Raw genomic sequence first — 110,819 nt, forward strand, 5'->3', positions numbered from 1 at the left:
CTTCTCCTTGTTTAGGCGCAACAACTCTTCGTTTGGACGCAACTTCTTCTTGTTTAGGCGCAACAACTCTTCATTTGGACGCAACTTCTCCTTGTTTAGGAAATTAATTCATCACGGATTCAGGATTCATGAACAATGTAGTAATTGGCAGTAATAAAATAAAAATCAAAAATATAATATTATGAATTAGTCTTAAAGCTTTAGACTAGGCGCTGTGACATTGTGATTGATATTATACGAGTTTTAAATCATGTGTGTTTCTAATAAAACGATCAATCGAATGATCAAATCAGCATAATCGAAAAATTCAGCTTTATTCACTGAAGTATTCATTATATGCTTACATACATAAATGAACTTCGTAACTCTGATCACAGCGGGTTCAATGCATTAGCGAATAATGCATGCAATGCCAATGAGGAGATGGTGTACAAGAGCTAATCAATGATTCAGATTGTGCATTTAATTTCAGGGGGAACAACATGAAAGCTGAACATTTATTTAGAAGTAAGTGGGGAATGATCCTCGCTGCCGGTGGGGCAACTTTTTTATGGGGAAGCTCTTTTCCGTTTATTAAGTTAAGCTATGACATGCTAGGTATTGAAGCGGATCAGATCGGCGAACAAATATTATTTGCTGGGTATCGATTTTTTCTAGCAGCACTTATGATTATTTTTATCCTATATATGAGCAAGACACGTGTTAACAGGAGTAAGGATCATATACAGCCATTAATGATGATTGGCTTTTTCCAGACGTTTTTGCAGTATATACTTTTTTACATAGGTTTGAGCTTGAGCACGGGAATACAAGGATCAATCATAGCAGGAACAACGACATTCTTTCAAATCATTTTTGCGCATTTTATGTATAAGGACGATCATTTGAGCTGGAGAAAAGTGGTAGGCTTAATCATCGGATTTATGGGTGTCATTTTCGTCAACCTGACGAATGGATCATTACACCTTAATTTTGGGTTAGGCGAGATTTTACTTATCATAGCGATGATATCTTCAGCTTTCGGTAATATTCTAGCAAGAAATGGCTCAGCAAAAATGGATGTTGCATATTTAACGACGGTTCAGATGTTCATTGGATCAATCGGACTGCTGACAATCGGAGTTTTTTCCGTAGGCTTCTTTCCTTTTGACTTTGATATATCATCATTTATGATCCTGATCTACTTATCTTTTATTTCTGCTGCAGGCTTTATCTTATGGAACAATGTTATGAAATATAATAAAGTGGGCAAAGTTTCTGTCTTTCTATTTTTGATTCCAGTCTTTGGTGTTTTCTTATCTAGTCTGATTCTCGATGAGCCTATCCATCTGTATGTGATCGTTGGTCTTATCTTTGTTACAAGTGGAATTGTGATCGTGAATAGGAACAAAGCTAAACAAGCTTGAACTGGATGATCGAATCAAGCATCAACGCTCGGATGAAACATTAAAAATGACAGAATGAAATGCTTGAATAAATGAAAATGAACAAGACTGCTCTTTCATTTCAAGATGAAAGAGCAGTCTTGTTTGTTCTACTGTATTTCTTGAAAAGTCTCACGTGTGAGTTGGATAAACGCTTGCAGTGGAAGAGTCATCCACTTATCTTTATGCCAAGCAATTTGTGTAAAGATAGGGGAAACTGAGTCGGCCCATGGTATTTCCTTTACCACTCCAGCTTTAAGCTCCTTTTCAATAGCCATGGCTGGCAATACGGCTACTCCAAGTCCAGAAAGTACACATTGCTTAATCGCTTCAATGCTTATGAACTCGAATTTTTGAATCATCTTCAAGTTTGCTTCTCGAACAGTATCTTCCAAAATACATCGGTATGAACAGCCTTCGTCCGTAAGCAAAAATGTTGCTTGTTCAAAGTCATACGGAAATCCTTTCTGTTGAGTAGGTATAGAATAATCTGGTGAAACTACGATTTTCAACTCTTCTTGTACAAGCGTATCTACGATTAATCCTTGAGTAGGCTTTGCTTTATCCATAATAAAAGCTAAGTCCAGTTTACCTTCTAACAATTGCTCTCTCGCATGTTCGTTTGAGTGTGCCTGTTTAAAGACTAACTTTACTTTAGGAAATTGTTCTTGAAAACTTTTCAGCAATAAAGGAAGCCGATACGTACATTGGCTTTCTTGCGCGCCAATGGTTAGCGTACCAGTAGGTTCATCTTCTCCGTAGATTGCTGTTTTCGCTTCTTCTGAAATCATAATCAATTGATCGGCATAGACCTTAAACTTACGACCTTCCTCTGTTAAAACCAAGCGCTTCCCAAGTCGTTCAAACAGCGGCGTACCAAGCTCACTTTCCAGTGCTTTGATTTGTGCAGTCACACTCGATTGTGCAAAGTTAAGCTGTGTGGCTGTTTGTGTAAAGTTCAAATTTTCGGCAGCTGTTTTAAACGTAAGGATCTGCTTTATATCCATGTTCCTTCTCCTTAATCATAGATTTCGATTGAATCAATCAAAATAATCTTATTTTACGATTGATAAATCTATTATATGCTGTTAGTAAGACTTCTACAAGAGGAGGACGAAGAAATGAAAGCACTATGTTTTGATACGTATGGAGCCGCGGATGTCTTAGATTATAAGGAGGTGGCTGAACCAGTCATACAGTCAAATACCGTTCTAGTTCGGACGAAAGCGATCGGCTTAAACTTTGCAGATATCTATAGACGTAGAGGTGATTACTATCTTGAGGGGCAGCCTCCGTATATATTAGGCTACGAAGGGGCGGGCATCGTTGAAGCGGTAGGAGAAGGGGTCACTCATTTAAAAGTTGGTGACAGAGTAGGTTTTGCAGACGTTCCATTTGCAAACGCCGAGTATGTTGCAGTTCCTGAGAGTAGGGCAATTCCTCTTCCAGCAGGAATTTCATTTGAGGTTGCAGCTAGCACACTCCTACAAGGATTAACGGCCGATTTCTTAATTCATGATAGTTATCAGATACAACCGAATGAGATTGCTGTCATTCATGCAATTTCAGGTGGGGTCGGTCAGCTTTTAACACAAATGATAAAAGGTAAGGGAGCTCTCGTGCTTGGAATCACTTCTACATTAAGCAAACAAGAGCTTGCATTAGCTTTAGGTGCTGATGCAGTATTCCTCAAGTCTGATCAGTGGAAGGACGGTATTTTACAGTACACGAATGGAAAAGGATCGGACGTTGTTTATGATGGCGTAGGAAGTACATTAATGGATAGCTTTGCTGTGGTAAAGACGGGTGGAGCGGTCGTGTTTTATGGTACAGCAGGTGGAGACCCTCAATATCTCGACCCTAAAATCTTAATAGATGAATCGAAGTCACTTACGGGTGGGGATTTATGGAAGTTCCTTACGAATCGGGAGGAGAGATTATCTAGAGCAAATAGACTATTTAAGATGATATTGAACGAACAGATCAACGTATCTTCACCTACCGTTTTTCCATTAGCTGAAGGTGCAGAAGGTCACAAGCTACTAGAAAGTGGACAAAGCACAGGAAAAGTCATCTTTGTTCCCTAATCCTGATAGCAGATGGTTTATTCTCACTACTTGTCGGCACTACCTATCCATGCTTGGAGAGATGAATGATGAGTAGCCTTAATTACGTTATTCCGTAAAAGCATTTGGATTTAAGAAAACGAGAAAGTCTCGTTTGAAAACTTGTTTAAATTGGACAAAAGTAGCGCTGACTATACCGTTTGAAATAAGGATAGATGGAAAAGATATTCAAGAGCTATGGAGGAAATTGAGAGATAAGAACTTTTCATCACGTAATCTTCAATTCCCATCTTTAGAGTGTGAATGACCGCATGATATTCTTGTTCATATTGATCCTCCATAGTTTTCAGCTGAGGAGATACCCGTATGAAAAACAGGCTAAAGCCAAGTCTGGTTGAGTCTGAAGCAGAAAACTTATTTTATACATACTAGTGAACGTACGCTATACGAACACGAATTGACTAAAACAGAGCGCCTGAAATTCAGACGGTCTGAATGGTTTTTTGAGAACAAAGGAGCTGCTTTGCCCACTCTGTCGTTTTTTCATCCGGTGGCTCTGTGCCTTCCAGAGTGTAGGAGAGACCAAGCTCCTGCCATTTGTATGCGCCCATCTTATGATATGGAAGAACTTCGACTTTTTCCACATTTGTAAGTTCGTTAATGAACAAACGTAAATTACGGAGATCTTTTTCATTATCGGTTATTCCCGGCACAAGTACGTGTCTGATCCATACTGGAACATCTTTTCTAGACAACGTGCGAGCAAAGTCGAGAATACGTTTGTTCGACATGCCAGTAAGGGTGCGGTGCTTCTCATCATCAATTTGTTTTAAATCCACGAGAAATAAATCCGTGTATTTAAGCAGCTCGTTAAATTTCGTCTGAAATGATCGATGTTTTGAAAAACAGCCTCCTGAACTGTCTACAGTCGTATGAATCCCTAGTTTTTTGCATCCTTTAAATAATTCCGTTAAAAAGTCGATTTGTAACAAAGGTTCTCCTCCGCTCACAGTAACGCCACCGTTCGAATGTTTCATATACGGAAGGTATTTTTTTATGTCTTTAATAAGAGATGAAACGCTTCGCAGTTCGCCGCTGTCGCGCGCCCACGAGTCGGGATTGTGACAATATTGGCATCTTAACAGGCAGCCTTGTGTGAAGATGACATAACGGATCCCCGGTCCGTCAACCATCCCTGACGTTTCAATTGAGTGGATTCTTCCTTCCATAAGATAACCTCCTGAAAGTCCGGGAGAGCAGTAGCGAAACTGCTCCCCGACGTAGTTAGTGATTACATTGATTCGTGGAATGTCCGGGTAATCACGTCGATCTGCTGTTCACGCGTTAACTTGATAAAGTTGACAGCATACCCGGATACTCGGATAGTGAGCTGCGGATATTTTTCCGGTTGATCCATAGCATCGAGCAACGTGGCGCGATCGAACACATTAATGTTCAAGTGATGACCTTTCTGCTCCGAATAGCCGTCCAAAATGGCGGTGAGGTTTGTTTTTTGTTCATGCTCTTCACGACCAAGCGCCTTCGGGACGATAGAGAATGTGTTTGAGATTCCATCAAGGGCGCAGTTATAAGGCATTTTTGCGACAGAGTTCAATGAAGCTAACGCGCCTTTTTTATCTCTTCCGTGGAGAGGGTTTGCTCCCGGAGCGAATGGCTCTCCATCTTTTCTACCATCAGGTGTGTTGCCTGTTTTTTTGCCGTATACTACGTTTGAGGTGATCGTTAAGATGGACATAGTTGTTTCCGAATTGCGATATGTGTCATGCTTCTTAAGCATATTAGAAAACTTCTTCACGAGGTCCTTAGCTATATCGTCGACTCGTTCGTCATCATTTCCGTACTGTGGATAGTCGCCTTCGATGGCATAATCGATAGCAAGACCGTCTTCATCACGGATCACTTTTACTTTTCCATATTTGATGGCGCTCAATGAATCAGCAGCAACGGAAAGACCGGCAATGCCTGTTGCCATCGTTCGATGCACATCTTTATCGTGGAGTGCCATTTCAATACGCTCGTAGCTGTATTTATCGTGCATATAATGAATGACATTCAGCGTGTTGATGTACAATTCTGCGAGCCATTCCATCACAGCATCATAGTTTTTCATAACTTTTTCGTAGTCGAGGTATTCTCCAGCGATCGGTTCAATGCCAGGTGTGACTCTTACTTTTGCCTTTTCATCGATACCGCCGTTGATGGCATACAATAAACCTTTTGCCAAGTTCGCTCTTGCTCCGAAAAATTGCATTTGCTTGCCGATCCTCATCGCGGATACGCAGCAGGCGATACCGTAATCATCGCCATATTCTGGGCTCATCAACTCATCGTTTTCGTATTGAATGGAGCTCGTCTCAATAGACATAGCAGAGCAATAATGTTTGAATGCTTCTGGTAACGATGGGGACCATAGGACTGTCAGATTCGGCTCTGGAGCAGGTCCGAGATTTTTTAATGTGTGTAAAAATCTGAACGAGCTTTTCGTTACGAGCGGTCGTTCGTCGTTTCCTATTCCACCGATGGATTCAGTCACCCACGTTGGATCACCACTGAAAAGTTCATTGTACTCAGGTGTTCGGGCGAATTTCACTAAGCGTAGCTTCATGACGAAATGGTCAACGAGCTCCTGTGCCTCTTGTTCAGTCAACTGGCCGTTTAAAATATCCCGTTCAATGTAAATATCAAGGAATGTTGAAACACGGCCTAGACTCATCGCTGCGCCGTTCTGCTCTTTGACAGCGGCCAAATAGCCAAAGTAAAGCCATTGGAATGCCTCATGAGCATTTGTAGCAGGTGTGGAAATATTAAAGCCGTAAATATCTCCGAGCTCTTTTAATTCATTTAAAGCACGTATTTGTTCGGCAATTTCTTCCCGAAGCCGAATGTTGTCCTCAGACATGCGGCCATTGAGGGATTCGTGCTCAGCTTTTTTGAATTCTATTAATCTGTCTGTACCGTACAATGCGATCCTTCGGTAATCCCCAATGATTCTTCCTCTACCGTAAGCATCCGGTAAACCTGTAATAATGCCGACTTTTCTTGCCAACTTCATTTCAGGCGTATAAACGTCAAATACACCTTGATTATGGGTTTTACGGTAATCTGTAAAAATTCTTTCTACTTCTTCGTCCAATTCATAACCGTAAGATTCTAGTGCAGCTTTTGCCATTCTAATGCCCCCGAACGGCTGCATAGAACGTTTGAATGGAACATCTGTCTGGATACCGACTATTTTTTCAGTATCCTTGTTTAAATAACCAGCACCGTGAGATGTAATAGTTGAGACGACGTTAGTATCCATGTCATAAACGCCGCCTTTTTCTCGTTCTTCTTTGCTTAAATCAAGCACCTGTTTCCACAGTTGCTCAGTCACTTCGGTCGGTCCTACAAGGAAAGACTCGTCACCTTCATATAGCGTATAATTTTGTTGGATGAAATCGCGGACATCCATGTCATAAGTCCATTTTCCATGTACAAAACCTTCCCAGGCAGGATGAAAGTCTTTGTCCTTTAAAGTTTTTTCCACCATAATAACGCCTCCGTTTAATTAAGATTGGATATTAATTAGTGAAACATAACTAAGAGTGGAAAGACCTCACTAATGTGAAATGTTTCACAATATCTTTCTACTTTTAGTATAAGTCCAATTATCAGTGCCAACAATGGATAAATGTGACACTTTGATGACAGAAAATTTGATTTTTCAAAAGGATTTGAGAACGATCATTAAATAGTCAAAATCGAAATATACTATTGTGAAACATTTCACAAATTGTCCATATGATCTGACAAAATTACTCGTTATACTGAACATGAATAAAAAGTTGATTCATTTCAGCTTTTATTTTTCACACAAACATGTGAAGTGTTTCACAAAAGACTGAGGAGGAGATCGCATATGGTTGCAGAAAAGAAGTTAAACAAAATGGAAAAAAATACGGAAACGGTAATCAATGACTTAGTGATGAAAGGCCAAAAGGCACATGAAGACTTTTTACAGTACGATCAGGAACAAATCGACCATATTGTTCAGGAGATGGCGCTTGCGGGTCTCAATGATCATATGCCCCTTGCAAAAATGGCTACTGAAGAAACGGGAAGAGGTGTTTATGAAGATAAAATCATAAAAAATATGTTCGCTACAGAATACATTTACAACACGATTAAGCACGACAAAACGGTTGGTATTATCGATGAAAATGAACACGAAGAGATCGTTGAAATCGCAGAGCCTGTTGGGGTAGTCGCAGGTGTTACCCCGGTAACAAATCCGACTTCGACAACGATGTTCAAAATTCTTATTTCGATTAAAACTCGGAATCCGATTATTTTCGCTTTTCATCCGTCGGCACAAAAATGTAGCGCGAAAGCAGCTGATATTATGTATGAAGCCGCTTTAAAAGCAGGTGCTCCAGAAGGTTGTATCCAATGGATTGAAAAACCGTCCCTAGAAGGTACGCAGTTGCTAATGAATCACCCTGGTGTAGCTGTCGTACTGGCAACTGGAGGAGCAGGCATGGTAAAAGCTGCGTATAGTACCGGAAAACCGGCATTAGGTGTAGGACCAGGTAATGTTCCGTGCTACATTCATAAAGACGCCAATGTGAAGCAGGCGGTTAATGATCTGATTTTATCGAAGACGTTCGATAATGGGATGATTTGCGCTTCGGAGCAGGCAGTCATTATCGACAAGGATATTTACAATGAGACGATAACAGAGCTTCAGAACAATCAATGCCATTTCCTCACTGATAGTGAAATAACAAAGGTTGAAAAACTGGTCATAAATGAACATACGTGCGCAGTAAATCCGAATATAGTAGGCAAACCAGCGTATGAAATTGCGAAAACAGCAGGGGTCACTGTATCCGAAGATACAAAAATTCTTATCGCTGAACTGAAAACGGTAGGTCCTGAATCTCCTTTATCACGTGAAAAACTAAGTCCGATACTTGCGTGCTACAAAGTTCAAAACCACACTGAAGGTTTTGAACGGGCGAAAGAAATGCTTGAATTTGATGGATTGGGACATTCGGCTGTCATTCATTCCGAAAATGACGACATTGTCCAACAGTTCGGCTTGCAAATGAAAGCTGGTAGAGTGATTGTTAATTCACCGTCATCTCAAGGGGCGATCGGAGATATTTATAACGGCTATATTCCATCGCTCACGTTAGGATGCGGTTCTTACGGTCGCAACTCAGTCTCGCAAAATGTATCAACAATCAACCTTGTAAATATTAAAAAAATGGGAATGAGAAAAAATAACATGCAATGGTTTAAAGTGCCTCCAAAAGTTTATTTCGAAAAGAATGCTACACAATATTTAGAGAAAATGCCTGACATTTCACGTGCTATGATTGTAACTGACGAGATAATGGTGAAAATGGGCTATGTGGATAAAGTTCTGTATTATTTAAATAAACGGAAAAACGATGTTCAGTTTGAAGTTTTCTCTAATGTCGAACCGGACCCGTCCATCGAAACGGTAATGGAAGGGGCTGCTGCCATGAAAGCATTTGAACCGGATGTGATCATAACGCTTGGCGGAGGATCTGCGATGGATGCGGCAAAAGGGATGTGGGTATTTTACGAGCACCCAGATCTGGAGTTCCATGGCTTGAAGCAAAAGTTCCTCGACATTCGCAAGCGAGTGTTCAAATATCCGAAACTTGGCAACAAAGCAAAATTCGTTGCTATTCCTACAACTTCTGGAACAGGATCGGAAGTGACTTCCTTTTCGGTTATTACGGACAAAGAAAACAACGTGAAATATCCGCTAGCAGACTATGAACTGACACCGGATGTAGCTATTATTGACCCGGTTTATGTCAAATCAGTGCCACCGTCAGTCACAGCAGACACGGGCATGGACGTACTGACTCATGCCATTGAATCATACGTGTCTGTCATGGCCAATGATTATACCGATGGGTTGGCGATGAAAGCGATCCAACTCGTATTTGAATATTTGCCGAAAGCTTACAATAACGGGAACGATGAACTAGCGAGGGAAAAGATGCACAACGCTTCGACGATTGCCGGAATGGCATTTGCCAATGCGTTTCTAGGTATTAACCATAGCTTAGCACACAAATTAGGAGCTGAATTCCATATTGCACACGGTAGAGCAAACACAATTCTAATGCCGCATGTGATTAAGTATAATGCTAAGAAACCAACGAAATTTACTTCCTTCCCTAAATATAATTATTTCCGAGCGGATGAGAGATACGCTGAAATAGCAAAAATGCTCGGATTGCCAGCAAAAACGACCGAAGAAGGAGTCGAGAGTCTTATTGAAGCTGTGATCAAACTGGCTAAACAATTAAATATTCCAATGAGCATTGAAGCTTGCGGAGTGGAGAAAGAGGATTTTGAAGCGAAAGTAGACCTTCTCGCAGACCGTGCATTTGAAGATCAATGTACAACAGCTAACCCGAAACTCCCGCTCGTTGCAGAACTTGCTGAAATTTACTATCTCGCATACAAAGGTGTGTAACTGCCCATGTACATTTAACTTCATAATCATTCGAAAAATCCAAAAGGGTTTCTAACCTTTTTGGATTTTTTGATTGAAACTTCTGGTTATACACTTCATTGATATTATTTCGAGGCTGAAGTTAAATACCGTACCTAAATTCATTTGTTATAGAAACCTTTCATATTCTTTACATTTCCCTATTTTTTGTATAGGACATTAGTAGATTTTTTTCAAAAACATAATGCTGTATTGCCAGTTTTTCATGAATTGTACTAGCTTTTTCTTCCTGGATTCATCAAATTTTCCCTAGTTGAGTTATTACATTAAAATACTTTCGAACGACTTTATATCATATCGTCTCTTCTTTACATTTTCTTCATTCCACCTTAACCAAATAGCTCATAACGATTGCTAGACTTGAGATAGAAAGCGAGCGGGAGGTGGTCCTCAGTTTTTCAGGGAAAGAAGTTTAAAGTTTATCGTTGATCAGGATACTAATGTTTAAAGGAGTGACAGAGAGTATGTTAAAAAAGGCAATTCTCGGTGTGTTAAGTACAGCATTACTTGTTGGTGGTATAGGGTTTAGTAGTGGCTGGGTTGCAGCAGGTCCTCCAGGGCACGGTGGTAAGCCGGATCAACCAGGACCTCCACCACATGCAGGGAAAAATAAAGTAGAAAACGTGATTCTTTTCATTCCGGATGGATATTCTGCTGGTTACAATGTCAATTATCGTCATTATAAAGAAGATGGTGATCCTGTTTGGGACGAATTTTTAACTGGGATGATGACTACGCATTCAACTAACGACCGTATTACAGATTCAGCAGCAGCAGGGACAGCTATGTCAACAGGTGTAAAAACGAATAACGGAGCGGTAGGAGTGGATCCGGATGGAGAAAAGCTGGAAACGATCCTTCAAGCAGCTCATGATGCTGGTAAATCAACTGGATTGGTTGCTACGTCAACCATTACCCATGCGACACCTGCTGTATTTGCCTCTCATGTTAGCTCCCGAAATGAACAAGAAGAAATTGCCCGACAATATATTGATGAAGGCAGTGTAGATGTGCTTTTAGGCGGTGGAATGGACTATTTCTTGCCAGAGAGTGAAGGTGGAAGACAACGAGAACGTGATCTTATTCAAGAAGCTATGGATAACGGCTATCAGGTTGTAGAAAATCGGGACGAGCTCCTTAGTATTGAAGGAGATAAAGTTCTCGGTCTGTTTGCGAATGATGCAATGGCACCTGAACTTCACCGAGAAGAAACAGAAGAGCCAAGCTTAGCTGAAATGACTGGGGCAGCGATTGACGTATTAAGTCAAGAAGACGAAGGGTTTTTCTTAATGGTAGAAGGCAGCCAAATTGACTGGGCGGGTCACGCCAACGACGCTGCTTGGGCAATGAGTGATACTGCAGCATTTGAAGAAGCTGTCATTGAAGCACTCGGATTCGCAGATCAAAATGATGAGACACTTATTATTGTAGCTGGAGATCACGATACTGGCGGTATGTCACTTGGCGGTTATAACAGTAAAGGGACAGATGTCGAAATTCTCCATCGAGTAACAGCAACAGGCGACTACATGGCACAACAAATAAACAGTGACCGTACGAATATTCAAGAAGTCGTAGAAGAGTATACATCGATCACGCTATCAGATGAGGAGACAGAAGTAATTAAGCAATCTACGAATCTATCACTTGCGATTAATCAAACGATTAGTGATTATGCAGGCGTTGGCTGGTCTAGTACAAACCACACAGGAGTTGGAGTCCCTGTTTATGCATATGGTCCTAGGTCAGACCTTTTCACTGGGTTAATTGATAACACAGATATCCCGCTTGCAATTGCGGAAGCTTATCGTATTTCACTAGAAAATTAAGTAGCGACGAACGCACGATCCACGTACTTTCAAACGGAATCAGATGAAGGCGCAACGAGCATGTTTTTCCTGCTCATTGTGTCTTTTTCCCATTTCAGGTATTTTTGAGCAGATTTCCATGTATTTCTACAAATATAAATAGTTCATAGTAATGTATACATTATCTACATGTTAAGTTAATATAATCTTAAAATTTGTTTGATAGGATTGATTTAGGTACGAGACTCAACTTTTTTGTACTATCAGAATTTATAGAACCTAGGATGATAGTATAACTGCAACTAAGGCTTTCGCCATTAAAACTTGCACGAAAGTATAAGAGTTTCTAGCAAGCATCATTCGCTTGCTGACAACCTCTTTAACGATAAGCCGAGTTTTGTTTTAAAAGATTAGTAAGCAAAATTGCACTAGATTGTCGCAATTTTCTTACTAAACATGTCTTTTGAAGTTGAGTCGAATAATAACAATTCGAGGAGGCTATTTATGCTACAGAGAAAGAAAGTGTTCACACAATCTCTTATTTATTTTTTAGTATTTGCTCTCGTGTTTAGCCCATTTCAGTCGCTTGCAGCATTCGCAGCAGACGATGATGTTTTATCTGTACAAGAAGCGATTGAAAACAATGAAGGAAATGCGACAGTAGAAGGGTACATTGTTGGCCACACTACAGGTACTAATAGTTTTAATTTTGAGGCACCATTTGGAAATAATCATAATTTCATTTTGGCAGATGACCCTGAGGAAAGGGACAGTGAACACTTTTTACTTGTGCAAATTACAGATGATTTTCGTGGAGAGTTTGGTTTAGAAACAAACCCCGACATTATTGGTGAAAAAGTTCAAGTAAATGGTAACTTGGACGATTATTTTACTCAGCCAGGTTTAAGAAGTCCTACTGCGATGACATTTGTGGACAGAGATCCATCTGATTCTGATGAGGATTCGACAGATCCAGACGTACCAGAAGAAGTCATTTCGATTGCTGAAGTGCGTAACATGGATCACGACGAGGAAGTGACAATTCAAGGAGTAGTTACAACAACACCTGGTGTATGGGGTGGAAATGGTTTTTACGTGCAGGACAGCACAGGTGGTACATACGTATACCAAAGTAACGAAGTAGCGCAAGGTGATGAAGTCATAATCACTGGCGTCACAGGAGAATTTAATGGAGAATTTCAAATTCAGTCACCAACTATAGATGTTTTAGGTGAAGGTGACATACCAGCGCCTGCTATCATCACACCAGGCGAAGTGAATGATGATATTCAAGGTCAACTTGTTACGTTGGAAGAAGTAACAATTAGTCATTTAGAAGAAGTAAACAGCTATGGTACATTTGAATTTGATGCAGACTTAGGGGATGAATCCGTGCTTATTCGTGTAGATAATCGGACAGGTCTAACTTATGAGGACTTTGATTATCATGACGGGGATGTCGTGGACGTGACAGGGATTGCGAGTGTTTTCAATGGTACATTTCAAGTGAAACCTCGCGCTGAAGAAGATATTATGCTTGTTTCTGAGGGGGATCCAGATGACCCAACAGATCCTGGTGAGCCTGGTGAAGATTTAATTGACTTAACGATTTTACACACGAATGACCTGCATTCACGTATTGATGACTTAGGAAAAATCGCTTCCTTTATTAATAATCAACGCGATTCTGCGGAAAACTCCCTTTATTTAGATGCGGGTGATATTTTTAGTGGTTCGCCTGTTAATGACATTAACTTAGGAGAACCGATCATTGAAATTTTAAATGCGATGAACCTTGAGGCAATGGCGATTGGAAATCATGAATTTGACTATGGGCAAGATGTATTTGCTGAGCGGGTGGAACAATCAGAATTTCCGTGGTTAAGTGCGAATATGACAGTGGACCAAGAGATTGCGATTGAGCAGCCTGAACCTTATACGATTTTTGAATTCGAAGAGTTTGACGTTGGTGTCTTTAGTTTAACGCAAAATCCTCCAGCAACAGCACCGAGTGGAGTAGAAGGTATTGAATTTCATGATTATGTAGAAACAGCTCTTGCGTATCAAGAAGAGTTAGAGGAGCAAGCAGATATTATCATCGCCTTAACTCATATCGGTTACGGAGCTGATCGCAGTTTAGCGGAAGCGGTAGACTACTTTGATGTGATCATTGGTGGACATACTCACACAGTGTTAAACACACCACAAGTTGTTAATGATACACCAATTGTACAGGCTGGTGGATACGCAAGTCATGTTGGGAAATTATCACTTGCGATTGATCCTGAAACGAAAGAAGTATCGAACGTAGACGGTCGATTACAATCTGTTAGTCAATTAGAAGAAACAGATGAAGATGTGCAAGTGATTATCGACGGTTGGAATGAACAAATGGATGAAATTTTAGGTATTGTGATCGGAGAGTCTGATACAGGACTTTCACGCGATGGACGGTATGATGGAGACGCTCCACTTGGTAACTTCTGGACAGATGCAATGGCCTTTGCTGCAGATGCTGATGTTGCCTTCACGAACAATGGCGGTATTCGCGATTCAATTGCACCAGGAGATGTAACGATTGGTGATATTTATCTTATTGAACCATTCGATAATCAAGTTATGCTATATGAAATGACGGGTGAAGCGATAAAAGATGTGATTGAGTTCTCTTACTCAAGAGATAACCGAAATCAAATCGATTTACAAACATCAGGGCTTCATTACACGATTATCACGAATGAGAGTGGTCAATATGTTGATGCCGAATTAGAACTTAATGGACAGCCTATTGATCTTGAAGGGACTTACCTTGTTGCAGTACCTGATTATATTGGTACAGGTGGATCAGGTTATGATTTCCAAGGGACAGTCGTATATGATGAAGTAACGCCAATGACGACTGCAATGATTGAATACGCAGAGTTTTTAACTGACCAAGGGGAAAAATTAAATTACAGCTCTGAAGGACGTATTTCGTTTGAAGTCGACCCGGATGCTGGTGGACCAATCGGGGAAGTCATTGGTTCAACTCAACAAGGATTATTTAGTGATAATAAAGGCGAAATGGATGTAGGCTTAGGTAATTTATATACGGATGCGGTTCGAGAAAAAGCGGATGCAGATATTGGTCTACTAAATGGTAGCTCCGTTACTGGATCGATTCCTGCAGGTGAGATTACGAGAGAACAAATCGATGCGTTAGATGTTTTCGGAAATGAAGTTGTCGTTGTAGAAACGACTGGTGCCGAATTAAAAGAAATGATGTTAAATCAATCAAATTATCATCGCCAAGTAGATTTACAAGCTTCTGGTATTCACTACACGTTAGTAAAAGGGGATGGAGACCCTTTATTTGAAGATATTGAAATAACATTAGAAGATGGTACTGAACTTTCAGATGAAACGGTATATAAGGTTGCTTACAATGACTTTATGCATAATGGCGGCCATTATACGTTAAGTGATTCGACGATTGATGAGGGCGGTTATGTATGGGAAGCTGTTGCTGACTATGTGGAAGCACAAACGGAAGCAATTGATTACGTAGAGGGAGAAAGAATTTCGATTCATGATCCAAGCGAGCCAGTAGACCCTCCGAGTGATGAGTCCGTTCAGTTATCGATTTTCCATACGAATGACCTTCATTCCCGAATTGATGATTTAGGCAAAATATCAGCTTTTATAAATAATGGTCGAAATGAAGTAGAACATTCACTTTATTTAGATGCAGGTGATATTTTTAGCGGGGCGGCTGTAAATGATATTAATCTTGGAGAACCAATCGTTGAACTCCTAAATGAAATGAACTTAGATGCGATGGCAATTGGTAATCATGAATTCGATTACGGTCAAGATGTTTTTGCAGAGCGTGTCGAACAATCATTCTTCCCATGGTTAAGTGCAAACATGACTGTTGAGCCAACGATTCCAATTGAGCAGCCTGATCCGTATACGATTATCGAGTTTGATGACTTTGACGTAGCTGTCTTTGGATTAACGCAAAACCCACCAGCTACAGCACCTAGTGGTATTGTCGGGATTGAATTTGATGATTATGTTGAAACAGCATTGGATTATCAGGAGGAACTAGAGTCAGAAGCAGATATCATTATTGGATTAACCCATATCGGATATAGCGCTGATCGAAGTCTTGCTGAGGAAGTAGACTATTTCGACCTCATTATTGGTGGGCATTCTCACACTGTGCTAGAAAACTATCAAACGGTTAATGGGACACCGATCGTTCAAGCAGGTAGTTATGCTAGTCATGTTGGTCAAGTAGATTTGTTCATCGATCCTGAGACGTTGGAAGTAGAACAAGTTTTCAATGAATTACAAGTAGTTAGTGAATTAGAAGAAACGAATGAAGATGTCCAAACCATCATTGATTACTGGAATGATCAAATGGAGGAAATTCTTGCGATCGTGATTGGTGAGACGGAAACAGGTTTATCTCGTGATGGCAGTTATGACATGGATGTTCCATTAGGAAATTTTTGGACAGATGCGATGATTCACGCTGCTGATGCAGACATCGCTTTTACGAACAATGGTGGAATTCGTGATTCGATTGATGTAGGTGATGTAACGATAGGCGATATTTATCGCATTGAACCGTTCGATAACCAAATCATGTTGATCGAAATGACCGGTGAAGCGATTAAAGATGTGATTGAATACTCTTACTCAAGAGACGATCGAAACCAAATTGATTTACAAACTGCAGGAATGTCTTACACGATTTTAACAAATGAAGATGGTGAGTTTATCGATGCTATTCTTGAGGTTGATGGCGAACCGATCGACTTAGATTCAACTTATCTCGTAACGGTGAATGATTATATCGGTACAGGTGGATCAGGCTATGACTTCCGCGGCGACGTTCTTTATGAAGAAGTTACTCCGATGACAACAGCGATGATTGACTACGCTGAATTTTTAACAAACCAAGGATTAAAGCTAAATTATGAAAGTGAAGGTAGAATTTCTGTTCGAACTGCTTCTGATGATGACCCAGTTGACCCTGAAGATCCGATCGACCCAGATGATCCAAGTGATCCAGAAGGAGATCTTGATGTTGAAGATGGAAAAATCATCGTATCTGATAAACGAGTCAATGATGTAACAGATAGCGGTACGCTTGAGTTGGATTTACGATATGAACAGTTCGAAGGTTATACTACGATTCATCTCAGCAACGAACAAATCGAACATTTACGAGAGAAAGAAGCTAAAATTATCGTAATATCTAACACACTTTTTGTAGAAATCCCTGCTGCTATTTTTGGAGAAGGTGATGTTACATTCGACATTACTGAAGTGAATGAAGATGAGTTTAGCGAGATGCCAGGATCTTTAGTTAGTGAAATATACAATTTCACAATTACACAAGGGGATGAGGTTCTCTCTGACTTTGGCGACCATTCTGTAACCCTTCATTTCCTTGTTGATGAAGAGGTAGTTTCGGATGAAGAAAACGTAAGTGTATTCTATTATAATGAGACGACCGAAGAGTGGGAGAATATCGGAGGAACGTATTCCGATGGGTACATCACAGCCTTAACTTCTCATTTCAGTACATTTGCAGCATTTGAAGAAGAAGAGGATAATGGTGACAAAGATAAAGACAAAGATAAAGACAAAGATAAAGACAAAGATAAACTAACACCACCTGGCAATGGAGGCAATGGTTCTGATAAAGGATCAGCAGGAGATAAAAGACTACCTGATACAGCAACTAACGTAGGAAACATGGCTTTAATTGGGTTCGTCATTATCTTACTCGGAAGTATCTTGTTATATAGACGTAAAAAGCTTGCCTAGGTGGAACTTTGTCACCAAAGACAAACATTATTTTGGCGGTTCTGTCGCTCCTATTATATAAAATAGGAACGATACGAACCGCCTTTTTTATATTATTCTTTTGACATCTCCTTTGATCTAGAAGTAACAAGTACCGTTACTATAAATAACGTGAAAACTAAAATAATGTATCTAAAATTTAAATAAGGTATTAAATGATCATAGTTAGACGGGATAAATAGTGGTAAATCAGTGTTATATAACCCATGGATAAAAATCGGTATCCAAAGATTTTTTGTATATAAATATAGAAATGATAAAATCATCCCAATGAACAGATAAGGTACAAAAATAGTAAATAAGAAAGCTAAGCTATAATCAAAATCAATGATAGGTATATGAAACAAGCCAAATAAAAGTTGTGTCGTGATAAGCGAGCATAGTAATCGAGTATAATTATTCTTAGTCTTAATTAGGTGAAAAAATGACCAAAAAACAATAAAGCGAAAGATAAACTCTTCTTGTAGTGCCGTACCAAATATTTGTCCAATATACAGTCCGAGCCACTCATTTAATGTTAATTGAGTAGAATTTAAAATGGATACAAGTGATTCATTGCTTGAAAAAGTGAATAGCCAAATCTGTATATGTAACAAACTAAAAATAAGAAGGAAAATAATTGCCGCTTCTATAAAATTTCTTTTATTTAGTAAGCCACTTTTCTTCAAAATGTCAAGAAGACGGAGCTTCGTTAAATATTTTAACAGCAGGCACGACATTAATAATAAAAAATGATTCACAATGAAATTTGGTTCCAGTAGATAAAAAGTCATAAGCTTTATAGAATTTAATAATATTTCTATTTCATCAAGAAAGAAAACAATCAAGTATGTCAAGGCATAGTAGATTATTATATAGGAAAAAAATGAGCCTGCATTAGTAAAGACATTAATTTTCGTTAGATTACCTTTACTTGAAAATAGTATGAGAAAAAAGAGAATGAAAACAAGCGAAATAATTATTAACAAAACAACGATTATTATATTTTGTCCTGTAATTGAAGCTAGAAAGGTCGAAAGAATATAAGCTATACAAAGGAAGGTGATGAGTAGATACGAATTTAAGTTCTTTCTGCAATGTATAAGTATAAGGTGGATAGAGAAAAAAAAGAGTACATAAAAAGTAAGGTAGTTAACATTAAACATTCCATCATAAATAATATCCTGTTGCCCTAAATAAAAGAAATTTATAACAGTCAGAAAGAGAAGTGCAAAGAAAAACTGTAATAACTGTGGGGAATATGTACATAATTTCATTTTTTATTCAGCCTTTTGTAGTTAATGATGATGTGGGGTATCGTTAGGAAACAACGTGTTCGACCATACTAATATAATACTATAAAATGTATAATTTGTGGTATATTCTGTAAAAATATGAGACTCGTTAACGAATCTCGTGCATATAGTACAATTCCAGTTGATAGAGGTTCATACGGCTGGGCTATGGGTACTAGCATGGCAGCCCCTAAAGTTGCTGCAACAGCGGGACTTGTTAAAGCAGAAAATCCTAACTTTTCAAGAGCTAGAATCATTACTCATTTACAGCAAACAGCTGATGACCTAGGGAAAAATGGTCATGATGAATATTTCGGACATGGCTTAGTTGATGCTCACAATGCGTTAAAATAAATGATGATTCAGTAACAGAGCAGGCGGTAATAAACCGTCTGTTTCTTGTTTTAGCTAGGAATATTCATGTGATAGCTGATTTTCTTGAAATATTTTGTGGATCTTTTTTCAAAATAAAAATATAGTTTGACCTAAAACATAAAAAGTCGCTCAATTTTTTGAGCGACTCGATCTGCATGATTTAGCTGTCTTCTTCAGTGTCTAGTAAAAAGGTGACGCCAAATTTGTCGGTTAAGCTACCATAACCAGAGCTAAAAGGCGTTTTTTGAAATGGCATCTTTGGTTTCCCTCCTTGTACGAGTGCATCAAAATAACGTTTTGATTTTTCAATGTCATTTGTAGAAATGTAAATCGTAACTTGATTTCCTTGTTTAATAGGCGAAGTGCTCGGGCTGTCAGAGAGCATGAACTCTGCTTCTTCCACCTTTAATCTTGCATGGGCAACTTGTTTTTTTAAATCCTCTGAAGGGGGATTAGGCATTTCTCCATATAAAATGTGTGCGGTAACTTCAGCATCTAAAGCTTGTTTATAAAACTCAATCGCTTCGTTAGCATTCCCATCCATCATTAAATAAGGTGATATATTTACCGTCATTTTTTTCCTCCTTGAATTAGTTTAAATGGTAGTAGTTTGAATGATATCAGAATCGTTGTCTGTTCACTTCTTTTCGATTGCTGTTTTTGTGCGATAAGGATATTGTGACAGCACGAAAAAATGTGTATAAATGCATATGAACGTGCACTTTTTCGTATTTAATAGGAAAATAAAATGAAAACGAACCTTGGATTGCTCAACGTTACGGTCAAGTTGTATAGTAGTACATATAATCAAATTGATGGTAGGGATGGGAGAACAATGGCACAGTTTAACAAGAAAAAGGGTAGATTTAATAAGCTTCCAGCCTATCGATTTACGCTCTTAAGTAAAATGATTGTCTTCATCTGCTCCTTGATCATATTCATGCTCGTTTTTCTAGGGTTGTATTTGAACGCTAAATATTCGGATACATTAGCTGAGCAGATAGGGATGCGTGCCCTTAATGTCGCTCAATCGGTATCACAAATACCGGAAATAAAAGATGCTTTTCATACTGAAAACCCATCAGACGTTATTCAGCCAATCGTAGAATCAATCCGTGTCGAAACAGAGGCGGAGTTTATTGTCGTCGGAAATACAGGTGGAATTCGTTATTCGCATCCGCTTGAAGAACGAATTGGTGAATCAATGGTCGGAGATGATAATGAGCGCGCTTTGTTAAACGGGGAGTCGTATATTTCAGAAGCAACAGGCTCACTAGGACCTTCCATTCGAGGAAAAACACCGATCTTCGCGAATGATGGAGAAATTATCGGACTTGTATCTGTAGGGTATTTAATCGATGATGTCGACATGACAATCGGAACGTATGTAACCGATACATGGTATTGGATTATGATCTGTGTCTGTATAGGCGTGATAGGGGCAACCTTTATTTCTCTTCACGTTAAAAAATCAATTTTCGGCCTTGAACCTGAAGAAATTGGACGCCTCTACCAAGAGCGGGAAGCGATTTTACAATCGATCCATGAAGCGATGATCGCAGTCGATCGTAAAGGGTACGTTACGATGGTTAACTATGCAGCGAGTCATGTTGTAAATGTAGATGATCGAAACGTTATCGGTAAACATATCAATGAGTTAATCGCACATACTCAACTAGTAGAAGTACTCGAAACAGGAAATAGCCAATTTAATCAAGAATTGCAAATCAATAAACAGTCCTTTATCGTAAACTACGTCCCTGTTTATGATCATGATAAATTAATAGGTGCAGTTGCGACTTTTTATAATCAAACTGAAATCGACATGCTTGCTGAAGAGTTATCTAAAGTGAAACAATACGCTGAAGCATTAAGGGCACAAACACATGAATTTTCAAATAAATTGAATACTGTCTCAGGTTTCTTACAACTAGATCAAACAGAAGAAGCGATAGAATTTATAAATAAAGAAAGTAAAAAGCAGCAAAAGTGGATACACTTTTTCATTCATAGTGTGAAAGATACATATGTGAGTGCCGTTTTATTAGGTAAGTTAAACCGTGCTCACGAACTTGGGATTAAAATGACGATTTTTTCGAACAGTGAACTTAAAACGACACTTACCGAAATGCAACGAGAAGGGATCGTTACGATCCTTGGGAATTTGTTAGAAAATGCCTATGATGCCGTTAAAAAATCAAACAATGACGAGCAAATTTCAATCTTTTTTACAGATATAGGGCATGAAATCGTTTTTGAAATTGAAGATAGCGGACCAGGGATTCCTGAAGAAAACGTCGTAAACATTTTTACGAATGGGTTTACGACAAAAGAAGGGGCACATAGAGGAATCGGTTTAAGCCTCGTACAGCAAATTTTAGATCAATTAGGAGGAGAAATTACCCTCGAAGCGAGTGATTTAGGTGGTGCTTGTTTTATTATAGCAATCCCAAAAGCAAAACGAATAGAAGGTGATCACGATGACGAAAATGCTATATAATGTGTTAATTGTTGAGGATGATTTTCGCATAGCAAATATTAATAAACAGTTTGTTGAGAACGTCGACGGCTTTCAAGTTGCGGGGATTACGAATACCGGTAAAGATACCCTTACCTTTCTAGAAGAAGCAAGCCCTTTACCGAACCTTATTTTACTGGACGTTTATATTCCTGATGTAGAAGGATTGGAATTAATGTGGGATATTCGTAAAAAATACTTCAATATTGATATTATCATGGTAACGGCTGCACAAGAAGTAGAAACAATTGAACAAACATTTCGCGGTGGAATTTTTGATTATTTAATAAAACCAGTAGATTTCAACCGGCTTAAACAAGCATTTGAACGCTATGTGGAAAAACAGGAGCGATTTCGTAATAAACAGGAGATGACACAAGAAGAGCTTGATAGAGTAAGAGGAATACCTGCTTCAGAAGTTGATGATGATGGAAACCTCCCTAAAGGGATTGAGCCATTAACACTTGAACGAGTCGTATCTGTCGTACAACAAAGTGAAAAAGATGGTTTTACAGCTGTCGAAGTAGGAAGACAAATAGGGGCAAGCCGATCGACAGCGAGACGCTATCTAGAATATTTAGTTTCAACGAAACAAATAAAAGTAGAATTAACTTATGGCGATGTCGGAAGACCCGAGCGTAGATACGTGATTACGTAAGCAAAGATAATGCTCCCTTGCACTAAGTTGTTGCGTCAAAGTAAAGTTAGTCTAAAAAGTGGACACGGAAAAATGGGCATACTGTTAAAACAATCCATTTAAAAGGACGTGTCCACATGTCAAAACAATACTCACTAGAATATAAAGAGTACGTGGCGAAGATGGTGGTTGATGAAGGACGTAAAATGAGTGAGGTATCATACGAGCTAGAGATCCCTTCATCAACGATGTCTCGTTGGATATCCAATTATAGAGAAAAGAAGTATGGTCCCAAGCAAGAAAAAGAATATATTACTCCTTCTGAATTTAAGAAGTTGAAACGTGACTATGAAAAAAAGTTGCGTGATATGGAAGAGGAAAATGAAATATTAAAAAAGGCAATGCACATCTTCACCAAAGGCCAGGAGTAAAGTTTTCTTTTATTCATACACACCGAAAAGAATTCTCTATTGTGAAGATGTGCAAGGTCCTTGGTGTTTCAAAAAGCGGTTACTATAAGTGGCGTCAATTACAAGAACAGCTCGAGTCTGAGAAGGAAAAATTAAAAAGAGAAATTAAACAAAAAATCTGTAAGTCATTTCATGAAAGTGAAGGAACTTACGGTAGCCCCAGAGTACACAAAGACTTAGTCGAATGGGGGTATACTATTTCTAAAAAAACTGTTGGACGATACATGAAAAAGCTCGGGTTAAAAGCGTCTCCAGAAGGAAAGTATATTGTGACAACAACAGATTCAAATCATGATTTGAAAGTGTACCCGGATTTATTACAGCGTGATTTCAAAGTAGAAGAACCAGATCGAGTTTGGGTTTCTGATATCACTTACGTTCGTACACTTGAAGGTTGGGTCTATCTGGCAAGTATTATGGATCTTTTCTCTCGAAAAATAGTTGGTTGGAGTATGGACAAACATATGAAAAAGGATCTAACTATTAAAGCTTTAAATATGGCCTTTATAAATAGAAATCCATCTGAAAATCTCATACATCACTCAGATAGAGGTTCTCAATACTGTTCAAAAGACTATGTAGATTTATTACAATCGAAAGATTGTAAGCTAAGCATGAGCCGCAAAGGGGACCCTTATGACAATGCGTGTATAGAATCATTTCACGCAACTATTAAAAAAGAACATATTTATAGACGGCGCTTTAAAACCAGAGAAGAAGCAATAAAATCAATTAATTATTATATTAGTAGTCGTTACAACACAAATAGAAAGCACTCTACATTAGGTTATTTTTCGCCTAGTCAATTTGAGAGCAATTACTATTTATTTGGATCTCAAAATGTTTCATAAATATCTCGCAGGCTTTCTAAAGGATCAGGTAGGAAATTTACCTGATTCCTTTAGAAAGTCTAACCAAACGCAGTGCGGTAGGATTTAGAAGATTTAAATCCCGTTTATCAGGTGTCCACTTTCTTGACAGAAGTCCAAAAGCGAAGAAAAGTTGCGTCAAAACGGAGAGAAGTTGCGTCAAAACGGAGAGAAGTTGCGTCAAAACGGAGAGAAGTTGCGTCAAAACGGAGAGAAGTTGCGCCAAAGCAAAGAGAAGTTGCGTCAAAGCATAGAGAAGTTGCGCCAAAACGGAGAGAAGTTCCAACGAAATAAGGAGCTACTAAGAAGAAAATTTCAAAAGCCTGCTCTTGAGCTAAAAACACTCATGAGCAGGCTTTTATTTTTTATATTTGAATAATGCCGATGAGGACTGCAACTAGCATTAATACTAAACTGAATCCCCATACCCAAAATAACGAATAGCGAATATGCTTACCCATCTCACATCCAGCTAATCCGAGAGCAAGCCAAAGTGCTGGAGCAAATGGACTAACAAACGTCCCGATTATATTTCCTATGATCATTGCATAAGCAGCAGAGGATGTATCAACACCGAAATTGGTGACGATTTGTTCAGCGACAGGCAGTAATGCAAAGTAATAGGCGTCTGTATTTAAAATCAATTCTAAAGGTACTCCGAATGCACCGATAATCAAGTGTAAATACGGAACAATAAAAGCTGGTAATATCGTAATCATATCAACTGCAATCGAATCTAGCATTTCAGTTCCGCTTAATATTCCTAAGAACGACCCTGCAGCAAGAATAATACTAGCCATTAAAAGGGCGTTAGGTGCGTGCGCTTTGATCCGGTCCATTTGATCATTAACGTTAGGATAATTAATGATTAACGCAATACTTAACGCAATCATAAAGACGAAACCTGCAGGAATCACCCCCCATACTAACATCCCGATCATTCCTAATGTTAGCAGTAAGTTTACCCACAGCAGTTTCGGACGTGCCAATGAAAGATCTTTGCTCTGCTGCAGCGAATCATCTGTTTCAGTCTGAGTGACAGCAACTTCTATATCCGCTTTTTCGGCTTCACTTCGATTTAATATACGTCGTTTTTCACGGAGCCCTAAAATGACTGCCATTCCAATCAATAAGATGAGTGCGATGACTTGTAATGGAATTAATGGCCTCCAAAGCTCAGTTGGATCCATTCCAAGTACAGCAGCAGTTCGTCCGAGTGGACCAGCCCATGGAAGCATATTTAAAATACTTGCACTCGTCCCTACTAATAAAAGGAGCAAGTAAGGACTCATGTTTAACCTTTTATACAATGGTAATAGTGCCGGAATCGTAATGAGAAACGTAGACGCTCCAGAGCCGTCTAAGTGAGCGATAGCAGCAATAATAACGGTTCCAACTGCGACCGCAACAACGTTTCCTTTAGAAATCGCAATCATTTTGTTAATAAGCGGATCAAAAAGTCCGGAATCTTGCATCACACCAAAAAAGAGAATGGCAAAAATAAACATAATCACGACATTGATAACGCTATCAATTCCTTCATTAAAAAAGCTGCCAATCTCTGTAATGCTAAAGCCAGCAATCAGTGCACCAACAATTGGCACGAGAACAAGACCAATAATTGGCGATACTTTTCCTTTTAAGAGCAAGATGACAATCGTTAAAATTGTCGCAAGTCCGATAATACTGAGCATAAAACATATCTCCTTTTCTTTAATAAAAACGATTATTAAAACGCTTTCATTTTAACTTTAGTAGTATTTGAATTTTCAGAAAAAAATAGTCTGACAAAAATGTAACATGAGAGAAAAGTGGGGACTAGATTGTGGAAATAAATGAAATATTGTTTAATAAAATCATTTTGTTCATATTGTTTACGAATGATCCTACGATGATAGTGATTGCGAATTCAATCAAATAAATATTAAAGAAATAGAGAGGATGTCATCAGACACCCTCTCTTAAAATGAACTCTGTATGAAATGATAATTTTTGACATTAAGAAAACAAATTCATTAAGCGTTCCCAAAAACTTGGATCTTCATCTTCCTCTTCAAGTGCTGAATCTTCTTCATCCATTTCAATCGCTTCTGTTTTTAGAACAAATTGAACAGAATCAATATTTCTGTTTTCAGATGACACGAAGGATACAGGTTCAAAATCAGATTTGTCGTATTCGTCTATCATCGTATTGACCTCATCTTGCATTTGATTAGGCAAATCACTTGTTTCATCAGCTAGTTCGTCAGTTCCATCAGATAGCTCATTTACACCGCTTTCCAGTTCAGATGTACCTTGGGTAATTTCATTGATGCCTGAATCGATCTCCTCGTAGGAGTCAGCAAGCTGAGAAACTCCGTCTGTATAAGACACTAGTCCTGAATGAAACTCGCCATAATTGTCCGAAAGCATAGCGATACCTTCTCCTAATTCGCTCAATGCGTCTAATCCTTCCATGTTTTCAAACGAGGTGGAGAGATCATTCGCAATATTCGTTAATTCATCACTCATGTCTTTTACAGCATCACTAGACTCTTTCAGTGCGGTTTCTACAGCATCAAACGCTTCTTTTATATTGTCGTAGGTTCCTTTTGCCGTTTGCGCTGCTACATAGACTTCAATTAAGTGATCGATCACTTCATCGTCTACCTCAGCTGAATATAATTGCTGCATATCTTCTTCAGTGATAGACGAGGCTGGAATACCATTCATGGCATCGTCTAGAGCGGAATAGGCTGCAGAAAAGTTTTCATTTAAAACGGTCAATCCGTCTGCGACTTCTCCAAGGCCATCTGCTAATAATATCAATCCTTCTGGTAATTGATCCAAATCGCTAAGGTCCATCTCATCTGACGAACCGCTAATCTCCTCATTTAACACGGCTAGCGAATCATCAATCGCTTCTGAAGCGTGAATGATTTCTGAGGAAGAATCTTTGATTTCGATCATCCCAGAATGATATTCATTCGAGCCATCGTTTAAGCTTTGAACACCATCATTCAATTCGGTAACGCCTGTATTTAGATCAGACACACCAACATTGATTTCTTCAATTGCATCACTCAAAGTCTGCATTTCCTTCGTCATTTCGTCTAACTCAGGATCTTCAAGTGCCATCGACAATGGGATAGCAGAAATATCAATCCCTTCCATTTCGAAATCCACGACATCTGCTAAAAAGCTAATATCACCGTCGCGGTCAGGCATAACGGTAAAAGATAATTGTCTCTTTTTCCCGACATTTGCAATCGTTGCATCTGGTGCTTGGATGTTTCGAATGATCTCTGTATCGAGCGTCAGTGAAATTTGCAACGTATAGTTTTCATAGAATTCACGGTTAGCTGATTCATTTTCTGATGTTTGTAATGTAACATGTAATCGCCCTTCACTTCCTGGCAAGTCATCCGGGGATATTTCTTCCCCATCGAGCATGTAGGAAATGTCAACATCCCATGGTAGTTCAGCCCCCTCTATATTCCCTTGGTAGTAGAACCACCCTCGTGAAGCTTGGAGCTGGACCGAATCGTTCACTGCCTCGATTTCAGATAGATCCGTTAAATTTTTTATTGACGTGTATTCACCATGATCAATAATCAAGCCTGGTTTCGTTACATCTAACATGTTCACGACATAGATGCTGTTCAGGTCTCCAGTTGCACTTAAATTACCGTAAACGACTTCAGCTTTTGAATCAATTTCACCAGCTTCATTTGTCCCTGTTTCACTTTCTTCTGCTTTACGATCACTTTCATCTTCAGAATCAGCGATTCCTTTATGATAGGGAAAGACGAGCAGCATAGTGATAAATGCAATGGTTATTTTCTTTTTCATGATGACTTTCCCCCTTTGAAGAAATGAGATTTTAACGTAGTTTTTCCAATCACTTTGTCGCATAGTAACAACATAGCGGGTAGGAAGAAGAGAACCATAATAAAAGCGAGTAAGGCACCTCTTCCAATCAGCAAGCCAATCGATGAGACGATCGGATTCGTAGAAGTCATCCATAAAATAAAGCCGACACTTGATAAGATTGCAGCGGAAATGGAGATCGAAAATGTCTTTTCGTTTAATGTCTTCACAATGGCTTGACGAGCAGACATCTTTTTCCGTTTCCCTAGATAATCTTCTGTAAAGAGAATCGCATAATCGACGGTTGCTGCAAGCTGAACCGTACTAACGACTAAATACCCAACAAAAACGAGAGGGGTTTCTGTAAAATATGGAACAGCAAGGTTTATCCACACAGCTGATTGTATCGTCAACAATAGAATGACTGGGATCGAAATCGATTTAAATGTAAAGAGTAATACGGTCGCAATTGCAATAACAGTTAGAATGTTCACAACGCTATTATCTTTTGCGACGATCGATTTCATATCGTACAAGGACACGCTCTCCCCTAAAGCGAGAACTTCATCACCATAATACGATTCAGCGATATCTTGGACGGTTTCAACGACATTGAAGGCAAGATCACCTTCAGAATCAGTATCTGTATTTAAAATGATTTGACTATAGTTTTCTGAATGGAATTGCTCGGTATCCGATTCATCCAAATACTCCGGCGGAATAGCAGGACTGACAGATTGGTTATAGGAAATGACACTCGTTACGTGATCTAACCTCTCTAAATCTTGCTCAAGCTCTACTTCTCTCGCGACATCGCCTTTTGGAACTAACAGAACAATCGGAGTTGAGCTTCCAAATACTTCATCAATCGCTGTTTCATCAATTCCGATCCGAGATGTCTCTGGCTGTTCACCGATTCCGTATATGAATGTTGTTTCTTGTTGGGCTAAGTAACTTGGAACGATAAACAGAAATACGATGAGTAAGCTAAGCGCTCTTACTTTCATCACACTTTTTCCAATCGTCTTGAATCGTGGAAATAACGGTTTATGCTGTGTTTTATCGATCCATTTGTAAAACCATACTGTTAATGCTGGTAAAAATACCATCACGCTAATAAAACTTAATAAAATACCTTTGACAAGGTTGATTCCTAAATCGGCTCCAATTTCAAACTGCATAAATGTCAGTGCCATAAAGCCGAAGAAAGTCGTCGCAGCACTGGCTGCTATAGCAGGGAAAGAATTTCGAATCGCTAGCTTCATCGCCTCTTCTGGGTTTTCCGTCTGTTTACGGTAATCTGAAAAACTATGCAATAAAAAAATAGCGTAATCGAGTGAAACAGCTAGTTGTAAAATCGGACTCACTGATTGTGTGACGAAGGAGATTTCTCCAATAAAGATATTCGTCCCTAAATTGATCATGACAGATACGCCAATTGCTGTAAGGAAAAATAAAGGTTCGATCCATGAAGTTGTCGATAGAATGAGAATGATAATAATGATAGGAACTAATAATAGAGCTGCGTATAACGTTTCGGTGAACGCCATATTTTGAGAAACGGCTGTATCGACAGCTTCTCCAGCCAGGGCATTTTCATCACCAATCAGTTCATAAATCGCATCCGTAACCATAACTTCATCTCCTTCTCTAACCGTCAAAGAGAACAAAGCATGGTTATCTTTATAGTAAGTTTCGACTAAATCCTTTTCTGCCATTTCTAAAGGAATCTTTAAATCTATAACCTCGTCGAGCCAGACCACGTCCGAAACTCCGTCAATCTCTTCAAGCATCTCTTTATATACAAGTGCTTCCTGTACGGACACATCTTCAATCATCACTTGTGCGTTTGAAAGAGTGCGATCGAATTCTTCTTCCATAATGTCAATGGCAACTGTGGATGGGGCATCTTCAGGTATATAGTCATTCATATTGTAATTCACTGAAACAAAAATCATTGCAACTGCACTGAGCAGCGTTAACAACGTAAAAACAATTACAATTGATTTTTTATACTTAATAATTTTGCCTGCAATGTCTGACATCACCTATACACCTCTTGAATATCAACTAATGACTAATTATAATGACACTGTGTTTTATAATCAACGAACAGTTTATTAAAATAAGTTGTATAATCAACATATTAGAAACATTTGTTGGGTGAGTAACACTGGGAGGAATATTGATGAGTGAAAAATTAGACAGACGAAAAAAATATACACGTAAAGTTTTGAAAGAAAGCTTTATCCAGCGTATGCAAGAAAAGCCTCTCTCAAGTATTACAATTAAAGAAGTATGTGAATTAGCAGATATTAATCGTTCGACCTTTTATTCGCATTATAAAGATTTATATGACCTTCTTTACCAAATTGAAGATGACATTATCGAAGACCTGAATCAAACATTGTCTGCTTATAACTACACGAAAAATGAAGAAGCCATTCAAATGACAGAGAAGCTGTTAGAGTACCTTTTGAAAAACCAAGAAAGCTCCCAAACCTTATTCAGTGAACATGGGAACCCAACCTTTCAAAAGAAAGTTATGATGTTAGTCCATACTCATATTATTAAATCTTTAGAGATTGATCCGAAAAATACCCCATATAACTCAGAGTATTTAAGCCTATATGTAGCTAATGGAAGTATACTTGTCGTCCAGCATTGGTTGAAAAATGGATTAAAAGAATCACCAAAGGAGATGGCTGAGTTGATTACGAACCTTGCCTCAAAAGGTGTGTCTGCGTTTCAATAGAAAAGCTATTCGTAATACCCCTTTAAATGAACCGCTTTCAATATAGTATAATAAGTAACATATCAGCTATACCCGGATGGAGGTGGAAAGATGCTAAAATTAAAGGAATACAAAAATGAAATTTTTGAAACTGTGATGGAGCATACATATTATTGTTTTGTTGTAGTGGATGCTGGTGGATATATAACGTTTCTGAACAAAAACTACTGCAATTTCCTAGATATTGAGCAGGAAGATGCTATAGGTAAGCATGTGACTGAAGTGATAGAAAATACGAGAATGCACATTGTAGCAGAAACAGGTAAAGAAGAAATAGCCGACCTGCAGTATATCCGGGGCAACTATATGGTTGCAAACAGAATACCTGTTTTTTCAGAAGACAGAATTGTCAGTGCCGTTGGTATGGTTATCTTTCGGGATACGAAGGAATGGCAAAAGATGAACAGCCACATAAAAAGCCTGCTGAGTGAGCTAGAATACTACCGGAAACAGGCTGATAAGCAGCATGGTGCAAAATATTCCCTTAATGATATTGTAGGAAGCTCTTATAAAATAACAGACTTAAAAAAGAACATAAAGAAAATTGCATCAAGTGATGTATCCGTCCTCATCAGGGGAGATAGCGGAACAGGCAAAGAACTGGCTGCACATAGTATTCATCAGTTAAGCGAGAGAAGCAGTAAACCGTTTGTGAGGGTAAACTGTGCTGCAATTCCTGAACACTTGATTGAATCGGAACTCTTCGGATACGAGGAAGGAGCATTTACTGGAGCCAGAAAAGGGGGCAAAAAAGGAAAGTTCCAGCTTGCTGAAGGAGGAACCATTTTTCTTGATGAGATCGGAGATATGCCTTTAGGTGCCCAGGTAAAGATATTAAGAGCTATTCAGGAAAGGGAAATAGAGGCTGTAGGGGCTGTCAAGCCAGAGGAAGTTGATGTGAGAATAATTGCAGCAACAAACCAACCTTTAGAAAAACTTATTGAAGACCAAAAATTCCGTGAAGATTTATTTTACCGGATAAATGTTATTCAGCTCTATCTTCCTTCCTTGAAAGAAAGAAAGGAAGATATTAGGCTGCTGGCAAAATATATATTGCATAAAGTTACGGTCAGGACCGGTAAAAGAGTAATAGATTTTGACAAGGTAGTTATGGACAGTTTTATGCAGTATTCATGGCCGGGAAATATAAGGGAACTTGAAAATGTGATTGAATCGTCGGTTCATTTAACCAACTCTGAAATAATCAGAATGGAAGATCTGCCAATGCAGTTAAGAAATGATAAAGATCTTCATGGCGACACATGCAGTTTAAAAGTAATACTTGAAAGAACAGAACAGCAGGCAATTGAATCTGCACTTATAAAAGCAGCCGGCAATAAGTTGGAAGCAGCAAAATTGCTTGGACTTGGCAAAACAAGTTTTTATGATAAATTAAAAAAATACGGCCTGTAAGAATTCCGCATTTCCGGATATTATTCCGGAAATGCGGAATTTTTCTTTGGTTTTATGTAAGGGTTTTCATTAGTGTACTCGGTTAATGCGGTTGTAATTTTCCGAATATACGGAAAAAAATAAAGGTCTTAGTTATCTAAACCATATTAAAATCAGGTAATAAAAGAGATTTTCACGATTGGCATAGTACTTGCATTAATAACAGACAGAGGAGGGACAAATATGAAACCAATTTATTCATCGTCTCAGGAAGCAGTAAAAGAAATCCACGACGGGGCAACGATTATGGTAGGCGGCTTTGGATTGGTCGGAATTCCAGAAAATCTAATAAAAGCTCTCGTAGAATCCGGAGTAAAGGATTTAACAGTTATTTCAAATAACTGCGGTGTTGATGACTGGGGGCTCGGATTATTGCTGAAAGATAAGCAGATTAAGAAAATGGTAGGCTCGTATGTAGGAGAGAACAAGGAGTTTGAACGGCAGGTATTATCTGGTGAACTGGAAGTAGAGCTTATTCCCCAGGGGACACTTGCTGAAAGGATTCGTGCAGGGGGAGCTGGTATTCCGGCATTCTATACTCCGGCAGGGACTGGTACACCTCTAGCGGAAGGGGAGGAAGTAAGAAATTTTGACAGAAAAGAGTATTTGCTGCAGACAGCTTTAAAAGCAGACTTCAGTTTTGTAAGGGCAGCCAAGGCTGATAAATACGGTAATCTTATTTACAGAAAAACAGCACAGAACTTTAATCCAATGATTGCGGCCGCAGGAAAAGTGACAATAGCAGAAGTTGAAAATATTGAAAAGGAAGCACTTCATCCGGAACAAATACATACACCTGGGATTTATGTTACAGGTCTGATCGAAGGGGAGCAGGAAAAAAGAATTGAGAGAAAGACTACGAGAAATTAAACAGACAGGAGGAATAGTAAAATGGCAGAAAAGGTGGACAAAGCGGCAGTCAGAGAGCGGATTGCCAAAAGAGCTGAACAGGAAATTGAAAGCGGTTTCTATGTGAATTTAGGAATAGGAATGCCAACAATGGTAGCAAATTTTATCCAGGATCATAAACAAGTTGTACTTCAGTCAGAAAATGGCCTTCTTGGTATTGGAAAGTATCCAGCTGAAGAAGAAGTAGACCCTGATTTAATTAATGCTGGAAAAGAAACAGTAACCGCGGCTGTTGGCGCCTCTTATTTCAGCAGTGCTGAATCGTTCGCTATGATCAGAGGAGGCCATATTAATCTGGCGATTCTCGGAGGTATGGAAGTATCGGAGGAAGGAAATCTGTCTAACTGGATGATCCCTGGAAAAATGATTAAAGGTATGGGAGGAGCCATGGACCTTGTGCATGGTGCCCAGAAAATAGTAGTCATTATGGATCATGTGAACAAGCATGGAGAACCGAAAATAGTAAAGGTGTGCAGCCTGCCGCTGACAGGGAAAGGGGTGGTAAACAGGGTTATAACAGATCGCGCAGTAATTGATGTAACAGAGAACGGCCTTGTCCTTAAAGAAACAGCTAAAGGTTTTACTAAGGAAGATGTCATTGAGTCTACAGAAGCTGAGTTAATAGTCAGCTCTGAGTTAAGAACTGAGGCATTTTAATTAAATGTATTTGGTAAATTACATGCAACTAAGGGGAGAATGCCATCTCATCAAACTTAATAAAAAAAAGAAATTCATAAAGTAAATGGAGGGAGCAGCATGGTAAAGGATAAAGTTGTTTTTATTACTGGTGCAGCCAGCGGTATCGGCTACGAAATAGGTTCTGAGTTTGCTAGGAACGGAGCTAAGGTAGTTTTTACAGATATTAATGAAGCTAAAGTCAAAGAGACAGCTGCAGCAATGACTGAAGAAGGATTTACATGTTTCGGAGTAAAATGTGATGTAACGAAGGAAGTAGAAATTGAACAAGCAGTCAACATGACAGTAGGCCGCTTCGGGCGTCTTGATGTTCTTATAAATAATGCTGGCCTTCAGCATGTTGCTAGTATTGAAGATTTTCCTACAGAAAGGTTTGAATTCTTAGTAAAAGTTATGCTCGTTGCACCGTTTGTTGCAACAAAGTATGTTTTTCCTATCATGAAAAAACAGGGGGACGGCCGCATTCTGAATATGGCCTCTATCAACGGATTGATTGGTTTTGCCGGAAAGGCTGCATATAACAGTTCAAAGCATGGAGTAATAGGTTTGACGAAGGTAGCGGCATTGGAAGGTGCGGAGCATGGTATTACAGTGAACGCCATTTGTCCAGGTTATGTGGACACCCCCCTTGTACGCAATCAACTAAAAGATTTAGCAGCTACAAGAAATGTTTCTCTGGATAAAGTGATTGAAGATGTGATATATCCTTTAGTCCCGCAGAAACGCCTTTTGGAAGTTCAGGAAATTGCTGATTATGCAATGTTTCTTGCCAGCGATAAAGCAAATGGAGTTACAGGACAGGCTGCAGTTCTGGATGGAGGGTATACAGCACAGTGATTCAGAACTGGCTAAATAAACGATTAAAAAGGAGGCCCTAAATGTTTGGTATATTACTTGGACTAGTTGTGTTAATTGCACTGGCTTATTTAGGCTGGTCGATTATATGGGTGGCTCCAATAGCAGCAGGGGTAGTAGCGCTTACTGGAGGTCTGGATCTGCTGGATGCTTATACAGATACATATATGAGCGGTTTTGTAGATTTTGCGAGAAACTGGTTTCCAGTATTTATGCTCGGTGCCATCTTCGGTAAGCTAATGGAAGATACAGGAATGGCAAAATCTGTTGCTGTTGCTCTCACAAAATTAATAGGTACAAAGAGGGCAATTCTCGGGGTTATAGTTTCGTGTGCAGTATTAACTTATGGGGGAGTAAGTTTATTTGTAGTCGTTTTTGCTGTTTATCCTCTTGCTCTTTCATTGTTCAGAGAAGCGAATATTTCAAGAAGACTGATGCCGGCTTCTGTTGCTCTTGGGGCGTTTACTTTTACAATGACAGCGATTCCAGGAACACCGCAAATTCAGAACCTCATCCCTATACCATATTTTGAAACTTCTGCTACAGCTGCACCAGTATTGGGTATTTCTGCAGCACTTATTATGGGTGGTGGTGGTTATTTATATCTTCGCTGGCGTGAAAATAAGCTAAGTGAAAAAGGAGAGGTATTCACAGAGCCAAAAGACACAAAGATTGCTGCTTTTGAGGGAGAACCGCCATCATTTATTCTTTCTTTACTCCCTTTAATTACAGTGCTTGTGACATTGAACATTCTTAACTGGGATATTGTTGTAGCTCTTATTTCCGGTATTATTTTAATTCTGTTCCTTAATATTACGAAATTTAAAGGATTCGTTAAGGCAATTAATGCTGGTGCAATTGGATCAGTCACTGCAATTATTAATACAAGCGCTGCAGTTGGTTTTGGAACAGTTGTGAGAGAAGTGCCAGGTTTTGAGAGGCTTACAGAATTGCTGCTCGGTATCCGGGGGAATCCGCTTATTTCCGAAGCAATAGCAGTGAATATCCTTGCTGGTGCCACAGGTTCAGCATCCGGCGGGATGGGAATAGCCCTTGAGGCTCTCGGCTCACGGTATTACCAGCTTGCACTCGATACAGGGATCAATCCGGAGGCATTTCACAGGATAGCATCACTTTCTTCTGGCGGGCTGGATGCATTGCCTCATAACGGGGCAGTGCTGACGCTGCTTACGATCACTGGTCTATCCCATAAAGAGAGCTATAAAGATATTTTTGTAGTGGCAGTGGCTATTCCAATCGTTGCTACAGCTGCGGCGATTCTGCTCGCCTCTATAGGACTTGTATAAAAAAAGCAAGATAATAGAAATTAGATTTTTCCCCTTGCCAGTGTGAAAGCTATCCTGGAGGGGGATTGTTGTCTAGATAGATTATTTCACGTACCGTATGTTATTTATATAAGATATTACATTAAATCACCTAAAAAAATTTTAAGCGGGCGCAAAGAATATTGCAACAGGGATATCATAAGATAATATATGCAGCGGAAGTGTTGGGCTTTTATGGGTGATTATCACTCTATACGTCACATTTACATATATATATAAGATGGGTTACAGAGTAAAAAAAATTGGAGTAATGGGGTTATACGATGAAAAACATCTTTTTTAGGGCAATGCCAGGGTTGTTCAAAAGAAAGGACATTGAAAGCAGCAATCAGCAGTATTTTTACAGTAATAAAGTCATAAAATCTATTTCCAGGCTGGAAAGTGCAAACAGTAAGCTGTTAGAGAATTTAGAGGGTCTGAAAAACTCTACAGTACAAATTGGGGAGAAAACAGAAGATTTATTTAAATTTACAGCGAGCATCAAGGAAACGCAAGCAGAGGACATAGAGAGAATCAGCGAACAGGTAAACGTACTGAATAAAAATCAAATTAAGGAAATAAAACAGGTGAACGGCCAATTACATGATATACAAAAAAAGCAGCAGGAGAAAATCAGCAATCAACTTGCTATTATTGAAAAGAAGTTTGAGGGTCTGAAGGCTGAGCAGGATTTATTTAAAGTAAACATGGTAAACGAAACTGAAATTCTTAAAGTGTTAATCGAAAACCTGGGTGAAAAGATAGAAAATCTGCAAGAAGAGCAAAAGGAAGAAATAAACTCCTTAGCAAGTGATATAGCTACTGTAAAGAGGGACAGCGAAGAGAATAATGGCATACACTTAAAAAACAACCGGTTGAACAGTGATATGCTTCACAAGCTTCGTGAGCATTATATTGATATGGAACAAAAGCAGATGGCCGAGCAAAAGTATATGTCTAAACTCCTTTCCGAGCTTAGGAAGGATATAACAGAGCTGCATAAAATAATCAAAGTAGCTGAAACAATCAGACTGTAATAGTCCTAAAAAAATTTCCACCATGTCCTTAAAGGAGCATGTTTTTTTTTTATTTTTAAGGCAATTTTCTATAAGTTAGCTGCTTTTTAAAATTTATCACTATACTCTGTTTATACACAGTCGTTTCATCTAAAGGTAAATATGGGGGAATACGCGACAGCTTTACTCACCCGTACTTAACAGGAGGCTTTTCCTGGGAAGGCTTGGAGGTTTGTCAGCGGATAAATTATGATAGGGATTCACAAAAGTATAAATCAAAATAATTCCCGAAAAAGAAAGGGTCAAACTATTATCATAAAAACATTTATATTATAATAGCAACTAGCAGATTGACTGAGAATGGTTAAAATACAAAAAAAGCGTAGCATTTCAATTTTTTTCAGGAAAGCAATATCACTTTTCGTTCATTTCCCCTGAAGCATAATCATGAAATAACTATATAATCCCAGAATAATCGGGAAGGATGGTTCTAATGTTAACACCAGAAAGGCAGAAGCTGATTTTGATGGAGTTAGAAACGAAAGGCAATGCTTCTGTTCATGACTTAAAATCGCTGTTACAAGTTTCTGTTGATACCGTTCGCAGAGATTTAAAAACTTTAGAGAAGCAAGGGAAAATTACGAGAGTTCATGGTGGCGCGGTTTTGAAAGAAGAGGTTGTGACGAATCAGGCATTTGAGAAAAGAAAAAGATTATTTCAAGACCGAAAGAGTGAACTTGCAAAAGCTGCAATGGAATATGTCAAAGAACATCAAGCAATTTCTTTAAATGCTGGTACGACAAACATAGAGGTTGCAAAAGAGCTCGCTCTAAATTTTGAAAGGTTAACGATTATTACGAATTCATTAAACGTAGCAAATGTTTTTACTGGAAAAAAAGAATTTACGGTTATTGTAACAGGAGGCCTATTAAATCACGAAGAATTTTCCCTCTATGGAAGAAGTATTTCTGAAGAAATTAACCAATTCAATATTGATATCGCTTTTTTAAATATTAACGCGATATCAATCGAAAAGGGATTAACAGATTTTCGCCAAGGTGAGTTTGAAGTGATCAATGCGATGATTGAGAGTGCAGCAAAAACAATTGTAGTGGCTGACTCCAGTAAATATGAGACAGTTTCGTATTTGAAAATCTGTGATTTAGACGAAATTGACTTTTACATAACAGATAGTTACTTAGGTGACGAATTACTAGAAAAGTACAAAGAAAAGAATGTTAGAATCCAAAAAGCATACCGCTAAAAGTAAATTTATTTTGTTGAGACATGCTATTTTTCTTTATTAGTAAATAGAATTCGAAAATACTGTTGGAGGATGCTTTCTGCGGGAAACAGTATAATTAGAATAATTCTAGTTAGCGGCGGATAAAACGAGATTTTTGACGGTCCGAAAAGTCGAAAAAGTGCCGTCAAGAGGAGAGGTCAGCATCCTTTAAAGGATAAAACTGATGACGAATAAATAAATGTGAAGTTGATGAAAAATTGACGAGACTTATGCTGAAACAAGGGCGAGTTGAGATCCTTTGAGCTTGCTCGGAGTAGCTCAACCGTTCGTCTCTGCGGAAAGCGAGTCTAATTTTAAATCAATAAGAAAGTATTGTAAAAGCAAATATAGCAGCTAAGATTTAACAACAAATTGAGCTTACCACAAAAGGTAAGCTTTTTTTGTGATATAGAAATAAATATTTGCGTTTTTTGAATGAATAAAAAAGCAAATAACAGCAAAAATAAATAATAATATTGTGAATAAAATGTAAAATGTATGTAAAAAAGTGCAAATTGTATTGAATAATTCAATTTGTTCTATAAAATGAAAGATGTAATCAAATTTAAATGAATGGGGGAATCGTATGAAAAGTCGTATACAAGCAGTCATATTTGATTGGGCAGGAACTGTAGTTGATTATGGGTGCTTTGCACCAATTGAGGCATTTATAGGAGCGTTTCAAGATGTCGGTATTGAAATTACGTTAGAAGAAGCTCGAAAACCGATGGGACTATTAAAGATGGATCATATAAAAGAAATTTTAAACATGAAACGTGTAAGGGAAGAATGGAAAACAACATTTGCGACGGATCCTGAACAAGGAGATATCGATGATCTGTACAGCAGATTTGAAAAAAAACTGTTCGAGAACTTACATGTTTTCACTGATCCGATTCCAGGTACAACGCAGACGATAAATATTTTGAAAAGTAAAAATATTAAAATTGGCTCCACAACTGGTTATACAAGAGAAATGATCGACGTTGTCGCTAGACATGCAAAAGAAAAAGGCTATGAACCGGATTGCATCGTCTGCTCAGATGAAGTTCAACGAGGCAGACCATTCCCTTATATGATTTTTCAAAATATGACTCAGCTAGAAGTGTTCCCTCCAAAAGAAATATTAAAAGTTGGAGATACAGTTACAGATATGATGGAGGGGAAAAATGCCGGTGTGTGGACGATCGGGATCGTCAAAGGAAGTAGTGAGCTTGGTTTGACTGAAGATGAAGTTTTAAAAATGGATGAACAATCATTAATGAAGCGGATCGATAAAGTCACTCAACGATTTAAAAATGCCGGGGCAGACTATGTGATCGTTACTATTGAAGAGTTACCAGAAGTTGTTAATAAGATCGAAAAACAGCTATGAAAGGACATTTATTATGAATCAATTTTTTAATCCAGTGAAAGTATATACAGGCATTGAAGGAGTAGAGCAATTAGGGATTGCATTAGAAAACGAGCTTCAAAAAGTAGAGAGGATTTTAGTGCTAACTAGGGGGGGGGAGGTTCATCTGAATCCAAACTTAAAGCCGATCATGACAGCTATCGAAAAAGTCGAATATCAAATTGTTGAATTGGAAATATCAAACCCTGATATTTCAGAGATTCTTAGAGTCATAAAGGATATCGAACACTTCGACTTTCAAATGATTGTTGCTATTGGTGGAGGAAGTATACTGGATGCAGCTAAAACATTGTCAGCATTTAAACATATATCGGTAAGCAGGATAACGGATATGCGAAAGGTGATTGTCGGGAATTTATATAAAAGTAATAAACAAATAATACCTTGGATAGGAATACCGACAACCTCTGGAACTGGTTCTGAAGTGACGAGTTGGGCAACGATCTGGGATAAAGAAGTTGGGAAAAAGTATTCGATTTCCGATGAAAAGTTGTATGCAAAAAGAGCCGTGATCATTCCGGAACTAACATTATCATTACCGACTAATATTAGTGTTTCAACTGCTCTAGATGCCATGTGTCATGCAACGGAAGCATATTGGTCAGTACATACGAATCCGATTTCACGACTCTATGCCCTTGAAGCAATAAGAAAAATAAGAATGTATCTACCTCAATTACAAAATAACATGGAAAAGGTAGTTGTGCGCAAACAATTGGCGATGGCAAGTTTGTATGCAGGGCTTGCATTCAGCAATACGAGAACAACCGCCTGTCATTCTATATCTTATCCACTCACGTTGCTTCATGGAATTGATCATGGACTGGCAGTAAGTTTATCGTTAGGTGCTGTTCTGAAAATCAATGCACCTGCAATCACAGAGTTAGATCAATTGTTAGCAGCCTACGGTGTGCAAGAAGTGGAAGAAGTAGAGCAGTTTATTATTCGTATTTTCCAACAGTATGATTTACCACATCAGTTAAGTGACTACGGTGTTCATTTAGAAAATATAAGCAATATTGTAAATCGGGCATATACAAAAGGCCGTATGGATAATAACCCGGTAGAGATTACGAAGGAGAACTTAACTGAAATGATTCAAGAAATGATATAGCAGTTGTATATCTAAGAAAAGCATAAAGCGTAAGCCTAATGGCAATGTGACCTCGAGCGGATAGTTACTTGAGTCTAGAAAAAATCGAGAGATTGAAAGTTTTATAAAATGGAGGGAATATCCAAATGAAGCGGAGTATTTTAGTGTCTTTCATATTTATTGTATTGATTGTTGTCTTTTTGGCTGGTTGTTCTGATGATCATGAAGCATCCGGGGAATCGGGTTCGAATATGACGTCTGATTCTGACAGTGAAGAAGTAGAGAATGAAGCAGATGAAAATAATCAGGAAGAATGGCCAGAGGAACTCGTTTATGCGATTATTCCGACTGAAGATCAGGAAGAAATTATAAGCAGGCATGAAGTATTTGCTGAATACTTATCTGACCGCATTGGTATTCCTGTCACTATCTTTTCGGGAACAGATTATAATGCAAACATTGAAGCGATGCGCAATGATCATGTGCAGATTGCGTATTATGGTCCCTTTTCCTATTTGCTAGCGAAAGAACGAGCGGGAGCGGAACCTTTTGCAGTACATTTAAAAACCCCAGAGGATGAAGCTTTCTATACTTCCCAGTTTATCACGTTGGAAGGGAATGGGATTGAGAGTTTTGAAGACTTAGAAGGAAAATCATTTGCTTGGGTTGATCCAACTTCTACGTCTGGAAATTTATTTCCACGATCGCATTTAATCAATGAATTAAGCTTAACAGAAGATGGTGTTGACGATTTTCTTGGTGCAACGATTTTTTCTGGGTCCCACGAATCTTCCGTGTTGTCTGTCTTAAATGGAGATGTTGAAGCAGCGGCCATCTCCTCTGGTTCAGGAGTAAGGGCAATTGAACAATATGCGGATCATCGCAATGGTGAAAAGCTATTTACCTTTGGAGAAACGATGGATATCCCTTCTGCTCCGTATACGTATAAAGAAACTCTCCCAGAAGATTTAAAAGAGCTCATTCGCGAAGCGTTTTATGATGCATTAGAAGAACCGGCATTGGAAACCTATTTGCAAGATGCAGCGATGGAGGGAGGATTTATTCCAGTCACTCATGAGAACTATGAGGTGATTGAAATGACAGCCTCTGCACTAAACATGAGTCCAGAAGATTTATTGGGAGAATAATAGAAATTGAGAATAGGGAATTCGTTACATCCCTATTCTTCCTTAATACATTACGTATAGGAGGCTTTACGAGAATCATGGAACAAACGATTTTGGAAATAAATAATCTCAATAAAATTTATCCAGATGGAACAAATGCTCTTAAAAACATTCATTTATCGATAAACAAAGGGGAGTTTGTTGTCATCATTGGCTTAAGTGGGGCTGGGAAAAGCAGTTTATTACGCTGCATTAATCGATTAATTGAACCGAGTGACGGGTCCGTCGTTTTTAATGGAGACGATATTGTTCGTGCAAAGGGAAAAAAACTTAGGTTGATTCGCAGACAAATTGGAATGATTTTTCAACACTATAATTTAATCAAAAGAGTTACGACGGTCCAAAATGTCTTACATGGGAGGTTAGGCTATATGTCTTCCATTAAGGGCGGATTAGGTCTTTTTGAGAAAATGGATGTCGAGAGTGCTCTTAAGCTATTAGAAAGAGTAGGACTGTTAGATCAAGCGTTTAAAAGAGCCGATGAACTTAGTGGAGGACAGCAGCAACGGGTCGGAATTTCTCGGGCGATTGCGCAAAATCCTGCATTAATCATGGCAGATGAACCAATAGCTAGTCTTGATCCTGCTTCATCAAGAAATGTGATGGGATACTTACGGGATATTTGTAAGGAAGATGGGATTACTGCGATTGTCAATTTACATCAAGTTGAATTTGCGAAAGAGTTTGCTGACCGGATCATTGGAGTGAAGAAAGGGGAAATTGTTTTTGACGGTCGGCCAGAACAATTAACGACCGAAATGACAAGCATGATTTATGAAGGAAATGTACAGGAGAGCAAAGATGAACCAATATCAAGAGTATTGTAGATTACAAAAAAACAAATTATTGAACTCTTTACTAGTTTGGACCATCATTGTTGCATTAACCGTTTGGGCATATATGGACAACAGTTTAAACATTTCGATGCTCATAAATGGAATCGGGAATATCGCTCAATTTATTTACGTTGACATGATGCCACCCGACTTTTCTCAAGCTCCTCTCTATATTAAGCCTGTATTTGAAACATTATACATGAGTTTTATTGCTTTACTATTAAGTGTAGCGATTTCAATGATCTTAGGTATATTGGCGGCAAAAAATACAACCCCACATACGGCAATTGCTTTGATATCTAGAGGGATCATTAGTTTTATTCGTGCTGTTCCTTCGATGGTAGCAGGTCTGTTTTTTGTCGCTACTTTCGGAATTGGTGTGTTTGCGGGAATAATCGCGCTTGGTGTTGCCGGGATCGGAATTCTCGGTAAAGCTTATGCAGATAGTATCGAAGAGATCGAGAGCGGGCAACTTGAAGCGATTCGTTCGAGTGGTGCAAGCTGGTTTCAAATGCTTGGGCAAGGTGTCTGGCCACAGCTTAAACCGAGTTTTATTTCGTGGACATTTTATAAATTTGATACGAATATTCGGGATGCAGCGGTCATCGGATTAATTGGTGCTGGTGGAATCGGCTATTATCTTAATGGAAGTATTAAGTTATTTCAATATAAAGAAGCAGCATTTGGAATCTTCCTAATCTTCCTTTTGATAATCATCGTTGAATATATGACATCAAGGTTAAGGAAGAGGGCATTATGATGAGAATGAAAACGAATGAGGAGTACCGTAAAAGAGTATTGCACCTATTACTATTCTTGATGATCTTTGTCATTAGCATTTCTCAAATTGACCTTTCTTATGATCGTATTATAAGTAGTTTTGAGAGAGGAAGTTATATTTTAAAAGATATATTTCCACCGAAAATATCAGATTATGAGCTAATATGGCATGCAGCATTAGAGTCGATTCAAATTGCGATATTAGGGACGATATTGGGGATCATTTTATCTTTGATCCTATGTCTGTTTGCTGCTAAAAATATTTCCTATCATATTTCGGTCAGTTATTTCGTAAAGGGATTTGCAGGATTTGTTCGTGCAGTACCAGCGCTTATTTGGGCATTGCTATTCATTGTTGCCGTTGGACTTGGACCAACAGCAGGAATATTAGCGATCGGAATCAACAGTGTTGGAATGCTTGTGAAGATTTATGCAGAATCGATTGAAGAAATTGATGAAGGAATTATTGAAGCTTTACAGGCAACTGGAGCAAGTAAGTTTCAATATATTATGCGGGGCATTATTCCTTCAGTAGCTAGTATTTTTATATCATGGTCGTTATTTCGTTTAGATATTAATATACGCTACGCCTCTGTGTTAGGAGTCGTGGGAGCTGGTGGAATTGGTTGGGAGCTTGTGAGGAGCACTAGATTAATGAACTATGATGAAGCAATGGGAATAACGATTGTCATCTTTTTCATTGTTATTTTGTCCGAAGCTTTGACAAAGGTTTTAAAGAAAAGATTAGATACTACGACGGTTTAATTTTAAAATAGGGGTGATCGTTTAATGGAAGTTTTATCTCATTCTAGAAAATTTTCAATGATCTTAATTCCAGATACACAAAAAATGTCGAGACATCACCCGGGTGTGTTTATGAAAATGACGAGGTGGATCGTCGAATACGCTAAAAAGGAAACGATTAGTGCAGTGATTCATCTAGGGGATGTCGTTGATCGGGGCGCGAGAAATGAACAAGAATATATGTGCGCATCGAATGCCCTGGAAGTAATCGATCATGCTGACATCCCATTATTAATCGCTCCTGGCAATCATGATTATGATATACCGATTGTTTCTTCAGTGAAAAAAGTGGAGGAAAGTGAAAAGCGTTCATTGCAAATGTTCAATACGTATTTTGGTGTGAAACGGTTTCAGCATAAACCATGGTTTGGAGGAGTTTACGAAACAGGAAAAGCAGAAAATATGTATGCGTATTTAGATGACTATTTGATCGTCATTTTAGAATTTGGACCGAGGGATGAAGTACTAGAATGGGCAAATAAAATCATGGGAGAAAACGATCATAAAAAAGTGATTGTGATTACTCACTGCTATTTATATATAGATGGAAAGCGTACTTCGAAAGATGACGATGCAGCTCCGAAAAAATATGTGGCGACCAAAGATGACAATAATGGGGAAGATATTTGGCAAAAACTGATTAAACATCATAAAAATATCATCGCTGTATTTTCAGGGCATCACATTCCTGGTAACGTTAGTCATCGTATAGATGAAGGAACATATGCGAATCATGTTATTCAATCCTTTCAAAACTGGCAATCTACGGATTATGGCGGCTCTGGGAGAGTACGGATTGTTGAAATAGACCGAACGCACAATCATCTGGAATTGAAAGTTTTTAATACATTTGAGGAAACATATGAACACGAACCGAACTATCATCTTCAATTTAAATTAAGTGTCTGAGTAAGAATGAAAAGCACGGAAAAGCTTTCCGTGCTTAAATGAATAGCAGTAGTGAAGGTTCGTACCCCCATAATAATGGGAATATTTATTAACTTGTACGATAACATACGAGGTGGACAATCTTTTAATAAAAGGTCATATCGATAGACTGTATTTTTGCTTTTAGGAGTCGTTATATCCTTTATTCCTAGTCGTACAATGTCTATAATTTTCTTAATGAATTGTAATTTTTTTTTAGTAATGATAGTAAGAATACATCATTGAATTCGCCATCTAAATAATGGTGTTCGAGAAGTCGGCCTTCTTGTTGGAATCCATGTTTATCCATTAATTTAACAACATTGCTATTATTTACATTCGTATAAGCATAAATTTTATTAAGGTACATTTTATAAAAGCCGTATTCCATTAAGAACTTAATTGTTTCCGTTCCATAACCTCTGCCCCAATGTTTACTGGAAAAATTACCTCCAATTTCTGCATGATGTGATAATCGGTCCCAATTTCTAAACCCACACGTTCCAATTATTTTTTTAGATGCGTTTAATTCAATGCCCCAACTAATTGAATGATAGCCGCGATTAGCTTGTTGAAAAGAGTTTATTAACTCTTCCGCTTCTGTCATTTCTTTTAATGGTTCACTTTTATCGAACCTTAATACGTTAGGGTCTGAATAAAGAGAATAAATGTCATATTTATCATTTTTATTCACTTCTCTAAACGTTAAATTATTCGTTTTCAAAGGTTCAAAGGTTGGTCCTTTATCCTCCATTCAGAGTGCACATCCCTTTGCTGTACTTTTTAAAAAACAGGTCCTCGGCGAAATCGTCTTCTGCGAAAACGGAAGGCTGCGATCGAAGCTAATGCAACAACGGTTAACGCTGCAGCAGCGAAAAAGTAAGAGCAATGATCGGGACCTGATGGACTAGGACCAATCGGACGAAGATAAACATTTCTGCTGTCTACTCTTTCAATTGTACCAACATAAACTTTTCCGTGATGGTCTCTTATTTCAACCTCTGAACCGATATTGTCTTTACATAAATTATAATAATAGTCACAAGACATTTTCTATAACCTCCTTTGTTGTAAAGTGAAAAACGCATTACTACACTAGCACTATATGTTATGAACACGGAGTTCGATTTAGTTTAAACCCTATTTATAGGAGGATTTTCTATTATCGTCAAACGTTTATTTTTCAAGAGGTTAAATAAATTTTTTAAAAAAAATGCTAAAATGGCAGGCGTTATCCCTACCATAGTGAAGGCCTCTTAAAGCGTTTAGCAAGGAGGTGAAAGTTGCCTACTTAGTAACTATTAAAAGCGCATGCACATCCAACAATCACTAGCAGGATAAAAAGGACTAAAATAATCGGAGAGATTGTGTGTCCAAAACTCATATGAGCACCCCCTTTATTAATGTTAGTGTATTGTATGTTTATTATCAGACAAGATATAGTTCGTTTGCCGTTAAAATTCAAAAATAGGTTGTTGTTTGTTATTCAATTTCTAAAATAAATCCTAACATTGCAGAAAATCATGATTAGTAAGTCGACGGCTATCACGTAAGGATAGTTATTACAAGTGGATTTTAAAATGGTTTCGGTTTAGCCACTTGTCCTGCCACTAAACCGATGCCGATGTGGAGTATCACCATCGACAGTGGTGAACCCGCTAAATTTATGGAAATGTCTGCCGTCAGGACATTCAATGGCAGGTCCAGTTATTCCACGAATAACATGTTTATGGTTTGCATCAAAAGATGTGACCGTAAAAAAGCGATGTCCATGCTGAACTCCGCTTGGTGCTGGTTCAGTTCTTCCAGCATATCGATGATCATGCCCTACATCGAATGACGTGACACCTTTAAATTCATGAGTATGAACTGGGCGGCCATCCCATGAAGTAATATAAAGGTTATGCGAATGTACACCACCTTCGTCAGAGGAACACATAAAACCTGATACAGGTATATTCATCATATCTCCACCTTTTCTTATGAGTTATTCATTACTTTATGCCTTATGCATTTATAACGAGTGGAGGGATGAACTCATAAATGAAAATTGGATAACAATCTAACAAAACGCTAATTAAATCTATCAAATACTTATTCTTGTATTGTAGATAAAAAAAGTTCCAGTATCTGTTTAAGATGAATGGAACTATTATCAGACTGAGAGGGGAGTGAATGCCAGTTCATGCATAAGCAGAGCATTGAGGAAAATTTCTTTGTACTTTTTCTATAAAAAAGTCAGATCAGCTATTATTATAACTTGTTCAATTGACATACTTTAGGCGCAAAACACTAAATGATACATAAGATGGTATGGAATTTTAAAAAAGAGGGTGAAAGGATTGAACGGTTATTATCCTTACAGACAAGACTGGTCTCCAGTAGTTGAGTATTTAGACTTCAGTTTGAACGGTGAAGAAATGGTTTGCTCAATGACGACACAATTATTTTATATTCCTGCCACTGAAAATCTGGAAGGAAATCCGGAAATGCATGAACACCTTGTTCCAGCCTCCTATCATCGGGTAACAGCACTAGGTTGTGCAAAGCGGTTACAAAATGGTGAATACCATGATTCCATTATTCAAGCGATGATTGGATGTATTAATAATGCGTTAATGCAAGACGAGGAAGTAACGAAATGGTTAGGTGTTATGAGAGAAAATGCTCCAAGTGAATTTATACCGTTTATGGATTCTGTTATCAACTGGCAGCAGCAAACAGAACAAAGTTTAGCTTATGCGAAGCAGTTGCTAACCGGAATGGGGTATGATACTGAAAATGGAGAGCAAGCTTACTAAGGTGTCGTGTAGGATGAAAAGCTTCTAATGGTTATAAATGGAAAAACCGCCAATTCTGGCGGTTTTTTCTCTTAGAAGATGCGCCGTATACTAATGAAAGATCGGAGGAAGTGTTTTCATTAACGATATATGTTGCTCTCTTAATGTTACGTGTATACAATAGATCCTAGGGTGATCACGATCAAGAAGTCAAATATCGGCAATTGAGAAATCAAGCGTTTTCCCATCATCTTTGTCACAATAATTATAAGAGGGATAATCGTCATAATTCTAAAGAAAATAATGCCTATATCTTTTACTTGCTCCAAAAAGACTTCACATCCTTTAATATAAATGTCTCTAGAAAAGTATGTGCTAATTTTTTTGGAGTTATTTAGCTGTATTGATATTATTTCCAACGGCTGCTCATACTTCAGTCGCTTTATATGACAACAGCCATTCATTAACTAACTGTATCAATTAAACTACTTTGTGATTGCTGTTTCGGATAAGCCAAATCGTATATATTAGAAAAATAGACAAATCAAAGAGATAAACAATGCTCCAAAGATAACTTATAACGTTAGGGAGAACTTGAGCCAGGTATAAGAGTATTTCGCCGGAAGAAACATAGTTAGGTAATTCTTGAATAAATTGATGATTGATAAAAACCCATACGAAATGAGTCGCGAAAAATGCAAACGAATGTATGTAAAATCGTTTTCTTCGATTATTTATATAAGTATAAATGTCGCCTTTAAATGTAGTACGTTGCTGCTTAGCCATTTTTTCTTGTATGTACTGATCAAGACGTTGGAAATCAGAACGACCAAGCGTGCTAGCATATATGATAAATAGAAAGATGACGATTTGAAATAAAGATATCTTACCTGTGAAATAATAATCAATGCCAACGAGTACACCTTGGAAAAGGTTGCAAAAAATAATAAATAATAAGAATAATTGACTTAATCGAATGAAACCGAGCTTATATCGGCTTAATAAAAATAAAAAGATAAATATCCAAGTAAGACCTTCAGATATGGCAAAAGACAGCCATTCATATTCATACAGAAAAGACAAGGATATTTCACCACCTTCTTTTTCTATACAGTGTATGTCCTCAATTTCACAATCATGTTTGAGGGGCAATTAATGAATGTACATACCTAGGATCTTAACAACAATGTAGTTTGAAGAAGGGGAGGGAGGATCACATTCGTCTGTTGAAAGAACCGGGGACGGGAGCTCACTATTCACAAAGGACTAGCTCCATACGCAGAACTAGCCCTTTATCCATTAAAGATCGTATATCATCCGCATTCGATGTCTAATTTCATATAATCCAATCTTCGCTTCTAAGTCATCCTCTTCACGAACACTTACTTTAACTTTTTCAAGCTCGCCTTCAATATCTTTAAAATCATCGACTACACCTAGAAGCTGCATTTTCCACTTTCGTTCGTTATAGCTATTTTCAAACTCCTCAATGCGGGATTGCGCTTGCTCCCATTGTTCTTCTTCGATCTCTTCTAACAGTTCATCAATTTTATTAAAAAGTAATTCATCATTATCTGTGATTAAGACATTGCTGCAACTTGTAAGAAAAATGATGATAAGTAGCAAGTGAAAGAAATGATTTTTTCTCATGTGAACGACTCCTTTATTACCTTTTACTCCCTTAGTTGTATGTTTCCTATTATTTTGTCCAACAATATTTATAAATAGTACGAGATGATGGATGGAGTGAACTTCATGAACGAATTAGTCCAAGTAACCATTCGAGGAATAGCTGGATTTACGTTAATGTTAATTTTAGCTCGGATGATGGGGAAAAAACATATCTCACAAATTACGTACTATGAATATATTGTTGGGATTTCCATCGGTAGTATAGCGGCGGAATTAACGTTCGGCACGGAGGTAAGGGCGTCGAATTTTATCCTAGGAATGATTCTTTGGGGGGTTATTCCGATTGCACTTTCAAAAATAGAGTTAAAATCCTTTCGCTTTCGCACTTTATTAGAAGGGCATCCAACTTATTTAATTAAGGATGGTAATGTTTTAGAGGAGAATCTTAAAAAAGAAAATATTACGATTGACGAGTTTATGGTATTGCTTAGGGAAAAAGATGTGTTTAAATTATCGGATGTTGATTCCGTCATTTTGGAGAAAAATGGGCAAATAAGTGTGATGAAAAAAAGTCACCTTCAACCTCTAACTCCAAAAGATACAGGATTAGTCGTACAACAGGAACAACAACCGCGTATCGTTATTATAGATGGGAATGTGATGGAACGGAGTTTAACAGAATATGGCTATACAAAGGATTGGCTGTTAGCTGAAATTAGGAAACAAGGAGTACAAAACTTTCAAGATGTGTTTGTTGCGCAAATTGATTCGACTGGAAATGTCTACATAGATCAATATAACGATACAGAACAGGCTTCGCCAATAAAGCAGAAGATTTTAGTCGCAGCAAATATTAAACAGCTGCAGTCTAGCTTAATGGATTTTGCGTTCCAAACCGAAAACCAAGCAGTCAAAGAAATGTATCAATCTTATGCAAACCAAATGGATAAGTTAATTACAGATATGTCCGCTAATTTAAACGAGTAATATACAAAAGTATCTAATAAAAAAGAGATGATCTCGATGTCATCTCTTTTTTTCGGATAAATATGATGATCATAATTCACTGTGTGAAGTTATGTAGAGCTTTTGTGGCCATTAAAGAGGAAAATGGTTTGTTTGATAAAATAAATTCATCGACATAGTATTGATTTGTATTAGCAATATGATCTTCATCTAGAATTTCAACGACCGTATAAATATTGACATTGTGTTGTTTTGCCATATGTTTAATTGTTGAGGCAATTAATAACGTTTTACCATCTTCTGCTGAATGATCTACCCTATTATCAGATGAAAATATACAAACAGAATCTGCTTTCAAAACATTTGCTCTATTTAGTGTCTCCGTTTTTGTCGCGTCTCCTTGTACATAATGAATATTTGGATGCTGAATCGGGGAAGTGTTTAGCTGATCGATTAAAACAATTAAGCTATTTTGATTTTTTAACAACACTTCATCGGTTGTAATTTTTGTTTTTTGTGACCAAGTAACCATTACGATGTGATGTTCTCCTGTAAATCCCAGTCTTTCTTCCTCCTTATATTCCTCATATTTATTTATGACATCGATAAATTTCGCAATCATGATTGCAAAAAAGCCGATACCAATAAGATAGATGATGATGGAATAAAGTTTTCCGATAATGGTTTTTGGGATATAATCCCCGAAACCGACTTGTGAGACTGTTGTCATCACAAACCAAAATCCATTAAACGGATGTTTAAATTCTTTCGGTTCTAATAAATATACGATAAATGAGCTAATGACGATAAATATAATTCCTAATAGGATTAATTTCCAGTGGCTTATTTTAATTGTTTGTTGAAGCACTTTTTTTATGAGGCTAAATATCATAATAGTTACTCCCGGATTATTAGTCTTCATACCTCTAAGATTAAAAATGCCAGTCAGCATCCATTTTTAACGAATGGATGCTTATTTATTCATGATAAAGCTTCGAATACTTCTTATGTTCATCATTTACTTCATTAATTGTAAGGAAGGTGATAGGGGTTTTTCTTTTGTATGACCTTGATAGTAACGAGATTGAAATTTAGGATATATAAAGAAGAGAGCAGGCGGTGACCTACTCTCGTTATATTAGATTCTTTGTAAACCACAGGCTCTGCCTGTGTGAAAATTCCTTTAAAGGTTGTATTCGTGAGATCTCTTTAAAAGTAACGAATAGTTGGAAGGTATACTGTGCTTCTTCCTCTGCAAGGTTAAACGAAGAAGAGAATGCATCGAAGCAGCTTGATTGCTTTTCTTACGCCAAGGGACTCGAAATCTTCTCTTGGCGGTACTATGACTGCTTTTCCTACCGCCAAGGAACTCGAAATCTTCTCTTTACGGTACTTTTTCTGCTTTTCCTACCGTCAAGGAACACGGAATCTTCTCTTGACGGTACATTTACGATTTTTCGGACCGCCAAGGATGACGATCTCTTCTCTTGACGGCCCATTTACGCCTTTTCGGACCGCCAAAAGTGCCCTTATAGGGCGAAATTAAACCGCCCGTTTTACGGGCGGATACTTATTTCCGTTCTTATTATGCCCCTTTTTTATCTGATGTCATAATATTTTCTGGATATCCGTAGCTCCCGTGTTCACTAATGTCTAAACCTAAAATTTCTTCTTCTTCTGATACGCGGATTCCATTCATGACACGTTTCATCACGTACAAAATAATAAATGAGACGATAAAAGCATAAATACCAGATGCTAAAACACCAATCGATTGAACGCCTAGCTGTGTAAAGCCGCCACCGTAAAATAAACCTGGTAAGCCACCGTTCATTTCTGCTAGTGCAGGAGTCGCAAAGAATCCTGTTGAAAGTGTCCCCCAAACACCTGCAACACCATGAACAGATAGTGCGAAAATTGGGTCATCAATTTTTGCCTGATCAAAAAATTTCATACTTAGAAATACAATTAATCCACCAATTGTTCCGATTAGAACAGCTGCCCACGGAGCAACAAAAGCACACGATGCCGTAATGGCAACGAGACCTGCTAAAGCACCGTTTAGCATTGTCGGAACATCTGCTTTTCCGAGCATCGCCCGTGCGATCAATAATGCTCCTATTGCTCCAGCAGCAGCTGCTAATTGTGTATTTAGTGCAACATAGCCGAAGAAAGCATCTGCAACTTCTAGCGTACTACCTGCATTAAATCCAAACCAGCCGACCCATAAGATTAAAACACCGAGGGCGGTATATACTTGGTTATGCCCCGCTAAGTTGTTCGCAGTACCATCTTTATTAAATTTTCCGATTCGAGGTTTTAATAGAATTGTTGCGGCAAGAGCTGCCATCGCTCCAGTTAAATGGACGACTGTAGAACCGGCAAAGTCTTGCTTACCAAGTCCACCTAACCATCCGTCCCCCCAAATCCAATGAGCAACTACAGGATAAATGAAAGCTGTAAATAATACAGCGAAAATGACGTATACAGATAATTTTGCTCGTTCAGCAAAGCCACCAAAGGCAATCGTTAAAGCGATTGCTGCGAATGCTAATTGAAAAAAGAAATCAACAGAACCAATAAGTCCGTCAACAACAGTTGTAAAATCACCAAAGAAAAAGTCAGAAAAACCAATAATGCCATTACTTTCACCATAAATAAATCCGTAGCCTACTGCCCAAAAAACGACTGAGGCAATCCCAACGGTGAAAATCGTTTTACCAGCAATATGTCCGGCATTTTTCATTCTTGTTGAGCCAGCTTCAAGTAATATAAAGCCACCTTGCATAAGTAAAACTAACACTGCGCAAATCATAATCCAAATGTTATTCATTAAAAAAATAGAATCATCCATCATGCCAACTCCTTTCAGTATTATCCTTTTGTTAGTAGCTTTATTGAATTGAATACTAACTACTTTCTAAGTATACTTTTTCAAAATTCTGAATCTACAAACGTGTCAGACAATCTTACATTGTTTTTAGAATAAGGAATGAAGGTTGACTTCGTTGATCAGATCGAAGAATATGATGATTCGTTACGGATCATAAAGAAACTCCCTTGCTAACTGGACTAACAGTAGAAGGGAGTTTGTATGCTCTATTCTTCCTTTGACTTTTTAACAAATCGTCTATTGAAATAAATGTATATTCCACCAGCGATTAAGATAAACGGAACAAGGACGGGAGATAGTCCGATAAGAAAAACAATGATCGCCGAGAAGAAGTTGATGAGAACATTAATCGTATCCATAAAAAGACTTTTCGCTCGCTCAAACGTATTTAATGAATCCCGGTCTGGAACAGATGCGATGTTCACAGCTCTTTCATGAATACTGATGGAGACGGTCGAATAGTCTACATGATTTTCTAAGTAACTCATTCGCCCTTTAATTCTTTCAATTTCTTCTTGAGTATTCGCAAGGTCATTCGAAATTTTCAAGAGATCTTCTGTATTTTCTGCTTCATCTAGAAAACTAAGTAAACGTTCCTCTACCGTTTCTTGTGATCTGAGGCGGGATTCTAAGTCTACATATTCTTCTGTTACATCATTTCCGTGAGTTGACTTTTCCATGACCTCTACACTATTGGATTCTATGCCGTCAATAAAAGAGAAGAAATGTTCAGAAGGAACTCTGACGGTGATATTTCCAGTACGGTTTTCATTAGAATCTCCTTGATAAATCGATGACTCTACAACGTATCCACCAAGTTTATTTACTTCTTCCTGAATCATCTCTTGTGTTCGGTCGTATTCATTAACTTCAATAGAGAGGTGGCCATTGTAAATAACCATCCGCTCAGTGTCTTCATATTCTTGAATGTCACTATCAGTGTTATTTCTTGGTTCTCCGTCTTCTCCTACTCCTGAATCATCGGTGACTTCAGACTCTTCAACAGCACCAAAATCAGCTTGCTCTGTTGTGCTTTCTGAGTGGCTGACATCCTCCATATCATATTCTGCTGTATGTTGCTCATCATTTTGGCTGCATGCTGATAACATAAGGAGAAAGGTCGCTGCTATCAACACCGTCATTTTACTAAATTTTATGTTCATTTTTTGACCCCCTAGCGTCTTTTAATGAGATAGACGTAAGAAATTGGAAATAGTTACATCTAAAAAAATGATAGTCGATTACACTATGAGTGGATTAGAAGGGGAGTATGATCTTTATGAGAACTCCATTCCAAATAGAATTCAAAATCGCTATTGGCGGGTGAAAGCGAGCAAATAAACCGCAGGAGCTAGAATACCTTACATCTACTCGTTGCTAAAGAGAACTCATAAAAAAACGGACCCGATCATTAGCGGGTCCGTTTAAGTGGTTATTCTTTTATTTGTACGCGGTCAATTTCACCAGTGTTTGTGCTGCCTTCTTTTACGATATGAACAGATTGACTGTCACTTAAATTCGTAAAAATAACTGGAGTAATGACAGAAGGGGCATGTTTACTAATATAATCAAGGTCAAATGTAAGCAAAGGTTGCCCTACTTTAACATCGTCACCTTGTTCCACATGAGCTTCGAAACCTTCTCCTTTTAAATTAACCGTATCGATTCCTACATGAATAAGGATTTCAGTACCGTCTTCAGCTTGAAGACCGATCGCATGCTTCGTTGTAAATAAGTTGACGATTTTTCCATCAATTGGTGAAACGACCTTCCCATCAGCTGGATCAATGGCAAAGCCGTCACCCATCATTTTTTCTGAGAAAATCTTATCGGGAACTTCAGAAAGAGGTTTAATTTCCCCTTTTATCGGCATTGCGATTTTTGTTTGACTCGTAACAGAAGCAGGTGCCTTATTCGCATTTGTTTCTTCACGTTCTGGCGTTCTTCCGTTAATAATGTCTTCCATTTGACCTTTGATCGTTTCAGAGCGTGGTCCAAAGATTGCTTGTACATTTTTATCAATTTGCATCACACCAGAAGCACCTAGTTCTTTAAGGCGATCTTTATCGACTTTGGAAACATCATCGACTGTAATACGAAGACGAGTAATACACGCATCTAAATACGTTAAATTTTCTTTTCCACCGAACGCTTTTAATACTTCATAAGGCAGCTCATCTTTATTGCCTTGTGCTGCTGATTCTTCATTTTCCTGTGGTTCTTCACGTCCTGGAGTCATCAAGTTGAATTTCTTAATTGCAAATCGGAATCCGAAATAGTATATGACTGCAAAGACGAGTCCGACTGGAATGACAAGCCACCAATCTGTTCGGTTAGGTAAAATACCGTAAAGGAAGAAGTCGATAACCCCACCTGAGAATGTCATCCCTATTTTAATGTCTAAAAGATGCATCGTCATAAATGATAATCCAGCAAAAACTGTATGAACAGCGAATAATAAAGGTGCAACAAATAAGAAACTGAATTCAATTGGCTCAGTAATTCCTGTTAAAAATGCTGTTAATGCAGCTGAACCCATAATCCCTGCAACGACTTTTTTATTTTCAGGACGTGCACAATGATAGATGGCAAGGGCAGCAGCTGGAAGTCCGAACATCATAAATGGGAACTTACCAGTCATAAATGCACCGGCAGTTAATTCTGCACCGTCACGAATTTGGTTAAAAAAGATTTGCTGATCTCCGCGAATAATTTCTCCAGCCGCGTTCGTGTAAGAACCGAACTCAAACCAGAAAGGTGAATAGAAAATATGGTGCAAACCAAATGGAATTAAAGCACGTTCAATGACACCGAAAATAAAAGTGGCGATCGTACGGTTAGACTCCGTCATAAAATATGAGAACGTGTTAAGTCCATCTTGAGCAAATGGCCATAGGAAGTTCATGATTACACCGACAAGAATTGCAGAACCTGCAGTAATAATCGGAACAAAACGTTTTCCAGCAAAGAAGCCTAAATAAGATGGAAGCTCTATGTTGTAAAACTTGTTGTACATGTATGCTCCTAATAGACCGGCAATAATTCCTCCGAATACTCCAGTTTGTAGTGTAGGAATACCGAGTACATTAGCAAACTCTGGATTTTCTCCTACCATTTCTGCTTCAACCCCGGTCATGACGCTCATCGTTACGTTAATGATTAAATAACCGATGATCGCAGCGAGTCCGGCAACACCGTCGCCTTTAGAAAGCCCGATTGCAACTCCGACTGCAAATAGGAGTGCTAAGTTATCAAACACGATTCCCCCGGCTTCTTGCATCATTTCTGCTAATAGAGCAATCCATGGAGTGTCTAAAAAGCCAAATCGTGCAATCATATCAGGGTTTTGCATCGCATCACCAAATGCGAGCAAAATACCAGCAGCAGGTAACAGTGCAACTGGAAGCATAAGGGAACGTCCGACTTTTTGGAGTGTCCCAAATGAATTTTTAAACATGATTCATTCCTCCTCGAAAAAATATAAAATGATAACGTTGAATCTTGCAACAAACAAAAAAGACATGAGGGAAAAAGAATGCAGTTATCCTGTCAGAAGATAGACTTGACCTATCTACAGGTTGTAACTACAATCCTTTTCTCTCATGCCTGCATAACCAGTAACACGGAAAAGTTGTATTTATCATTCATTATTATTCAGTCTCTGCAAGTGCAAAGTCAGATAAACGGCCTCTGCATCAGGAACTGGCTTTTGCAATCGTTGTTGCATAATTTTCATCAACTTCCAAGAGAGAGTGTAACATATAGGATATTCTAATTGCAACACTTTTTTAAGGCTGCTTTGATTTTCCATATATGTTTCTGTTTGAATTCTTTCAATCGTATGGTGAAGATGACGAACGAGCCGTAAATAATTCATGTCTTGGCGGTCAATATTTATTTTTAAATAATCTTCAATGATAAGCACGAGTTCATTTACGAGCTGTGTATGTTTATTAATTTCAGCCAGGTTTCGATTCGTCAATGCACTATGAATGTGCAAAGTAATAAATCCGACTTCACCTTCTGGAATACGAATGTTCAGCTTATCATTCAGCCACTCAGTTAACTTCGTTGCTACCGCATATTCTTTCGGGTAAGCTAACTCCGTTTCTTTTAAAAATGGATTTTTTATTCCATGACCTTGTTGTATTCTTTTTACTGCGAAATACAAATGATCTGTTAATCCGACATGAATATGTTCGTTTAGCTTCCTGTTAAACTCCTGCTCTAATTTATCAATAAATTCATTCATGATTCCGATAAATTCTTCATCTACATACTCAAGTAAGTTCATATATTGTTTTTGTTCTTCTGCATTTTTAAGAACAAAGAATTTCTCAGCATGTTCTCCAGCTACTTCATGTCCTGGTTTTTTACCAAAACCAAGACCTTTTCCGATTAGTACAACTTCTTCGTAATCTGGGTGTTGGGCGATGATTACGTTATTATTCAATACTTTTTTGACGGACAGCATATCATCAACTCCGAAAAGGGACTTCATTGTAACGCTCTATGTTCCATGAACAGATATAGTAAAACGTTTGCAATAAAACTATTATAGAGAAAGGATAACAGGAGTTCAATGACTTCGTCTCGCAAAAATGATTGATTGTTCTTGTGCACGCATTTTTACATTATGACCTTACCACCAGTTAAAAACAAATTTTCCAAGAATAGCAACAAGGAGACCGATCATTAAGACGATATCTAATAGTTTTTTCATAAATTCTCCTTTTGTTTATGTTGTTATTAGTTAAATCTTGCAGTTGACCTATAGTTACATGCACCTGAACTATTATTCATTATCGAGAATATTCGTAAGAAATCCTTCTCGACCAGTTTGGTTGTGAAGAAAATCGATACCATAATAAGAGGTGAAGCCCATAACGACTGACCAGATGGTGACACTGACCGTCATCCAAAACGTGATTTGCTTCTTTTTTCCTCCAAATCCCATTGCTAAGACTGCCCCTAAATGACTGCCGATAAGAATAGGTGATAATAATGCTAATCCAGGGAGACCATATTTTTTCCATACTCTTTCTGCACGAGCTTGCCTTTTTTTAGAAGGTTCCTTTCCTTTCTTTTCTTTCCGGTGTTGTAACCACCTCTTAACTTGATCCATCAGTAATATGAGCAACCATATTGTCAGGATATTTCCTAAGAAAGCAAGTAGCGTGACAGGGAGAGCGTGTAATCCAGCAACAACACCTAATGGGATGACTCCGACAACTTCAAAAAAAGGAATTGCCGCTAATAAAAAGACAAATAAATAAGCAACATAAATACTCAACATGTATTCCTCCTCAACATCTATTTGTTCGAAATTATTTTCGTTTCTCTTTATCCACTAAAAAAACGGTTATGAGTATTTTTTAGAACGAAACTTTATTCGATCAAACATAGTGTAAATGATATTATGCAAAATGTAAAGTATTATTAACATTATGTTATAGATATTTTGCATAAATGGGTGAAGGAATACGATTACGAATGTTTTATAAATCTAAATCATTTTGGTGATGACCATTGGGTAACAACCGGTAGATAAGGATGGCAAGTGAGGGGAGGAAAATATAGAGAACAAAGATATTCTTTAGAATCGGGAAGGCTTCAAGGACTGAGAAAAGAACAAGAAATAAAAAGGTCAGGAAGGGAGCATATTTTGCTAATTTTTCGCGTTTTGTTCGATACCGCTTTTGTTTTCGTTTCAATGCTATTCTCTCCATAAACATGTATTTTTTAACTATTCTAGTCATAGCTGTCCCGGTTTAAACAAACCTACTTGGACAAAACAGCCTCACTAAAGCAAAAAAAGATCCGGTTATCACGAGTGATAACCGGAAAAAGGGAAAAATAGCTCCACCAACGGAGAGGGCCCACTCTTAAACATAGTTTTATCCGAACCTCTGACACGTTGAGGCAGTGAATACATTATGGTACTTCATGTCCCATTGAGCTATGGAGAATTTCAAACCACTGATCTAACGTTAACTGATGGTTTAATGAATGAACGGCTGAGTCAATTCTTGATTTTTTTCCTGAACCAATGATCGGCATGATGTTAGCAGGGTGAGCAAGGATCCATGCAAAAATGACTTGATCGATGCTTTCGGCATTTATTTCATGTTGAATGTTTGTTAACGTTTCCCGTAATCGGACAGCTTTTTCGTCATCACTAAAGAAAACCTTTCCACCTGCTAATGGAGACCATGCCATTGGCGGTATTCTTTTTTCAAGGCATAAATCGAGCGTTCCATCTTCAATATTTTCTAATTGGTATGGTGAAACCTCAATTTGATTCGTTACTAAGTCAAGATCTAAATAAGATTGAAGCATGGCTAACTGATGCCTTTTAAAGTTTGATACACCGAAGGTCCTGACTTTCCCGGAGTCTTTAAGTTCTGTAAATGCTTCTGCAACTTGTTCGGGGTCCATGAATGGATCCGGGCGATGGATGAGTAACGTATCAATATAATCAGTTTTTAAATTTCTTAATGAGTGATCAACCGATTCAAGTATATGCTGTTTACTCGTATTGTAATGATGTGATTGATGGTGCGGACGATTTGGTGACTTCAAGACAATCCCGCACTTTGTCACAATTTCTATTTTCTCACGAATATCGGGATTGAGTGATAATGCTTCACCGAATAATTGTTCACACATATAACCTCCATAAATATCAGCATGATCAAATGTCGTAATCCCTTTTTCAATACAATGTTCGATTAATGATAACGTTTCTTCTTTAGAATAATTCCACTCGTTTAGTCTCCATAATCCGTGAATGAGGCGAGAGTAACTTAGTTCGTTTGTTAGTTTAATTCTTTCCACCATTTCTCCTCCTTTAGCACTTTACTACCCTATATTAAACCGTTTTTATAGTCTGATTACAAATGATTTTTGTCTAAAACGAAAAATGGAAGCCTATTTATATCTAAGTCTGGAGACTTATGAAAATACCGTCTTCTGACGGTTTTATCGCAATAGGAAAATCTATATCGTATTGAAGTGAAGGAAGAAAAGGGGAATATTTGTAACCTTTTCCATTTTTAGTTGTTTTATAAAGGTGTCTTATATTTCGCTCGTCAAATATACACGGTGGGAGAGAGAAGAATGCAATTGTTAAAGATGTTGTTAAAAAGGAAATTACTAGTTGGATTAATGGTTGTTTTTGTCGTTATGGTTGGCAGCTATTCAATCGGAAAGATGGGAAAAGAATTGTTTCCTCCGATTACGATGGATTATACCGCTGTATACATTCAAGCTGGTGAAATGGCTGCTATTGATGTAGAGGAACGAATTACGATTCCAGTAGAACAGACAATATCGAATGTTGATGGAGTCGAATCGATCGAATCAAATACAACAATTGGAAACAGTGTCATTACATTAACCCTTGAGGAAGGAAGAGGGGATGAAGTAACAAAAGATGTTGAAGCATCACTTGCTGGACTTCAGTCTGACATCCCGGAGGTCGATGATTATCAGGTGTTTGCGTTTTCTACAGATCAGCCTTTTGAGTTTTATATGGACCTTTCAGGTGGCTCTTTGAAAGAAATGTCAGCCTTTGCTCGGGAAGTTGTGAAGCCTAGGCTAGAAGGGTTGGGTGAAGTTCGAGAAGTCAACTTAAACGGATTAATGGAAAAAGAATATATCATTAATTTAGATCAAGAGGCATTGCAAAATAACGGGCTTGAAGTTCAACAAGTCATTCAGTCGATTGAGCAGGCAAATTTAGAAGCGACTGTTGGCGAATTAAAAGGGGAAGATCATGAACCACTTTTACGCTGGAATACATCGCTTACAAGTATTGAAGATATTGAAGAATTAAAAATACCTACGATGGAAAGCATCATTTCCTTATCTGAAGTAAGTGATGTTTATGAGCAGGAAAGTCAAGAATCTTCTTTTATTTGGAAAGACGGCTCAAAGGACTTTATTTTTATTGAAATTGGTCGTACAAATGGCTATACCCAAATAGATCTTGCAGAAGCTGTTCGCGACGAAGTTCAAGCTATTCATGATGAAGGTCTTGTCGAAGGCTTCCAGTTTAACGAAGTCGTTGCTCAAGCTGATTATGTATCAGACTCCATCGGTGGGGTTAGTAACAATGTCATCATCGGTGGGATACTTGCACTCGTCGTATTAATGCTGTTCTTAAGAAATGTTAGAGCAACCTTCATTGTCGGCCTTACGATACCGATATCGATTTTATTAACCTTCGCCGTAATGTGGATGCTTGATTACAGCTTTAACATGCTATCGCTAATTGCTTTAGGACTTGGAATCGGTATGATGGTAGATGCCTCAATCGTTATACTTGAATCGATTTATCGGAAAAAAGAGCAAGGTCTTAAAGGAACTGAAGCGGTCGTTCGTGGAGTAAGAGAGGTTGCAACAGCTGTCATTGCTTCGATGCTAACAACCGTTGTCGTATTTTTACCTGTAGGATTGTTTGGCGGTGAGTTTGGGCCGTTTATTATCGTTCTATCTGTTGTTGTTGTGATCACGCTCGTAAGTTCAGTTGTTATTTCTTTTACACTTATTCCTTCTCTAGCAGAGAACTTTTTGAAGCTAAAAGAGAAGAAAAAAGCGAAAAAAGAAAGTAAACTAATCAACCTCTATGGGAAGTGTATCGACTGGATATCGACGAAAAAACGCCGGATGTTCGGTTTCATTGCGCTCTTCATCGTCATATTTGGTTCATCTTTAGCGCTAACAACGAAGGTACCGATGACGGTTTTACCAGATATGTTAAACAGGTATTCAGAAGTAGTGATTCAACTGGAAAATGGTGTGTCTGCTGAGGAGCGTGAGGAGATCATCGAAGCATTTTACGAAAAGTTGGATCACGTAGATGACCTAGAATCGAGCATCGTTATGGATGATCCAGAGATGATTTTTGCGTTAATTAATATGACGAAAGGTGAAGATATTTCGGTCGAGCAAGATGATGTTAATGAGCAAATTTTTGCTGCATTACGAGAACTGGAAGAAGAGTACCCGGTTAGTCAAACTGGTGGAATGGCAACAGGACCTTCTCAGACTCCAGTACAATTGAAAGTAAAAGGTGAAAATCTTGATGAGTTAAAAACGATTGCAGAAGATTTTCAAACAGATCTTGGCAACATAGAAGGGGTGACGAACAGTACATCCTCTATGGCTGCTGCAATTGAAGAGCAAAGAATTGTGCTTAAAGAAGATGAAATTGAAGAAGATGGGCTGACGGCGTCGATGTTGTATCAGCATTTACAAGGAACATTTATTGACTATCCAATTGGTGAACTTAATGAAAATGGTGTACCTGTTAAAATGATTGCGAAAACGCAAGACGCTATAGAAAACATTGATGATGTCATGAGCAATGAAGTGCAAACGATGCAAGGGATGGAAAGCTTGTCAAAGTATATGAGTTTAGAAGAAGGATTATCTCCAAATGAAATCCTCCGAGAAGATGGTGAGCGTTACGCCACTATTTCCGGTCAAATTGAAGGAAGAGACTTAGGGGCGGTTACGAGAGATATTGAACAATTAATTCGCGATACGGATGTACCGCTCGGTTATTCGGTTTCGACAGGAGGAGATATTGCTGCACAGCAGGAAATGATCCAAGATTTATTAGTTGTACTTGGTATATCAATCTTCCTCGTATATGTTGTTATGGCTGTACAGTTTAATAATTTAATCCATCCATTCATTGTCATGTCGATTATTCCTATGACTGCAATAGGTGCAATATTTGCCTTATTAATTACACAACGGGAATTAAGTATTCTTTCGGCAATGGGACTGCTCATGTTAATTGGAATAGTCTTAAATAATGCAATCTTGTTAATTGACCGCATTAAACAGTTAAGACTTGAAGGAATGTCAGTAAAAGAAGCTGTCGTTGAAGCTGGAAAAAACCGGATACGACCGATTTTTATGACAACGTTAACGACAATTGGAGGTATGCTTCCACTTGCAATTGCAACAGGAGCTTCCGGTAATTACCAAGCACCATTAGCAACTGTTATTATTGGCGGGTTGTTATTTGCAACATTTATTACATTAATTTTAATTCCTTCATTGTATGTTCTGCTACATCGTACTGGAAAAGGTTTTAAACGATTGTTTAAAAGGAAGGGAGAAAAGGAAGAGTCTGATATCGCTGCCTAAAGCACATTCAAGGGATGCCCAAAATAGGGCATTCCTCTTTAAGGGCTTTATACGTGAGATCTCATATGTTTTTTTACTGCGTGTCAGGGTAAACGAACGATAGAGGAAATTATCATGATAATGTCACCATTTTATGTGAAAACTAAGTTGAAAACGTGGACTCATTAGCCTGATAAAAAAAGGAGTGTAATGGATGGCGTTAAATGTCACACAAAAATTAATAAAAGAACATTTAATCTCAGGAACGATGACGCCTGGTGAAGAAATTGGTTTGAAAATCGATCAGACGTTAACACAAGATGCAACTGGAACAATGGTCATGCTTGAACTTGAAGCAATGGGAATTGAGCGGGCAAAAACTGAAGCATCAGCTCAATATGTCGATCATAATATCATTCAAGTTGACAGCAAGAATCCTGATGATCACTTGTTTTTACAAAGTGCAACGAGACGATTTGGACTTTATTATAGTCAGCCGGGAAATGGTGTGAGTCACCCCGTTCATATGCAGCGAATTGCTATTCCTGGTAAAACGTTGTTAGGTTCAGACAGCCATACTTGTGCGAATGGGTGTATGGGGATGTTAGCGATGGGTGCTGGAGGAATCGATGTAGCAATGGCAATTGCTGGCGAACCGATTTATATAAAGATGCCTAAAGTGTGGGGAATTAAATTAACTGGAAAATTAAATGACTGGGTGAGTGCAAAAGATGTCATCTTAGAATTATTGCGCCGTCATGATGTCAAAGGCGGTGTCGGAACGATTATCGAATATTATGGTCCCGGGCTAGATTCATTAGATGCAATGGACCGCCACGTGATCGCAAACATGGGGGCAGAATTAGGTGCAACGACGACTGTTTTCCCATCGGACAGCGAAGTGAAAAGATTTTTGTCGACTCAAAAAAGAGAAGAAGATTGGGCTGAGCTTGTTGCGGATGATGGCTCAACATATGATTTACATGAAGAGATTGATTTGTCCGCGATCGAACCGATGATTGCGAAACCATCAAGTCCTGGAAATGTTGTATGTGTTTCAGAGGTTGAAGGAGAGCCAATTTATCAATCTTATATAGGCTCGTCTGCAAATCCTGGCTATCGTGATTTTGCCATTGTCGCAGAAATTGTCAAAGGAAAGTCGGTTGCGAGTGGCGTATCGTTTGATATTAACCCTTCATCTAGACAAATTTTAACAGATTTAATTAATGAAGGACACATAACGAGTCTTATTTCAGCTGGAGGACGACTGCATCAAGCCGGGTGCAATGGTTGTATTGGAATGGGGCAAGCACCAGCAACGGGACGGAACAGTTTGCGGACGACTCCCCGTAACTTTCCTGGCAGGTCCGGAACGAGAGAGGACAGTGTTTACTTATGCAGTCCTGAAACAGCAGCGGCTTCTGCACTTACAGGTAAAATAACTGATCCGAGAACATTAGGTATGGATTACCCACGAGTAAAGGAACCGAAGAATCCGACAATTGATGTAGATTTATTAGAAGAACCTTTGCCTTATGAAGAAGCAAAAAAGGTAGAGCTATTTAAAAGTCCGAACATTACTTCGATACCTGAAATGGAGCCTCTTCCAGATGAGCTCGATATTCCGATTTTATTAAAAGTGAGTGATAACATATCGACAGATGAGATTCTTGCCGGTGGTGCGCGCGTACTACCGTATAGAAGTAACTTACAGGAAATCAGCAAATTTTCGTTTGAGATTTTAGATGAAACTTATTACGATCGTGCGCAAAAAATAGTAAAAAATGGGGGACATGCCATCGTTGGAGGCTATAATTACGGTCAAGGGTCGAGCCGAGAGCATGCGGCTTTAGCCCCGCGTTTTCTAGGGTTACGAGCAGTCATTGTTAAAGACTATGCGCGAATTCATTGGCAAAACCTTGTAAATTTTGGTGTTCTCCCACTAACGTTTAAAAATGAGGTGGATTTTGACAAACTCAATGCAGGGGATGTCATTTCTTTCAGAAGGCTTCGAGAGGAGCTCCAGACTGGTCACGAAATCCATGCATCGATTAATGAGAAGGAATTAACGATTACGTGTATTCACTCATTGTCCGAGAGACAAGTCGACATGATGTTGAAAGGTGGATTAATCAATTGGGTTAAAGCAAGACAAGCATAAGGAGGTGTACAAAAGTGAGTCATGAAAATCGATGTAAAGCTTGTGATGGTTCTGGATTGTTAATGGATGATGAAGAGTGGAGATACCCTTGTACAGTGTGCGGCGGTGATGGTGTGATGAGTCTAGGGGAGAAGCCGGAACCAGACAAGCCCTTTTCAGTTGATCAAAATAATCGCACACTTGAATAAAAATGATGCAATAAGCAGTCAGTTATCATGTACTGGCTGCTTTTCTAATGAACCGTTTTGCTAACGAGATTGTTTGTCAATATGGTATAATTTGTTTTTAATTTATAATATGGAGAGGCGGTCACGATGGTAAAAGTTATTTTGTTTGATTTAGATGGGACATTGCTTCCGATGGATACAAATGCATTTGTAAACCATTACATAAAGGAATTGGCACCGAAAGTAGGGCATATCGTTGATCCGAAACAATTTGTACAGGCGCTCATGGCTGGAACTGAAGCGATGATTAAAAATTTAGATTCTAGCAAGACGAATGAGAAAGTATTTGAAGAAGCGTTTTTACCGTTATTAGGTGTAAAAAAAGAAGACATTTGGCCAACATTAGATGATTTTTATGAAACGGTGTTTCCGACGTTTTCATATATGTGTCAGCCGACACCGGAAGCAAAAAAAGTGGTTGAAGAAGCTGTCGACCAAGGTTATCGTCTCGCAATAGCGACGAACCCGGTCTTCCCGAAAGCAGCTATTTACCACAGATTAAATTGGGCAGGAATTGATAAAATCCCTTTTGAAATTGTAACTGTGTATGAAGAAAATGTTTTTACAAAGCCACATGCTCAATATTATCAAGATCTATCAGACCGGTTAAATGTGAAGCCGGAAGAATGTATGATGGTAGGAAACGATATGCAGGAAGATATGGTTGCGAGTGAAATAGGGATGAAAACATTCCTAATTGAAGGAAATGTTATTGACCGCGGCCAACCGCAATATCAAATGAATGATCGAGGAACGATAGAACAATTTTATAATCAGTTAAAGCAGAAAACGGGATTATTTGCATGAAGCAGAAAGAGGACTCTTGTGGAAGTCCTCTTTTTTGAATTAATTTTTAACTAGCTCATGGGTCAGTTCTTGCTCAAGAAATCCTGCCAAACCAATGTTGCTTTCTAAATCGACAATGTATATTGTCTTATTATTTTTTACCCATGAAACGTATGTGGAGTAAAATGGATGGCTTTCTTTAAAATATTTCTCCAGCTCTTCTCTTTCAGAACAAATGTCTTTCACTTTCCCTTTTCCAACATATTCACTTCTGCCGTGTTTATTAACGTAAACAGTATCTCCAACATTAAACAAAATGATCACTCCAATACTAAAGAAGTTATTTTAATCTATGATGATAAGAATGACTTTATTTTATCATATCCAGCTAAACAATCCCTACCCTTTCTTATCATCCAATCGTTCCATTTTCTGCCCCAATTTAATCTAATTCGTCAGGAGTTTATATTTCAAAGCTTGAGCTTCATTGGGTTAAGTTTTACGTATTTCTTGTTGTATTCAAAAGGATTTTTCAATTATAAGGAGAACCATATTTGAGAGGTTCATTTTATAGGTCATTTGAAAAAACACATTGAGGGGAGAATGACGATGAAAACGGACAAGTGGATAACGAAGTTTGAACCTTTTGCTGGACGCCTCATTGAAAAATATCAAGTTCCTGGTACTGCGCTAGCAGTCTCACATCATGGAAAAATGATTTACAAGGAAGGTAAAGGGTATCGCAACGTTGATGAAAAGCTTGAAGTGACAGAGAATACACTCTTTGGGATTGCTTCAATAACAAAATCATTTACCGCGATTGCGATTATGCAATTACAGGAGAGGGGAAGCCTTACGGTCAATGACCCGGTCGTTCGTTATTTACCAGAATTTAAGACGAGTGACCCAGCACATACTGAACGCGTAACAATTCATCATTTTCTTACCCATACATCTGGACTCCCAACATTGCCGACGCTTTACTATGCAATGAAACGTACGATGGAAAATGATTCGTCAATCTCCGAGCAACAAATGGAACGGTTAAATGAACATGAACCAATTGATGATTACGAACAGCTAATGAGCTTTGTTGGCGAATTAACCTTTGATCTATTAGGTGAGCCGGGAACAGAATTTAGCTATTCAAATGATGCATATGCCTTACTAGGTGCGATTGTTGAGCGAGTGAGTGGGATGCCGTATGACGAATATGTGACAGAAAATATTTTGAAGCCTCTAAACATGACCTCAAGTACATTTGATTTAAATCGTGTGATACATGCAGAAGATGTAACGACGTTGTACGCATCGAAAGAAGAAGACGGTGAAAAAGAAATCTATAAATCAGACGTGTGGTGGGATGCACCAGCGATGTTAGCAGGTGGTTTTCTTAGGTCAACATTGAAAGATATGATGAAATACACAGAACTCTATTTGAATGATGGCACTGTTCATCACTCTCGAATTCTTACTCCAGAAAGTTTGCGTGAAATGGTACATCCTCATGTTCAATATGAGAAAAATAAATATTACGGGTACGGACTGATGATCACTCCTGATTACAATGGAGCGACATTAGTCGAACATGGCGGAAGCTTGAAAGGAGTTTCATCTCATTTAAGTGTCGTTCCAGAAAAAAGATTAGCCGGTGTCGTATTAACGAACATTGTTGGTGTACCTGTTTCATCGCTGTTGTTAGGAGCGCTTAATGCTGTACAAGGAGTAGAACCGGATACTCCGCTGCAAACGTATCAAGATTACGAAGTTCAGGCTGATCTTCTTGAGAAGTATTGTGGGACATTTACTTCTGGAGAAGGTGCAGAAATTAATGTGACTAAAAAAGATAATCAGCTTCTTTTTGAATCAGAAGGAGAAAGTTATTCGATGAGACCGGTCGATCGTCATTTATTTACAGTGGAAATGAATGAATCGGAAACACCGGTTCGCTTTTTAGTCAATGATGAACAAGAGGTATATGGTATTTTTCTAGGAGTGAGACAGTTACTAAAAGGTGAAGTCGAGCAAAAGTCAGAAAGTGTATAAAGAAATCAGTTGAAAGTACATGGGGAATCAATAGCCATGTACTTTTTGTTGTAGTGCTGTTCACGATTTTGATCGGACAACAAGTGCGCGATGACCTCGAAAATCATGGTTTTACAAAGGAATGGGAGGACCCTGTAGTCACCACATCCGTGTGGAAGCTCGTGATGTAACGTTTGTGGCTCTTTTTGTCCTCCTTTTTAAACACGCATTAGGGATAATTTTCCCTGGCTTGCAAAAAATAATTGTACAACCTTTAATAGCCGGAGGAAGGGTCATGTTTTACAAACTGCTTAAGTTTATTGCCAAAATTATTATTCCAATCAAATATAAAATTAAAGTGTTTCATGAGAACGATCAATTGCCTTCAGGTGCTTTTATCGTTTCTTCTAACCATACGAGCTGTCTCGATCCAATCGTAATTAGCTTACTATTAAAGAGAGACATTCATTTTTTAGCAAAAGCTGAACTATTCCAAAATAAATTATCCAATTTGTTTTTTAAAGGGCTACTTGCAATTCCTGTTGATCGACGTAAAGGAAACAGGATAAAGCCTGTCAGAAGTGCATTAAGGCTTTTAAAGAAGGGAGAGGTTGTCGGAATCTTCCCAGAAGGATCGAGGATGAAGGAAGGTGAAAGGGTGCCACCTAAAAACGGTGTAGCTTTTTTAGGTTTAAAAGGAGATGTCCCAGTTTTACCTGTTGCCATCTCTCTTTCGAAAAAAAGAAAATGGTTTAGAGAAGAAGCGTTGATTCATTTTGGTACACCAATAGATATATCAACAGTTGGACTAACTCATTACAGCGAACTTGCAGCTTATATTTTTAACCAATCTCTTGAATTATTACCGGGAGAAAGAAGGACGGTTCATATAAACCTCAATGTTGAATCAAAAAAGGAAATGAAGCAATAAAGCTAATAGAGGAGCTATTTTTAACTATGAGAATTGATAAAAAATATATGGACAATCGTATAACGTCAACTAAAGTTTGGATGAAACCCCAAAAGTCGTATACATAAAGGCTGTGACGAGAGTCGTTAAAATGTATACGACTTTATGAAATGACTATTTGATATTTTACATAAGTGATATTTCGTCCTCGTCAGCTGTCAGTTGAAGAATCCACTCTTTCATATCGACCATACGTAAGTATTTTGGCGACGAATTTGTACCAGTAACGATCATTGGAATATTTGTGTCATTTGCATGGATTCCACCATGACTTGCCCCGCCTACATGAGTTGGGGTACTTTCTCCAATGAATTGATAATCGGGTTTGACGGTTGTTACGACGAAGTCTCCTTCATGTGAAGTTAAAGAGCTATGAAGTCGTTTTAATGCATCTGGATAATCTCCGTAATCAATCCCTTGTCCTTCAACTTTTAAATCGAGAATGGATTCATCACCGTCAATTTTCCAAGTTTGATTATAAATATCTTTAAAATCACCGTTTGGTTTAAATTTAAATGTCTCATCTGTTCCACTGCTTGTAACAAAATACCAATCATCAGATTTCCATGCAATGATCTCTATGCGATCATCACTTTGTAACTTTTCAACAATAGCTGATATAGGAACTTCATTCGTATTTAATGAATAGATAAAGCATGAGCGAAGATTAATCGCTAATACAATGTCGTCCTCTTTACGCACACCTTTTCTCAGCTTTGTGATTTTAAAAGGCTGTAACAGTTTACGTAAGTCAACAGAAGCTGTTTCTTTATTATTTGTAATTCTTGATTGCCCATTATCCCCTATTAAAATCCATATGTGATTTTCTAAAGCTTGTTCCCAGCTTTCAAATGTATCTAATATTGTTTGTAATTGCTGATCCATCTCCTTGATTCCTTTAATATCCATTGGACCATGTTTATGGACATTCTTATCATGGTCAGGTAAATAGACAATTGAAAATTGAGGAAGCTGATGATTTTTTACTAACTCGGAAAACTCTTGCACCGAATAATTATTATTAAAACCAAAGTTATTCCATAAGTGACTATATTTTTTATTGCTACTAAACCCTGCCAATCTGCCGTATACAAATGTTGAAGGGGTTTTTACGTGTAAATTCTTTTCAATGGCTACAAAAAAACGAACGAGTGGCGGAATGGTCATCGTATTTTCGATACTACCTCGGTGCATGAGTGTATTAATAGATGCTGATTCCTTGCCTAGCTCATGTAATTCTTCATGGATCGTTTTTGTGTCAGGGTTTAAGTAAGACTGGTTTAAGTGATAAAAAATATCATATAAACTTCTTGTTAACCCGAGCTTCATCAATTCAAATACATGTGTACCATGATTGATGATCCGGTTCTGGTTTTGGCTGTACCAAACGAGAGCTGGAATACGATGTTCATCGCAATATTTACCTGTTAATAGCGTACTCTCTACATTGACAGACATTGCTGGAAAAGGGGTAACGACATTTGGGTAATAATTTCCATGTTCCATAAAATATGAAAGAGCAGGCATATTTTCTTCTTTTAATGCAAGCTGAAGAGGCTTGTCCATTAGTGTGTCAAGCATAATCATAATGACACTTTGGTGATCTGTTTTATCAGTGGTCAAAAAAATCCCCCCATTTCAATCGTTTAAAAAGGATGTTCAAAAAGTCCGGGAAAAATAGCTTTCGTATCTCCGCGTTGACTCGTTTCTCTGTTACTCATGTATGAATACCATACGCTTCATTACTCAAAACTTCGTCGCTTTGATCTACTCGTTTCTTTTTGTCCACCTTTTTGAACACACACTTAAAATGTATTTGTCAAATCATTCTAATTAGTATTATTTCAGGTAGTTTATGTTTTTATGTAGTGACCCTACATCTTTATATAATTGATAAAAAAATGCACTTGGCATAACGTGCCAAGTGCAGTGGATTTGATCTATCCATTCACGATATCTCCTCCATTTACATGAAGGACTTGTCCTGAAACATAAGAAGAATCATCAGAAGCTAAGTAGACGTAACTCGGTGCCAATTCAGCAGGGTGACCAGGTCTTCCCATCGGACTACTTGTCCCGAAATTAGCTACTTGATCTGCAGGGAAGGAGGCTGGGATTAACGGAGTCCAAATCGGTCCAGGAGCGACTGCATTGACACGTATTCCCGAGCTGACAAGATTTTCTGATAGTGAGCGGGTTAAAGCGACCATCGCTCCTTTCGTAGCAGCATAATCCATTAATTCAGGCATTCCTTTATACGCGACGATCGAAACGGTATTTATAATCGTGCTTCCCTCCTTTAGGTGGGGACGAGCTGCTTTTATGAAGTGAAAGCAAGAAAAAATGTTTGTTTGAAAGGTCCGTTCCAATTGTGCACTCGATATATCTTCAATTTTTTCTTGGTAATGTTGTTCTGCTGCATTGTTTATTAAGCAATCTAATTGTCCAAATTGATTGATTGTTCGTTGGACGGCTTCCTGACAAAATTGCTCAACACCGACATCACCGGATATTAGTAAACATTGTCCGCCAACGCGTTCGACTTCTGCTTTTGTTTTTTCTGCATCTTCATGTTCATCTAAATAAATGAGTGACAATTTAGCTCCTTCTTTTGCAAATGCAATGGCAACTGCGCGTCCGATTCCGCTGTCACCGCCAGTTAATAAAACGACTTTATCTTTTAACTTGTTTGTGCCTTTATAGTTTGGATCGTCATAAATCGGTAACGGATTCATTTCGGATTCGAATCCAGGCTGCCGGTTTTGGGTTTGTGCTGGCTGACCATTTGTCTGCTTATCTTTTATATCTTGATATTTCATGAAATCACTCCTTAAATTGTTTTATGTTCAAGAAAAGCACCTATTTTATATAGGGTGTCTTTATTAAACTTTCAATAACCAAAAAAATAATAGTTTGACAACTCTGACATCTTAATTTAGAATTTAACTTGTAATACAACTAACAACATACAACTAACAACTTAAAATATTTTAAATGAAGGTGATGGGTGATGATTGAGGAGACAAAGAGAGGTAAACTCTCAGATATTGTTTTGCAAGATATTTTGAAAAAAATCATGGTTGGTGATTATAAGGCAAATGAATATCTTCCAAGTGAAAATGAACTTTGTACGATTTATCAAGTAAGCAGAGTCACAATAAGAGAAGCCATTAGAGGATTAGCAGAAAGAGGATTTGTGGAGCGTCAGCAAGGAAAAGGTGTACTAGTGATTAATAAAAGTGATGAAATTGTTTCAAATGCAATATACTCCATGATTTTAAGGAATTCTGTTGAGCAAAAACATGTCTTAGAAGTGAGAAAAACAGTTGAATTACAGACAGCTAGATTAGCTGCACAAAGGGCAACAGAAGATAATATTCAGGAGATGAAGGAAGCACTGGAGTCAATGAAAACTGTAAGTTCTTCTATTGAAGAGTACATTGCAAGTGACATGAAGTTCCATTTAGCGATTGCGAAAGCTTCTAAAAATATCGTATTCGAATCAATTATTAAAGCTTTAGAACCACTACTAACAGATAACATCCAATCAACGGTCGATACAAATGATCGCCCTGAACTGACTATGAAATTCCATGAAAACATTTATAAACAAATTCTATTAAAGAATCCAAACGCAGCAGAACAAAGTATGAGAGAACACTTAGAAGCAACGGAAACAAGGTTAAAGGTAGCAGAAGAGCAGAAAAATATAGATGACTGAAATATAAAATGACCATAATTTTAGGTCTATTTAAGTTAAATGTCTATCCTTTAAATAAAATGTAAGCGTTATTATTGGTGAGCGGATGGAAGTTTAAAGTCCAAAGGAGAAATGAAAGGAATAGAAGGTGGTGGTAAATGACCTCAGTCGTTTATCAAAGAGTAACTGATTCATGATGACTTAAATTCAGGGGTTATTAAAGGAAGAAAAAACTATTTTAACGGAGGGAAGTGCTTAAATGGGTAAAAGTAGAAGGTATTTATTCATTATGTTAGTTTTATCTGTATTTGTAATATTTGCAGCTTGTAGTACAGACGGCTCGGGCGAAAGCAATACTTCTGGTGATGGTGAGGTAGAATATCCAAACAGTACGATTGAAATTGTAGTTCCGTGGGCTGCAGGTGGAAGTAGTGATTTAACTGCAAGGGCTTTAGCCGAGGCAATGAGTACAATCATTGATCAAAATGTCGTAGTTGTCAATAGAGAAGGAGCTGGAGGAACAATTGCAACATCAGATGTTGCCCAACAACAACCTGATGCCCATACTCTCCTTTTTAACGCGGTTGGTGTTTTTACAACACAAAAGGTATTGAATGAAGTTTCATATTCAATTGATGATTTTCGAGCAGTAACGGGGTTAACATATGAGCCAATTGTATTACTTGTCAATGCTGACTCTCCATGGGAGTCAATAGATGACTTAGCAGCAGAAACAGACAGGGTTACATATGGTCATTCCGGTGCAGGTGGATTGCCAGATTTAGCTCAAGCTTCTTTTTATGAACAGGCAGGGGTTGATGCTGAAAGTGTTGCATACGAGGGACAGAATCCTGCAGTGACCGCTTTACTTGGGAATCACGTGGATACGGTAGCAGCTCACCCAGGAGACACGATGCAGCATGTAGAGTCTGGAGATTTAAGAGTATTAGGAATATTTTCCCCAGAACGATTTGATGATATACCAGATGTTCCGACATTTGAAGAAAATGGGTATCCAATTGACATGAGTGTTTGGAAGTATCTACTTGTTTCTAAAGAAACTCCAGATAATGTTTTAGATAAGTTGACTGACATTGTTAATGAAGCATTAGAACATCCAGAATATACCGAATTTTTAGAAACTTCTAACCTGACTCCTCAGCATATATCAGGAGAAGAAGTAATTGAAAGGTTAGAGAGCAATGCAGAAGAACATGGTGAAGCGATTAGAAATATGGGGCTTTCAAATGAATAGGGTTTGAAATTAAAAGGGGGGATTTCCACTTTCACCCCCTATATTACTTAGGTAAGTTGGTGAGAAGATGATTCGTAAAGAACGCAATATATGGTTGTTTTTTTTAATAGGTGGCCTATTGGTTTGGCAAATAATAATTCCTTCTCAGGTTCAAGTTAGTCAAAATAGCTCTAATTATGGCCCGGATTTTTTCCCAACTTTATTGGCTATTATTGTTGTTATTATAAGCGGTGCATCCTTTTTAGGAACATTTATAAAAAAATCAGAAAGTGATAGTGATGAAGCAACAAAATCACAGGATAGTGGAAATGTATGGATAGGTATTGTGGTATTTTTGATTACCGTTGGCTATGTTTTTATTGCAGAATTAATTGGTTTTATACCAGCATCATTGATTTCTATGCTATTAATCATGTTGCTCCTCTCCGTAAAGAAGTGGTATTTCTATCTCATCATGATTGTATTCATTATTGCAGTACATTATATTTTTGAAAATATTCTATATATTAGACTTCCTTAAATAATACTTAACTAGGTTTCCTGCAAAATACATGTTCAAATCGAATTGCGTCTATAATTGCGAAAATAAAATGAACATTCTTAACCATTTGGCAACCGAGTGTCAACTTTATGTTAGCGTTGAAACTCTTTCTTACGAAGTCGTAAATGATCATTTTTACATTTGCACACGGAATTATATTGATTGATGGAAGAATCAATATTTCTCAAATTCGTCAATGACCACTGAATTAAAGAAACCTACATAGCTCGTTTTCTCAACAAGTTACCAAGCTGTCTAAGTTATGTGACAAAATAGCGCAACCTGTTTATTCTATACCATCAAATAAAATCGAACAATATGAACCCACCACAATGAAACTATATGGCCTTTCCATCCGAATAGAGAAAAATGGTTATCCAATACTTCTCTATCTTTTTGGTGGAAAGATCAATCTTACATTGGAAATTAGTGTAGTTAACCACCTCATATATGGGGATATTTTGAAATTGTCAGTTAAAACGCAAAATGTATGCCCTAGGGATACTGATAAAAAATCCAAGAATTAAGTAGTTAACATAAAAGGGTGAAAAATATGGGAGAAATAATAATAAATAGCCTATTGTCCATACTTCAACTTGAAAATCTACTATTTATTATCATAGGAGTATTTTTAGGATTTATTTTTGGGTCATTGCCAGGATTAACCGCAACCATGGGGGTTGCTTTAATGCTTCCAATTACTTATAGCATGGAGCCGATAACAGCGATGCTATTTTTATTAGGAATTTATTGTGCTGGTACTTATGGAGGATCTGCATCAGCAATCCTAATAAATACACCAGGAACTCCCGCATCCGCTGCTACTGTGCTAGATGGTTATGCACTTGCTGAGAAAGGGAAAGCAGCAATCGCTTTACGAATGGCATTACTAGCATCTGTTGCAGGCGGAATAATCAGTGCTTTAGCATTGCTGTTTATCGCACCACAATTATCGAAGATAGCATTAAACTTTGGTCCAGCTGAATTCTTTGCTTTATCAGTTTTTGGCTTAACAATGATCGTTAGTGTAAGTAGTAATAACCTTAGAAAAGGTCTGATAATGGGTATATTGGGCATGTTTGTTTCCACTATAGGCCTTGATCAGATTGGTGGGCTATCTCGGTTTACTTTTGGTAATGGTTATTTAATGGGTGGTATTGATCTGATACCTGCATTAATTGGTCTATTTGCAATCTCTGAAATTATTAAAAAATCTCAAACAGCTCATTTAGGTATCGATAATAACAATATTGATAAATTAAATAAGACAGTAGTTTCTTATAAAGAACTCATTAAGAAGTACAAAAAAACAATGTTAAAATCTAGTGCTATAGGTACCTTTGTTGGAGCCATTCCTGGTACTGGACCGGCGATTGCATCGTTTCTCAGTTATAACGAAGCGAAAAGAGTTTCAAAAAATAAAGAAGAGTTTGGAAAGGGTTCCTTGGATGGGATTGCGGCATCTGAAGCTGGTAACAATGGCGTAACTGGTGCTACTCTTATTCCCTTACTTACTTTAGGAATTCCAGGAGATACAGTTACAGCTGTTCTACTGGGAGCGCTAATGATGCAAGGTATTGCTCCAGGTCCGCAATTGTTTGTAAATTATACTGAAATGATTTATACGATCATGATTGGCTTAGCAGTAGTAAATATTTTTATGTTGTTTCAAGGGTCTTTTGCAACAAGAGTCTTTGCCAAAATAAAATCTGTACCTATAAACCTACTCATACCGATTCTTCTAGTTTTATGTTTTATAGGTGCTTATGCAGTAAATAACACACTTTTCGATGTGAAAGTAATGCTGGTGTTCGGTCTTATAGGGTTTATTATGCCGAAATTGGGTTTCCCGATAACTCCAATGTTGCTTGGAATTGTGTTAGGACCCATCGCAGAAACATCCTTTAGACAAGCTTTGGCTGTTTCAAATGGCAGTTATATGATTTTTATTACAAAACCAATATCCTTGTTATTTATCTTGTTAGCGGTATTCTCTATCTTAGCTCCGTTAATAATGCCGTATATAAGAACACATTTGAAAAACAGACGTGCTAAATAACTTGTTATGAAAGCCTCTATTTATACGAGGGAAATAAAAATATATTAGTTTTTAACCTCAATACGATATTAAAGGAGGAAAAGTATTGAAGATTATAGATGTAATACCTCATGTCCTAAGTAAACCACTCGAAGTGCCTTTTGCATTTTCTCAAGGGTGGGTACATAAGAGAAGTACGATGATTGTTGAAATAGTTACAGATGAAGGGGTGCGTGGATGGGGAGAATCACTTTGTCATGGGCTTCAGCCTCCCGAAATAGCAGCTTCATTCGTTGAATTTTGCTTTAAACCTCTATTGTTAGGTAAGGATCCATTTGATGTAGAAGTACTATGGGAAGAAATGTATAATGCCTCAAGACCATTCGGGCAAGGAGGGGCAGCTGTCAATGCCATTAGTGGTGTGGATATTGCTTTATGGGATGTTATTGGTAAAGTTTTGAACAAGCCAATAAGTAAGTTGATTGGAGGTACATTCCGATCTAAAATTACTCCTTATGCAACGGGGTTTTACAGGAAAAAAGGTGTAAGATATCCTGAAGCAGCTGTTGAGGAGGCGAAATTACATTTATCAAACGGGTTTCGTGCCTTTAAATTAAAGGTTGGTTTTGGAGTGGGAGAAGATTTAGCGTATATTCATGCTGTTCGGGATGCAGTTGGTGATGAACCTACGATAATGCTGGATGCAAATGGAGCATACAATTCTTCTCAGGCTAGGAGAATCTTGCATGAGACGGTGGGTGCTAACATTCACTTTTTTGAAGAACCCCTGGCTCCGGAAGATATTGAAGGGTATAAAGAAATTAAAAACCTAACCGGAACTTATGTCGCTGCTGGAGAAAACATTTTCGGTAAGATAGGGTATCGTCATTGGATATCTCAAAAAGCTCTTGATATACTCCAGCCTGACTTATGTTCATCTGGGGGATTTACAGAATGTAAAAAAATTGCAGGTATGGCTCAGGCGTGGAATACTACGGTTATCCCTCATGTATGGGGGTCTGGTATTGGTCTAGCTGCATCGATACAATTTATTGCAACTATTCCAACATCTCCATTATCTTTAAATCGAGCTGAACCTTACCTGGAATATGATCAATCAGACCACCCATTCCGGGAGGAGTTAATATTCAATGCAATTAAAATGGAAGATGGAGCGATACCAATTCCAGATAAACCAGGGATTGGCGTAGAAGTAAATCGAGATGTTATTAAAGAATATAAAATACCAGTATTTAAATAAATCAATTTTGAGGTGAAAACATGGAAAACCAGAAAGTCATAGTTTTCGGAGTAGATGGTTTAATTCCCAATTTGGTATATAAATTTGCAGAAGAAGGTAACCTCCCGAATATAAAAGAGATGATGAATGGTGGTGCTACTTCTGAACTGCTTCCATTTATTTCGACTTGGGGTGATGTAAATTGGGTCTCTTTCTTAACTGGGCAATCTCCAGGCTGTTCGTGGAAAGGGCAGAGCGAACCAGGAACGAATGAAGGAAATGTGCTTGGTTTGACAAATTCCCTTGGAAAAAGAGGGGCATTGGTTCATTTCCCAAAGACAGTATCAACAGAAGGGACCAATCATTTCTCCTTTGCACCTTTTCAGGGGGCACCACCTTTTGAATTAGCGTCACCACGGGTATTTAGTACCGATATGAACAAATGGCCATTAAAAGAGACTAAAGAATCCTTAGGCTGGCCACCTACATCCGCTATCTCACACCACGAAAAAAACAACCTATCTTCCATTGAAATAAATAACGGACATTATCTTTTCAATTTACAATTAAATAATGGAGAGAAGTTAGGAGTCTCGATTCAATTATTAGATGAGCAATGTATTAGATTACATGTGAATGAAGTTACAGAGGTCGATATAGAAGCTGAAACCTGGTCGGAATGGCTTAAAGTTCAATTAGATAACAGGGTAGAGGGAATAGTAAGGTTTAAACTAGCGAAATATGATAGAAACAAAGGAGAAATAGATATTATTCAATCACAGATTAATCGTACCTCAGGTCTGTCTAATGACTCTAAGTTAGAAGAATATTTATTAGCTAATTGCGGACCGTTTATATCTACTTGGACAGTAAAAGCTTCTCCTGACGAACTTTATCATGAAACTAGTTTTGAAGAGGGAGAGTACCAGGCGATGTGGCTGGCAAATGCTGCTTTAAAACTTGTAAATCACAAAGATATCGATTATTTTGCTACTGTATATCGATTGAATGATGAAACCCAGCACACAAGCTTAAGTCAATATGATCCTTCCTCTCCTTTTTATTCGGAAGAACTCTCATATATCTATGAAGAAAACATGAAAAAAAGCTATGAAGTGCTGGACCGAGCGATAGGAAAGATACTGAGTGAAAAAATGGATGATACAACTTTAATTTTAGCTTCTGATCACGGAGGCGTTCCTAACCATTATTTCTGTGATATTTACTTACGTCTAGAAGAGTGTGGCCTTTGTGAGCTAGATGATAAAGGGATGCCAGTATTATCTAAATCCAAGGCATATCTTAAAAATAATAGAGGGGGACTTGAAGTTTTTGTAAATCTCAAAGGGCGAGAAGAGACAGGTATAGTTGCACCAGAAGACTATGAAATGGTTCAGAGTGATATATTTCATGCTATAGTGACTTGGGTAAATAACGTTCGTGGAAAATCTGAAAATGTGTCTGCTTTAACATTGAAGAAGCAAGATGCTCCCATCATCGGATATTGGGGACCAGAAATGGGAGATGTTATTTTCACATATAATCAAGGGTATGTATGGGGAACAAATAAAAAAGATGTGATAGGTCCTGTATCCGAACCAGGTGCCAATCATGGTCCGCAGATAACAAGTGCTAGGACATCGCATTCTTCTAATCTAGGGATTTTTATTTCACATGGGAAATATCTAAAAAAAGGATACCAATACAATGCAGACAAATTTGGTCCTTACTTAATGAATGATGCCGGAAAAACAATTTTTGATTTATTAGCGTCAACAGAGTCCCCTAGTATTGACGGTAGGTTTATGTCTCAATTATTTACAAGTGAACGGTAGAAGCTAGTATTTATTGCAATTTTAATTAAGAAAAAGAGAGGTAAGGGATAGTAAAATGGATGTCATTACATTGGGAGAAAGCATGGTTTTGTTTACTCCAGAATCTTCAGGACCTCTTCGTTATGTTGAGCGGTTGCATAGAACAATAGGTGGTGCGGAATCAAATGTTGCAATTGCCTTGTCACGACTCGGTCATAAAGTAGGCTGGATAAGTAAACTGGGGAAGGATGAATTTGGTCTATATATTCGAAACACTATTCGTGGCGAAGGAGTAGATACGTCACAGGTAGTGTTCGATAAACACTTCCCTACAGGAATTTTCTTTAAGGAAAGAAAAATACATGGGGATCCAAACATTTACTATTACAGACAGCATTCAGCAGCTAGTAGTATGGATCCTAAGAGTATTGATTTTTCATACGTAAAAAAAGCTAAATATATTCATTTGACAGGTATTACACCGGCATTGAGTACTTCTTGTAAAAAAACTATTTATAAAGTGCTTGAGGAAGTGAAAGCGAATCAACATCAAAAAATCGTTTTTGATCCTAACATACGATTAAAATTATGGTCAGAAGCGGATGCGAGAGAAGTTTTAACGGATATCGCCCAAAAGTGTGATATTGTCTTGCCAGGGATTGACGAAGGGAGATTGATGACAGGAGAAACAACTCCAGAAAATATTTCTCACTATTTTTTAGAGCGAGGAACAAAAGCAGTAATAGTAAAGCTTGGAGAAAATGGGGCATACTACACTACGGATAAGGAGAGTATGTATGTACCCGGAGAAAAGGTAGAGAGTCTAGTAGATACAGTGGGTGCAGGTGATGGGTTTGCTGCAGGAGTTATTTCAGGATTACTTCGAGGTTGGGGATATCATCAATCAGTCCAATTAGGTAATAAGATGGGTGCTTGTGCACTTGGTGTAGAAGGGGACATTGAAGGTTACCCATACTGGGAAGAGATAGACCCTAATTCTCCGGCTAATCATATTAATAGATAATGTAAACCAATTAAAATGTCAAAATTTATTACGCGTATAGAAATTCATGATTAGTAGGAGGGAGACTCATATGTGTGACTATAAATTAAAACAAATTGTCTCTTCGGGTATTGTTGCAGTCGTTAGAAGGGTTGATCCAGATAAAGTCCCCTTCCTTGTAAAGGCTTTAATTAACGGTGGTGTTTCATCAATAGAGATTACCATGGATTCAGAGAAGGCTAGGGATAAGATTAATGAACTTAAAGAAGCGTATGGGGATACTGTTGCTATTGGAGCTGGAACAGTTTTGGAAAAAAGCCAAGCAAAAGAAGCCATTATGGCAGGGGCAGATTTTATTTTTGCTCCGACTTTGAATAGGGAAGTTATTGAATATACGAAACAGGAAGGGAAAATTATGATTCCTGGTGTATTTACTCCAACAGAAATATACAACGGGTATAAATGGGGGGCAGATATTTTGAAGGTGTTTCCTGCAAATATTCTCGGCCCACAATTTTTTAAAGACGTGAAAGGTCCGATGAATGATATACCAATGATGCCTACCGGTGGAATTGATCTGGATAACATAGAAAAATACATTGAAGTTGGTGTGGTAGCAGTAGGTGTTGGCGGTTCTTTACTAAAGGCCCCCCTTATAGCTGAAAATAAATGGGGTGATTTGGAAAAACTGGCTCATTCCTTCGTTCAAAGAGTAGAGGATGCAAGATTAAATAAGTGAGTATGAAATGTTACCTACAGCGTTAAAATTTCCTTCAAATTTTAAAGAGCATAGAGAGTTGGAAAAGAAGTGATACTGTAAGTTGCTAGTTTTTTGTCTATTAACCCCTCTGGATTTAAGAGTTAAGAGTAAAAATCGAATCCAAACCAAACACATGTCTAGTATGAAATTTTTAAGAAGTCAAACTACCCACCATATCAGGGCAGGACTTTAGGGAGGAAAGTAAACCTTGTGTTCACTTAAATGACATCGTCTTAAAAATATTTAAGTAAAAAAAGTGGCTATCACCAGAAATATTTACGAGGTGTCAGCCACTTAATATATTCTTTGTAAACCACAGGCTCTGCCTGTGTGAAATTAAACCTTTAAGGGTTGCTTTCGTGAGACTCTTTAAAAGTAACGAATAGTTGGAAAGTATACGTGTTTCTTCCTCTTCTAGTATATTCGAGGTTGTGAATGCGTCGAAGCAGCTTGTAGAGAATTCAGTGAAGAATCGCTCGTTGCTCCTGCGCCACTTTGTTTGCTCGTCGCAGAAAAACAGTGCTCCTGCGCCACTTTGTTTGCTCGTCGCAGAAAAACAGTGCTCCTACGATTACTCGTCGCAGACTATGTGCTTCTTCCTCTGCAATGAACATAAGTTTCTTTGATAACAAAAGAATGAGTTAAAATGAGCTGAGATACAACTTCCCCCAACTCGTTTTTTCTATGTATGTTATTTAAATGTCATGATTCACTCGAAAGAGCGCCAGGCGGTAACTCAGGCGGGAAAAGCAATCGTCGAAAATTCCCTAGGTGAACACAGTGTGACACCTAGGAAGTTGAGGCATTGCCCGCAGCAAAGAAGACACTCGAATGCAAACGAAGTACAGCACGAGTAGATGTCGCACTTGTGCTTTGGAGTAAAAGCGTCCGCCTATAGCGATTTCGAATTCTATATGATTATGAAAAGGGATATCCTCGAAAAACTCACGGACCAAATTAAATAAGATACCTTAAGGGACACGGGTGATAAAGTGCCATATAGGGCGTAATTAAAACCGCCCGTTTACGGGCGGATACCTATTAAATCGATTTTTCAATACTCGTAATTAATCGTTGTTCAACATCGTTGGCCACTTGGCGAACATGAGAATCGTCGATGAAGTCCATTAACGATGTAGGCTGTGGCATGCCAATGTGCGTTAGTCCATTATCCACATATACTACGATTTTACATGGTAGGAAATATCCTGCCAGCTTTGAGAATTCAAGTACTTGTTTTGCATCATTTGGATTACATACTTCTAAAATATGAAATGGCTCGTCGAGTCCTAATCCTTTTTCGTCTAATTTGTCTTTCACATTGAATGACCATAAAATACTAAATCCTTCTTCCTGTAAAGATTCCTCTAATGAATGGATCGCTTCTTGAGGTGACTTGTCCGTCGTTTTAGTAAAATCAAAGCTCATGATAACTCCTCCTTTTTTTGTACATCTATATATTACCGTTTTTCAGCAACAAAAAACATCTCCAGGATGTTATATTCGTGACAACATTGACATAGGTGAGTTTACAATAGTACAATACTGTAATTAGTGGATGAATTGCACAAAGTGATGTAGGAAAGTTTTATGTGCAAGAAGGTGAAACAACGATTTCTTTGAGATAAGATAATTTTATTATAAAGTAGTGTTTCTTAATGAAATGCTACTTTTTCATGTTCTTAAACCGAGCTGCTCATGTATGAATGAACAAGATGTTGTCATACATTCTGATTTTGCAGTAAAATATTTTCTAAATAAAAGTATGAAAGGTGTGAAAAACCGTGGCAAATGCCCATCTAAAAAAAGAAATCATTGCATACAGTAAGCATATAGGCGTTGATAAAATTGGCTTTGCTTCGGCAGACCCTTTCACTACGTTAAAATCACGTTTAAAGGTGCAAGAGGAGAACAATTATCAATCTGGTTTTGAAAAAGGGACGATTGAGGAAAGGACAGAACCTGAAAGGTTACTGCCTGAAGCTAAATCGATTATTTCGATCGCTTTAGCGTATCCGTCAAAAATGAAGGATGCTCCCCGTTCAGTAAAAGGGGACAGGAGAGGGATTTTCTGTCGAGCATCATGGGGAGAAGATTATCACCACATTTTGCGAAGAAAATTAGAAGCACTTCAAGCATTTATTTTAGAAAAAGATCCAAATGCGAAATGTGTATCAATGGTTGACACAGGTGAACTGTCAGATCGTGCTGTTGCTGAACGGGCAGGAATCGGCTGGAGTGGTAAAAATTGTTCAATCATTACACCTGAATTTGGATCATATGTATATCTCGGTGAATTGATTACGACAATTGATTTACCAGAAGATACACCGATATTTGATCAATGTGGTACTTGTAACAAATGTGTCGATGCCTGTCCAACAGGAGCTTTAGTCCAAGGTGGTCAATTAGATTCAAACAAATGTATTGCTTTTTTAACACAAACGAAAGATTTCCTTCCCGAGCAATACAGAAATAAGCTAGGGAATCGTCTTTACGGATGTGATACGTGCCAAGTCGTTTGCCCTGAAAATAAGGGGAAAAATGCACAGCATCATGCGGAAATGCAGCCTGATCCTGATATTGCAAAGCCAAAGCTCATTCCATTATTAACGATTAGCAATCGTCAATTTAAAGAGAAGTTTGGTCATGTTTCTGGTTCATGGCGGGGGAAAAAGCCGATTCAACGAAATGCAATTATTGCATTAGCACATTATAAGGAAGAATCGGCGTTACCTCATCTATATCATTTATTAAAAACCGACCCCAGACCCGTTATTAGAGGGACAGCAGCTTGGGCAATCGGAAAAATTGGCGGCGGGAATGAATCGGAACAAAAATTACGAGAAGCGAGAAGAAAAGAGAAAGAACTAGACGTACTAGAAGAAATAACAAAAGGGCTTCAACGTTTAAAACAAGAACACGTGTATATTAAGAACGAGAGTTCAGTATGAATGTAAGCTGAGCTGAAAGAGGGGTTTTCAATGACGATAAGACCAACTATTTATTTTGCAGAAATGGATAGTCTAATTGGGAGACTGACAGTTGCAAAGTCAAATAAAGGAATATGTCAGATTAGCTTCGGTTCAGTTAAAGAAACGTGCTCTATTTTCGAAACGAGACTTAGAAAGCACTTTGTCAATGCTGAATTAACAGAGAGTGAAGAGGAAGTTGCTCAAGCGATGCAACAATTAGAGGAATATTTTCAAGGGATACGTACTGGTTTTGATGTTGAATTAGATTTATTCGGTACGAGGTTCCAATGTTTAGTTTGGAATAAAATTAAAGAAATCCCTTACGGAGAAACGAAGTCGTATAAGCAAATTGCTAAGGAAATTGGTGCACCGAAAGCAGTTAGAGCGATTGGTGGAGCAAATAACCAAAATCCGATTCCGATCATCATACCATGCCATCGCGTTATTGGCAGCAACGGTTCCATGGTCGGTTATGGCGGTGGTTTAGATAAAAAAGAGACGCTGCTTAGACTAGAAGGAGCTATTGAAAAAATATCATAGTACGATTCAAAGATGTTGTTTTTTAAAAACGATAATTGAGAAAAACGAGCTGGAATTTCACTAAATTTATCTAGCTCGTTTTTTTCTATTTCTTGCGACGAACAAACAAGTGGCGCCGGAGAAATGAGCAGTTCTTTGCTGGAAGGTGGGCTTAACCGCTTCGTTTGCGCTGTGTGTTAGATAAGGGATGTTCCATCAATATTTGAGATTTAGGTGGAGAGGTTCTCTGTAATGGCTATCCGTAAAATAGGAAGATGTCTATTGGATTGATTTCGCATTTTATGTATGTTTTCCTCTTCTAAATGAATATGATCAAATGAGGAGGGAGAGATGATGACATCACCAATTGAATATTTAAAAGAATATATTAAAGAATGTCATGAATGTTTTGTTATTGATGCTGGTGCACAGCTTTACTTAAGGTCCGATGAATCGAGTGCAATCGAAAGAAAAAAATCACAGCTTTATAAGAGAAAGGCTGAGATTATTAAAAACATTGTAGATGGACGAATTATTGGTGAACAATCTTATTTTTCGAGAACGGTCATTAATTATATCCTTGTTTTGCAGCATGTGATTAAACAAAAAGAGAAAATATACATTGAAGAGCAATTACAGCATCGCAGAGCAATTTTTGAAGATGATGAGATGATTGATGATTATTTAGTGAATCGTGATGGATCTCCGATGACAGAGGAGGAAAACGTAAAGTTTGATGAAGTTGAATTTGAGTCTATTGTTGATCGCAAAGGACCTCCGTATGAATACGACCGCTTATCAGTTGTAAAGTATGCAGAACGCTGGTGGAATGATTATAACCCTGCTTACGAGAAGTTTGAAAATGATTGTACAAATTACGTATCACAATGTATTCGTGCTGGTGGTGTCCCAAAAACTGGTGCACCAAACAGGACGAGAGGTTGGTGGTATGACGGGAATTTGTGGAGTTACAGCTGGTCCGTAGCAAATGCTTTAAGGTGGCACTTAAGCGGTTCTAAGAGCGGACTGCAAGCTCGGGAAGTATCTTCTCCTGATCAACTGTTGCGAGGGGATGTTATTTGTTATGACTTTAACGGAAATGGGCACTGGCAGCACAATACGATTGTAGTAGCTCATGATGCAGAAGGGATGCCTCTCGTAAATGCTCATACGACAAACAGCCGGATGAGATATTGGGCATATGAAGATTCTACGGCATGGACACCGAATATCAATTATAAATTTTTCCAAATTATTGATCGAAACTCCTAAATACATTTGGCCAGTAGATGTAAAATAGACGCTCACTTTCTTTTAAAATGATGACATGGTATGATAACGTTTGGAGTTTGCTCCAGACGTTTTTGTTTATACTATCAAAATCGATAAAACCTATGGAGGATAGTATAACTGCGACTAAGGCTTTCGTGATTAAGACTTGGCGACAAGCTATGTTTGTATCTGTTAATATGAGGTGAAAGAGAAGTGGGATTGCATATAGTATTACATGAACCAGAAATTCCTGCAAATACTGGGAATGTCGCAAGAACTTGTGTTGGGACGAATACTTCATTACATTTAATCCATCCATTAGGTTTTTCAACAGATGACCGAATGTTAAAACGTGCTGGATGTGATTACTGGCCAGATGTAAATATTTTGCATTATGACCATATAGATCAATTGTTTGAACGATATCCCGATGGGGAGTTTTTCTTTATCGAAACGATCGGGGAAAAACATTATCATCAATTTGATTACACTGACGAGAAGAAGGATTATTTTTTTGTTTTTGGAAAAGAAACAAAAGGGTTACCAGCATCCTTGACGGAAAAATATCGTGATCGGTGTTTTCGAATACCGCAAACGGATAAAATTCGTTCGTTAAATTTATCGAATACCGCAGCGATTGTCATTTATGAAGCGTTAAGACAGCAGTCTTTTCCTTCATTAGGGTAAAATGCAGCAGCCTTTCATATATATGGCTGCTGCATTTTCATTAATTCTTTGTAAACCACAGGCTATGCCTGTGTGAAATTAAACCTTTAAGAGTTGTATTCGTGAGATCTCTTTAAAAGTAACGAATAGTTGGAAAGTATACTGTGCTTCTTCCTCTGAAAGGTTAATCGAAGAAGAGAATGCGTCGAAGCAGCTCGCAGTGAAATCAGCGAAGAATCGCTCGTTGCTCCTGCGGTTACTCGTCGCAGAAAAACAGTGCTCCTGCGGTTACTCGTCGCAAAAGCATTTTCTTGCTTTCACCGCAGGGGCACGAGTGCGACATCTGCTCTTACTTCACTTTGTTCGTATTCATAGTGTCTTCTTTGCCACTGACGAACGGTTGAGCTACTTCGATCAAGCTCGAAGGGATCTCAACTCGTCCGTTTTTCGTAGGAAAGAGCATTGCTTCTTCGAAATATATCGATTTGTCTCGACGGATAAATGACAGATACGAATGAACATAAGTATCTTTGATAACAAAAAACCTTTCCCTTTTCATGTGAAAAAATGAGATGAGAGACAACTTCCCCAACTCGTTTTTTTATGTATGCTATTTGGATGTTATTTAAATGTCATCATTTACTCGAAAGAGCGCCAGGCGGTGATTCCTGCGGGAAAAGCAACAGCTGAAGATCCCGCAGGGTGATTTACCTGAGGAAGCTGAAGCGTTGCCCGCGGAAAGCGTCCGTCTGTAGCGAATGTAGATTGTACTCGTTTTTTATCTGATCTAAAAGCTATCTTTATTATACTATAACTATCTGAATAATCGGACTAATGAACATAAAAAAGGCTGTTGAGATGACTTTCTCAACATCCTGACCGCCCGTTTTACGGGCGGATACTTATTTTATGAGAGTTAATTTGATGGCTGAATGTAAAAGGGGACGGTTTCTTTTTCAATCGTTACTGGTGGAAAGTGCTTTTCTAAAAAGACAATGATTTCATTCCAAGATTCAGCTCCTGCTATTGCATTATTTGTTACCGTTCCACCAGATTTGTTTGTCGGGAAGATGACTGCAGGCAGGTAAGGCTGTATAAACGTATGACCTGAATGAGTATGATTTAAATGCCGCACTTCATAGTTAAAGTTGCTTTCATCCAGCTTAGTCACGATTTTTTGACACATTTCCTCTGATGGCCAATAAGCATCGCTCCCACCACTTATGAGTAATAAAGGACCTTGAATCTTTTGTACGTGAATATCAGCATCAGATCGTTTTTGCTTTTCATATTGCTTTATAAGTGATTTATAATCATCAACAGAAGACGGGGCTTTTTTGTTAAATAAATGGAAAAACGTTTGTAAAAATGATTTTTTTCTTACAGATGGCAGCGCCTCTCCGTTTTCCGTCCAGCGTATTGAACCTTTCTTTATGCTTGCACCATGAAAAACGTTAGAAGGCGGTGAAGAAACGATCACACCGTCTATATCATGAAACTTTGCAGCTGCTAAGAGCGATAACTCAGCCCATTTTGAGTGACCGAATAAGATAACCTTGCCCGACTTAACAGATTTGTGATGTTTTACCCATTGAACTGCTTTATTTACGGCTTCAATTGGAATGTCATTATGACTCTCTTCATGATGAAAAGTAACAGCCAACGCTGAATATCCATGCGAAGCTAGCAATGCGGCTGTGTATTTAGGTGATATGCCATTCATTACACCTAAAATGATAATAACGGGCATTTCTTTATGTTTGTTATAAGAATAATAACTTCCGTTAAAATGAGAATCGGAAACCTTTTCTTCTGTTACTTCATCTTCTTTAAATAGACGTTGCACCGTTTTTTTAATTTGTTTGTTACTTTCATTCGTCGAAATGTCGATTGTAAATTCAATTGGTTTGCCGATTTCGTGCGGTAAAAACGGTGAGCTGTTTCCTTCCCTCGGACGTAACTGCCACAGTAGACTGACAAGAGGGTTCTTTTCAAAACCATCCTCGTTATTTAATTGTAGACGTCCATCGCGATCAGCGTGTATGACACATTCAGAGGTCCATAATCCAGTTAACCGGTGATCATAAGATAACATAATTGTGACCTTTTCGTTCGGTACTAAGCCAGTCATATGAAGCTGGAGCGGCTCATCAACTCGTCCAATATCAGGGTATAAAAAGCAAGTCATTTTCGATCCCCACCTCAATAGTTTTTCTATAACAATCTATTCAAGCAAGAGTCATTTTACGCCTGGAAATTTGGACGGGGGTAGATGGAATTTTTCGTATAACGAAAAAAAGGACTGTCTCCTTTGAAGTGCTGTGCACTCATTGGACGGTCCTTTTTACATATTAGTTACGGTTAGGGTTATCATTATATCCTGCTGTTAAAATAGCAACCATAAAGGCTACGCAAACCCCTAAAATTAACCAGAGACCCATTATGTATGCCCCCTTTAATATTCTCTATAAATCAATATACCACTTTTTATCGTAGAAGAAAAGAAAACTTGAAATCTTTAATAGGATGTTCAATAATTTTGAGTACATTCATTTCCTCTTAGCATTAGAATCTATAGTTTTGATGCCCTATGCTGTTCCTTTCGTTTCATACAAGCATCTTGTATAATTGAGGCTATAAAGGAGGGATTTTCATGTATGTCGTTTGTAATGAACTTCACGTCCCAAAAGAAGGCAGGGAAAATGTGAAAAATCGTTTTAGCGGAAGTGCTGACAATATGAAAAAGATACCAGGATGTTTAGATTTTATGTTTCTTGATCCTGAGGATAGCGACAATTATCAAGTCGTTTTAACGAAGTGGGAATCCAAAGATGCATATGAAGCTTGGATAAACAGTCAAGCATTCAAAGATGCTCATAAAGAGCGGAGGAATAATGCTGAAAAAAGTCCTGCAAGCGGGAATAAAATATATAGTTATCATGTCCCGCATCATCTATAATCGTTTATGTAGAAGCCGAGTGGTTTGTTGCACTCGGTTTTCGTTTGAAAGATAAGAAAGTTAAAATTTCAATCTCTCGATTGCTGTCTAGACTAGCAGGCACGAGCGTTTACTACACGAGCTTCCACACGGATGTGGTGACTTCGGCGTTCCCGCAGGACACGGGGGTTTTAGCCGAAGATCTTATCTTATGAGTTGTCTCGACGGACAGGACGTCCTAATGCCGGGCATGGCACATGACGTGGCGTATTGCCCGGCTGACGGATCTAGCTTCAAAGTGATACTAGAAGAGGAAGAGACAGCCGTTTTCGGCTCGAGGTCGCTTCGCCCTGCCACTTGAAGTCTAAGATCGGACTTCTTCCTGTAGGGAATCCAGCGCTTTTCTTGTCACTTTAATAGTAGGAGAATTATGAATGAAAAATGCTTATTTAACTAGTCACTTTCCTTTTATATCTAATATTTTATTTAGTCTGTCATTTGCAATATATTCTGGGAGAAACATCATTCAATATTTACATACGATTGGGTTATACGAAGGAATGGTTGAATTCTTTTCAGAAAGAGGAATCCATTTAGCGTTACTTTTTTTGCTATGGCTCTTTTTCTTTATGTTATTTTCAGCCCTTAAGTTAATTGCTGATACGGTAAATGAATTGTCACTGTTATTTTTCTCTAACGATCATGAAGGAGTTGGATTAAAAAACATTCGTGGAGGGGCATGGATTTTTCTATTAGGCGGAGTGTTATCTGTCTTTGGCGTATTTCACATTTATGTGATCGTTCTTATATTTGGTGTTACATGCATCGTTTATTTTATTTTTTTCGTTTATAGAGTGAGCGAATCGATTTCCGCTGGCGCTTTAATAGGGATGATCTTCTTTCTCATCTTTTTTTGGTTTTCATTTGGGTTAGCCGTTACTTATGCACTCGTAAAACTATATAACAGTATTTTAGCTAGCTTACCGATATAATCGATTGTTTTTATTATAATTGAAGGAAGGGCTGTTTAACATGTGAGGCACACGTATTGGACAGCCCTTCACTGTAGCTTTACTTGTTATTCAATATTTTCCATGATTCTTCGCCACAATTGTGTATGATAATTGCCGTCACTTGCGTATCGAATCGAATTGTTCTCGTCTGTACCTAACCACAAACCAGTCGTATAAGTACTAGAAGATCCGACAAACCAAAGGTCATTGTATTCGTTCGTCGTCCCCGTTTTCCCACCTAGGTAGCCACTTGTGGTGAAATTTGCTCTTCGTCCAGTTCCTTCTGTGACGACTCGAGTCATCATTTTTCTTATTTGTTCAACTGTTTGTATACTCCAAATGTCTTTTTCTTTTTGATTCCAAGAGTATATGACATTTCCATTTTTATCAGTCACTTCCCGGATAGCCTTAGGTGAATGATACGTTCCGTCAGTTGAAAATACAGAATATGCTTGTGTCATTTCGAGAACGGATACGCCATGTGTAAAGCCTCCGAGTGCTGCAGGAAGCGTATGATCCTCCGCAGTGATCTTTGAAAAATCAAACATATCGATATAGGAAAAAGAGGTACTAATACCTGTCATGTCAAACATTCTAACGGCAGCAGTATTATATGAATGTTTAAACGCTTCCTCCATTAATACGTTGCCATATACTGCACCACCATAGTTTTTCGGGGAATATCCGCCGCGATTAAAAGGTGATGCATCAACGACGGCCTTTTCATTTGTATTCGTTTTTTCAATAAACGGTGCAAACACGAGAAGAGGTTTAATTGCAGAACCAGGCTGACGGTACGCTTGAAAGCCCCGATGAAAATTAAATTTTCGATAGTTTTTTCCTCCAGTAATCGCGACAATTTCATTTTGCTGGTGATCAATAATCGTTGCAGCTCCTTGCAGCTGACCTTCCCCTAAAAATTGATTAATATTGCTGACTGCTGTTTGTTGAACGACTGGGTCGAGCGAAGTATGTATCGTTATTCCTTGGGTAAATATTTCGTTTACTCGATTATTCAATCGTTCTTCTATTTCTTGTTTAGCTTCAGCAGAAGATGCACTTTTAAGCTTTTCGTAATACCTTTCGTGTTCAGCGACGAGATTAGTAAATTCGTCGTAAACATAAGTTACATAATCAGGGTATTTATCGATCCTTTCATAACGTTCAATCATAATCTTCGCCTCTAAAGCATCTTCATATTCACCTAAGTCAATGACGTCCATTTCTAACATTTTCGCTAATATCCATTCTTTTCGTTCGTGTGTCTTTTCAATATTGACAAAAGGGTCAAATAAGTGTGGGCGATTCGGAATTGCACATAAAAAGGCAGCCTCACTTAACGTTAGTTCACTTGCACGTTTATTAAAATATAATTTGGCAGCTGCTTCAATTCCGTAAGCACCATTTTGAAAATAAATCGCATTAACATACAGCTCAATAATCTCTTCTTTTGTAAAATGACGCTCAAGCTGATAAGCATAGATCAATTCAGTTAATTTACGTTCATACGTTTGGTCATGTGTTAAAAATATGTTTCGTACTAACTGTTGGGTAACTGTACTGCCGCCTTGCTCAATCGACTGATTGCTTAAATTTACGAGTAGAGCTCTTGCCATGCCTTGAACATCAAATCCTTGGTGTTCATAAAACGATTGATCTTCAGCAGCTAAAAGAGCATCAATGACGACTTGAGGGATCTCGTCAAAAGACAAATGAATTCGATTTTCTCCGTTATATATATCTGAAATGACGTCTCCGTGACGGTCGTAAATCACACTATTCTCCTTTAAATCAATATTGTGAATATCAATCTCTTCATCTAAAAAACTGTGAAATGATTGTGCATGTTCGACCTCTTGAGCTGTAAATAAAAATAATACTGTAAAACAACTAATGAATAATAAAACAAAAAAACTACCGAATAATCCGCGCATATGTATGTCAACTCACATCGTTGTAATTTTTATTATTTTCAAAAGTCCCTGATCAGACAAAAGGAGCATATCCGACTGAGTTATGCTTCTTTTGTCGTGTTCATCACTGCTGTTAGAAGGGACAAATATACTATTATTTTACTTTAATTAGAAGAAGTAGGAAAGTATTCTTTTATAGTTGTTAAATAAATCTGTTTGCATTCGAACCTTGAGATATGGAATTACGCAAGTCATAAAGTGGCTTAAAAGGAATAGAATCATCTTATGGGTGAATGCATATGATGGAACATGGATGTCTTAAAAGGAACCATTGGTGTTGGGAGGAGGAGCATATGAACATATTAAATAATATTCAACGCCACCGAGAAGAAGAAGAAAGACTGAAATGGGAAGGGACATTCGCAGAGTATTTAGAGATTTTACGCGAACGACCGGAAGTGGCTCAGACAGCTCACTCCCGTATTTATAACATGATCAAAGATGCGGGTGTTGAAGAAACTTCTGATGGAAAAAAACGATATCGTTTTTTTGAAGATCAAATTTACGGTTTGGAAGATGCAATGGAACGTTTAGTGGAAGAGTATTTTCATTCTGCGGCAAGACGGCTAGATGTGAAAAAACGTATCCTACTATTAATGGGGCCTGTCAGCGGAGGGAAGTCAACAATTGTTACAATGCTAAAAAGAGGGCTGGAACGTTATTCACGTACAGACCGAGGAGCAGTTTATGCGATTAAAGGATGTCCAATGCACGAAGACCCACTGCATCTCATTCCACATCATATGAGGAAAGATTTTTATGACGAATTCGGAATACGAATTGAAGGGAACTTATCTCCTTTAAATATGATGAGACTTGAAAAAGAGTATGGCGGAAGAATTGAAGATGTCATCATTGAACGTGTCTTTTTGTCAGAAGACCGCCGTGTAGGGGTTGGGACATTCAGTCCATCAGATCCGAAATCACAAGACATTGCGGACCTAACCGGAAGCATTGACTTTTCAACGATTGCCGAATACGGTTCAGAATCAGATCCGAGAGCTTATCGATTTGATGGAGAGTTAAATAAAGCAAATCGCGGACTGATGGAATTTCAGGAGATGCTAAAATGTGATGAAAAGTTTTTATGGCACCTTCTGTCTTTGACACAAGAAGGGAATTTCAAAGCAGGAAGGTTTGCGCTCATTAGTGCGGATGAGATGATTGTCGCCCATACGAATGAAGCTGAGTATAAGTCTTTTATTTCAAATAAGAAAAACGAAGCACTTCACTCAAGAATTATTGTGATGCCGATTCCTTATAATTTAAAGGTGAGTGAAGAAGAGAGAATCTATGAAAAAATGATTAAAGAAAGTGATATTTCCGATGTTCATATTGCCCCCCATGCATTAAAAGTTGCGGCGATTTTTACCGTCTTAACGCGACTGAAGGATTCAAAGAAAAATGGTGTGGATATTTTGAAAAAGTTAAAGCTTTATGATGGGCAAAGTGTTGAAGGATTTAATTCACAAGATGTTGAAGAATTAAAGCTTGAATTTCCAGATGAAGGGATGGAAGGAATTGATCCGAGATATGTCATAAATCGGATTTCATCAGCTATCATTCGTAAAGAATTAACTGCAATTAATGCTCTTGACGTATTAAGGTCGATAAAAGATGGGCTAGACCAGCATGCCTCCATCTCAAAAGAAGACCGTGAAAGGTATTTAAACTTTATTTCAATTGCAAGAAAAGAGTATGATGAGATCGCCAAAAAGGAAGTGCAGAAAGCGTTTGTTTATTCATACGAAGAGTCTGCTAAAACATTAATGGATAATTATTTAGACAATGTTGAAGCTTATTGTAATAAAAATAAATTACGAGATCCGTTAACGGGTGAGGAGATGAACCCGGATGAAAAGCTGATGCGCTCAATTGAAGAGCAGATTGGGATATCTGAAAATGCGAAAAAAGCATTCAGAGAGGAAATATTAATCCGAATATCTGCTTATGCAAGAAAAGGAAAGAAATTTGATTATAATTCACATGAACGCTTAAGAGAAGCCATTCAGAAAAAGTTATTTGCTGACTTAAAAGATGTCGTAAAAATTACGACATCGACAAAAACGCCAGATGAAAATCAATTGAAGAAAATTAATGAAGTCATTGCTCGTCTTATTGATGAACACGGATATAACTCGGTTTCCGCCAATGATTTGCTTAAGTATGTTGGAAGTCTGTTAAACCGCTAATCAAGAATTATGATGAGACAGCTAGTACATGGTCGTATTAGCTGTCTCTATTTCAATTGGAAGTCCAATTCAATGTGAGCCCATTTTATTTTAGAAGGGATTATCGAAATGGAGTTGTCCACATTGTTACAAATGATTTACATTTTTTACAAATGCTCAAAGTTGGTTTAAGTGGTTCCCGTATTGGCTATATTTTTAAATATAGAACTGAATAATACGGAGGAGAACCGAGATGAACTATCAAGATGTCATAAGTAGGGAATATAGATCTCCAGAGAAGAAAAAAAGCTGGAAACGAGAATTATGGAGTTGGATGAAAACTATCGCAATCGTTCTCATTTTGGTTATAGTTGTCCGCGGTTTTGTTTTCACCAATTATATTGTATACGGCCAGTCGATGATGCCGACGATCAATGACGGAGAACGGATTATCGTGAATAAAATCGGATATGAAATCCAAGAGCCAGACAGGTTTGATTTAATTATTTTCCATGCTACAGAAGAAACTGATTATATTAAACGTGTCATCGGTTTACCAGGAGATCATATTGCTTATGAAGATGATACACTGCTTGTAAATGGTGAAGCATTCGATGAAGATTTTTTAATGCATTATAAAGAAGAACATGTTGACAACATTTATACTGATAATTTTACGCTTGAAGATATTACTGGTTATGCGACTGTACCTGAAGGGCATGTGTTTGTATTAGGAGATAACCGTCAAAACAGTGTTGACAGTCGACAGATTGGCTTTGTTGAGCTTGAAGATATTGTTGGAAAAGCGAATATGGCTTACTGGCCACCGAAAAACTTTAGGTTATTTTGATTGAACAAAATAATTAGCGATGCATTCCCCTTCAAAATCTTCGATTTAGTTGGAGAGGTTCACCAGTTACCGGGACTGGCCGTTTCGTTATCGTTACAAAATAGCGACATAGGTCTAAGGGAATCACGTATAGGCAGTGACATTGCCGGACATAGGTCCAGTTTGTCCGCACAAAAGGGGATCAGGCATAGGCTGCGAGGAGTGTGGCCAAGAGGTTCGTTATCTCTCCTGAAATGCGTTATTTTAAAAGCAAGCCAATGGATCCGTTATGCAGTAAAAAAGCAACTCAAAACGGATGGTTAAGCGTAAATGAGGAACTCACTGTCCTCCAACATGACGAAACAATGAATATATTAGGAAATAACGGATCGTATGTCCCACAAAAGGGAATCACGCATAAGTAGCGACGTTACCGGACATGAGATCCGCTATCCCTCAATTAAAAATAGCCAAGAAGCTCAAAAGCACTGATTTCTTCAGTGCTTTTATTTATGAGTAGTGCTACCTTATTTCTTATCCTCCATATACCGCTACGTACCTAACTTGTCCAAACGTTAAAACTGAATTTCCACAGAAAGCTTGTACATTTATCGATAATTTTTGTCAACTAGAAGAAGTCTTTGCATAGGATAAAGTAAGCTATTTTAATACTACAATTATCTTAAACACACTAAAGTATTAAAGTGGAGGTTTGCTAAATTTTTGTGAGAGACGGTTATTGCTCGTTGACAATCTTTTGCCAAACATGTCGTCATCGTTAATGTATGTCGGTTATGTCATTTTGTGCTAGTTCAAATTAAAAAGGAGGGAAGACACATGAAAAGTAGTGCAGGTAAGAATTATGTTGTCTCGCAAGATAACTGGTCCCTCCATCGAAAAGGACATCAAGATCAACAACGTCATCAGGAAAAAGTTCAAGATGCCATTAATCAGAACTTGCCCGACCTGGTCAGTGAAGAAAATATCATCATGTCCAATGGGCGCGATGTCATTAAAATACCAATTCGCTCATTAGATGAATACAAAATTCGTTACAATTACGATAAGAACAAACACGTCGGCCAAGGAGACGGGGATAGTGATATTGGGGACGTTGTTGCGCGGGATGGAACGCCTGAAAATGGTGCTGGAAAAGGTCAGGGAGCAGGAGACCAAGCAGGAGAAGACTATTATGAAGCGGAAGTATCACTAGCGGAATTAGAAAATATTCTCTTTCAGGAGCTGGAGCTGCCGAATTTACAACAAAAAGAGGAAGACAATATCGTCGTAGAGGATATTGAATTTAACGATATTCGAAAAAAAGGGTTAATGGGAAACATCGATAAACGTCAAACGATATTACAGGCGCTAAAACGTAACGCGATGGAAGGAAAACCAGGTGTAGCACCGATTTATAATGATGATTTACGGTTCAAAACATGGGAAGAAAAGGTGAAGCCAGAATCTAAAGCGGTCGTTTTAGCAATGATGGATACATCTGGTTCGATGGGACGCTGGGAGAAATTTATGGCTAGAAGCTTTTTCTTTTGGATGACTCGCTTCTTAAGAACAAAATACGAAACAGTAGATATTGAATTCATTGCTCATCATACAGAGGCAAAGGTTGTATCAGAAGAAGACTTCTTTATGAAAGGAGAAAGCGGTGGAACAATTTGTTCGTCGGTTTATCGAAAAGCATTAGAAATGATCGACTCAACATATTCACCCGAACGTTATAACATTTACCCATTCCACTTTTCTGACGGGGACAATTTGACGTCCGACAACCAGCGCTGTTTATCACTTGTTAAGATGATTATGGAAAGATCAAGTATGTTTGGCTACGGCGAAGTGAATCAGTATAATCGCCCGTCAACATTAATGAGTGTATATAAAAACATTAATGATCCTAGGTTCAGACATTACGTATTACGTGAGAAAGGTGATGTGTATCAAGCATTAAAATGGTTCTTTAGAAATGAAGAAGAATCGCTCGTTCATTAAGTAGAGTAAATAAGGGGAAGTGTATATAAAAAATGTGCGGGGGTAGGTCCCGCACATTTTTGTATTAAGTGCTTATACTTTTGTTTATGCAAAAGGGTTGATTATTAAACAGTGGACTTACAACTTAACACTTTGTTTTTCCGCTGGAAAATTGGCTAATTTGCCATGCTTTAATAGTACTGTTTTTTGACCGTAAGAGAGAATGTCATGATCATGTGTAACAAGGATAATGCTTTTTCCCTTCTCGTTTAATTTCTGTAATAGTTCCATTATTTGATTTCGATTCGGTTCATCTAAATTACCTGTGGGTTCGTCACAAATGATTAAGCTTGGGTCATTAAGTAATGCTCTTGCAATCGCCACACGCTGCTTCTCTCCACCTGAAACCTGGGATGGCATATGATGCATCCGCTCAGATAGTCCAACCAGATGAAGCAGTTCTTCTCCTTTTTGCAGCAAATTCCTTTTATTTTCGTATGGAACAAGTGGGAGGATCACATTTAGCAATGCATCAAATTGTTCAAATAAACGATAATCTTGATAAATAAATCCGATATTATTTCTGCGAAAAGTGAGCATGTCCTCCTCAGGTGATTTCATGATATGAAAATCATCTAGTACGATCTCGCTTCCCGGATCAGGACGATTAATCCCTGCAATACACTGTAATAATGTTGACTTCCCAGAACCAGATGGTCCTACAATTGTGAGCCATTCACCACTCTTCATAGAAAAATCAATATTTTTTAGAATATGAAGCTTTTCTGCCGATGTCTCATACGTTTTATTAACATTTTTTACAACGATTTTCATGAAGCACCCCTCCAATCCCAATATGATGTATATTTCCATAGCATAAAGCTAAACACCAAAACGGATAAGGTCATTACCGAAACGAGAATGTTTATTGTCATAAGAGCTACTGTTATAATATCATTAAAAATTGGCCCGATAAAAATGAAATAGCATACAGCACTTACTAAAGCTCCTAATAATATAGAAGTAAATACCCAAAAGCTTACTTCTTTTAAATAAAACTGATAGCTTTTCTTCTTTCCCCAACCGATTTGATAAAACAATTTAAATTCTTCTACACGACGTTTCCATAAAGAAAGCAATGTTTCTAAAACAGTAAGGAAACTTAGAGTAAAGATTAAAGATACTAAAATGAAATAAAATGTATCCATTTGCCCATGTATATGGATGCCAAGCGTTGTTTGGATTGTTCGTTTCTCCTCGTGTTGCAATAGAAGTATTAAAAAAATAGAAGTGAATGTTAGGAAAACTAACTGCACTGATGCTGCTATAATACGCCCTTTATGAAAGAAAGTATTTTGAATATATATAGGCAGTTTACTTGGTTTAATTACTTTCGGTTCGTTTGATTTATTAATAAAAATAAATAATAAAAGGAAAACACCAATCATGATTGAGATAATGATTGTTAACCATAATAAACTACCTCGAATCTCATTAAAAGAGGAATAAACTAATAAACAGAAGAAAGCCAAAGCTGCTGGAAAACCAATTAGTCCTCCGACCTCTTTGTAACGGAGATAACGAATATGTTTATTAGACCAACCGAAATATTTCAGCTGTGCTTCATTTGCTTGGCGTTCCTTTAATAAATTGATTGAACTATAAAGAAAATATACAAAACTAACGGTAGTAAATAAAATAACAAGGACGATCCTTACTAAATCCCAGCTTTTAACAATTGTATCCGCTGCTCCTAACGTTGTCCACGGTTGAATAACTTCTCCTAATTCTTCGACCTCTATCGTAAGGTTTTGATGAGAAGCCCCAGCAACGATGTCTACTGTAAAGCCTTGTCCCTCTATTTCTTCGGCTATACTTCTAATTTTAGAAGCACTTTCTTCATCATAACCGTCAATACCTGAAATCTTTACTCGTATCGCATCAATAGGGGAGTCTCCTTTAATCAGCTCTGCATAATCCATAGAAATGAGTCCATGAGCAGGAGTAGAAATAAAGCTACCAGGAACAGCAGTTGGATGAACAGATTGATTGTGATTATCGGCTAAATAGGTTTCTTGAATCCCGTATATTCCTAAAGGTGATGCAGCAAGTACTTCCTCTTCGGCCTCCCACTCAAAGTTTCCAGCGTGAACAAATGAAAAGCCTTCCCCTTCAATTACTTCAGCACTATATTCGGCTGTCTTATAATGTTCAGTTTCCTTTAATTCACGGTAGATCGGAACTCCACTTTCTTCATCAATGTTTACAAGTTGAATGGAAACATTATCCCCACGAATATCATAATTAACCGGGGAAAGGGAATATGAAGATTTTTGACTCAGGTGATTTATGCTACCTCCTAGATCAAAATCAAATTGTTCTCTATCCTCATAAGTCCATACATTATATTTCTCATCAGTAAACAAAAAATTATCATAAAATGGAGTAACTTTTTGAGTGAAATCTAGTACATGTTCTTCACTTGAAATAGCAGGGATTTCACTTAATTCTTCCATTAATTTATCAAGTATTTCAGGGTGATTATGTCCAATAAACTTTAAATCATAATAAGGGACGTCAATCATTGAAAGATAATAATTAATAATACTGTCTAAAGAACCACCCGGCTGATCGTTAATCTCTTCCATATGTAAAATCGTTTTAACTGGAGTTGTGACACGGTTCAAACTTAAGATAGGAATTTCTTCATATCCTTCCGGGACAAAGCCGGAGCTGTAATTTAAATTTTGCAAATCCATTCCGGTTAATGCAGCCTCTTCATCAATATCTACTGCAACGACTTGATGAAAGGAAGGAGGAAGGGGATATGATGGATAACTAGCTGAAAAAATGGAAGCTAATTCATCATCCATTACTTCAACTAATTCATCACCTCCGAGTTTATTACGTATCGTATAAGCGGTTAATGGAGAGGTTAACTCATATTCATTTACCCCATCTGAAGTGATAGAATAGGCTTCATAACGTAAGGACGTATCATTTGGACTTGGTGGCAGCTGTACTGTAATTTCTGGAGCTGTAAATAAGCCGACCGCAGCAACAGGAGCAGCTATCTCGACATCATCACGTTCGCTAATCTGTTGCCACTGCTCAATTGTTATTCCTCCATCACCGATACCTAAATAATTTTCTTCTACTAATTCTAGTTCATCCTCAATAATAGAGTGACTTTCAGAAGGGCGTACTAATAAGTCATAGCTACCTCTAGCGAAGTCATAAATTTCATATTCTATCGTTTCTGAAGCATCTGAAATAGAGACAAAAGCTAAGGGAAGTATAAGTAATATCATAAAAATAAGAGCCATTAATTGGAGTATAACTCCTTTTCTTGTCAGTCGTAAAAACAAGGATATCCCTCCTTAACTTTATAAAAATCTCGGACTTAATAGGTTTAAGTCCGAGATGAATTGATAATTATTGATATACAGTCACATTCTTACTGACCCATGAAGATGCATTGTATTGGTCTGCTACTCTAGCTCTTTGAGTAAATATCTGAGAATCTTGATAGACAGTGTATGAAATTGGATTATATTGGTAGCTTGTGGCACTAGTTGTGTCACCTCTAAAAGAGCGCCCATCTCCCGGTTGAAACCAAAAAGTGTGTGGACCAGAACTAGATGAGGTTCTGACAGTTGGCCTAAAACTTTCTCCGGAATTATAAGTACCAGGACTTAATAGAGTTGCTCTTGGGGTTGTCGACTGAATATTCTCTTTTTTCTCTTGCTCTTTATCCTCTAGATTTTCTGCGGATACTGTGAATGCAAAGCAAAATAAAACAAATAAAAAGATGAACAGACTAAAAAATTTACTCATAAATTTTCCACCCCTTCCTTATTTTGGATTATATTAAATTATACTTCAACTGTTTTTTTTTGTAAACAGAAAAATTAAAAGAATATAAATTTTCGGAATTTAATAGATTGTAATGTGTGAGTAAAACAATAGTAGTCTTATTGGTTGATAAAATGTTAGTAAGAGTATGCTGTTAGGGCGTAATGGCTTAATTTTTAACGTTTATATGGTGGTTAGTTGTATCAGTACAATCGCCCGTCAACATTAATGAGTGTATATAAAAACATTAATGATCCTAGGTTCAGACATTACGTATTACGTGAGAAAGGTGATGTGTATCAAGCATTAAAATGGTTCTTTAGAAATGAAGAAGAATCGCTCGTTCATTAGAAAAGCGCCGCCTCCATTAAGGAGTGCGGCGCTTTCGCTTTATACATTTTTTGCTTTTGGTTCTTGTGGTTCATCTGTAAACTCTTTCTCGAGTATATTATTTGGGTCTAACCCAAACCCGAGGGAACCATAAACTTTTCCTCCTTGAGGATCAATTAGTTCATGATGATGCTGATATACTCTTGGCGTTTTCCATAGTGCAATCAGTGCTTTCCCCATCGGCATTTCATGGTATCTTTCAGGCCACATCCTTTTGATATGCTGCTTAACGACTGGGTAATATTTCGAACTCATTGCAGGAAATAAATGGTGCTCAGTGTGATAAGAAAAGTTGAAGTGTAAAACATTAACCCATTTTGGTACAGTAACAGTTAAACTATTGGCTAGTGGGTCATTAACCGGGACTAATGGGTTTAACCGATGGTTCGTTGAAATATAGGCCATGACTATAAAGTTTGCAATTAGGAGTGGCAATAAAAAGGCGAAGAACCAATTTTGGAAGCCCATTATAAACAACAAACCAATCCAAGTTACCCATGGAATTATTGCCTGTAGCACAACTTTCGGTTGTTTTTTCGGTTGAAACTCTTTTATATACATAAAAAAGCATTTTATCGAATGCATTGTGAATTGAAATGTTAATGATGCAAAGCTTGCTGTTGCTCGAATAAAAAGTGGTAATCGATAAACCCAGCGAAATACTTTCATTTTTGAGATTCTCTCAAGAGTCGGCCATGCATCAGGATCATTCTCTTCGTGTTGTGTGTGGACGTGGTGACTCAAATTATGCCATTTTTTCCAAAGCTCTGGTCCAGTACTCAATGGCCAAAATGCAATTGCACCAAGAATGTTAATGAGCCAGCGTTTTCTGACAACAGTTCCGTGTAAGATCTCATGACCGAGAAAACCTAATCCAGCGAAACTAAACCCAATAATAACGGAAAGCAATAAATTAATGATCGGGTGCAAAGAAAACAGTCCAATTGCAAGGAAAGCAAAAATGACAATCAATGCATATGCTAAACCACCAAGTAATCTGGCAGGGACTGGACGAAACATATCCTTCGGTAAATGTTTTGAAATACGTGAGGCATACCAACCAAATGAGTGAAAATCTTTCATATGTTACCCCTTTCAAAATCGAGTTTTGTGTACTATCTATGTCATTACCCTTAAGGATACAGGTGTTACAAGAGTGAAGTCAACAGATAATTATTACCAGGTATTAAAACCAGATAACAGATACTGAGCAATCAGTACAATTTTGCCGATTTATCTATGTTTTTCCTATACAAAATTTATGTATATAAATATATATAAATATGAGAGGAACGATGATTTTGACACTCACTAAAAGAAAGGGAGGACTAAAATGAGTTTTCGGTTGATCAGTCTTCTGAGAGATGTACGAAATCAACTGCCTAAGCACCCTTCACAGACATATAATAGTCATCGGAAAGATCAAATATCGATGATCACTATACATCACAGTGCAACAGCAAGTGGAAATGCAGCATCATTTGCCAATTACCATGTGAACTATAATGGTTGGCCAGGAATTGGTTATCATTTTGTCATTTTAAGAAATGGTCTTATTGAGTGGACACAAAATATTGAAACGACTAGTTATCATACTGGTGGAAGGAATACTGGCAACATTGGAATCTGTTTAGTTGGAAGCGGACAGTTTACGATGGATCAAATGAACAGTTTAATGATCTTAATAGCTAAGTTAAGAGAAGAGCTAGCTGTACCCGTTCATCGTGTATTAGGACATTCTGAACACCCTAATCAATCAACTGCATGCCCAGGGTTTAATGCGGCTCAAATTCGGTCACGATTACAGAACGGAAACTTTGAAAACGGAGGGGGAAGAACGGTGAACTTACCGAGTAGAACGTTGCGAAATGGAGCATCGGGCTCAGAAGTAAGATTATTACAGCAAGCATTATTAGAAGCAGGTGAATCACTTCCGAGATTTGGTGTGGACGGACAGTTTGGACCAGAGACAGAAAATGCTGTGAGGAATTTCCAACGTCGTCATAATTTAGTCGTAGACGGGATTGCTGGACCGCAAACGTATCAAAGGTTACGTGAAGTACTTACGAAAAAGTCAGATCAGATTCATAAGGTCCAAGTTGGAGCTTTTACGAACAGGCAAAATGCTGAAAAACTTGCTGCAGAATTAAGGCAAAAAGGATACGATATCTATATTGTGACTGAATAGGACCAGTTCAATCTAGATATATAAGCGTCAACGCAGAGATACGAAAGCTATTTTCCAGGACTTTTTGAACACCACACTATAAGAAAAAGAGACACCTAATCATTTTTGTGGTGTCTCTTTTTCTTATGATGATTATATTCTTTGTAAACCACAGGCTCTGCCTGTGTGAAAATAAACCTTTAAGGGTTGTATTCGTGAGAGCTCTTTAAAAGTAAGAATAGTTGGAAGGTATACTGCTTGCTTTCACCCCAGGGCACAAGTGCGACATCCGCTCTTACTTCACTTTGTTCGTATTCACGGTGTCTTCTTTGCCACGGACGAACGGTTGAGCTACTTCGATCAAGCTCGAAGGGATCTCAACTCGTCCGTTTTTCCGTAGGAGTCGCGCAGTACCTTCCACCTTTTGATGACAACTTTATTTGCGTTATGTCATTTATTATCTTAAATGATGGATACGAAATGAACATAAGTTTCTTTGATAACAAAAGCCCTTTAGCTGAGATACAACTTCCCCCAACTCGTTTTTTCTATGTATGCTATTAGAATGTTATTTAAATGTCATCATTTACTCGAAAGAGTGCCAGGCGGTGACTCAGGCGGGAAAAGCAATCGTCGAAAATCCCCTAGGTGCACACAGTGTGACACCTAGGAAGTTGAGGCATTGCCCGCTGCAAAGAAGACACTACGAATGCAAACGAAGTGCAGCACGAGTAGATGTCGCACTTGTGCTTTGGAGTGAAAGCGTCCGCCTATAGCGATATCGAATTCTATATGATTATGAAAAGGGATATCCTCAAAAAACTTTTGACACGGACCAAATTAAATAAGGTCCCTTAAGGGACTCTGGTGGTAAAGTGCCCTTATAGGGCGAAATTAAAACCGCCCGTTTTACGGGCGGATACTTATTCATTATTTCTTATTTTAGAAACGAAAAAGTCAATTATTTGGTAGATGAAAAACAGAACGAGAGCAGTTATTAATGACCCTGCCATATATCCAGCAGAGAAGTTGGCGGGACTAAACCATTCCCCATTTTGTCCGACAAAAATACCTGTAATTATTGAGATAAAAATAATACTAAATCCAATAATATAATTTCTTCTTTCTTCTTTGGTTAAGTTTTTTACTTTCATATCGAATTCCATCGTATCCCTCCTTGCGCTATTTCTTCTGCGGTTATTCGTCGCAGGTAAAGAGTGTCGCCGATAGGCGGGGGCTTTACGCTTTTCCTGTTTGATTATATTATACGTATTCTATCGCATATATGCAATTGAGATATGCATCGTTTCGTCACCCGCCATCCACTTACTAACAAAAGTGCAAATGATGGCTGTAAAATCGGTCCGTTATATTCGGAATTTTAAGATATAATAGATGTGAAAGGGGGATATAAAATGAATAGAGAACGGTTTGTTTCAACATTTTCAATCATTGGATTTGATCCTGACACGAAGGAATGGGGGATTGCAGTACAATCAAAATTTTTAGGTGTTGGGTCAGTAGTCCCTTGGGCAAAAGCGAATGTTGGTGCTGTTGCTACACAATCTTTTGCGAATACAACATTTGGACCGAAAGGGTTAGAGCTGCTCGAAAATGGGTTCTCTCCTGAAGAAGCTGTTGCTAAATTAATTGAAGATGATGAAGAAAGAGCATTAAGGCAATTTGCAATTATCGATGCAGCTGGACGTACAGCGGTATTTACGGGAGACAGCTGCTATGATTGGGCAGGTCATCGGCAAGGTACATATTGCACGGCACAAGGAAATATCTTAGTAGGTGAGGAAACTGTAAATGCATTGATTGAAACATTTGAAAGGACCGCTGGAACGTTGGCAGAGCGGTTATTAGCAGCACTTGATGAAGCTCAAAAAGCAGGTGGAGATTCCCGTGGGAAGCAGTCCGCTTCTTTATATGTCGTACAGCATAAAGGCGGATATGGTGGGTACAATGATCGAAAATATGACCTTCGAGTAGACGACCACCCAGAACCGATTAATGAATTAATCCGCTTGTATGAATTGCATCAATTATATTTTTCCCGACCGAATGAAGATGATTTGTTGAAGCTTGAGGGGGAAGTTCTCTACGATATTCAATTATTATTATTGGAAGAAGGTGTACTTTCATCGATTCAAGAAACGTATAATGACCATGTAAAGCAAGGGTTGAAGACGCTTTTTATGAAAGGAAACTTTGAGGAACGTTGGAGAGAAGATGATAAAATAGACCCAAACGTTTTACAATATATGAAGGGGAAGCGGAAAAGCTGAGTCATTCAATTTTATTATTGATCATTTCTAAAAAATAGTTACTCTTAACTTTAATAGCCGATATAAAAAATGAAACGAATTGATTGATTCTATCGTAAGTATAGGAAAACATATTAAGTGAGGCGATAAAAGATGATCATTGTAAACACAGAAACGATACCTGGTATTGAAATTGAAAAAGCGTTAGGGGTAGTAACTGGGAATACGGTTTTAGCAAAACATATTGGTAAAGATATTGTTGGAGGTCTTCGAGGAATTGTCGGTGGGAAAATGACAGAGTATGAAGAAATGTTCCAAGAAGCAAGAGAAATTGCAGAACAAGAAATGGTGCAAAAAGCAGAAAAATTGGGGGCGGATGCGATAATAAATGTCCGCTATTCCTCCTCTTCCATTATGTCAGGATCTTCTGAAGTATTAGCCTATGGGACCGCGGTTACATTGAAATAAATGAGGCTGAATGCTGCCATGAATCTTTTGACGTAGAACTCGGTCATTGCCGAGTTCTTTCTATAAAAAAAGGAAATTGAACGAGTGTTTCTTCCATTTTGCTTATTTATATTCAGGATAGGGTAAAATATAGCATGGTCCGTCATGAACAACAGTTGATTAATGAATATATTTAAAATAAGCTGAGAATATTTTTAAGCTGATTCGTATACTTTTATGTTTCCGCTTAAAGAAAGAAGGGATTATTCATGAAACTAAGATGGAGCATTCCAACTGGCATGATTCTCTTTCTAGCAGTAGCTTGTGGTACAGAAGATGAGTTAGATGAAGTCCATGGAAGCGAACCTGTTATTTCTGAAACAGAAGCTGGGGATTTTATATTACGTCTCGTTTCAACACAAGAAGTATACGATAGTGATGAAGAAATTGATCTTACAGCGAAATTGAAATATATCGGCGATCAAGACGAAATCACGATTACACATGCAATGTCTCCTTTTTGGTTTGAAATAGTTGAAACGACAAGAGGGGTTGAGATTCCACATGCTATGGAAATGCCACAACTCGAAACAACATTAGAGCGGGATAAGTGGTACGAGGAGTTGTATGAAAAAAACGGTGGCTATATTGAAGAAGATGAAGACAGTGAATTTATTGCTGCTTTCCTCGAAGGAAATGCCTTTCCATCAGGAGAATATGAGATTGAACTTCGTACTGATTTTAATACAGTAGAAAATGGAGAAGACGAAGAACAGCATAATTACACGACAAGCTTAATGATTCAAGTAAAATAAACGTTAGTGAAAGGGGCATTTTGATGTCTCTTTTTTTGTTTTATAACGATTATTTAGGTGGAATTTCCCCCTTTTCATCGTAAAAGTGTACAGTTATATGAACGAAGCGTGGTTCGAATTGGATTTTGAACAGGGCCAATTAGAACCTCGTCTATTTTTCTAACATGCCTCATATATCTTAAAAACATATGCTTATATTCATTTTATAAATGGAGGAATATCCTCTAATAACAAGCTTATTGTATATGACTAAATTTTAAGGTGAAGGAGGCAGTATAATGAAAGCGTTAACGAACGCATCTACTAAAATGATGCAGCGGTATTTACCGGATCCATTTTTGTTTGTCATTATTTTAACATTTGTCGTTTTCATTTTAGGGCTTTTATTAACGCCGAGCAGTCCATTAGAAATGGTTACTTTTTGGGGGAACGGATTTTGGGACTTATTAACATTCGCGATGCAAATGGTATTGATCTTAGTTACCGGCTATGTTCTTGCTTCCAGTCCGCTGTTTAAAGCATTTCTACAGAAGCTCGCAACTCTTGCTAAAACACCTGGCCAAGCGATTATTTATGTAACCCTTGTAGCACTCATTGCTAGCTGGATAAACTGGGGATTCGGACTAGTTATTGGTGCCTTATTTGCAAAGGAGCTCGCAAAGGTCGTTCAAAAAGTAGATTACAGATTACTCATTGCAAGTGCATACAGTGGCTTTATCGTCTGGCATGGGGGATTTGCTGGGTCCATTCCATTAACTATTGCAACGGAAGGTCACTTTACAGAAGATATCATTGGTGTCGTATCAACGAGTGAAACGATTTTCGCACCGTTTAATTTAATCATTGTTGCAGCTTTATTTATAACCGTACCGATTTTAAATAGACTTATGATGAATAATAAAGACGTAATTGAAGTTGACAGATCGTTGCTCGAAGATCCGCCAAATGATGCCATAGCTGAAACAAAGAATTTGACTCCGGCAGAAAGATTGGAAAATAGTAAAGCGTTATCAATCGTGACAGGAGGGATGGGGTTAATATTTATTGGCTACTATCTTTCTCAAAATGGTTTCAATTTAAATTTAGATATCGTTAACTTCATCTTTTTATTTTTAGGAATATTGTTCCATACAACGCCAAGAAATTTTTTAAACAGTGTTTCAAATGCAGTAAGAAATGCAGGTGGAATCATCGTTCAGTTCCCATTTTATGCAGGGATTATGGGGATGATGGTCACTTCAGGTTTAGCAGTTGAATTTTCTCAATGGTTCGTATCCATATCAAATGACTTCACATTTCCGTTATTTGCGTTTATCAGTGCAGGAATTGTAAACTTTTTTGTTCCTTCAGGTGGTGGGCAATGGGCTGTTCAAGCACCAATCATGTTATCGGCTGGTGCAGAATTAGGATTGAGTTCAGCCAAAACTGCGATGGCTGTAGCGTGGGGGGACGCATGGACGAATATGATCCAACCATTCTGGGCATTGCCAGCACTTGCGATCGCAGGCTTAAAAGCTCGAGATATTATGGGATTCTGCTTATTCGTTCTCTTCTTAAGCGGAATTGTCATAGGAATAGGTTTACTATTCTTTTAACAAGACACATTTCGCAATACAGGTAAAAAGAGAGGGAAAAATTAAAGGAAATTGCCAAATTAACGAGAAATAATCATGATGTTCACAAAATGAGGCTGGGACAAAACAGTCTCAAATTAAGTAAAAACGGTGTCAATTATCGCTTCTCGATAGTTGGCACCGTTTTGTTGACCTAAAATAGGTTGATGAGACTGTCGGGCGGTGTACTTTCTCAAGTTCACCGCCATCAGAGCAAATCCTATTTCGTTTTTAACCTGTTCTTTGCCCCTCACCGACATTCGGGTGAAATGCAAATTAGCCTTCAGAAATCCGAAGACAGGCTCTACATCAATCTTACGCTTTCCGTAGATTTCGCCTGTTTCCGCTTCCGAAAGCACTTCCCGAGTAAAGGCTTTTTGGCTCTCCCACTTTTCATTGTAATGAACCTTCCGATTATTTCCCTCTTTACCCGAAAGACATTGATCGTACGGTAACTTGGTTCATAACCCTGAGCCAGCCACATCATGCGAACGCTGTCTTTTAAAAGCCCATCGATTTTTCTTCCTGAGAAAGTAGATTGTGTGTAAGCGCAAAGGATCAGCTTCATCATCATTCTTGGGTGGTAGGCTGGACAGCCGGTTGAACGCAGGAAGGCACTGAATGCTTCATCAGGTATGGCTTCCACGAGATCGTTGACGGCAAAAGCAACGTCATTTTCCTGAAGTTTATAGGACAGGTCCATCGGCAGAACGACTTGATTCATGTTATAATCTTTAAACATAAGGATACCTCCGATTCTGTTATGTTGTGGTAATTTAACTTTATCAGAAGGTATCCTTTTTGTGTACATATTCGTTGATTGTTCAAAAATCACGAGACGCCTGCGGGAAAAGCAAGAGCTTTCTCTTGTGCGACGAGTAACCGCAGGAGCAGAAGATCCG

Annotated in this window: 90 protein-coding genes and 3 pseudogenes (1 of these 93 only partly in view); 57 read left to right on the plus strand and 36 right to left on the minus strand. The window is 38.0% G+C overall.

Annotation, left to right across the window (positions count from 1 at the left end):
• A protein-coding gene (locus tag CD001_RS26415; protein ID WP_179298717.1) for a hypothetical protein crosses the window boundary here: on the minus strand, positions 1-84 show its beginning. 87 nt of this gene lie to the left of the window's left edge; only the first 84 of its 171 coding nucleotides appear in the window; the start codon lies at positions 82-84; its stop codon lies off the left edge, out of view.
• A gap of 398 nt (positions 85-482) precedes the next feature.
• Here CD001_RS26415 and CD001_RS12270 point away from each other — a divergent pair, with 398 nt between their 5' ends.
• The gene (locus CD001_RS12270; RefSeq protein WP_096187994.1) at positions 483-1,406 is read left to right on the plus strand and encodes a DMT family transporter; all 924 of its coding nucleotides are present in this window, start codon (positions 483-485) and stop codon (positions 1,404-1,406) included.
• Between the two features lie 128 nt (positions 1,407-1,534).
• Here the strand turns inward: CD001_RS12270 and CD001_RS12275 are convergent, their stop codons facing one another.
• Positions 1,535-2,431, minus strand: coding sequence for a LysR family transcriptional regulator (locus CD001_RS12275; RefSeq protein WP_096187995.1), 897 nt, complete (start codon positions 2,429-2,431; stop codon positions 1,535-1,537).
• A 114-nt stretch (positions 2,432-2,545) separates the two neighbouring features.
• On the opposite strand from CD001_RS12275, the gene CD001_RS12280 reads away from it, so the two are divergent.
• Positions 2,546-3,511 (plus strand): quinone oxidoreductase family protein, encoded by a 966-nt coding sequence (locus CD001_RS12280; RefSeq protein ID WP_096187996.1) that lies wholly within the window; start codon positions 2,546-2,548, stop codon positions 3,509-3,511.
• 461 nt (positions 3,512-3,972) lie between these two features.
• Here the strand turns inward: CD001_RS12280 and pflA are convergent, their stop codons facing one another.
• Complete coding sequence (gene pflA / locus CD001_RS12285) at positions 3,973-4,719, minus strand: pyruvate formate-lyase-activating protein (protein ID WP_096187997.1); 747 nt, start codon at positions 4,717-4,719, stop codon at positions 3,973-3,975.
• Positions 4,720-4,781: 62 nt separating this feature from the next.
• The gene (gene pflB / locus CD001_RS12290; RefSeq protein ID WP_096187998.1) at positions 4,782-7,040 is read right to left on the minus strand and encodes a formate C-acetyltransferase; all 2,259 of its coding nucleotides are present in this window, start codon (positions 7,038-7,040) and stop codon (positions 4,782-4,784) included.
• Positions 7,041-7,409: 369 nt separating this feature from the next.
• On the opposite strand from pflB, the gene adhE reads away from it, so the two are divergent.
• The 3 genes from adhE to CD001_RS26420 all read left to right on the plus strand — a co-directional run bounded on the left by adhE (position 7,410) and on the right by CD001_RS26420 (position 17,683).
• Complete coding sequence (gene adhE / locus CD001_RS12295; RefSeq protein ID WP_096187999.1) at positions 7,410-10,013, plus strand: bifunctional acetaldehyde-CoA/alcohol dehydrogenase; 2,604 nt, start codon at positions 7,410-7,412, stop codon at positions 10,011-10,013.
• A gap of 503 nt (positions 10,014-10,516) precedes the next feature.
• Positions 10,517-11,881, plus strand: a complete 1,365-nt coding sequence (locus CD001_RS12300) for an alkaline phosphatase (protein ID WP_096188000.1) — start codon at positions 10,517-10,519, stop codon at positions 11,879-11,881.
• Between the two features lie 483 nt (positions 11,882-12,364).
• The gene (locus CD001_RS26420; RefSeq protein ID WP_179298718.1) at positions 12,365-17,683 is read left to right on the plus strand and encodes a 5'-nucleotidase C-terminal domain-containing protein; all 5,319 of its coding nucleotides are present in this window, start codon (positions 12,365-12,367) and stop codon (positions 17,681-17,683) included.
• 92 nt (positions 17,684-17,775) lie between these two features.
• On the opposite strand, the gene CD001_RS27315 is transcribed toward CD001_RS26420, so the two are convergent.
• On the minus strand, positions 17,776-18,978 hold the full coding sequence (locus CD001_RS27315; RefSeq protein WP_096188001.1) for a CPBP family intramembrane glutamic endopeptidase: 1,203 nt from the start codon (positions 18,976-18,978) through the stop codon (positions 17,776-17,778).
• Positions 18,979-19,176: 198 nt separating this feature from the next.
• On the opposite strand from CD001_RS27315, the gene CD001_RS12320 reads away from it, so the two are divergent.
• A complete protein-coding gene (locus CD001_RS12320; RefSeq protein ID WP_179298720.1) occupies positions 19,177-19,350 on the plus strand; it encodes a S8 family serine peptidase in 174 nt (57 codons plus the stop codon).
• Positions 19,351-19,531: 181 nt separating this feature from the next.
• Here CD001_RS12320 and CD001_RS12325 read toward each other — a convergent pair whose 3' ends face one another.
• Positions 19,532-19,945, minus strand: coding sequence for a VOC family protein (locus CD001_RS12325; RefSeq protein ID WP_096188003.1), 414 nt, complete (start codon positions 19,943-19,945; stop codon positions 19,532-19,534).
• 261 nt (positions 19,946-20,206) lie between these two features.
• Between CD001_RS12325 and CD001_RS12330 the strand changes: the two genes are divergently transcribed.
• The 5 genes from CD001_RS12330 (at position 20,207) to CD001_RS12350 (ending at position 24,244) form a co-directional block, all read left to right on the plus strand.
• Positions 20,207-21,871, plus strand: coding sequence for an ATP-binding protein (locus tag CD001_RS12330; protein ID WP_096190592.1), 1,665 nt, complete (start codon positions 20,207-20,209; stop codon positions 21,869-21,871).
• The gene (locus tag CD001_RS12335) at positions 21,852-22,547 is read left to right on the plus strand and encodes a response regulator (protein WP_096188004.1); all 696 of its coding nucleotides are present in this window, start codon (positions 21,852-21,854) and stop codon (positions 22,545-22,547) included. Before CD001_RS12330 ends, CD001_RS12335 begins: the two co-directional genes overlap by 20 nt.
• A 116-nt stretch (positions 22,548-22,663) precedes the next feature.
• A complete protein-coding gene (locus tag CD001_RS12340) occupies positions 22,664-22,957 on the plus strand; it encodes a transposase (protein ID WP_096187235.1) in 294 nt (97 codons plus the stop codon).
• Between the two features lie 11 nt (positions 22,958-22,968).
• The gene (locus CD001_RS12345; RefSeq protein ID WP_257009972.1) at positions 22,969-23,847 is read left to right on the plus strand and encodes an IS3 family transposase; all 879 of its coding nucleotides are present in this window, start codon (positions 22,969-22,971) and stop codon (positions 23,845-23,847) included.
• Between the two features lie 151 nt (positions 23,848-23,998).
• Positions 23,999-24,244, plus strand: coding sequence for a hypothetical protein (locus CD001_RS12350; RefSeq protein ID WP_142303584.1), 246 nt, complete (start codon positions 23,999-24,001; stop codon positions 24,242-24,244).
• Here the strand turns inward: CD001_RS12350 and CD001_RS12355 are convergent.
• The 3 genes from CD001_RS12355 to CD001_RS12365 form a co-directional block, all read right to left on the minus strand.
• Entirely contained in the window at positions 24,231-25,559 is a 1,329-nt protein-coding gene (locus tag CD001_RS12355) for a CitMHS family transporter (protein WP_096188006.1), read from the minus strand. The genes CD001_RS12350 and CD001_RS12355 overlap by 14 nt on opposite strands.
• A 304-nt stretch (positions 25,560-25,863) precedes the next feature.
• Entirely contained in the window at positions 25,864-27,696 is a 1,833-nt protein-coding gene (locus CD001_RS12360; RefSeq protein WP_257009799.1) for a YhgE/Pip domain-containing protein, read from the minus strand.
• Positions 27,693-29,759: an efflux RND transporter permease subunit gene (locus tag CD001_RS12365; RefSeq protein WP_096188007.1), complete on the minus strand. Its 2,067-nt coding sequence runs from the start codon at positions 29,757-29,759 to the stop codon at positions 27,693-27,695. The genes CD001_RS12360 and CD001_RS12365 overlap by 4 nt, the downstream gene beginning before the upstream one ends.
• A gap of 143 nt (positions 29,760-29,902) precedes the next feature.
• Between CD001_RS12365 and CD001_RS12370 the strand changes: the two genes are divergently transcribed.
• The 15 genes from CD001_RS12370 (at position 29,903) to CD001_RS12440 (ending at position 45,069) form a co-directional block, all read left to right on the plus strand.
• A complete protein-coding gene (locus CD001_RS12370; protein ID WP_096188008.1) occupies positions 29,903-30,469 on the plus strand; it encodes a TetR/AcrR family transcriptional regulator in 567 nt (188 codons plus the stop codon).
• Positions 30,470-30,559: 90 nt separating this feature from the next.
• Complete coding sequence (locus CD001_RS12375; protein ID WP_096188009.1) at positions 30,560-31,921, plus strand: sigma-54 interaction domain-containing protein; 1,362 nt, start codon at positions 30,560-30,562, stop codon at positions 31,919-31,921.
• Positions 31,922-32,143: 222 nt separating this feature from the next.
• Positions 32,144-32,830, plus strand: coding sequence for a CoA transferase subunit A (locus tag CD001_RS12380; protein WP_096188010.1), 687 nt, complete (start codon positions 32,144-32,146; stop codon positions 32,828-32,830).
• A gap of 21 nt (positions 32,831-32,851) precedes the next feature.
• Positions 32,852-33,526: a 3-oxoacid CoA-transferase subunit B gene (locus CD001_RS12385; protein ID WP_096188011.1), complete on the plus strand. Its 675-nt coding sequence runs from the start codon at positions 32,852-32,854 to the stop codon at positions 33,524-33,526.
• Positions 33,527-33,625: 99 nt separating this feature from the next.
• A complete protein-coding gene (locus tag CD001_RS12390) occupies positions 33,626-34,402 on the plus strand; it encodes a 3-hydroxybutyrate dehydrogenase (protein WP_096188012.1) in 777 nt (258 codons plus the stop codon).
• A gap of 41 nt (positions 34,403-34,443) precedes the next feature.
• Positions 34,444-35,727, plus strand: coding sequence for a GntP family permease (locus tag CD001_RS12395; RefSeq protein WP_096188013.1), 1,284 nt, complete (start codon positions 34,444-34,446; stop codon positions 35,725-35,727).
• 302 nt (positions 35,728-36,029) lie between these two features.
• Positions 36,030-36,782, plus strand: a complete 753-nt coding sequence (locus tag CD001_RS12400; RefSeq protein WP_096188014.1) for a hypothetical protein — start codon at positions 36,030-36,032, stop codon at positions 36,780-36,782.
• A 472-nt stretch (positions 36,783-37,254) separates the two neighbouring features.
• Complete coding sequence (locus CD001_RS12405; protein ID WP_179298721.1) at positions 37,255-38,025, plus strand: DeoR/GlpR family DNA-binding transcription regulator; 771 nt, start codon at positions 37,255-37,257, stop codon at positions 38,023-38,025.
• A 607-nt stretch (positions 38,026-38,632) separates the two neighbouring features.
• Positions 38,633-39,421 carry a phosphonoacetaldehyde hydrolase gene (gene phnX / locus CD001_RS12410; protein WP_096188016.1) on the plus strand — a complete coding sequence of 263 codons (789 nt, stop codon included), beginning with the start codon at positions 38,633-38,635 and terminating at the stop codon, positions 39,419-39,421.
• A gap of 13 nt (positions 39,422-39,434) precedes the next feature.
• The gene (locus CD001_RS12415) at positions 39,435-40,574 is read left to right on the plus strand and encodes a phosphonoacetaldehyde reductase (protein WP_142303585.1); all 1,140 of its coding nucleotides are present in this window, start codon (positions 39,435-39,437) and stop codon (positions 40,572-40,574) included.
• Between the two features lie 125 nt (positions 40,575-40,699).
• Entirely contained in the window at positions 40,700-41,701 is a 1,002-nt protein-coding gene (gene phnD / locus CD001_RS12420) for a phosphate/phosphite/phosphonate ABC transporter substrate-binding protein (RefSeq protein ID WP_096188018.1), read from the plus strand.
• Between the two features lie 77 nt (positions 41,702-41,778).
• Positions 41,779-42,567: a phosphonate ABC transporter ATP-binding protein gene (gene phnC, locus CD001_RS12425; RefSeq protein ID WP_096188019.1), complete on the plus strand. Its 789-nt coding sequence runs from the start codon at positions 41,779-41,781 to the stop codon at positions 42,565-42,567.
• Positions 42,542-43,336, plus strand: coding sequence for a phosphonate ABC transporter, permease protein PhnE (gene phnE, locus CD001_RS12430; protein WP_179298722.1), 795 nt, complete (start codon positions 42,542-42,544; stop codon positions 43,334-43,336). The genes phnC and phnE (CD001_RS12430) overlap by 26 nt, the downstream gene beginning before the upstream one ends.
• Positions 43,333-44,121: a phosphonate ABC transporter, permease protein PhnE gene (phnE, locus tag CD001_RS12435; RefSeq protein ID WP_096188021.1), complete on the plus strand. Its 789-nt coding sequence runs from the start codon at positions 43,333-43,335 to the stop codon at positions 44,119-44,121. Before phnE (CD001_RS12430) ends, phnE (CD001_RS12435) begins: the two co-directional genes overlap by 4 nt.
• Positions 44,122-44,145: 24 nt before the next feature.
• Positions 44,146-45,069, plus strand: coding sequence for a metallophosphoesterase (locus tag CD001_RS12440; RefSeq protein WP_096188022.1), 924 nt, complete (start codon positions 44,146-44,148; stop codon positions 45,067-45,069).
• 202 nt (positions 45,070-45,271) lie between these two features.
• On the opposite strand, the gene CD001_RS12445 is transcribed toward CD001_RS12440, so the two are convergent.
• The 4 genes from CD001_RS12445 to CD001_RS12460 all read right to left on the minus strand — a co-directional run bounded on the left by CD001_RS12445 (position 45,272) and on the right by CD001_RS12460 (position 47,050).
• Complete coding sequence (locus CD001_RS12445; protein ID WP_096188023.1) at positions 45,272-45,841, minus strand: GNAT family N-acetyltransferase; 570 nt, start codon at positions 45,839-45,841, stop codon at positions 45,272-45,274.
• A 29-nt stretch (positions 45,842-45,870) separates the two neighbouring features.
• Complete coding sequence (locus CD001_RS12450) at positions 45,871-46,137, minus strand: hypothetical protein (protein WP_096188024.1); 267 nt, start codon at positions 46,135-46,137, stop codon at positions 45,871-45,873.
• Between the two features lie 241 nt (positions 46,138-46,378).
• Positions 46,379-46,471 (minus strand): YjcZ family sporulation protein, encoded by a 93-nt coding sequence (locus CD001_RS27320; protein WP_096188025.1) that lies wholly within the window; start codon positions 46,469-46,471, stop codon positions 46,379-46,381.
• Positions 46,472-46,678: 207 nt separating this feature from the next.
• A complete protein-coding gene (locus tag CD001_RS12460; RefSeq protein WP_096188026.1) occupies positions 46,679-47,050 on the minus strand; it encodes a YmaF family protein in 372 nt (123 codons plus the stop codon).
• 379 nt (positions 47,051-47,429) lie between these two features.
• Here CD001_RS12460 and CD001_RS12465 point away from each other — a divergent pair, with 379 nt between their 5' ends.
• A complete protein-coding gene (locus CD001_RS12465; protein ID WP_096188027.1) occupies positions 47,430-47,888 on the plus strand; it encodes a hypothetical protein in 459 nt (152 codons plus the stop codon).
• Positions 47,889-48,347: 459 nt separating this feature from the next.
• On the opposite strand, the gene CD001_RS12470 is transcribed toward CD001_RS12465, so the two are convergent.
• Together CD001_RS12470 and CD001_RS12475 are read right to left on the minus strand one after the other, a co-directional pair.
• On the minus strand, positions 48,348-48,950 hold the full coding sequence (locus CD001_RS12470; RefSeq protein WP_096188028.1) for a hypothetical protein: 603 nt from the start codon (positions 48,948-48,950) through the stop codon (positions 48,348-48,350).
• A gap of 216 nt (positions 48,951-49,166) precedes the next feature.
• Positions 49,167-49,517, minus strand: coding sequence for a DUF4363 family protein (locus CD001_RS12475; RefSeq protein ID WP_096188029.1), 351 nt, complete (start codon positions 49,515-49,517; stop codon positions 49,167-49,169).
• A gap of 105 nt (positions 49,518-49,622) precedes the next feature.
• Between CD001_RS12475 and CD001_RS12480 the strand changes: the two genes are divergently transcribed.
• The gene (locus tag CD001_RS12480) at positions 49,623-50,486 is read left to right on the plus strand and encodes a DUF421 domain-containing protein (protein ID WP_096188030.1); all 864 of its coding nucleotides are present in this window, start codon (positions 49,623-49,625) and stop codon (positions 50,484-50,486) included.
• A gap of 76 nt (positions 50,487-50,562) precedes the next feature.
• On the opposite strand, the gene CD001_RS12485 is transcribed toward CD001_RS12480, so the two are convergent.
• The 8 genes from CD001_RS12485 to CD001_RS12515 form a co-directional block, all read right to left on the minus strand.
• Entirely contained in the window at positions 50,563-51,357 is a 795-nt protein-coding gene (locus CD001_RS12485) for a potassium channel protein (protein WP_179298724.1), read from the minus strand.
• A gap of 693 nt (positions 51,358-52,050) precedes the next feature.
• Positions 52,051-53,322, minus strand: a complete 1,272-nt coding sequence (locus CD001_RS12490; protein ID WP_257009800.1) for an ammonium transporter — start codon at positions 53,320-53,322, stop codon at positions 52,051-52,053.
• Positions 53,323-53,564: 242 nt separating this feature from the next.
• Positions 53,565-54,521 carry a DUF4349 domain-containing protein gene (locus tag CD001_RS12495; protein ID WP_096188033.1) on the minus strand — a complete coding sequence of 319 codons (957 nt, stop codon included), beginning with the start codon at positions 54,519-54,521 and terminating at the stop codon, positions 53,565-53,567.
• 269 nt (positions 54,522-54,790) lie between these two features.
• Positions 54,791-56,815: a glucose-specific PTS transporter subunit IIBC gene (ptsG, locus tag CD001_RS12500; RefSeq protein WP_096188034.1), complete on the minus strand. Its 2,025-nt coding sequence runs from the start codon at positions 56,813-56,815 to the stop codon at positions 54,791-54,793.
• A 183-nt stretch (positions 56,816-56,998) separates the two neighbouring features.
• On the minus strand, positions 56,999-57,832 hold the full coding sequence (gene glcT, locus CD001_RS12505; protein WP_096188035.1) for a glucose PTS transporter transcription antiterminator GlcT: 834 nt from the start codon (positions 57,830-57,832) through the stop codon (positions 56,999-57,001).
• A 321-nt stretch (positions 57,833-58,153) separates the two neighbouring features.
• Positions 58,154-58,654 carry a small multi-drug export protein gene (locus CD001_RS12510; protein ID WP_257009801.1) on the minus strand — a complete coding sequence of 167 codons (501 nt, stop codon included), beginning with the start codon at positions 58,652-58,654 and terminating at the stop codon, positions 58,154-58,156.
• Positions 58,655-58,856: 202 nt separating this feature from the next.
• Positions 58,857-59,072 carry a hypothetical protein gene (locus CD001_RS26010; protein ID WP_142303586.1) on the minus strand — a complete coding sequence of 72 codons (216 nt, stop codon included), beginning with the start codon at positions 59,070-59,072 and terminating at the stop codon, positions 58,857-58,859.
• 220 nt (positions 59,073-59,292) lie between these two features.
• Positions 59,293-60,195 carry an aldo/keto reductase gene (locus CD001_RS12515; RefSeq protein WP_096188036.1) on the minus strand — a complete coding sequence of 301 codons (903 nt, stop codon included), beginning with the start codon at positions 60,193-60,195 and terminating at the stop codon, positions 59,293-59,295.
• 282 nt (positions 60,196-60,477) lie between these two features.
• Between CD001_RS12515 and CD001_RS12520 the strand changes: the two genes are divergently transcribed.
• From CD001_RS12520 to CD001_RS12530, 4 genes are all read left to right on the plus strand, one after another.
• Complete coding sequence (locus tag CD001_RS12520) at positions 60,478-63,522, plus strand: efflux RND transporter permease subunit (RefSeq protein ID WP_096188037.1); 3,045 nt, start codon at positions 60,478-60,480, stop codon at positions 63,520-63,522.
• A gap of 193 nt (positions 63,523-63,715) precedes the next feature.
• Positions 63,716-65,662, plus strand: coding sequence for an aconitate hydratase (locus CD001_RS12525; RefSeq protein WP_096188038.1), 1,947 nt, complete (start codon positions 63,716-63,718; stop codon positions 65,660-65,662).
• A gap of 14 nt (positions 65,663-65,676) precedes the next feature.
• Positions 65,677-65,850: a hypothetical protein gene (locus CD001_RS26430; RefSeq protein ID WP_179298725.1), complete on the plus strand. Its 174-nt coding sequence runs from the start codon at positions 65,677-65,679 to the stop codon at positions 65,848-65,850.
• A 126-nt stretch (positions 65,851-65,976) separates the two neighbouring features.
• The gene (locus CD001_RS12530; RefSeq protein WP_096188039.1) at positions 65,977-66,696 is read left to right on the plus strand and encodes an HAD family hydrolase; all 720 of its coding nucleotides are present in this window, start codon (positions 65,977-65,979) and stop codon (positions 66,694-66,696) included.
• 39 nt (positions 66,697-66,735) lie between these two features.
• Here the strand turns inward: CD001_RS12530 and CD001_RS12535 are convergent, their stop codons facing one another.
• A complete protein-coding gene (locus tag CD001_RS12535; RefSeq protein ID WP_096188040.1) occupies positions 66,736-66,990 on the minus strand; it encodes a hypothetical protein in 255 nt (84 codons plus the stop codon).
• Between the two features lie 294 nt (positions 66,991-67,284).
• Between CD001_RS12535 and CD001_RS12540 the strand changes: the two genes are divergently transcribed.
• Both CD001_RS12540 and CD001_RS12545 read left to right on the plus strand, forming a co-directional pair.
• Entirely contained in the window at positions 67,285-68,721 is a 1,437-nt protein-coding gene (locus CD001_RS12540; protein ID WP_096188041.1) for a serine hydrolase domain-containing protein, read from the plus strand.
• 274 nt (positions 68,722-68,995) lie between these two features.
• On the plus strand, positions 68,996-69,631 hold the full coding sequence (locus tag CD001_RS12545) for a lysophospholipid acyltransferase family protein (RefSeq protein ID WP_179298726.1): 636 nt from the start codon (positions 68,996-68,998) through the stop codon (positions 69,629-69,631).
• A gap of 165 nt (positions 69,632-69,796) precedes the next feature.
• On the opposite strand, the gene CD001_RS12550 is transcribed toward CD001_RS12545, so the two are convergent.
• Together CD001_RS12550 and CD001_RS12555 are read right to left on the minus strand one after the other, a co-directional pair.
• Complete coding sequence (locus CD001_RS12550) at positions 69,797-71,293, minus strand: alkaline phosphatase family protein (RefSeq protein ID WP_257009802.1); 1,497 nt, start codon at positions 71,291-71,293, stop codon at positions 69,797-69,799.
• A gap of 317 nt (positions 71,294-71,610) precedes the next feature.
• The gene (locus CD001_RS12555) at positions 71,611-72,489 is read right to left on the minus strand and encodes an SDR family oxidoreductase (protein WP_096188043.1); all 879 of its coding nucleotides are present in this window, start codon (positions 72,487-72,489) and stop codon (positions 71,611-71,613) included.
• A 191-nt stretch (positions 72,490-72,680) separates the two neighbouring features.
• On the opposite strand from CD001_RS12555, the gene CD001_RS12560 reads away from it, so the two are divergent.
• From CD001_RS12560 to CD001_RS12595, 8 genes are all read left to right on the plus strand, one after another.
• Positions 72,681-73,391 carry a FadR/GntR family transcriptional regulator gene (locus CD001_RS12560; protein WP_096188044.1) on the plus strand — a complete coding sequence of 237 codons (711 nt, stop codon included), beginning with the start codon at positions 72,681-72,683 and terminating at the stop codon, positions 73,389-73,391.
• 238 nt (positions 73,392-73,629) lie between these two features.
• Positions 73,630-74,625, plus strand: a complete 996-nt coding sequence (locus CD001_RS12565) for a tripartite tricarboxylate transporter substrate binding protein (protein WP_096188045.1) — start codon at positions 73,630-73,632, stop codon at positions 74,623-74,625.
• Between the two features lie 67 nt (positions 74,626-74,692).
• Entirely contained in the window at positions 74,693-75,145 is a 453-nt protein-coding gene (locus tag CD001_RS12570) for a tripartite tricarboxylate transporter TctB family protein (protein ID WP_096188046.1), read from the plus strand.
• A gap of 574 nt (positions 75,146-75,719) precedes the next feature.
• Complete coding sequence (locus CD001_RS12575; protein WP_179298727.1) at positions 75,720-77,225, plus strand: tripartite tricarboxylate transporter permease; 1,506 nt, start codon at positions 75,720-75,722, stop codon at positions 77,223-77,225.
• An 85-nt stretch (positions 77,226-77,310) separates the two neighbouring features.
• On the plus strand, positions 77,311-78,465 hold the full coding sequence (locus CD001_RS12580; RefSeq protein ID WP_096188047.1) for a mandelate racemase/muconate lactonizing enzyme family protein: 1,155 nt from the start codon (positions 77,311-77,313) through the stop codon (positions 78,463-78,465).
• Positions 78,466-78,485: 20 nt separating this feature from the next.
• Entirely contained in the window at positions 78,486-80,279 is a 1,794-nt protein-coding gene (locus tag CD001_RS12585; RefSeq protein ID WP_096188048.1) for an alkaline phosphatase family protein, read from the plus strand.
• A gap of 55 nt (positions 80,280-80,334) precedes the next feature.
• Complete coding sequence (locus CD001_RS12590) at positions 80,335-81,282, plus strand: sugar kinase (RefSeq protein WP_096188049.1); 948 nt, start codon at positions 80,335-80,337, stop codon at positions 81,280-81,282.
• 70 nt (positions 81,283-81,352) lie between these two features.
• Positions 81,353-82,000, plus strand: a complete 648-nt coding sequence (locus CD001_RS12595) for a bifunctional 4-hydroxy-2-oxoglutarate aldolase/2-dehydro-3-deoxy-phosphogluconate aldolase (protein ID WP_096188050.1) — start codon at positions 81,353-81,355, stop codon at positions 81,998-82,000.
• 1,062 nt (positions 82,001-83,062) lie between these two features.
• On the opposite strand, the gene CD001_RS12600 is transcribed toward CD001_RS12595, so the two are convergent.
• The gene (locus tag CD001_RS12600; protein WP_096188051.1) at positions 83,063-83,449 is read right to left on the minus strand and encodes a DUF302 domain-containing protein; all 387 of its coding nucleotides are present in this window, start codon (positions 83,447-83,449) and stop codon (positions 83,063-83,065) included.
• Between the two features lie 356 nt (positions 83,450-83,805).
• Here CD001_RS12600 and queG point away from each other — a divergent pair, with 356 nt between their 5' ends.
• The 4 genes from queG to CD001_RS12620 all read left to right on the plus strand — a co-directional run bounded on the left by queG (position 83,806) and on the right by CD001_RS12620 (position 87,474).
• Positions 83,806-84,975: a tRNA epoxyqueuosine(34) reductase QueG gene (gene queG, locus CD001_RS12605; RefSeq protein WP_096188052.1), complete on the plus strand. Its 1,170-nt coding sequence runs from the start codon at positions 83,806-83,808 to the stop codon at positions 84,973-84,975.
• Positions 84,976-85,005: 30 nt separating this feature from the next.
• On the plus strand, positions 85,006-85,536 hold the full coding sequence (locus tag CD001_RS12610; protein WP_096188053.1) for a methylated-DNA--[protein]-cysteine S-methyltransferase: 531 nt from the start codon (positions 85,006-85,008) through the stop codon (positions 85,534-85,536).
• A 330-nt stretch (positions 85,537-85,866) separates the two neighbouring features.
• Positions 85,867-86,787 carry an amidase domain-containing protein gene (locus tag CD001_RS12615; protein WP_257009803.1) on the plus strand — a complete coding sequence of 307 codons (921 nt, stop codon included), beginning with the start codon at positions 85,867-85,869 and terminating at the stop codon, positions 86,785-86,787.
• 213 nt (positions 86,788-87,000) lie between these two features.
• On the plus strand, positions 87,001-87,474 hold the full coding sequence (locus CD001_RS12620) for a tRNA (cytidine(34)-2'-O)-methyltransferase (RefSeq protein WP_096188054.1): 474 nt from the start codon (positions 87,001-87,003) through the stop codon (positions 87,472-87,474).
• 895 nt (positions 87,475-88,369) lie between these two features.
• Here CD001_RS12620 and CD001_RS12630 read toward each other — a convergent pair.
• Complete coding sequence (locus tag CD001_RS12630; RefSeq protein ID WP_096188056.1) at positions 88,370-89,641, minus strand: acyl-CoA thioesterase/bile acid-CoA:amino acid N-acyltransferase family protein; 1,272 nt, start codon at positions 89,639-89,641, stop codon at positions 88,370-88,372.
• Positions 89,642-90,106: 465 nt separating this feature from the next.
• On the opposite strand from CD001_RS12630, the gene CD001_RS12635 reads away from it, so the two are divergent.
• Together CD001_RS12635 and CD001_RS12640 are read left to right on the plus strand one after the other, a co-directional pair.
• A complete protein-coding gene (locus CD001_RS12635; protein ID WP_096188057.1) occupies positions 90,107-90,412 on the plus strand; it encodes an antibiotic biosynthesis monooxygenase family protein in 306 nt (101 codons plus the stop codon).
• A 413-nt stretch (positions 90,413-90,825) separates the two neighbouring features.
• Positions 90,826-91,383, plus strand: coding sequence for a DUF5366 family protein (locus CD001_RS12640; protein WP_096188058.1), 558 nt, complete (start codon positions 90,826-90,828; stop codon positions 91,381-91,383).
• Positions 91,384-91,469: 86 nt separating this feature from the next.
• On the opposite strand, the gene CD001_RS12645 is transcribed toward CD001_RS12640, so the two are convergent.
• Complete coding sequence (locus CD001_RS12645; RefSeq protein ID WP_096188059.1) at positions 91,470-93,338, minus strand: transglycosylase domain-containing protein; 1,869 nt, start codon at positions 93,336-93,338, stop codon at positions 91,470-91,472.
• Between the two features lie 332 nt (positions 93,339-93,670).
• Between CD001_RS12645 and CD001_RS12650 the strand changes: the two genes are divergently transcribed.
• From CD001_RS12650 to yhbH, 3 genes are all read left to right on the plus strand, one after another.
• Positions 93,671-95,569, plus strand: coding sequence for a PrkA family serine protein kinase (locus CD001_RS12650; protein WP_096188060.1), 1,899 nt, complete (start codon positions 93,671-93,673; stop codon positions 95,567-95,569).
• A gap of 232 nt (positions 95,570-95,801) precedes the next feature.
• The gene (gene lepB / locus CD001_RS12655) at positions 95,802-96,398 is read left to right on the plus strand and encodes a signal peptidase I (RefSeq protein ID WP_096188061.1); all 597 of its coding nucleotides are present in this window, start codon (positions 95,802-95,804) and stop codon (positions 96,396-96,398) included.
• A gap of 816 nt (positions 96,399-97,214) precedes the next feature.
• Positions 97,215-98,381 carry a sporulation protein YhbH gene (gene yhbH / locus CD001_RS12660; RefSeq protein WP_096188062.1) on the plus strand — a complete coding sequence of 389 codons (1,167 nt, stop codon included), beginning with the start codon at positions 97,215-97,217 and terminating at the stop codon, positions 98,379-98,381.
• Between the two features lie 117 nt (positions 98,382-98,498).
• Here yhbH and CD001_RS12665 read toward each other — a convergent pair whose 3' ends face one another.
• The 3 genes from CD001_RS12665 to CD001_RS12675 form a co-directional block, all read right to left on the minus strand.
• Positions 98,499-99,194, minus strand: coding sequence for an ABC transporter ATP-binding protein (locus CD001_RS12665; protein WP_096188063.1), 696 nt, complete (start codon positions 99,192-99,194; stop codon positions 98,499-98,501).
• Complete coding sequence (locus tag CD001_RS12670; protein WP_096188064.1) at positions 99,191-101,728, minus strand: ABC transporter permease family protein; 2,538 nt, start codon at positions 101,726-101,728, stop codon at positions 99,191-99,193. Before CD001_RS12670 ends, CD001_RS12665 begins: the two co-directional genes overlap by 4 nt.
• A gap of 67 nt (positions 101,729-101,795) precedes the next feature.
• Positions 101,796-102,197 (minus strand): hypothetical protein, encoded by a 402-nt coding sequence (locus CD001_RS12675; protein WP_096188065.1) that lies wholly within the window; start codon positions 102,195-102,197, stop codon positions 101,796-101,798.
• Positions 102,198-102,419: 222 nt separating this feature from the next.
• Here CD001_RS12675 and CD001_RS26015 point away from each other — a divergent pair.
• Positions 102,420-102,566: pseudogene (locus CD001_RS26015) on the plus strand (sporulation protein YhbH); the annotation flags it as partial.
• Between the two features lie 39 nt (positions 102,567-102,605).
• On the opposite strand, the gene CD001_RS12680 reads toward CD001_RS26015, so the two are convergent.
• Entirely contained in the window at positions 102,606-103,688 is a 1,083-nt protein-coding gene (locus CD001_RS12680) for a fatty acid desaturase family protein (RefSeq protein WP_096188066.1), read from the minus strand.
• Between the two features lie 250 nt (positions 103,689-103,938).
• On the opposite strand from CD001_RS12680, the gene CD001_RS12685 reads away from it, so the two are divergent.
• The gene (locus CD001_RS12685; RefSeq protein ID WP_096188067.1) at positions 103,939-104,793 is read left to right on the plus strand and encodes a peptidoglycan-binding domain-containing protein; all 855 of its coding nucleotides are present in this window, start codon (positions 103,939-103,941) and stop codon (positions 104,791-104,793) included.
• Between the two features lie 902 nt (positions 104,794-105,695).
• On the opposite strand, the gene CD001_RS12690 is transcribed toward CD001_RS12685, so the two are convergent.
• Entirely contained in the window at positions 105,696-105,938 is a 243-nt protein-coding gene (locus tag CD001_RS12690) for a hypothetical protein (protein ID WP_257009804.1), read from the minus strand.
• 249 nt (positions 105,939-106,187) lie between these two features.
• Between CD001_RS12690 and CD001_RS12695 the strand changes: the two genes are divergently transcribed.
• The 4 genes from CD001_RS12695 (at position 106,188) to CD001_RS12710 (ending at position 109,899) form a co-directional block, all read left to right on the plus strand.
• Entirely contained in the window at positions 106,188-107,063 is an 876-nt protein-coding gene (locus CD001_RS12695) for a DUF1028 domain-containing protein (RefSeq protein ID WP_096188068.1), read from the plus strand.
• Positions 107,064-107,195: 132 nt separating this feature from the next.
• Positions 107,196-107,510 (plus strand): YbjQ family protein, encoded by a 315-nt coding sequence (locus CD001_RS12700; protein WP_096188069.1) that lies wholly within the window; start codon positions 107,196-107,198, stop codon positions 107,508-107,510.
• 248 nt (positions 107,511-107,758) lie between these two features.
• On the plus strand, positions 107,759-108,304 hold the full coding sequence (locus CD001_RS12705; RefSeq protein WP_096188070.1) for a hypothetical protein: 546 nt from the start codon (positions 107,759-107,761) through the stop codon (positions 108,302-108,304).
• Positions 108,305-108,582: 278 nt separating this feature from the next.
• Positions 108,583-109,899, plus strand: a complete 1,317-nt coding sequence (locus CD001_RS12710) for a short-chain fatty acid transporter (RefSeq protein WP_096188071.1) — start codon at positions 108,583-108,585, stop codon at positions 109,897-109,899.
• A gap of 263 nt (positions 109,900-110,162) precedes the next feature.
• On the opposite strand, the pseudogene CD001_RS27325 reads toward CD001_RS12710, so the two are convergent.
• Positions 110,163-110,300, minus strand: a pseudogene (locus CD001_RS27325) (hypothetical protein); the annotation flags it as partial.
• A 32-nt stretch (positions 110,301-110,332) separates the two neighbouring features.
• Positions 110,333-110,659, minus strand: a pseudogene (locus tag CD001_RS12715) (transposase); the annotation flags it as partial.
• Positions 110,660-110,819: the final 160 nt, after the last annotated feature.

The organism is Evansella halocellulosilytica, assembly GCF_002335745.1.
GTDB lineage: Bacteria > Bacillota > Bacilli > Bacillales > Salisediminibacteriaceae > Bacillus_CA > Bacillus_CA halocellulosilytica.

Excerpts from the sequence above, each read along its gene's own strand:
- CD001_RS12680 (WP_096188066.1), bottom strand. The coding sequence starts at position 103,688 with ATGAAAGATTTTCACTCATTTGGTTGGTATGCCTCACGTATTTCAAAA.
- CD001_RS12280 (WP_096187996.1), top strand. The coding sequence starts at position 2,546 with ATGAAAGCACTATGTTTTGATACGTATGGAGCCGCGGATGTCTTAGAT.
- CD001_RS12400 (WP_096188014.1), top strand. The coding sequence starts at position 36,030 with ATGAAAAACATCTTTTTTAGGGCAATGCCAGGGTTGTTCAAAAGAAAG.
- CD001_RS12445 (WP_096188023.1), bottom strand. The coding sequence starts at position 45,841 with ATGGAGGATAAAGGACCAACCTTTGAACCTTTGAAAACGAATAATTTA.
- CD001_RS12405 (WP_179298721.1), top strand. The coding sequence starts at position 37,255 with ATGTTAACACCAGAAAGGCAGAAGCTGATTTTGATGGAGTTAGAAACG.
- CD001_RS12665 (WP_096188063.1), bottom strand. The coding sequence starts at position 99,194 with ATGAAAATCGTTGTAAAAAATGTTAATAAAACGTATGAGACATCGGCA.
- CD001_RS12705 (WP_096188070.1), top strand. The coding sequence starts at position 107,759 with ATGAAACTAAGATGGAGCATTCCAACTGGCATGATTCTCTTTCTAGCA.
- yhbH (WP_096188062.1), top strand. The coding sequence starts at position 97,215 with ATGAAAAGTAGTGCAGGTAAGAATTATGTTGTCTCGCAAGATAACTGG.
- CD001_RS12415 (WP_142303585.1), top strand. The coding sequence starts at position 39,435 with ATGAATCAATTTTTTAATCCAGTGAAAGTATATACAGGCATTGAAGGA.
- CD001_RS12600 (WP_096188051.1), bottom strand. The coding sequence starts at position 83,449 with ATGAGCTTTGATTTTACTAAAACGACGGACAAGTCACCTCAAGAAGCG.
- CD001_RS12450 (WP_096188024.1), bottom strand. The coding sequence starts at position 46,137 with ATGTCTTGTGACTATTATTATAATTTATGTAAAGACAATATCGGTTCA.
- CD001_RS12650 (WP_096188060.1), top strand. The coding sequence starts at position 93,671 with ATGAACATATTAAATAATATTCAACGCCACCGAGAAGAAGAAGAAAGA.
- phnX (WP_096188016.1), top strand. The coding sequence starts at position 38,633 with ATGAAAAGTCGTATACAAGCAGTCATATTTGATTGGGCAGGAACTGTA.
- CD001_RS12480 (WP_096188030.1), top strand. The coding sequence starts at position 49,623 with ATGAACGAATTAGTCCAAGTAACCATTCGAGGAATAGCTGGATTTACG.
- CD001_RS12490 (WP_257009800.1), bottom strand. The coding sequence starts at position 53,322 with ATGATGGATGATTCTATTTTTTTAATGAATAACATTTGGATTATGATT.
- CD001_RS12645 (WP_096188059.1), bottom strand. The coding sequence starts at position 93,338 with ATGCGCGGATTATTCGGTAGTTTTTTTGTTTTATTATTCATTAGTTGT.
- CD001_RS12270 (WP_096187994.1), top strand. The coding sequence starts at position 483 with ATGAAAGCTGAACATTTATTTAGAAGTAAGTGGGGAATGATCCTCGCT.
- CD001_RS12700 (WP_096188069.1), top strand. The coding sequence starts at position 107,196 with ATGATCATTGTAAACACAGAAACGATACCTGGTATTGAAATTGAAAAA.
- phnC (WP_096188019.1), top strand. The coding sequence starts at position 41,779 with ATGGAACAAACGATTTTGGAAATAAATAATCTCAATAAAATTTATCCA.
- CD001_RS12330 (WP_096190592.1), top strand. The coding sequence starts at position 20,207 with ATGGCACAGTTTAACAAGAAAAAGGGTAGATTTAATAAGCTTCCAGCC.
- CD001_RS12690 (WP_257009804.1), bottom strand. The coding sequence starts at position 105,938 with ATGGAATTCGATATGAAAGTAAAAAACTTAACCAAAGAAGAAAGAAGA.
- CD001_RS12460 (WP_096188026.1), bottom strand. The coding sequence starts at position 47,050 with ATGAATATACCTGTATCAGGTTTTATGTGTTCCTCTGACGAAGGTGGT.
- CD001_RS12385 (WP_096188011.1), top strand. The coding sequence starts at position 32,852 with ATGGCAGAAAAGGTGGACAAAGCGGCAGTCAGAGAGCGGATTGCCAAA.
- CD001_RS12335 (WP_096188004.1), top strand. The coding sequence starts at position 21,852 with ATGACGAAAATGCTATATAATGTGTTAATTGTTGAGGATGATTTTCGC.
- CD001_RS12635 (WP_096188057.1), top strand. The coding sequence starts at position 90,107 with ATGTATGTCGTTTGTAATGAACTTCACGTCCCAAAAGAAGGCAGGGAA.
- CD001_RS12695 (WP_096188068.1), top strand. The coding sequence starts at position 106,188 with ATGAATAGAGAACGGTTTGTTTCAACATTTTCAATCATTGGATTTGAT.
- phnD (WP_096188018.1), top strand. The coding sequence starts at position 40,700 with ATGAAGCGGAGTATTTTAGTGTCTTTCATATTTATTGTATTGATTGTT.
- phnE (WP_096188021.1), top strand. The coding sequence starts at position 43,333 with ATGATGAGAATGAAAACGAATGAGGAGTACCGTAAAAGAGTATTGCAC.
- CD001_RS12640 (WP_096188058.1), top strand. The coding sequence starts at position 90,826 with ATGAAAAATGCTTATTTAACTAGTCACTTTCCTTTTATATCTAATATT.
- CD001_RS12485 (WP_179298724.1), bottom strand. The coding sequence starts at position 51,357 with ATGATATTTAGCCTCATAAAAAAAGTGCTTCAACAAACAATTAAAATA.
- CD001_RS12560 (WP_096188044.1), top strand. The coding sequence starts at position 72,681 with ATGATTGAGGAGACAAAGAGAGGTAAACTCTCAGATATTGTTTTGCAA.
- ptsG (WP_096188034.1), bottom strand. The coding sequence starts at position 56,815 with ATGTTTAAAAATTCATTTGGGACACTCCAAAAAGTCGGACGTTCCCTT.
- CD001_RS12510 (WP_257009801.1), bottom strand. The coding sequence starts at position 58,654 with ATGTTGAGTATTTATGTTGCTTATTTATTTGTCTTTTTATTAGCGGCA.
- CD001_RS12675 (WP_096188065.1), bottom strand. The coding sequence starts at position 102,197 with ATGAGTAAATTTTTTAGTCTGTTCATCTTTTTATTTGTTTTATTTTGC.
- CD001_RS12320 (WP_179298720.1), top strand. The coding sequence starts at position 19,177 with ATGGCAGCCCCTAAAGTTGCTGCAACAGCGGGACTTGTTAAAGCAGAA.
- CD001_RS12710 (WP_096188071.1), top strand. The coding sequence starts at position 108,583 with ATGAAAGCGTTAACGAACGCATCTACTAAAATGATGCAGCGGTATTTA.
- CD001_RS12475 (WP_096188029.1), bottom strand. The coding sequence starts at position 49,517 with ATGAGAAAAAATCATTTCTTTCACTTGCTACTTATCATCATTTTTCTT.
- pflA (WP_096187997.1), bottom strand. The coding sequence starts at position 4,719 with ATGGAAGGAAGAATCCACTCAATTGAAACGTCAGGGATGGTTGACGGA.
- CD001_RS12340 (WP_096187235.1), top strand. The coding sequence starts at position 22,664 with ATGTCAAAACAATACTCACTAGAATATAAAGAGTACGTGGCGAAGATG.
- CD001_RS27315 (WP_096188001.1), bottom strand. The coding sequence starts at position 18,978 with ATGAAATTATGTACATATTCCCCACAGTTATTACAGTTTTTCTTTGCA.
- CD001_RS12530 (WP_096188039.1), top strand. The coding sequence starts at position 65,977 with ATGGTAAAAGTTATTTTGTTTGATTTAGATGGGACATTGCTTCCGATG.
- CD001_RS12380 (WP_096188010.1), top strand. The coding sequence starts at position 32,144 with ATGAAACCAATTTATTCATCGTCTCAGGAAGCAGTAAAAGAAATCCAC.
- CD001_RS27320 (WP_096188025.1), bottom strand. The coding sequence starts at position 46,471 with ATGAGTTTTGGACACACAATCTCTCCGATTATTTTAGTCCTTTTTATC.
- CD001_RS12610 (WP_096188053.1), top strand. The coding sequence starts at position 85,006 with ATGACGATAAGACCAACTATTTATTTTGCAGAAATGGATAGTCTAATT.
- CD001_RS12275 (WP_096187995.1), bottom strand. The coding sequence starts at position 2,431 with ATGGATATAAAGCAGATCCTTACGTTTAAAACAGCTGCCGAAAATTTG.
- CD001_RS12370 (WP_096188008.1), top strand. The coding sequence starts at position 29,903 with ATGAGTGAAAAATTAGACAGACGAAAAAAATATACACGTAAAGTTTTG.
- CD001_RS12555 (WP_096188043.1), bottom strand. The coding sequence starts at position 72,489 with ATGAAATATCAAGATATAAAAGATAAGCAGACAAATGGTCAGCCAGCA.
- glcT (WP_096188035.1), bottom strand. The coding sequence starts at position 57,832 with ATGCTGTCCGTCAAAAAAGTATTGAATAATAACGTAATCATCGCCCAA.
- CD001_RS12540 (WP_096188041.1), top strand. The coding sequence starts at position 67,285 with ATGAAAACGGACAAGTGGATAACGAAGTTTGAACCTTTTGCTGGACGC.
- CD001_RS12375 (WP_096188009.1), top strand. The coding sequence starts at position 30,560 with ATGCTAAAATTAAAGGAATACAAAAATGAAATTTTTGAAACTGTGATG.
- CD001_RS12525 (WP_096188038.1), top strand. The coding sequence starts at position 63,716 with ATGGCGTTAAATGTCACACAAAAATTAATAAAAGAACATTTAATCTCA.
- lepB (WP_096188061.1), top strand. The coding sequence starts at position 95,802 with ATGAACTATCAAGATGTCATAAGTAGGGAATATAGATCTCCAGAGAAG.
- CD001_RS12545 (WP_179298726.1), top strand. The coding sequence starts at position 68,996 with ATGTTTTACAAACTGCTTAAGTTTATTGCCAAAATTATTATTCCAATC.
- CD001_RS12630 (WP_096188056.1), bottom strand. The coding sequence starts at position 89,641 with ATGACTTGCTTTTTATACCCTGATATTGGACGAGTTGATGAGCCGCTC.
- CD001_RS12585 (WP_096188048.1), top strand. The coding sequence starts at position 78,486 with ATGGAAAACCAGAAAGTCATAGTTTTCGGAGTAGATGGTTTAATTCCC.
- CD001_RS26420 (WP_179298718.1), top strand. The coding sequence starts at position 12,365 with ATGCTACAGAGAAAGAAAGTGTTCACACAATCTCTTATTTATTTTTTA.
- phnE (WP_179298722.1), top strand. The coding sequence starts at position 42,542 with ATGAACCAATATCAAGAGTATTGTAGATTACAAAAAAACAAATTATTG.
- CD001_RS12595 (WP_096188050.1), top strand. The coding sequence starts at position 81,353 with ATGTGTGACTATAAATTAAAACAAATTGTCTCTTCGGGTATTGTTGCA.
- pflB (WP_096187998.1), bottom strand. The coding sequence starts at position 7,040 with ATGGTGGAAAAAACTTTAAAGGACAAAGACTTTCATCCTGCCTGGGAA.
- CD001_RS12520 (WP_096188037.1), top strand. The coding sequence starts at position 60,478 with ATGCAATTGTTAAAGATGTTGTTAAAAAGGAAATTACTAGTTGGATTA.
- CD001_RS12395 (WP_096188013.1), top strand. The coding sequence starts at position 34,444 with ATGTTTGGTATATTACTTGGACTAGTTGTGTTAATTGCACTGGCTTAT.
- CD001_RS12390 (WP_096188012.1), top strand. The coding sequence starts at position 33,626 with ATGGTAAAGGATAAAGTTGTTTTTATTACTGGTGCAGCCAGCGGTATC.
- CD001_RS12565 (WP_096188045.1), top strand. The coding sequence starts at position 73,630 with ATGGGTAAAAGTAGAAGGTATTTATTCATTATGTTAGTTTTATCTGTA.
- CD001_RS12360 (WP_257009799.1), bottom strand. The coding sequence starts at position 27,696 with ATGAAAAAGAAAATAACCATTGCATTTATCACTATGCTGCTCGTCTTT.
- CD001_RS12590 (WP_096188049.1), top strand. The coding sequence starts at position 80,335 with ATGGATGTCATTACATTGGGAGAAAGCATGGTTTTGTTTACTCCAGAA.
- CD001_RS12495 (WP_096188033.1), bottom strand. The coding sequence starts at position 54,521 with ATGAACATAAAATTTAGTAAAATGACGGTGTTGATAGCAGCGACCTTT.
- CD001_RS12570 (WP_096188046.1), top strand. The coding sequence starts at position 74,693 with ATGATTCGTAAAGAACGCAATATATGGTTGTTTTTTTTAATAGGTGGC.
- adhE (WP_096187999.1), top strand. The coding sequence starts at position 7,410 with ATGGTTGCAGAAAAGAAGTTAAACAAAATGGAAAAAAATACGGAAACG.
- CD001_RS12325 (WP_096188003.1), bottom strand. The coding sequence starts at position 19,945 with ATGACGGTAAATATATCACCTTATTTAATGATGGATGGGAATGCTAAC.
- CD001_RS12575 (WP_179298727.1), top strand. The coding sequence starts at position 75,720 with ATGGGAGAAATAATAATAAATAGCCTATTGTCCATACTTCAACTTGAA.
- CD001_RS12685 (WP_096188067.1), top strand. The coding sequence starts at position 103,939 with ATGAGTTTTCGGTTGATCAGTCTTCTGAGAGATGTACGAAATCAACTG.
- CD001_RS12355 (WP_096188006.1), bottom strand. The coding sequence starts at position 25,559 with ATGCTCAGTATTATCGGACTTGCGACAATTTTAACGATTGTCATCTTG.
- CD001_RS12365 (WP_096188007.1), bottom strand. The coding sequence starts at position 29,759 with ATGTCAGACATTGCAGGCAAAATTATTAAGTATAAAAAATCAATTGTA.
- CD001_RS12615 (WP_257009803.1), top strand. The coding sequence starts at position 85,867 with ATGATGACATCACCAATTGAATATTTAAAAGAATATATTAAAGAATGT.
- CD001_RS12440 (WP_096188022.1), top strand. The coding sequence starts at position 44,146 with ATGGAAGTTTTATCTCATTCTAGAAAATTTTCAATGATCTTAATTCCA.
- CD001_RS12300 (WP_096188000.1), top strand. The coding sequence starts at position 10,517 with ATGTTAAAAAAGGCAATTCTCGGTGTGTTAAGTACAGCATTACTTGTT.